Raw genomic sequence first — 115,343 nt, 5'->3', positions numbered from 1 at the left:
AAAGGGCGGAGCCAAAAAGAAGAGCTTATATTGAAAAGCTACAGGCCTTGCAGGTGGACATGGAGAAATCTTTTGAATCCTTGTTTACCGCGTATGTTTAAATGGAGAGTGAAGAAGATGAGATTCGGTTTTGATATAGATGATACTTTGATTAATTTAAGGGAATATGCATTCCAGTTATATAATGAAAAGCTCAATAAAAATGTAGAGTTAACAAAATTCAAAGCCTTGAAAACCTTGGAGATTCATGAATTGTTCGAGATGAGTAAAGAAGAAGGCGGAAAAATGTGGAATAGCCTTGCCGAAGAAATCTATTATTCCTCGTGCCCGGCGTTTGAGGGGGCAGTGGAAGCATTACAGACCCTTGAAAACGAAGGACATGAAATCTTTTATATTACGGCAAGAAAAGCCGAGCATGGTGAACGGACGAAACAATGGATGATCGAGAATGGATTCCCTGTAAAGGACGACCATTTTTATTGTGGCATGAAAGACCATGAAAAAATTGAAACGATCAAGAAATTGGAGCTGGACTATTATTTCGATGATAAACCGGCCGTTTTGGAAACGTTGGTGGGCATTCAAACGAAGGTATATGCCATCGATAATTCCTATAACCGTGAGATAGAGTCCATCCCAAGACTGACAAACTGGTCGGAGCTGAAGCAGGTTATATCCAAGTAAGACAGGCATGCATATGAGATGGAGGATGACTGGAAGGTACCCGGATCATCCTCTTTTTTCACCAATAATGAATGGTTATTCATTTATATCTGTTATAACTCACCCAGACAAGGTAGAATGGTTTTAATGATAGAATTCTAAAATGAAAGGGATGGGTCTAAGATGGATATCAATGTGGAAGGTTCGTTGATTGGCGCACTTGGGATAGAAATGAAGGAATTGAGTAATGGGAAAGTCATTGCGACCATGCCCGTCGATGAACGGACAAAACAGCCATTTGGTCTATTGCATGGAGGCGCATCGGTCGCCCTGGCCGAGTCGGTTGCGAGCATCGGTGGTTTCCAGCTGGTCGACGGCACGAAACAAGCGGTCGTCGGGCTTGAAATCAACGCAAATCATGTAAGGGGTGTCCGTTCGGGCCTTGTCACTGCAGAAGGGAACATCCTTCATCATGGGAGAACGACCATGATATGGGATGTGAAGATCCGGGATGAAGAAGGAAACCTGGTCTGCGTTTCCAGATGTACGCTGGCAGTCATCGACCTGCCAAAGTGAGAGTGAACAAAAAGGAGCTGCCGTTGGGTAAAACGGCAGCTCCTTTTTTGCTTCATCGGCTTTTCTTCAAATCATCCTGGACACTTTGATCCCACATTTTAACGCCAGAATGGTAGGCGGAGCGGTTGATCAAATGTCCGGCTACTGGACTGGTCATGAAGATGAAGATGATGGCTAGTACGACACGGAAATCGAAATGACTGTGCTTGTAATAAAAGTATAAGAGTGTCCCAATCAGGATGAACATGATCCCGAGGGTGGAACTTTTGGATACGGCATGATTTCGTGTATAAACATCAGGCAACCGGATAATGCCGAAGGCGGATACCAAGAATAGAAAGACACCGATCAAAATAAAGCCTGCAGAAAGAAATTCAGCGATTTCGGTCATTTTCGATGATCTCCCCTTTCTCAAGGAACTTGGCGAAAGCGACCGTTCCGATAAATGACAGGATGCCGAGCAACAGGATGGCTTCTAAATAAGCATTCGTATCCATGACGATGGATGCGAGCGCCACGAGAGCGATGAGGTTGATGCCCATCGCATCCAGGGCAATGACCCGGTCAGGAACAGAAGGTCCTTTAATTAACCGGTATAGAAACCCGAGCATGGATAGTGAGACACCGAGCAAAGCGATTTTAAGTAAAAGATCGAACATTATTTGCTCACCTCCATGATTGCTTTTTCAAATGTGTATTTAATGCTGTCGACGGCTTCTTCTTTATCAGCGATATCCATCGCGTGGATATAAAGGATGCGATTGTCTTCCGAAACCTCCACAACCAGGGTGCCTGGGGTCAGCGTGATTAAATTGGATAGGACGGTAATCTCCCAATCCTTCGTAAGCACGGTCTCGTATGCGAAGATACCCGGTTTCATATCGAGCCTTGGCTTAAGTATGACCTTAAGTACGCTAATATTGGATAACAGGAGCTCCCTGGCGAAAATGAAGAACAGCCGGATGACGGCATACACTCGGTTGAGATAAAAACGGCTGGTGAAAAAATGACGGAAGATAAACAGGATGCCAAGTCCTAAAACATAGCCAATGATGAAGGTGCTTCCGTTGAATTCATTTTTCAAAAACATCCAGATGATAGCCAGGAATACATTCAGTAAAATTTGAAAGGACATCAGGCATTACTCCTTTAAAACCGCATCGATATAAATATCGGGATTCATTAATGTGTCAACGGCTTGTAAAATATAGGGGTAAACCGCTTCTGTTCCCACTCCGTATAAGACGGAAATGGCGACAAGCAGGACCGCAGGGACAAGCATTGTGTTGACCGTTGCCTTACCTAGGGTATACGCGACTTTCGGGGTTCCCCAAAAACCGTGTATGAAAATTTTCATCACAGAATATAGGACCATCAAACTTGATAGCAAGACCATCGCCAAGCCAATATAGGCTCCTTTGTCGGCTGCCCCTTGAAGGATCATCAGCTTGCCGGCAAATCCGCTGAATGGAGGGATTCCGGCCAGTGATAAGGCTGCGATGAAGAAGGTCCAGGCAAGGCCAGGATATTGCTTGATCAATCCGCCCATATTCCGTAAATCATCAGAGCCACTGATCTTAATCATGATGCCCACCAATAAAAACAGTGCGGCTTTGATTAACATGTCATGAATGATGTATAAGATCGATCCGGATAAGGCTGGTTCATTCATCAACGAAATTCCGAAGATGATGACGCCGACGGCAATGATGATATTATAAATGATGATTTTTTTAACATCCCAATAGGCGATTGCACCGATGACTCCCATGATGATGGTTAAAATCGCCAGGACTTGGAGAAACATATGGGTGAAATCTTGGTCATGATGAAACATGAGTGTATAGGTCCTGAAAATGGAATAGACCCCGACTTTGGTAAGCAAGGCTCCAAATAAGGCCATCACGGGGATAGGCGGTGCATAGTAAGAACCCGGAAGCCACTGGAATAGCGGAAAAATGGCTCCCTTCAAGCCAAAGACGATCAAGAAGCCGATCGCGATGACCGATAGGATGGCAGGTTGTCCTGCCTCTGCTATCCGCTGACTCAGGTGTGCCATATTCAACGTGCCGAGCACCGAATACAGATAAGCGACCATGATGACGAAAAAGGAGGAAGAAAGAACATTGACGGTGATGTACTTCAATGATTCCCTCAGCTGAATTTTCGTTCCTCCCAAGACAAGGAGTACGTAGGAGGCCATCAGCATGACTTCAAAAAAGACGAATAGGTTGAACAGGTCACCGGTAAGGAATGCCCCATTTACGCCAATCAGTAAAAATTGAAAGACAGGATAGTAATAATGGGCCTCACGTTCTTTCCCTATGGAGTAAAACGAGTAAACCAGTATCGCCAATCCAATGATATTCGTGGTCAGAACGAGTAAGGAGGCAAGCATGTCAGCGACAATCACAATACCGAAAGGCGCATCCCAGCTGCCGACTCCCAGTGTCAAGATCCCTTCATTATGAACGGAAAGGACCAAATAGATAGCAATCCCGATTCCGATGAGGGATGAAATGAAAGAAATCCCTCGTTGAAGCTTGATTTTTTTTGAAAAGAAAATAAGGATGATGCCTGTAAAAAGCGGTAATAAAACAGGCAAGAATGGTAGATTAATCATTTGTGTCGGTACCTCTCATTTCTTCCATATCGTCCGTCCCCAGTTCCTGGTAGGTCCGGTAGGCAAGTACTAATAAAAAGGAAGTGACACCGAAGCTGATGACGATCGCCGTTAAGATGAGAGCTTGTGGAAGCGGGTCAACATAAGACGTCGCCACATCCCCAAGCAATGGGACGGAACCTCCTTTTAAACCACCCATCGTTAAAATCAAAAGATGGGCCCCATGACTAAGCAACCCTGTACCGATGATGATCCGCAAAATGCTCTTGGATAGCATCAAGTAGGTTGCACACATAAATAGAATTCCTATGACAATGGCCATTAAAAGTTCCATTATTCACTCTCCCCTATCGTTTGAATAATGGTCATCGTTACACCAACAACCACGAGGTAAACGCCTAAATCAAAAAGTACCGCTGTATGAAGCGAGATGTGACCAAGGATGGGAAAATCGATATAACGGTACACATGAGTCATGAGCGGAACCCCGAACAGGAGCGAACCGGCTACAGTCAGGGCAGAGATGAATAAACCTGCACCTATCATCAGTTTATAGTCAATCGGCAAGATCTCCGCGACGGTTTTAATGTCATAGGCGAGTAAAAGAAGGACAATCGCCGCTGATGTCATCAATCCGCCGACAAACCCGCCCCCCGGTGAGTAGTGGCCGCCTAAAAAGATGGAAACGGAAAAAAGTAGGATAACAAAGGCCGCAACCTTTGTCACCGTTTGAAGAATCAAGTCATTTTGTTTCATGATTTATCTTTCCTCCCAGTCAGTCGCAATTTAATCATCGCGAAGATCCCGAGTGCTGCGATGGAAAGAACACTTATTTCAAACATCGTATCAAGTCCGCGGAAGTCAACGAGAATGACATTGACCACGTTTTTTCCTCCTGCTTCCTTATACGCATTTTCAAGGTAATAACTTGAAATGGAAGCAAATAGCTTATTGCTATGCGCTGATAAAGCAATCAATGTGACGATCACGCCAACGCCAATTGAAATCAAGGCATTATTCAACCTGAATGTCATCCGCTCTTCCTTCCTGCTTGCAAGTAATGGTAAATGGAAGAAACAGAGCAGGAAAAGCGCGACGGAGATGGTTTCAATGACAAGTTGCGTCAATGCCAAATCCGGTGCTCTAAGCAAGACGAAAAATAGGGAAATGGTATAGCCGACCGCCCCTAAGAGGATGATCGATGTTAAACGGGATTTCGCAAATAGAATGGCAATCGATCCAATCACGATGATAGCCGCCAAAACGACTTCATAGACGCCGAATGGAGCAAAGTTTCCTGTATCGAGTACAAAGGCATCTTTCCAGTAAAGGGAAAAGCCTAAGGAAAGGATGAAGAAAAGGAAAATCGAGAGCAGATAGTTTCGAATCGACCCTGTCATGAGAAACTTCATGATGGTAGATGCCGAGCGTTCCATCCCCTTTAATCCATGATCATAAAGGGAGTTCAATGAAAAACGGTCTGGCACTATCCGATAGATGCCGTTCCATTTGGATAACGTTTTGTATAAAATGATCCCTACCACAATGATTCCGATCGTCATCCATACTTCCGGCTGGAAACCATGCCAGAATGCGATATGAACATGATAATCCGGGTCTGCCAAGCTTGGCTGTATACTCGCCACAGCCGGCTCGATGATTGACGAAGATAGTAGATTAGGGAAAATCCCGAATACAAGGACCAAAGACGCAAGGATAATCGGTGAAATCAACATGCCAATCGGTGCTTCATGCGGTTTCTTATCCAAATGTCGAAGTTTCCCTGTAAAAGGCTTAAGAACGACAATCATGCTGTAAATGAAAGTGAAAACACTAGCAACCCAAGCCACTACCGGGAATAACACGCCCCATGTCTCCATATTGAATATATCCAGTTCCAATACATTCACCATGGCAGCCAGGAACATTTCCTTACTTAAGAACCCATTGAACGGAGGAAGCCCGGCCATGGAAAAGGCACCGATGATGGCCACCGTAAAGGTGATGGGCATCAGCTGCATCAAGCCACCAAGCTTGCGGATGTCCCTTGTACCAGTTTCGTGGTCAATAATACCTGCCACCATGAATAGACTTCCTTTGAAGGTTGCATGGTTAATCAAGTGGAAGACGGCGGCCACTGTTGCGGCCAGGTATATATTGTCTCCCAGCGTGTCATAGTGAAGGGCAGCGGCTCCGATTCCCAATAGAGACATGATCAAACCAAGCTGACTGACGGTGGAAAAGGCAAGAATCCCCTTTAAGTCCGTTTGTTTCACAGCTGAGAATGAACCCCAGAATAAGGTGACCAACCCGGCAATCGAAACGAGCCAGAACCAGACACCGGATTCCGCAAACACCGGGCTTAGACGGGCAACCAGATAAATGCCAGCCTTGACCATTGTCGCGGAATGGAGATAGGCACTGACTGGTGTCGGTGCTTCCATGGCATCAGGTAGCCAGATGTGAAATGGGAACTGTGCCGATTTAGTGAAGGCACCCAGTAAAATGAGTAGAAGAGCAGGGATGAAAAGCGGATGATCCAACAGTTCGCTGCTTTGAGCTATCAGTTCCCTTATGCTGTAGGTGTTTCCCATGATGGAAAGGAGCACGATTCCCCCAAGCATGCTTAATCCGCCAAAGACGGTGATCAGCAGGGATTTTTGAGCTCCATAACGTGAGCGTTCCCTTTCGTTCCAATACCCAATGAGTAAAAAGGATGACAAACTTGTAAATTCCCAAAATGAATAGAGAACGATTAAATTGTCGGAAAGGACCACACCAAGCATGGCGCCCATGAATAGTAAGAGAAAGACATAAAACTGGTTCAGTTTTTCTTTTTCTTTTGATAGATAAAAGATGGAATACAAAATAACGAGTGAACCAATCCCCGTTATGAGCAGAGCGAACAAAAGACCTAGTCCGTCTACATAAAAGTCAATATGTATTCCTAGTGAAGGAATCCAAGTAGCCCGTTCAGTTATGGTCTCCCCTTGTTTGGTTGAAGAAATGAACCGGGAAAAATAGCTAAATAGAAGAACGGGTAAAATCAGTACAAACCAGCCAGTATGTATTCGACGTAAATACTTGTATAAAAACGGTATTAAGATGGCCAAAAGAAATGGTGATAATACCGCCCAATGAAGCAAAGACATAAACTCCCCCCTTATAAACGAAGTCATCGCCTTATTATGCATTTTTTTACACAATCCTAGACGGTAAAGTATCTTCGTTGAATGTGTTTTTTTTATATGTGTTACGTGTCATTCCTAAAAGTATAACCCAATTTTTGAGGGTTTGCATGACATAAGGAGCGAGGAATACTGATTGATATCGAGTTTTATATATAGGTAGAAAAGGAGCGTGAAACGGCTCAAAAAATATTTTCAGAGGGGTGCAAAGAGGGGAATATATGTAAAAATCCATTGTGAAATCCTTTTATATCTTGCATAATAATAGGATAAAAGATACATGGATGGAGAAAAAATGAAAAACACGTATTTACTTAGTTATTTCCCGATCATTGCGATACTACTGTTTAGTCTGTCCTTTGCGATTTATGGGGAAATGCAGGTGCTTATCTTATTCGGGAATTTAGGAATCTATCAAGGGATGCTGGAGTTCTTTTCCGAGACAGGAATTAAGCTTGCCTTGATGATTGTGTTGTTGTTGGTCATGTTCATGGTGTTTGCAGCGCTGAAGTTAATCTCGGACACGGTCATTGAGCTTTCCCTTCTATTCTTTTCCAAAGATTCGGATGGGAAAGCATTGACGAGCATCAGGATGGGGTCGGTCATTTATGTGATCGGCGGAGCTTGTTCATTGTTCAGCGTCCAATTCCTCCCGGGGCTCATTTCCATCTTCCTTATCACGAATGTCGTGGCCCTGATTTACTTTGTGTTTAAGTTAAGCTCCAGTGTGAATGTATCTGGGCTGGTCGGGCTCATCTTCTTTCCCATCTTCGTATGGACCGCGTTAGTCGCCATCGTCGCTTATTCAGGATTGAAGTTGTATAACAGCGTGATTGCCAGCCTACCGATATAGCGAATACTCATCCATATACGGAGAAAAGAGCTGCCGGGAACATCCGGCAGCTCTTTTCATCGTGTACTTGGTTCCTTATATCAGTGCGTTGATCTTGTTTTGTATGGAAGTGGCATTCGTTGTGAACAAGATATACGTTTCAGATACAGTATGAAGCACGATACGATCCGTTGTAGCATATGGCGTGCCAATTCTAATCGCACGTTTATCTTCACCCGCATATGTATCATCTTGAGTCACCTTTATGATTTCGGAAATGGGTATTTCTATTGTGGATAGTTGCCATTTAATGATTAAATGATCCTGTGATTTTTCAATTGCGATTCCTAGCATCATAATCCCTCCGTCGTCTTATCATGACTTGCTTTTACCATTCAGCGGCTTGGCTGATTGCCTTCCATATCTCTATCTGGGGCTGTCGCGAATAGACGGCTTGCAGGTTGGCTGGCTTATCTTTCCCAACCCAGACGCCGGTTGTATAGTTTCCTGTCAGGCCGACGAACCAAATGTCTTTGGCATCATTGGTTGTGCCTGTTTTTCCCCCGATATATTCAGACGGGAAATAGGCTGAGCGTGCCGTCCCATTTGTGGTGACTTCGTGAAGAAGCTGCCGCATTTTGCTGACGGTGTCTTTATTCCACACCTTTTTCGATTGATTTTTCCATTTATAAAGAACGTTTCCTTCTTGGTCTGTGACCTTCGTGATTGCCCGTGCAGGCTGGTAGCGGCCATCATTGAATGAGGTAAAGGCATTGGTCATTTCAAGAGGGCTCATCCCGTATTCAAAACCGCCGATGGCCGAACTGATGTGGTGATCTTGGATGGACACCTTTTTGAATTGAAAGGCATTAAGATAGCTGAAGCTCTTTTCTATGCCGGTCTTTTCAAAAAGCCTGATGGCCGGCGTATTATAGGATTGTGCAAAAGCATTCCTTATAGTGACCATGCCGTAGCTCGCCCCATTGTAATTTTGTGGACAGTAGCTGTTGCTACAATAGTTTGCCCCGCTAACAAGCTGATTGATATCCGCTCCCGTTTCTTCTATATAAGGTGCATAATCCAGAAGAGGCTTTATGGTCGAACCAGGTTGCCTGTAACTTTGGTATGCCCGGTTGAAAGAATTTTTTTTATAATCCTTTCCCCCAATCAAAGAGACAAGCTGGTGCGTATGATGCTGTATAACCACTGATGCACCTTCGATATCATTGAATCCGATTTTCGATTGCATGGCCGACTTGGCCTGGGTCTGTAGATTGATATCGAGTGCCGTGTGAATGGTCACGCCAGATTTCAGAAGCTTTGTGACCTGTTCATTCAGTTTGGCTTCCGCTTGATTGCGTGTGACTTCATCCGAGCTTTTCAATGGTTTTGTCAGACCTTCCGCCGAAGCGACCAGGTTTTTCAACTCTTGATGGACATATGTCACATAATCAGGGTATAAATCGATGTTGGTGGACAAGTCCAACCTGATTTCCTTTTTAATGAGTTTATCGAATTCCTTCTGCTCCAGTTTACCTTGGACAACCATTTGTTTTAGTATCCGCTCTTGACGCTTTTTCGTGTTATCAAAGTGTTTAAGAGGGTTATAGAGTTCGGGATTATTAGGAATGGCTGCAAGAAAGGCCACTTCGGCCTTTGATAGATCCTTGATCGATTGGCTGAAGTAGAGTTGGGAAGCCGCCTCGATTCCGTAAGCCCCGTTGTTGAAGTAAATGGCATTCATATAGAGCTCGATGATTTCGGACTTGGACCGTTTCCGTTCTAGCTGGTAGGCGTAAAAGAGTTCACTTAGCTTTCGGTTATACGTCTTGTCATGGGTAAGGAAAACATTCCTGGCCAATTGCTGGGTGATGGTACTCCCGCCTTGTTTGATTGCACTCTTCTGTGAATTGACAAGCAAGGCCCTACTGATCGCGGTTATATCAATTCCCCTATGCTCATAAAATTTTTGATCTTCCGTGACAATGAACAGGTCTTCTAGAAACACGGGGATATCGTCAAGCTTCAAATAGATCCGGTTTTCTCCATTGGGAATTTCACTAATCACTTTCCCATTTGCGGCCGTCATGTAACTGGTCTGAGCCAGGTCAATCTGATCGAAGGGGATGCGTTCATCCAAGACATGATGGGGAGTTTCAGCTAAAGACCACTCCTGATAGGAAAGAAAGATGAAGATGGATAAGACAGGAACTAAGAAGAAAATCGTGATATAGCCAAGGTACGCGCGCATAGTTCAACTTCCTAACTAATATATTTTTAGTAACTTAATGGAAAAGATGTGGGTAAAAAAGAGTGGTCCTTTCGCTTCGTTTCATCCATCATAATCCAATTAAGGAAGATGATAAAGGGTTTCTTCTGAAGTTGCTTAACGCAATGGAGAAAAACTGGCTGGGTGAATGGCTCTGGCTTAATGAAAATCAAATAAAAACTTATTTCAATCTTCTGTTATAATATTCTTACGGAAAAAATAACCAAATTTAGTCGGTGGAAAGATGTCATGAATAAGGAGGGTTCGGAAAATGGATGGACAACAGCAGTATGTATTCATTGATTTTGAATTTACAATGCCCGAAGGAAAGGCAAATCCAGTTGGTTTCTACCCGGAAATCATTGAGGTCGGTTTAATCGCAGTCGTAAACGATACAGTCCAAGAACAGTTTTCTTCCTACGTTAATCCGTCAAGGTTTCCAGAATTGACGAATCGATGCAAGAAATTCCTGAATATCACCCAAAACCAGGTGGATCGTGGAATTTCATTTGAAGAATTGGTTACCTTTTTAGCAAAATTGGATGAGAAGCATCCAACGACCATCGTCACCTGGGGTAACATGGATATGAAGGTGCTTCGTCAGAACTGTCAAAAAGCAGGTCTGAATTTCCCTTTCACGGGGAAACAGAGCGATCTTTGCCTGGAATACAAGCGTTTCTTCGGAGATCAAAATCAAACGGGATTATGGAAAGCCGTACAGGCCTATGGAAAAGAGGGGACAGGTAAGCATCATAGGGCCCTTGATGATGCCATTACCACGTATAATATCTTTAAACTGGTGGAGAAAGACAAAAGTTATATGAAAAATCACGAACCGACGACAATCGGTGACCGCATCGATTTATCCAAAGTATTGAATCATTTAGCGTTATAAAAGCCAAATCAATTTCTATTGATTTGGCTTTTATTATATGTTATTTAAAATAATCCGCTGCTAGGTCTTCAAGCAGCTCCAAACTTTTGTTGTTCCATTCTGTTTGGCTTTCGGTTAAAGTGCGGGCCATCTTCTCAACAGATACCCGTAAGGATTCCTTATAATCTGGAATGTCCCCATCGTATACCCTCACCATATTCATCGGGACATTGGTTTGTTCCCGGAATGCCAGGGCACGTCGTTGATGAAACATGGATACTTCCGTTTGCTTCGGATTATGAAGGTCTCCCTGCATAGGGTGCTTCATGACTGCCAATACTTTTACAAGATATGCAGAAGGACGGATATCGGTGATTTCCCCGATATATTTCCCTGTTTTATAAATGGCGGTTACCTTATCGCCAACCTTGAATTCATGCTCGGACATTCCTTCATCCACCTTTCTTGTTCACTCCCTACATGATACATAAGTACGATGATTTTATACAATGAATTTGTTTACTGTATCAAAGATGCATTTTTTTCCGAAGTCGTGTAAAGTGTAGAAATGAAGGTTAAAGAATGGAGATATGAGCCATTTATTTAAAAACGAAAGAGGTAATGAACCATGACAACATTTCCACAATTAACAACCGAAATATCGGAAAATGAAAAAGCGGTGATCATGCAGACGACGCTTGGTGATATTAAAATCAAGCTGTTTCCCAAGCATGCTCCTAAAACAGTAGAAAACTTCTTAACACACGCTGAGAATGGATATTACGATGGAATCATCTTCCACCGTGTCATAAAGGATTTCATGCTACAAGGTGGAGATCCGACAGGTACAGGAATGGGTGGGGAAAGCATCTGGGGCACGAATTTTGAAGATGAATTCTCCATGGAACTGTTCAATCTGCGCGGAGCCCTTTCCATGGCGAATGCGGGTCCAGGAACGAACGGAAGCCAATTCTTCATCGTTCAGGCACAGCATGTAGACAGCAGAATGGGTGAACAAATGAAGCAAGCCGGATATCCGGAAGAAATCATCAGTGCTTATATGGAAAATGGCGGAACACCATGGTTAGACCACAAACATTCCGTATTCGGCCAAGTTATCGAGGGCATGGATGTTGTCGATACGATCGCCAATGTAGAGACGGTTGCGGGAGACAAGCCAGCTGTGGATGTAGTCATTAAAGGCATTACGATTTTATAAACGAAGGTACGTCAAGCGGGGGGCATAGGGCCTCTCGCTTTTTTAATTTCTAAGGGAGGAACTTGACTAGTGGATTGATTCAATAATTGTTATAATGAGGAAAAAGATCATTTTTCAGGAAGGATGAAATAGATGGACGTTCTATACTCCGCACTATTAGGTATGTTTCTTTATTTTCCGGAAGACAAAAGTGAATATATTCCCGCAGGCATTACCTGTGTCATCTTTTTGATTGCAGCTGGGTTTACGATGAGGGCCATCATCAGATACTCGAAGAAAGAAGAATTGAAGACGAAGAAGTTCGAGGAGGAAGTGACGAAAAGAAACCGGCATCTACAAGATGATTCCCTTTCTTGAACGGCTTTGTGCTTCTGACTACCTTGTTTTAGCAAAACAGGAAAACATGGAACAAATAAACTAGTTCCCATTTTGGCATAAGCATTTTATACTATAAGCTATAGAGAGAGAGTTTTGGGGGCGGAAAGTGTTATGCAAATCATAGCGAAGAGAATGATTGCGACAGATACGGTCAAGAGCTTCTTCATGGAACATTGGGAGACGACTCAAGTCGTCTTTTCAATCGGCATGTTCCATTATGCGGAACTCGATGGATTTGCGGTAATGGATGGGGATGAGAAAATCATGGGGATGGTCACGTATAAAGTGCTGAATCAACAATGTGAAATCATTTCCCTGAACAGTGAGCATGAGAATCAGGGCGTGGGCTCATCCTTACTTTATGTGATTGAGAATATCGCCAAGGAAAAGAATTGCCACTCCATTAAAGCCATTACCACGAATGATAATTTACAGGCTTTGAAGTTCTTTCAAAAACGTGGGTATGTCATTTCCGAGATTGTGAGGAATGCCGTGGAAGAATCAAGAAAGACAAAACCGGAAATCCCGTTTTACAGCTCCGATGGCATTCCAATACGGGATGAAATCATTCTCGAAAAACTAGTTTAAATAGGAGGAATGGATATGTTTAAGAAAATGGCAGCAGATGCTCTGGGTCTCAGTGATATAGGAAGTGTGATTAAGCCTGCTGATTATGATAAGGTCGATGCTGATGATTACATCATGCATGAAGATGACGAGAAAATTTATTTCCTGATTAAATCGAAAACGGATGAATATTGCTTCACGAACCAAGCGTTCATCCATCTCGACGGAACAAGTGCCATCAGCAAGAAACGGATGCTGACCAGATATAGCTATAGCCAGTATGAGTTTTCGCATGTGACATTAGAAACCGCTGGTACCGTCGATTTAGATGCTGAGATTAAATTCTCGATCGGTGCTAAAACCTTCTCGATTGACGTGCATAAGAAATTCATCGAGGAATTGAAGGATCTATTTAAATCACTCGTTAAAATTTCGGAAATTTGCCATGAGAATGCCTATGCCCTTCAATTTGCGCAACAAAGCGTAAACTTGGCCTCATCGACATTGAATCAAGTCCGTACAGATGGCAGTCAAATGGTGTCCAGCTTCAAGGATATCAATGCCGTTGCGTTTGACTGGTTGATGGATAGCCGCAAGAAGTACCATGTGAAAGATTTCGGGTATGTGTTCGAAAAATATATCAATAATTAATATCCATAATCCATACAAAAGCGGACACAGCGATGTGTCCGCTTTTTCGTTTAGTTATTGAGGTCATTCAAACCTGGAGCATGTTCACTAGGCATGTCCGGCATCTCTGGAACTGGAAATCCTTTAGGTGGTTCCATGACAGAAAGATTGCCGCCATTACGGCTTGGTGTCTCCCCTTGGAATACTTCGCCGATCCGGGTTTGGTCAAGCCTGAAGTTGAATTGGGCATTATGGTAGCCCAAATCTACATATTTCCGGCATTCCGGATATTTATTCAGGTCATAATTTGGGACAGGGAAGATTTTACCCCAATCCACTCCCAGTGTTTCTAAAGCCTTTGCAAACGCATTTTGATGGGCGTTGTCACGTACCATGAGGAACGCAATGGTTTCACGCAAGGTTTTATTGGAGCTCATTTCATAAATTCTCGATTTTTGAAGGACCCCCGTCGATTCAAGCATCACATTGTTTAAAAGGTTGGCAATTAAGTTTCCATGATCGTATACCCATGACCCATTCCAAGGGTTGCCTCCTGCATCTACGGGAAGGGAAGCTTTGGCACCGATGATAAAATGATGAGGGTTCGCACCAGACTGGATCACTTCCTCAAGCGGGGCACCATTTGGACCTGAATTTCCCGGCAGGTTCCCACCTGCTTCATTAAGTAACTGATTGATTGTGGTCTGAACAAGCTCCACATGGCTCAGTTCCTCAAGGAACACCCCTCGGATTAAATCCCGATATTTTTTTTCCTTGCCGCGGAAGTTGGCGCTTTGAAACGAAAACTGCATCAATGTACGCATTTCTCCGAATTGGCCACCGAGCGCTTCTTGAAGAACTTTTGCAGCATTGGGATCGGGTTTGTCCGGTACGATCATATTAATTAGATCCTCTTTATAAAAATACAATGAGATAGCCTCCTTTAAGATTTGGTATCATTAGTTAGTTTTTGCAGGATTGTTCAATTTATTCTCGAGGGAAAAAATACCTTTATGGAATGCGCCAAAGAGAGAAATACTAGGGAAAGGTTGATTATGAAAGGGTGTTGCATATGCTATCCAATCAGCAACTAAATAGCTTCCAACAGCAACTTCAGCAAACGAAGCACCGGTTGGGAGAGCAATTAGAGGAATCTTACGCACTTGGCTTAAGAAAGAACGTACGAAATTGGACAGGGGAACTATCCGTGTATGATAACCATCCGGCGGATCAAGGAACGGAATTATTCGAACGTGAAAAAGATTTGGCACTTGGGGAGCATTATCGTGATGAAATCAGGGATATCGATCGAGCGCTTAAGGCCATTGATGAAGGGAATTATGGAAAATGTGAGGTTTGTTCGAAGGAGATTCCGCTTGAAAGGCTGAATATTGTTCCGACCACGACTTTTTGTGTGGAGCATAGCCCATCTCAAGAGACTTCCCATAATCGTCCGGTCGAAGAGGAGGTGCTTGGTCCAAGCTTCGCCACATATGATTGCGATGGGACGAGCTCTGTCGGATATGATGCGGAAGATAGCTGGCAAGACGTAGCTAGATATGGTACATCGGAGACGCCTTCCGACTTTGCCTATCCACCAAGTGATTATGAGGATACGTATATCGATTCGTCTGAAAATGTAGGATTCGTCGAGAACTATGAGAATATAGCCGGTGTGGATCTATATGGGGAAAACTTAACGGTTTATCATAACGTCCAATACCAGGAAATAGAAGATGATTTAATAGAAGAGGATACTCAGACTCCCTTTGGAGATTTGCCGCGTTATGAAAAAGATCCGTATGTCGAGGAAGAAAACCAATAGCCAAAAGCAAAGAACCAGGCAATTCGCCTGGTTCTTTGTCTGTTTTATGAAAAAGCCAGTTTGAGACGAGTTAATCCATCTTGCAGCAGGCTGAGTGAACAGCCGATATTCATCCGGACAAATCCTTCTCCGCCTGCACCATATTTTGTTCCAGGCTCTAAGGCGATTTTTCCTTTATGGATCAGTCGTTCTTGTATTTCCTTATCGGAAAGACCGAGTTCGCGACAGTCAATCCATAGGAGGTAAGAGGCATCAGGATGCATGACGCGAAGGGAAGGAATTTCAGCAGAAATGAACGCCTCGGCCACTTTAACATTTTCTTCAATATACTCAATCAAATCGGTGAGCCAACTAAGCCCATCCCGGTAGGCGGCTTCCATGGCCGTTAAGGCAAAAATATTCAAACCGTGAAAGGCCTGTCTTGTTTGGGCATTCTGCAGTTTGACCTGGAGCTCTTTATTGCTGGTAATCAAGAACGAGGCCTGTAGCCCAGCGATATTGAACGTTTTGCTTGGTGCCATTAACGTGACCGTGATTTCGGCTAACTTGTCCGCCAATGAAGCGATAGGATGATGCATGGCTGTTGAGTGAAAGAGGTCTGCATGGATTTCATCGCTGACAATGGTGACATGATGGGCCAAGCAAAGTTCCCCGATGCGCAATAACTCCTCCTTTGTCCAAATGCGACCGCCAGGATTATGGGGACTGCAAAGGAGGAATAGCTTAACGCCGGTCTTCAACTTTTCCTCAAGATCTTCAAAGTCGATTGCAAATCTGTTAGCTTCCAAGAGAAGGGGACTATTGACGACTTCCCGTCCATTGTTTTTAATCATGTCGAAGAAAGGGGTATAGACAGGAGATTGCACCAGAATCTTATCCCCAGGTTCCGTAAAGGCCTGAATGGTGGAACCGATGGCTGAAACGACGCCAGAACTGAATGTGATCATGTCTTTTGTGATGGACCATTGATGCCGGTCTTTCACCCATTTTTGAATCTCGCCGTACACCGACTCTGAAGGGACGGTATATCCGAAGACCGGATGATTCGCTCGTTCGATTAATGCTTTTTGAATAGGTTCAGGAGAAGGGAAATCCATATCGGCCACCCACATAGGCAGGATGTCTTCCCTGCCATATAATGATGTAAGGGCCATTTTGTCCCACTTTACAGAACCGGTATGTTCCCTACTGATGTGTTCATCAAAAATAGATCTGTTCAATATATTCACCGCCAAATCATTTTTTATCATGCCCTGTTAACGTCTTAACGAAAAGATACTTGTTATGATACTATGATAACATGTTCTTTCCGAAATTATGGAGCAGGTGATTATAATGGATACACAACAAATGAATATAGCGTTTGTGGCTACTTTGCAAGAATGGGATCCGTATGGGATTGGCGGGGAACTATATGAACCGGAGATTGCCGACACGGTCGTGGCCTTACGCGATATAGATGACCTTCAGGAACTGGCGGAAAAAATCAAGTCCATCTACGAATTTGCATTTGATGAACCCGTCCAGTTGGAACGGTGTCTACAGGTTGCACAAAAACTGCTGATCATCAAAAATGATGCCAGCTGCTCGATTTAAAGAAAAGGGATGACTCCGAATTCGGGTCATCCCTCTTTATATGGTTTCGTCTATTCGTCTAAAAACTCCTTGATTAACTGATACACTTCTTCGGGTTTCTCCTCAGGAAGTAAATGGCCCGTGTTTTCCATGACAATGAGCTTGGAATTGGGGAGGTCTTCATGTAGTCTTCTTCCAATGTCGATCGGAACCACTCGATCATACCGCCCCCAAACAAGCAGGCAGGGCGTATCGATTGAATGAAGTTGTTCGGATGATAAATCGCTTTCCTTATCACGTAACATCCTTCCTAAGGCACGAAATATATCATGCTTCTTCATGAAAGGATCGAGATAGCCCTGGCGCATTTCATCGTCGATCATCGTCTGATTATGGACGACATTCCTTAGATTCTTTTCGATGCCGGACCTTTGGAGATATCCCTTTACCCCAAATGAAAAGAAAGGGAAGTAGCTGAGCATCTTCATCTTTCTCGGGAAGCTTGGCTCGTACCCGGATCCGGCAAGAAGGACGGCGCGCTCGACCAGGCCAGGATAAGCTTTGATGAGTTGCAAGGAAACCTGTCCACCCATGGAATGCGCAATGATGCTGAACTTCTTGATGTTCTTTTCTTCCAAAAGCTGTACGACGGAACCTGCGATGTTCCGGAAAGAGTATGTATAGCGATTAGTTTTCCCACTTTGACCGAATGGAGGTAAGTCTATCGAGATGACATTATAGTCTTTCGTTAAATGGGGTATCAGTTTCCGGAAGCTAAAGCTTGATGATAAAAACCCATGGATTAATACCAGGGTGGGGAAAGAGTCATGAACATGAATGTGTTCATAATACATATCGATATCCCCAATCTGCTCAATGTCTTTCTTTACGTAACTTTCCATATTCGTGTTCTCCTCTACCATTCCTAAGCAAAATAAGAAGCTACTGCTGTTGCTTATCTTCCTTAGTTTTAAATAATTTCCTCTTTATCCTGTTACATAACAATACCAGAAATTATCCCCATTAAAAAATACAATTACTATAACAGATATTACGTGAACTTTGGTATAATAGTGTAAGTTTATCCTGACAGAATAGAACTTATTAATTTAATCGTGTCATACATGCCTTTAAACAAGGCTTTAAAAGGAAATTGATCGGGCTTTCTGCCAGCCAAACCATCATGTCTACATTTATGAATTCTAATAGGGAGGTTTTCCAATGCATTTGAATGAAGGGGAATTGGAAGTCTTAAGAATCATTGAAAATAACAGCCGGATCGATCAGAAGGATTTGGCTAAAATGACCGAGTTATCTGAAGCGGACATTGAAGCAACGTTGAAGAAATTGGAAGATATGCGTGTGATTGTACGTTACTTGACCGTGATTAACTGGGCAAAAGTAGATGAATATCACGGTGTGACAGCCATGATCGATGTTAAAGTAACCCCAAAACGCGGAGTTGGTTTCGATGAAGTCGCCAAACGTATATATCGATTCAAAGAAGTGGAGTCCGTTTATTTGATGTCCGGTGCGTATGACCTTTCCGTCATCGTGGAAGGTCGTTCAATGAATGAAGTGGCAAGGTTTGTATCGGAAAAACTTTCGACGCTCGATTCTGTCATTTCCACGACAACTCACTTTATTATGAAGAAATATAAGCATGATGGGACAATTTTTGAACAAACAGAAGAAGACAGAAGGATAGTGGTATCACCATGATTAAAACGAGTTTCGTGTCAAAAACGGTTTCAGAGCTAAAACCATCGGGTATCCGTCGATTTTTCGACTTGGCTGCCAATCTAGAAGGAGTCGTTTCACTTGGAGTGGGAGAACCGGACTTCGTTACATCCTGGGCAGTCCGGGAAGCGGCAATCAACTCATTGGAAGAAGGATACACCTCTTATACAGCTAATGCCGGCTTGATGGAATTGAGGCAGGAAATCAGTGGATATATGAAAAAGCAGTTTGAGGTTTCGTATGATCCCGAGAATCAAATCATTGTTACGGTGGGTGCAAGTCAGGCCCTCGACATTGCCCTTAGGACAATCTTGAATCCTGGTGAGGAAGTCATCGTCGTCGAACCTTGTTTCGTTGCCTATGCACCGTTGGTAACGATGGCAGGAGGGGTGCCGGTCACTGTCCAAACTTCCAGGGAGCATGACTTTAAGTTAATGCCGGAGCAACTCGAAGCGGTCATCACACCAAGGACGAAGGCAATCTTGATTTGTTCGCCGAATAACCCGACTGGAACTCAGTTAGAGAAATCGGAGTTGGCAGCACTTGCTGAAATCATCAAAAAGCATGATTTATTAGTCCTTTCCGATGAGATTTATGCGGAGCTTGCATATGATGAGAAATATACGTCATTTGCCGCCATCGACGGCATGCTTGAGCGTACGATCGTCATCAACGGGTTCTCTAAAGCGTTTGCGATGACTGGATGGCGTCTTGGATTTGTATGTGCGCCTCCGGAAATTTCCGCAGCGATGCTCAAAGTCCATCAATACGCGATGATGTGCGCTCCGACCATGGCACAGTTTGCAGCATTGGAAGCTTTGAAGAATGGAATGCAAGATGTGGAAGATATGCGCCGCAGCTACAGAGGAAGACGCAACTATATCGTAAAGTCATTTAACGAAATCGGTCTGGACTGCCATAATCCAGGCGGAGCTTTTTATGCCTTCCCATCCATTGAGAAAACGGGCATGACTTCCATGGAGTTCGCAGAAAAACTGCTGACTGAAGAACTTGTGGCCGTGGTACCGGGAGATGTTTTCGGGGAAAGTGGTGAGGGGCATATCCGTTGTTCTTATGCTTCTTCCATGGAACAGCTTCAGGAAGCCATTAAAAGAATGGATCGGTTCATGCAGAAATATAGCAAGTACTAAAACCCCATACGCAAAAAAATAGGGATTCGCCGTAATATACGGCGAATCCCTATCCATAGGGGGAATTAGAAAAAAGAGTTAATCTTAATGGATTAACATAGAAAGTGTTAATCATAGTATATCCAGTTTATAGAAAATAATACGCCTGATATGGATATTTTTACAATTTAGTTTGTGTGTTATATAAATGATGCATGATATTTAAAATTTGTTCTTCACTGAAATCTTTCGCGGTACGGAGGATGAGCTTAGCCTGTTTGAGTCCAATTTCCTGAATGAGTTCTTCCATTTCTTCATCCAAACCTGAAGCATTCGCAACGGGGCCATTTTGGATTAGCTCTGAGGCAGGGATATCAAGAACGGTGGAAAGCCGTAAAATGGTCTGGGTATCAGGCGTGACTTCCCCTGATTCATACATTTCAATTTTTTTGGTGCCCATACGTAGTTTCAAAGCCAGTTCTTGTTGAGTGAGATTATGATCTTCCCGGTATTGCCGAATATTCTTTGCGATATTTGACATGTCAATCACTCCTTTTTCAGGAAATAGTAGTAATAAGGTCATTTTACCATATTTTAACTTGTACACAGTGGGAATGATATGGATATTTTGTGAAAAGAAAACGCCGCATCGATTACCGATGCGGCGTTTTGAATGAAGGAAACATTACTTGTCAAATAGACCGATTGAACTCAAAAAGACGACGAGTATCGCTACCGGAACGATATAGCGAATGAGAAAGTACCAAAGTTTGAAGAAAGAGAATACTGGGCTTGCCCCCATTTCGAACTCTTTCTGAACTTGGAGCCTTTTCATCTGATAGCCAATGAAAAGAGAGATGAATAAGGCTCCGATAGGCAAGGCGATGTTGCTTGTCACATAATCAGCGAGGTCGAAGAAGGTCAAGTTGAAAATCTTCACATCGGAGAGTACGCCAAATGATAATGCGCTTGGAATCCCGATCACGAAAACAAGAAGGCCGGCTATCCATGAAGATTTCCGGCGCTTCCGAGCATCGCCCTTTATCATGGATGCTACGATGATTTCCAGAATGGAGAACGCTGAAGTAAGCGTAGCGAATAATAATAATACGAAGAAAATCGCCATGAAAATGCCACCGAAGGTAATTTCATTAAAGACCGCAGGCAACACGACAAAGACGAGTCCTGGTCCACTTGAAGGATCGAAACCAAGGGCAAATACGGCCGGGAAAATGACCAAGCCCGCCAATAAGGAAATGAAAATATTCAACCCGACTACGGATATTGCCGATTTTGTAATATCATCATTCTTACTTAAGTACGAAGCATAGGTGACCATCACGGAAATACCTACACTAAGTGCAAAGAAGGATTGTCCTAGCGCTAATAAAATCGTCTGCTCCGTCAAGGAGGAGAAATCCGGTTTCAAAAAGAAACGGACACCTTCCATCGCACCTTCAAGTGTCATGGAACGAACGAGAAGGACAAGAAAAAGGACGAATAGGGAAGGCATCATGTACTTATTGGCCTTTTCAATCCCTTTGGATACGCCACCTTGTACGACCCAAATCGTCAAGACCATGAAAAGAAGCTGCGCAATGACCGTTTCATAAGGACTGCTGATAACGGTATTGAAAAGGCCACTGTATTCCGATTGGGTTAAATTTGATAGGGACCCGGTAAAGCTTCTCCATAAATAGGAAAGGATCCAGCCACCAACAACACTATAGAAGGAAAGTAAAATGATGGATGCTAGAACTCCGCCATATCCTAGTAACACCCAGGGTTTACCTGGTGAAATGTGCTTGTAGGCCCGAATGGCATCTTTTTGTGCATTCCGGCCGATGGTGAATTCGGCGATAAGTAAGGGTGTGCCGATCATGAGGGTGAAAATCACGAAAAAAAGGAAAAAAGCGCCGCCTCCATTTGTCCCTGTCATATATGGAAACTTCCAGATGGCACCCAAACCAATAGCGGACCCAGCCGCTGCTAGAATGAATCCGATTTTGGAAGACCATTGCTCTTGTTTTGCCATGGTGAAAAACTCCTTTAGAGGTATAGAAATACGTGAATGTAGAGATAAACATTTTCTCATCTTACTACGATTAATCTCAATTTGGTAGTTTTTTGTTATGCTAATTTTTTGAAAAATTAATGATCGAAAAAATGGGGACAAAGAATTAAATGAAAACTTTTAGGATAAGTTATAAATAATAGCCATATATCGAAATGGACACTCAATTACAAAATTTTTACGTTTTAGCGGAAAAAGTATGGTATACTTAACTTTGATTATTTCCAGCTCTGTGATATAATTTTGTATTGCGTGAAAAGCCGAAAAAATATATATAAAATAGGAGTGTTACCATGTCTGAAAAATTCGAAATTGGTGCAGTAGTTACTGGTAAGGTAACTGGTATTCAACCTTACGGTGCATTTGTTGCTTTAGATGATTCAACTCAAGGATTAGTTCATATTTCTGAAATCACTCACGGGTTCGTAAAAGATATTAACGAACATTTAAAAGTGGGCGATGAAGTGAAAGTTAAAGTACTTTCAATCGATTCAAAAGCTGGAAAAATCGGCTTATCAATCCGCGCAACAGAAGAAGCTCCTGAGCGTACTGAAGCTCCTAAGAAAGCTCCAAAAAAACGCCAAGCATCTGTTAAAGCAACATCACACATCGAGTCTACTGAAGGATTCAACTCTTTAAAAGATAAACTTCAAGCGTGGATCGATCAATCTGAACGCGAAGACTTAATCAAAAAATAATTTTTTTAACCGGATGGTCTTAGGACCATCCGGTTTTTTTATTATTCTTCAATAATTGATAAAGCCGGGACATGTTTCATGGACCGGCTTTATTTTATACATATTTTCTTTTAGTGATTCATTGAGTTGGTTTTGTTTCAGTTTCACGAGACGTTTGGGGACTTGGCTTGAAGAGAAGACCAAGATTGATAAGCCCGGCGATTCCCACTAAGCCATAAACGATGCGAGCCAAAGCAGCATCTTGTCCGCCGAATATCGCTGCGACTAGATCGAACTGAAAAAATCCAATTAGTCCCCAGTTGATGGCTCCGATGATTGTTAAAACAAGTGCCGTTTTTTGTAATCCACTCATTGTATAGCCTCCTTTTTTATAAGCATCTTTCTTTACTTATCATGCTTTTTGAAGATAATTATATACACCCCAGAAAAAACTTCTAAACGGATATTTTGTATTTATATGGAATGTTCGTCATAATGAAGGGATAAAATATCCATTGCTGCAGTGGCATGGGGCTGCTGAAAAAAAGGCAATGCAAAAGGAGATTATATATATTGGAAAATTACACGTATAAGAATCCTACTAAGATCATCTTTGGTAGAAACCAATTGAAAAGCATAAAAGAGGAAATTCCTGCCTACGGAAAGAAAGTGTTGCTCGTCTACGGTGGCGGAAGCATCAAGAAAAACGGGCTGTATGATAAAGTGATGGAGGAATTGAAAGAAATCCAGGTGGAAGTATATGAACTGGCAGGAGTTGAACCAAACCCAAGGATCACGACTGTCCGTAAAGGTGTGGAGTTGTGTAAGGAACATCAAATCGACTTCGTGCTAGCGGTAGGCGGCGGAAGTGTCATCGATGCAACAAAAGGCATCGTTGCGGGTGCGAAGTATGAAGGAGACGCTTGGGATCTTGTCACCAAAAAGGCTCCCGTCAAAGAAGCCCTTCCTTTTGGGACAATCCTTACGATTGCTGCAACCGGTTCTGAAGCGAATTCGGGTTCGGTCATTACGAATTGGGAAACGAAAGAGAAATACGGATGGGGAAGTCCTTTGTTATTTCCTAAATTCTCGGTCCTTGATCCTGAAAATACTTTTTCACTTCCAAAAAATCAAACCGTCTATGGCATGGTCGATATGATGTCACATGTTTTCGAAACGTATTTCCATCAAGAAACGCATGCTCCGCTTCAGGACCGCTTTTGTGAATCACTTCTGGTGACGGTCATGGAAACGGCTCCAAAGTTATTGGAAGATCTCGAGGATTATGAAAATCGTGCTACGATTTTGTATGCGGGCAATGTGGCGTTAAATGGTTCACTGGGAGTAGGATATCTTGGCGATTGGGCCACTCATAATATTGAACATGCCGTCTCTGCGGTCTATGATATTCCCCATGCGGGAGGCCTGGCAATATTATTCCCTAATTGGATGAAACATGTGCTCCATGAAAATGTCGAGCGGTTCAAACAAGTTGCCGTCCGTGTCTTTCAGGTCGACCCAGAGGGCAAATCCAGTGAAGAGGTTGCGCTTGAGGGAATTGAACGCCTTCAGTCATTCTGGAGCAGCTTAGGGGCCCCGTCGCGTCTTGCAGATTACGATATCGACGATTCACAACTTGAAGTCATTGCCGATAAAGCGATGAGCAATGGAGAATTCGGTCGGTTTAAAGTATTGAATCGCGAAGATGTCCTTGCGATTCTACGTGCTTCATTATAAGAACCTTACGATATGCTCCCACTATTCGATAGTGGGAGTTTTTTCTAAAAGACTTAGCGATTTCTTGATTCTGCTAAATACATCAGATAAAGTAAAAGAGTAACCAAAGAATAAAGGAGGAATTGGCATGTCCCATCTACATTTCGATTATTCAAAAGCTCTACCGTTTTTCGGAAAGCACGAAATGACCTATTTACAGGATGCTGTAAAAGTGGCACATCATTCTCTACACGAACAGACCGGTGCGGGCAATGAATTTCTGGGCTGGGTTGATTTACCGAAGGATTATGATAAAGAAGAGTTCTCCAGGATCAAGAAAGCTGCCGCCAAAATAAAAGAAGATTCGGACGTCCTGTTGGTCATCGGAATCGGTGGTTCGTATTTAGGAGCACGTGCAGCCATTGAAATGCTGCAACATAGTTTCTATAACCTTTTACCTTCTGATAAAAGAAACACTCCGCAAATCATATTCGTTGGTAACAACATAAGTTCTACATATATGCAAGATGTCATGGACGTATTGGTCGACAAGGACTTTTCAATCAATGTGATTTCCAAATCGGGCACAACGACGGAGCCTGCCCTTGCGTTCCGGATTTTCCGTAAGCTTCTCGAGCAAAAGTATGGTCCAGAAGCAGCGAAAGGCCGTATCTTCGCGACTACCGATAAAGAAAAGGGCGCATTAAAGACAGTGGCCACGGAAGAGGGATTTGAAACGTTCGTCATTCCGGATGATGTCGGTGGAAGGTATTCTGTACTTACTGCAGTGGGCTTGCTTCCGATTGCTGTAAGTGGTGCGGATATAGATCAAGTGATGGAAGGGGCGGAGAGCGCTAGAGCGGACTTCAGTTCATCGGAGCTTTCCGAGAACCAGGCTTATCAATACGCGGCCGTCCGTAACGTCCTTTATAATAAGGGGAAAACCATTGAAATGTTGATCAACTATGAACCTGGTCTGCAATATTTCTCAGAGTGGTGGAAGCAGTTGTTCGGCGAAAGTGAAGGGAAGGACCAGAAAGGGATTTTCCCGGCAGCCGCCAACTTCTCTACGGACCTGCATTCGATGGGGCAGTATGTACAGGAAGGGCGACGCGACCTTTTCGAAACGGTCATCAAAGTGGAAGAGGCACGTCATGAAATCTCGATTGAAGCAGCAGAAAATGATTTAGATGGTTTGAATTATCTGGCTGGTGAAACCGTACAATTCGTCAATAACAAGGCATTTGAAGGTACCTTATTGGCTCATACGGATGGCGGTGTTCCTAACCTGATTGTTTCCGTACCAAAACTGGATGCCTTCACATTCGGCTACCTTGTTTATTTCTTTGAGAAGGCTTGCGCGATGAGCGGCTATCTGTTGGGGGTCAATCCGTTTGATCAGCCTGGGGTCGAAGCCTACAAGGTGAATATGTTTGCCCTGCTAGGAAAACCAGGGTATGAAGAGAAAAAGGCGGAACTCGAACAGCGTTTATAAAATAAAGTGAAGAAGGCATCATGCTGGACTAGATTGTCCACGCATGATGCCTTTTTTTATCGGATTAAGAAAAAGTTAAGAAAAAAGGTTGATAATGCTATGTAATCCGATACCTAGAAAAGAGGGACTGTGCATGCAACTATCTTCGACAACGAATAGTTACGCTGGAACGATAAGTACCCCTTCAACTACGGGAAATCAAAACGCTATGAAGGATCTGGAAAAACAGAAAACAGAGCAGCAGGCAGATATCCAGGAAGCCTATCAATCAGAAGGTACAGCCGAAGCCAATTTGTTTTTTACCCAATCGAAAGAGGATAGTGATCAATAGGGGTTATTTTAAGACTTTTGGGTAAGCTAATTATTAAAATTAGCAAAAGAGGTTTTTAACATGATTGAAATATCTTCTAAATTGGAAGGGAAAACCTTTGGATTATTCGATTTGGAAACGAAGCTTAAACCAGAAGGGTATATGATTGGTGGTGGTTGGGATTATGACCACGGCACCTTCGATTTCAAAATGGACGACAAAGATGGCTATCAGTTTTTGCGTGTTCCCTTCAAAGCTGTGGATGGGTCACTTGATACTGACGGGGCCATGGTTGAAATCATGACGCCGTATTTATTATCTCATAAGTATGAAGATGGCATCGACCGCGAGGGAAATATCGGGAATCTCTCCGCTTCATTTAATCAATTTGCCGAGCCGGAAGACCCCGATGCTGAATTTCCTCAGGAATATATTGCGTATGGGAAATCCCTCGTTCGGGACCTTGAAAAAATCTTATTGGATTAACGATCGATGATGAGCAAGATATCATTTTGATGGATGATTGCATCTGCAGGAGGCTTGATACGTGTCTCGCCTCCTGAAATGATGCCAACCAAGAGAATATCCTTATCTAATAATGTAATCCCCAATTGTTTGAATGTTTGCCCGTTCCAATCGAATTGGACGGGCATCTGTTCAATCTTTAAACCATTTTCGGTGGCCGAATTTTCTTCTTCCCGCTTTTCCATGCCTCTCCATAAACATTCCTGCATATAATCACTCGCAAACTTATTTGTTTCGATAATGGCATCTGCTCCCGCACGTAATGCATTTTCCTTCTGTTCCTGCGTTAAAATTTCAACAAGACAATATACATGAGGGTTCAGTCCTTTTATAGCCAGTAAAGCCAACACGGTGAACATGTCGGTCTGCAGTTCGTTTTGTTGGAGATCGGCAGTGATGAGGACCCGTGCCGCCTGTTTAATATTGGCCTGTTGCAAAACGGAATCCAAACTGGCTTTCCCTTGGACAAAATGTATATTCGTCCGTGGCAAAGGGTGCTTGGTCAATGTGTCGTCAATCAAGACAATATATTGGTTATGCATGCGTTCATGAATGTTCTTGATGATTCGTTTTGAACGTCCATTCCAGCCGATGATAATAAAGTGACCGGTGCCGCTAAACTCCTTTCTTCCGGAAAGGAATTGTTGGTCGCTTGAGATGGACATTTTGGCGATGTAGGCAAAATAAGAAGTGATGAGCCCGACACCCGATAAGATGAGAAGCATCCCGAGGATTCTCCCAAACTTCGTAAGTGGGGTGAAATCCCCATATCCAACGGTCGATATCGTGACGATTGCCCACCAAATTCCCTCGAATATGGAAGGGAAATTATCAGGCTCGACTAGATGAATCAGCCAACCGAATACAAGTAAAAATAGGATGATGGTCAAAAATAGTTTGAGTAAACGTGGAGACCTTTTAAAAGTGTTGCTGAACGGATTGATTCGGATCATGTTATCCCCCCTACGACAGTCCTTTTAGTATGGACAAAATGAACTGAACTCATAAGGAGTTAACGGATATATAAAGAATTCTAGTAAGAATATAAGCATGATAAAAACCTTCCGTGACCTGACGGAAGGTTTTTATCATATGGAGTCACGTATCCGGAAAAAGGACTTCATGCTCAATACTTGATGGTATGCGAGGACCACATGGTATATGCAAAAAAATATGAAAATCCCTCAGACCCGTCGTCGGACATTGAAGTTCTCACTGATGAGCAACCAGTTTTGCGGGAAGGCAAGGCCTAGCTTCCAGTAACTCATTCCTCTAAGGTTCAATTCTTTGATCAAATCGAACTTTGCTTGAATGGACCGGGCGTCTTCAAACCAGACCTCATGCTCCTTCCCATCTGCATCCGTGTAATTGAAATGGGGCGCCTGCGCTTTCTCATCGTATTCTATGGATACATTGTTCGCGGCAGCAATCTGGATGGCCTGCTGAGGGCTGATCGCTTTGGCGATGGAGCCTTGGACAAAAGGCAATGTCCAATCATATCCGTATAGGTTCTGTCCCATCAGAATCTTATTGGCCGGCATTTCGGTGATGGCATATTCCAGTACGTCCCGAACCGGTCCTATTGGGGATACCGCCTGTGCTGGACCGCCGCTGTATCCCCATTCGTACGTCATGATGATCACGAAGTCGACAATTTCACCATGTGCCTTATAGTCATGTGCCTCATACCAGCCACCCTTTTGCTCTGCACTGGTTTTTGGTGCAAGTGCCGTCGAGATGAACCAACCTTCTTTTTTGAAACGATCCCTTGCTTTACGTAAGAATTGGTTATAGGCATTTTTATCGGACGGGCGGAGAAACTCAAAGTCAAAGTGAATATCCCTGAATCCATATTTCTTGGCTGTGGTCACAATGTTGTTTAGGAACTTATTCTGCACGGAGGTGTTCGTCAGGATGATCCGACCAAGTTCATCACTGAATTGATCGTTTTCCTGATTGGTGATGACCATCATGAGGACATTCTTGTTTTCTTTTGCAATGGTGGGAAAGTTATTGAGCAACGGTTCCTTTAAGGTGCCATCTCGCAGTGCCTGAAAGCTGAATGGCGCTAAGTATGTCAAATAAGGCGCGGCTTCCTGAGCAGCTGTTTCAAGGGCAGGAGCGACTGTTGTACCACGGGGCTCGACATAGCCGTTGAATTCAGCAGTCCGTTTTTTTCGGGCAGGAATATATAGGCGGTACCCCACGGATAAGGAGTCCTGATCGGAAATGCCATTGATCCTCGCTAATTCTTGATAGGGTACATCCACTTTTTGAGCAATCGAAAATAAAGTGTCACCAGGCTGGACAAAATAATAGCTGCCGACGATTGGAATGACAATGGCCTGCCCGATGACAAGATTATTTGGGTTAGGAATTTTATTTGATTCAACGAGCCGGTCAACGCTCACGCTATATGTTTGGGCGATGCCAAATAACGTTTGGCCAGGCCTAACCACATGAATTTGCACGTCTTTTCCCCCTTACTGAAAGTTTCCTAACAGTTTATGAGCATAGGAAGAAATTCATGATAGCGAGCGAAGAAGTTATCTTCATAAAGTTACGATTATTCAATAAATTGGAAAACATAATTGGAGGGGGAGATGTAAATAAATATATATAAGGAGGTGAGAAACACATGGCAAACAACAATAGCAGTAATCAACTAGTAGTAGCTGGTGCAGAACAAGCTCTAGAGCAAATGAAGTATGAAATTGCTTCTGAATTCGGTGTAAACCTTGGTGCAGACACAACATCACGTGCTAATGGATCAGTTGGTGGAGAAATTACAAAACGTTTAGTGCAAATGGCTGAACAACAATTAGGCGGATCGACTCGTTAATAACTGAATAAACATGGATTGAAAGAGGAGGGGAATGTTCCCCTTCTCTTTCACATTTTATTTAGCTGACATGCCTTTCAGAGTCGTGATGGCTTTCTCAGGAAAATCGGTCATGATGACATCGACTCCCCATTTGACTAGCCGCTCGATATCTTCTGGTTTATTGGCCACCCAAGGGCGGACTTTGTATCCAAGTTTCCTCGCAGTGGCATGAATGGAAGGGGTCAGGCTATTTTTGTCAGGATGAAAGCCAGCTTCTTTTTTCTCGGCTAAAATTTCCTCGACGTTTGCTGGCAATCCCTCGAATAATAAAGCCCGCTCCAATTCCGGGGCCAGCGTCTTTACGTTTTCAATCGATTGATGATTGAAAGAAGAAAGAATCACTCGATTTTCCATGTGATGCTGCCGGATTAAACCCACAACTTTTTTTTCGATGCCTTCGTAAGGGAGCTTATCTGTTTTAAGCTCAATATTCATCCACAATGTATGTTCCTTCGCCCATTCGAAAATTTCACCTAAGAATGGAATCTTCTCACCATGGAATTCCTCGGAAAATTTGCTTCCCGCATCCGCTGATTTTAACTCTTCTGCGGAGAAATCCTTTACATACCCGGAAAGAGTGGTCGTCCGGTCAAGTGTTTCATCATGGATGATTACCAATTCCCCATCCGAACTGAGGTGGACATCGAACTCGATGCCATCCGCCCCGACTCGTAGTGCTTCTTTGAATGCAATCATCGTATTTTCAGGATGCGTTCCTTTGGATCCACGGTGGGCATAGATTTGGGTGTTTTTCACATGCATCACTCCTTTTTCTGAAAAGAAGAACCTTGAATCTATGATACATGTATCTCTTCTTTCTTTCAGCAATGATTAATAGACAATATTTTAAACAACGAGTAAAATACAATGGTATTTCCATTTACAAGCGGAGAAATAATGAGGTGAAAACAATGAATATATGGGAAATTTTTGTGGCCGTTATCCTTGGCCTTGTGGAAGGCCTGACGGAGTTTGCACCAGTATCTTCTACGGGGCATATGATCATAGTTGATGATCTATGGCTGAAATCTACCGAAATATTTGGTAGTGAAGTAGCGAATGCATTCAAGGTCGTCATTCAACTGGGATCGATACTGGCTGTTGTTGTGCTCTTTTGGGGGCGGTTCATGGACTTGCTCGGATTACGAAAGATGAAGAACCCCTCTGCCGTGGCAGGGAAAAAGTTGAATTTGCTTCAAATCATCGTAGGGTTGCTGCCTGCGGCCGTATTAGGTTTATTGTTCGAAGATTATATTGATGACCATTTATTCACTGTAAAGACGGTAATCGTCGGATTATTCCTCGGTGCTTTGCTGATGATTGCAGCGGATAGGTTCCGACCGAAATTGACAGCCGAAACGGTTGATCAAATTACTTATAAACAAGCCTTAGGTGTCGGGTTGATACAATGTCTAGCCCTTTGGCCAGGCTTCTCCCGTTCGGGTTCCACCATATCAGGCGGCGTACTGCTGGGGATGAGTTACCGTGCAGCTTCCGATTTCACGTTTATCATGGCTGTGCCTATCATGGCAGGAGCCAGTTTGCTGAAAATCGTAAAATACTGGGAGTACTTTACGCCTGACGTGTTACCATTCTTTATCGCAGGGTTTATCAGTGCCTTCATATTTGCGTTATTCTGCATACGTTTCTTCCTATTATTGATTAATAAAGTGAAGTTGACGCCATTTGCTATTTATCGTATGGTCTTAGCCATTATCCTGTTATTTATTGTTTGGTAAGAAGCAGGGTTTAACAAAATGAAAAGAAAAAGGCAGAAATGTTGCGACATCAACATTTCTGCCTTTTTTCGTGGCTTAGCGAGCACAAAAGAATGTTAATGTTATATTCATATTGGATTAAATCTCTATATAAGGATAAAGATATGAATCTGAGGACCTTGTATGCATCATTCCATCGATATCGAAACCATAAATGAAATAACTGAAGATAGAATGGAATTATACGAAATATTATATGTATAATTAACTAAATCATTCGTCTTAAGTCATTTTAAAGTATGAAAACTTGAATTTATAAAAAAAATAATTCGTAATTTAGTGAAAATGAAGAAAAGTTAAAATAATTATGAAAACGGATACAATATAGAGATAACAAGGCCTGTAACATCAGATTGATTATTTAGATTATTCGATAAACTATTCTTGTATATTTTTCGTGGTATAATTTTTCTGAGAAAATAGAAGGTGTGTACACGGAAGGAGGACATTATGTGAATGATCAATTGAAAAAAACGATTGGCTTTTGGGTTGGAACATCTATAGTAGTGGGTACAGTCATAGGCTCTGGTATTTTCATGAAGCCGGGAGTGGTACTTGAGTTAAGTGGTAATTCAACGATGTCCTTATTGGCTTGGCTGATTGGTGGCTTGATTACGCTGGCAAGTGGATTGACAATCGCCGAAGTGAGTACACGAATTCCTAAAACGGGCGGTTTATATGCGTATTTAGAAGAAGTGTATGGAAAGTTGTGGGGCTTTCTTTGCGGTTGGGTTCAAACGCTAGTTTATGGACCTGCAGTAATGGGCGCACTTTGTTTATACTTTGGTGCGTTGGTGGCCGGTTTATTTAATATATCCATGGATTATACAATGGGTATTGGAATAATCACGATTGTCTTTTTGACGGCCATGAACTTGTTGGGGACGAAATATGGCGGGTTGATCCAAACCGTTTCAACGGTTGCCAAATTGATTCCAATCGTCTTCATAGCTGTGTTCGGCATGGCTCAAGGTGAGATGCCCGTTTTCAACATGGATGTTGAAACGACGGTGAAGGTGAGTATGGCAGGGGCCATTCTTGCAACACTTTGGGCGTATGATGGCTGGATCAATGTCGGCTTTATGGCTGGTGAGATGAAGAATCCACAGAAGACATTACCTCGGGCCATCATCACGGGGATAGTCGTGGTCATGGTAGCCTATTTAGCTGTAAACCTGGCCATGCTACACGTTCTGGGCCCTGATGGAATCATTGCGAATGGAACGAATTCCGCTAATGTTGCAGCCACCGTTCTTTTTGGCGAGCTAGGCGGAAAATTAATTGCAATCGGAATCTTGATTTCAATCTTCGGTTGCCTGAACGGCAAGCTTCTAACCTTCCCAAGGATTACACTTGCGATGGCTGAGGATAAGATGGTTCCTGGTCATAAACAGATAAGGAAGATATCACCTAGATTCAGGACACCTGTCAATGCCACGATTCTACAAGTGGTCATTGCGATCATCATGATGATTGTGACAGATCCGGATAAGCTATCGAATATGGCGATATTCTCTGTCTTTTCTTTTTATGGGCTAGCCTTCTTTGCAGTCTTCATTCTACGTAAAAAAGATCCGGATGCAAAAACGTATAAAGTGCCGCTTTATCCGTTCATCCCTATCCTGGCAATTATCGGTGCGGTATACATAGTGCTTAGCACATTAATCGATACACCGATGGATGCCCTCTACTCCATAATTATTTTGATAATCGGCTTACCTGTATATTGGCTGATGGTCAAGAGTGAGCGGAAGGATAGACAAGTTCATTAACGATTTTCCATCCCTTCACGGTATCTGTGAAGGGACTTTTTTATGCCTGGCAATCCCATGGGCCTGCTCCTTATTCGTAAAATAGACAATTGAGTTCAGACGTATTAACATAAGAAATAAGGAATTGAAAGGTCTGAGCAGAATTGAATTATATTGAACCTGCGGGTAAATCATTTCGGAAAACGATTTTGGCTTTATTTCTTGGAAGCTTTGTAACATTTGCAGATCTATATAGTACGCAACCGGTCATACCGGTTTTTGCGAAGCAGTTTGGGGTTTCTCCACCAATGGCAAGTCTTACGTTGTCTTTTGCAACCGGGACGCTCTCCATATGCCTATTGCTGGTTTCTTTTTTTTCGGAAAGCATTGATCGAAAGAAGATAATGGGTGTAGCCCTGACCATGTCTGCTTTGCTGTCGATCAGTGTCAGTTTTGTCCAGGATGACATCTACCTGTTGATTGCCATCCGGGCGGTTCAAGGGGCAGTCCTTGCAGGGTTCCCGGCAATCGCCATGGCTTATATCAATGAAGAATTCCATCCGAAAAGCCTGGGGTATGTGATGGGCATCTACGTTAGTGGGTCGTCAATTGGAGGGCTGGCAGGGAGATTGATTGTCGGGGTGTTGACGGATCACTACTCATGGAATGTAGCGATTGGAAGTCTTGGCGTTTTAAGCTTACTTATCAGCTTGTTCTTTTGGTGGATGCTGCCTTCCTCTCAGCATGTCACGCACACGAACATGTCTGTGAAGAGAATGATAGAATCCTTACGACATAACATGAAGAATCCACAATTATTATGGCTATTTGGCATGGCTTTCTTATTAATGGGTTCCTTTGTCACCGTTTATAACTTCGTGGGGATTCCCTTGATGGAGCCGCCTTATCAATTATCACAAACACTGATCGGTTTCATTTTCCTTATCTATCTCGTCGGGACCTTCAGCTCGACTTGGATGGGGAAGCTCGCTGACCGCTATAGCCGGGGACGCGTGTTACTAACCGGGATACTGATCATGCTAGCAGGGGCCCTCCTGACCTTGGCAGTTCCTCTATCGATGAAAATATTGGGATTGGCTCTTTTCACCTTTGGTTTTTTTGGGGCCCATTCGATTGCGAGTGGTTGGGTCGGAAGGTTGGCGGATAAAAACGAGAAGGCCCAAGCCTCGGCTCTGTACCTTTTCTTCTATTATGGAGGATCCAGTATAGTGGGGGCCACGGGCGGTATATTCTTAATCCGGTTCGGCTGGGGAGGAGTCATTTCCGTTGTATCCATCTTGATCATTTTGGCGGCCATTTGTATATGGATGTTGAAAAAGGTAAAATAAAAGAGGAAAACAAAGTCTCTTTTCTATCATATTTACTAGGTTTCTGAATATAATCTATTGAAAAAGGATAGTAAGTAATAGATTGATAAAAAGAAGGGGTAATAGATAGAGTGAAACGAAAAACAGTAATCCTAGGTGGTTTAATAGCCGTTTTAATCATATTATTGGTTGTATATTTAACAGGTCCAGGCCGGTTGGACAAAGTGGTGATCGTCGAGAAGTACTACCCTCATTTTTCCGATGGCAAGGCGATTGGCTTTAAGACGAATGAAGTCATTAACGTGAGCAAAACAGAAGAGGGTTCGAATTGCGCAATGAAATTCGATAACGGAAAGATATTGGAAATAGATTGTGACCGGTATTTATCCTATAAAGTAGATGAAACGGTCTATATCTCTTCGGACGGTGATGAAGTCAAGACTATCCAAAGGAAAAGATAGCGCCGTTCTTAAATAAGTGAATAGTAGAATAGAAAGCTGATTTTGTCCTTGCTAAACAAAATCAGCTTTTTTTATTTGTGATAAATAAGTACTATTTAAGGATAAATGTGGAAATTATAATAGGAAAATAGTATGATAATTCTGTGAACATTTTAAAAAATTTAAAATCATAGGAGTGGATACTAATGAGACTAATTCAATATATCATTCGGACGAGCTTGGTTGTGGTACCAGGTACCTTCATGATTGGGCTGTTCGTTTGTCTCGCAAATGGTATTTCGGGAATGCCCATGCTATGGAATCTGGTCTTCATTACAATTTGCGGTGTGGTTGTCGGAATTATTTCCTCCGTGATCAACCATCGAAGGTTCATTCGTCCGATTGGATTGATTAATCGTTATCTAGAGAAAATTGCGGACGGTGACCTTAAACAAAGGATAAGTGAAGATCAGTTAGGTTTTTTGAAAACGATTGCACTTCATATCAATCACACTGTGGAGTCTTGGAGCGCCGTATTGAAAAAGGTTCAGGAGGCATCGAAGAATATGAACGCCTATTCCAATGAATTGGCGGAAGGAGCACATCAGACAAGCAGCGCGACGGAAGAAATCTCCTGCTCGATAGAAGATGTCGCACAAGGAGCCAGAAACCAGGCAAAGGGAGTGAACGAGACTACTGAGGTGATTTATCAGATGTCATCCAGCCTTTCAAGGGTAACAATCGGGGCGGAGAAGGTATCTGGCTCCATCCATAAGTCCTTGGAGAAAGCGAATGCAGGAAAAAACTCAATCGAACAGGCGGGCCAACAAATGGAGTCCATTTATTCGAATGTGAATGAATTGGCAAGGGTCGTCAATGGATTGGGGGAACGTTCCGTCGAGATAGGGAAAATAGTTGAAGTGATTACAGGGATAGCTGCGCAGACGAATCTATTGGCCTTGAATGCTTCCATAGAGGCGGCACGGGCTGGTGATCAAGGAAAAGGGTTTGCCGTGGTGGCCAATGAAGTGAGGAACCTTGCAGAGCAATCAAGCCATGCAACTCAGCAAATCAGTGAAATCATCAACCATATCCAAAAAGAAACAAAGCAGGTGGCCGAGCAAATGGGGTCTGTCAATCGCGAGGTAAGCGAAGGAATCAACGTGATGACCGGAGCTGGAGATACATTTATAGAAATTCACCACTCCATAAACGATCTTTCTGATCAAGTGGGGCAAGTGGGGGAGACGATTGAAAAAATGGAAGCGGGAACGAGGATGGCTGTACAGTCGATGGAGATGATATCCACTGCAGCGGCGGGTTCAGAGGCGGCGACACTAAATGTCTTGACGGCTACGGGGGAACAATCCGCCGCAATAGAAGAAATCAGCGCCTTTGCTGAACACTTGCGGAAACTAGCCGGAGAAATGGATGGCATCATCCATACTTTCAAAATTTAAGCCTCATCGGAAATGAAGACCCAGACCTTTTTGGTCTGGGTCTTCATTTGCCTTTTTCATCTCTATTTTCTTTTTTGTCTTTTTTATTACGACGAAGTACATCTAAGATTCTCCGGCTATTATTTTTACTATTGATCAGTTCAACTAAGTCACTCATATTTTCTGCTTCAAAGTCTTGTTGTTCTTTTTTCATTAGGAATCCCTCCTCCAAGTTATCGTAATACCCTTATTTTAATAAAATGAAACTTCCTTTATCCTATTGGTAATATAAGGTTTTTATATCGCTTTTAAATAAAAATTTGCTAAAATTAAAAAAAGGCTTGATATTTAAATCAAGAGCTGAATGGAGGCTGTTGCCGTTTTGGAGGAAGAATTGGTATTGATTGGAGAAAAAATCGAAAAATTCAAATATATCTTGGTCCAACATCTCGAACTTTTCGAAGAAGATTCGCCATATGATTTGGAAACCAGCAAGGTGATTCGGGCACAAATCATTCAAATCCATGCTGACGCCTTGATCCATGGAAAAGCCCAGGCGATGGAAAGCATGAGTGAAATCGGGATGAGAGTTGGGAATCGAATTGTGGAGATGGGCGTTTCGTTAGATAAAATCATTGGGGAGATTCAGCTGGCGCGTAACCTTTTCTGGAGCTTCATTGAAGAGGAAGTCAGCAATCGACACTATTCTATCGAAGTCTTGTTGAAAGCTAGTTCAATCATTGATGCCGTATTGGACGAGTTCCTCTATTGCATGAGTGTGAGTTTTGTGAATTATTATAAGAAAATTGCCAAATCGGCAAACGAATCTTTAAAGAAGGTAAAAGAAAATCAAGAAGTCATGGAGGAGTTGGCGACGCCAATCGTCCAAACCATGTTAAGCGATGTGTTGCTCGTACCGTTAATCGGACGTATCGACGAATGGCGAATGGGGTCCTTGCAGTCGACGGTCCTGCAAAAGTGTAACGATTCCCATGCTGAAGTAATGATTTTGGATTTCTCCGGCATCACTTATACGCAGGATGATAACATGTTTTCCCTGCTCGACCAGTTGGTTGGCGCGTTAGCATTGATGGGTACAGAAACGATGTTTGTCGGGTTTACACCGGCCGTAGTCAGGCAAATTATCAAGCTTGATTTCTCTCACCAGGTTAAATCATTCTTATCATTCGCCCAAGCCATGGAGTATATCGTTAAACAGAGGGGAATTACAATCCAGTATTCGAATTGAAGGAATCCTTATGAATGAGGATCCTTTTTTTATAGCATGTAGAGTGATGATGTTTTTGACCAAAAGTGACCGGTATTTCTTTACTTTGAAGAATTATGATAAGTTAGTCAAAAGCATAAGAAACGGGGTGCCTGCTATCTTCAATCGTATATATGGAAAACATGACTTACATAGACGAAAGGTTGTTGAATGAATAGTGGCTTTCAAACAAAAAAACACCCTCGATCCACAAGTAAAATGGTTCAGTGTGGGGATCATGACGGATAACGGCCTCGAATATGAAGAGTATGAGGCGCTATCAAAGCGTATCCTTGATTCAGTCGATAATGTAGGGGCCATATCGGACCTGGTCAGGGTCGAATGGGATAAAGCAAAATTGATTACCTTAAACGAACGATTCAATCATCCGGTTCTTTCGGATCCTTGCTTTATCATTAATGAAGTGATTCCGGAAGATATTGAAAGGGAAAAGAGGCTTTTGCAGGAAAAACATAAGTGGAAAAGATACTTGAATCTAATTTCCCGATATGACTACCTCGAAGCGGAGACGAAAGCCGTCCATGATTTTGATAAGTCCCTTTTGTATACGGATGAAGTGGAGAAGGTGATTGAATATCTTAACCTTAACGCCTAAATGAAACGCATCGGTTCATCGATGCGTTTCATTTGCGTTCAAAAGGAATTTTTCCTTAATCGTACATAGGAAAAAGGAGAGGCATATATCCAATCCTTTCAGAATAAGTAGAAAAATATTGAAGGATTGGTAGGGAAGTCGGATATGAAAGCGAATACTTTAAAGTAGAAAGAGAGAGTTATTAGAAAAGGGAGATGAAACAATGGAAGCAGTCCTACCTCAGTCAAAGCCAAAACCAAAAAGAAAATGGAAAAGACGTGTCCTTTGGGTTTTTGTATCGCTGCTCTTGCTTATAGTGATAGCCGTGATTGCGGCAAATGTATTCTTATCAAGGTCGCTTCCTGAAACGAAGGGGGATTTATTATTGCCCGCTCTTTTGAAACCGGTTACAGTGATACGTGATTCGAGTGGGGTTCCACATATTTCGGCTGATAATGAACATGATCTGTATTTGGCTCAAGGGTATATTCAGGCGCAGGACCGTTTATTTCAGATGGACCTAAGCAGGCGTCAGGCATCCGGGGAATTAAGTGAAGTGATTGGTGAGAAGACCGTGAAAAATGATAAATACTTTCGAACGCTTGGGCTAAGGCGGGCTGCCGAATCTTCATATGCTGGCTACTCAAGTGAAGGGAAAGCAGCATTGGATGTATTCGCTGAAGGTGTGAATCTCTATATCGATGAATTGAAGGATACTGGAAAGTGGCCGGTCGAGTTCACTTTGCTTGGCTATGAGCCGAAACCGTGGACACCTGTGGATTCATTGACGATTGGGAAGTATATGGCGTTTGATTTAGGTGGGAACTGGGAAGATCAGGCATTCAGACAGTACTTACTCCAAACGTTCCCAAAGGAAAAGGCCTATGACTTATTCCCGGATTATCCAAAGGATGCACCTTATATCATCGGCAAGGAAGAGCTGGACATTGAGAAGAGCTTTGCTGGTGCCGTCATACCTTATGAATTCAATGGCAGTAATAACTGGGTGGTCTCCGGTGAAAAGACGGATACGGGAAAGCCGCTTTTAGCCGACGATCCCCATCTTGGACTCGCCACTCCCTCGGTTTGGTACCAAATGCATCTGAAGGCACCGACCGTAAATGTGAGTGGGGTCATTTTTGCAGGAATTCCTGGCATCATATTGGGTCATAACGAAAACGTTGCCTGGGGTGTGACGAATACGGGTCCGGATGTTCAGGATCTGTATATTGAGAAGAGGAACCCAAAGAACGAGAATGAATTTGCTTATAAGGAGAAATGGGAAAAGGCCAAAATAATCGATGAACCGATCAAGGTGAAAGACGGTAAGACGATTGATTACCAGGTGACCATTACACGTCATGGCCCGGTCGTTTCTGAATTCGCCGGTAAAAGTGGGAAAGATACGGTCCTGGCATTAAGGTGGACGGCACTAGATCCGTCAGCAGAACTGGAAGCGGTTTTGAATATGAATAAGGCAAAGAATTGGAATGAATTCGAAAAGGCGCTTTTGAAATTCGAAACGCCTGCACAGAATTTCGTTTTCGCCTCCAACGATGGGACGATAGCGTATAAGGCGAACGGGAAGATTCCAATCCGTAAAAAAGGGGATAGCATGTTGCCCGTGCCAGGGTGGACGGATGAATATGAATGGAAAAGCTATATTCCATTCGATGAATTGCCAAAAACGATCAATCCAAAGGAGGGATTCATCTCGACCGCGAATAACAAGGTCATATCAGATGATTATCCGTACCACATCAGTAATAACTGGGCACAGCCCTATCGTCAGATGAGGATTCAGGAGTTCTTGGAAGCGAATAAGAAACTGACTGCAGGGGATATGCAAAGTCTGCAGATGGATCAGGTGAATTTGCAGGCGAGAGAATTTGTCCCGGAATTTTTAACGATCTTAAACGGGCCATCTGGAAAGCAGGAACAAAAGGCATTAGAAATTCTACAAAAATGGAATCAAATAGATACTGCAGATGCCGCTGCACCGATGATCTTCAATGTGTGGATGAGAAAAATCGGGGATGTCCTGCTGACGGATGAAATTCCAGAGGAAACCCTTAAGCTTTTTAATGGAAGGAAATCGGCGATTGATGAATTGCTGCGGGAGGCCCTGAGCGGAAAGCCAGGTCCATGGATCGAGGAAGCAGGGGGACTTGAGCAGGTATTGGCGAAGTCATTACAGGAGACATTGAAAGAATTGGAGAAAACGCAAGGAAGTGACCTAACCGATTGGGAGTGGGGAGAGTACCACCAAGTCCGCTTCGATCATCCGCTTTCAAGCGTTTCCCCATTGAACTATTTGTTTAACGGGGAAGGAGGGATTCCCGTTGGCGGGAGCAGTGTCACTGTCCAGGCCGCTGCATTTCTTGACGACGGTACCGTCAATCATGGCGGATCCTGGAGGTTTGTCATGGATCTTTCCGATATGAATCAAGCTTATCACCTCGTTGGTCCTGGGCAATCCGGACATGTCAAAAGTAAATGGTATCATGACCAGCTCGAAGATTGGGCGGAAGGGACGTATCACAAAACCAGGCTAGATAAACCAAAAGGCGATACGCTGACATTGAAGCCTGAATAGGAGAAGGGACCTCACTTGCTATGAAGTGAGGTCCTCTTTGTCCTTGGAAAGGCTTGGACGAAAAGCCACATAAAAAAAGAGCCCCAAGCCCAGCAAGAGCTGAACTTGGCACTCCTTACCGTTTCTGTTTGTTCAAGAATTCTGTCAGGAATTCCTCGAAGTTGGGAGCTTCGATGGCTGCAATTTTTTCATAGGATTCTATGATTTTGAGCTTTATCTCTTGTTCCAGGTCTTTTCTGTCCTGATGGTGTGTATTCTTTAAGGACTTTTTTATTTTGGGGTCTAAAGAATCGATCATTTCCATCAATTCTTTCTTTGATAGTTTGTTATCCACAGTACCTGTTCTCCTTCCTAACATAAATCTCATTCAAATAGTGTTTTCGCAGTTTTTCGAGTCCCTGTTTGCGAATGCTTGAAATATTCTGGGGTGATTCTTTGAAATAAGCTGCGATTTCTTTGTTGGTTAGGCCGTAGGAATAGACCATCGTGAGTACCCTATTTTGTTTGGGCGTTAGTTTTTGCAGCGCATTCACCAGTTGTTCATCACTAATGTGGGAAGAAAGGTCGCCGGTTTCCCCCATCTTTTCAAGTTGAACATCTACATTTCCGATTCGGTCGATGATACCGCCGCTATCCGAGGTCATGTCGAGATCCATTCGATAGCGTTCCCGTTGCTTTCGCGCCCTTTTATCATAATCAACTGAGAAAAAGTAAATTAAAGAGCATAAGTATTTGTACACCTTGGCCCTGTAATAGAAAATTTGGAATGTCTCGTTGAGATGACAAAGGTTGTTGGTAGAAGGGGATTCAAGCGTATCCGTGAAAATCTTCAAATGTTCAGGATTCTGTAAAAAAACCTGGATGATGGGTTGATCAAAGAATGAAGCATATCTCTGATGTAACACATCAAGTGAATAAGAAAAGAAATGGGCCGTTAACTTGTTCATTTATTATCCCTCCTTAAGTTCTAAAGTGATGGACAAGGGGAATAAATCAATTATATACGAACATTTGTTCTTTTTGCTATAAACCGATAGTGCTAGATTGATTTTGCTCGGACATTATTCACTTTACTTAATAGATACAAGAAAAGGGGTGAAGAGGATGATGATTGAGGATGCTACTGTGTGGGTATCATTAGTTAGCGATTTTGGCTATCCATTCGTCGTTTCAATGTTTTTGCTCTTCCGCTTCGGAAAAAAACTAAACGAACTAACTGTAGAAGTAGAAAACCTAAAGAAAACAGGCCATAAAAAGAGAAGTTGACATAAAGGTAACGAGGGGCTAGGTTGAAAAATGGATTTTGGATCCTATATTCAATCGGATCCAAAATCTGATTGAACATGAGGTGACGAAGCCTATTTCCTTCTATTCATATTTTGCCCGAATAGGATATTATGTTCCCCTAGCTTGGAATATAACACAAAAAATGGAAAAAATAATCCTCAAATAGAATCATTTTATTGATATAATGCATCGGTCCTTAGAATTAGTGGAAATCCCCCTCCCATACGTTTTTAGTTTTATAGAGTAAAGTGAAAATACTTTTGAAAAAACAACATTTTTATAAGATATGAAAAAAAATGCAGCAATCCATTTGAGGATGCTGTATTTTTTATCGAATAGGAATAAAATGGAATGAAGGATGGGGGCGAACTATTTTGAATAAAAAACAACTAAGGGACCTTGAATGCTTACAACAAGAAAGTGAACAAGGAGATTTTACATTGAAGCTGAATTGGGATACACTCCGGAGCCGGAATGGCATCATGCAAAATGATTTTCTTCATTACGAAAAAGGACAGCTTGTCGGGTTTGTGGGGTTATATGACTTCGGAAGTAAATTGGAGATGTGTGGCATGGTTCACCCGGAGTTCCGGAGGCGGAGGATTTTCACTAAACTGGTGAATGAAGCATTGGATGCTGCGTTGGGAAGGGAGGCCAGAGAGATCATCCTGAATACTCCAGGACCATCACAATCGGGGAAGGAGTTTTTGAAACGGCTACCTTGTGAATTTGCTTTCTCGGAGTACCAAATGAAATGGACGCCTACCGAACTGTCAGACTATGAAGATATTGTCATTCGCCCTTCACGAGAAATGGATGCAGAAACGGAGATTCAGTTGGACATTCAGTGTTTTCAATTTCTGGAGAAGGAAGCGAGGGAATATTATCAGCGCATTCAGTTTGAACATACATTGAAGACCTTGATGATCGAGGCAGATGGGAAGACCGTCGGCAAGATCCGTGTCGATCATAGTGAAGGGGAAGCGTGGATTTACGGGTTTTCTATTTTTCCGGAATATCAGGGAAAAGGCATTGGCAAAAAGGTGTTGAAAAAGATAGTGGCAAAACAGCATGGTCTGGGCTATGAAATCTTTTTGGAAGTGGAAGCGACGAACGCCCATGCCCTCAGGCTCTATGAATCATGTGGGTTCAAGACGATACAGCGGCAGGATTATTATCGGTATAAGGAAGAGAACAGGGAGGCTCGATCCGCTCATCTATGAGTTCTCTAAATAGGAGGCGTTCGAGCTTTTAGGTAAAGGAGATGATGGTCTGTATACACTTTTTAGCTATAACTGGCAAGTAAGAAGCGAGTGGTTTCGTTGGTGTCACGAACTCCATTCTGATGAACTACTAAGGAAGAGAAACGGGGGGATGGGCCAAATATTGAAGACGCTCGCCCATGTCATCGATGTTGAAAATAGTTGGATCAGGGCCATGCAGGGAAAGCCGGATCTCGAGATAGATTTGGATTCCTTTCATACAGTTGAAGCGATTCAGGACTTATCCGCAAGGTATCATCCGGAAGTGAAAGAGTTCTTGGAGACGTGGTCACCTGCCATGGAGTTTGAATGTATAGAGGCACCATGGATGGAAGGGAGTTATGAAAAGGGCAAGGTATTAAGGCACCTGATTGCCCACGAAATCCATCATATCGGTCAGCTGTCGATTTGGTCGAGGGAGATGGGCATCCAACCGGTCTCCGCCAGTTTGATTGACCGTCATTTATAAGGATAAAGGGGGAACTGGTGAATGTACCCACATTTCCAGTTCCTTTTTTGTATGGCCAAATTTTATGATTATCATGTGAAAAATGGGGTATATAGAAATTTAGACTGATATGTTTTCAAAAAGCCGGTTAGAAATGGTAGCTATATTAAAGAATTGATTTTGTTAAAGGGACGTAGAAGATTTTTGGATTCCAGCATTCCGTGATTTAAAGAAAATGAAATAAGCAGCACAGGTTAGCGTTTATTCATGAATAGGCAAGCTCCTTTTTTATCTTCTTGTTTTTATCTAATTCAATTCTTTCCCCTCGAATGACCATTCGTATAACCATAACCCATTTCAATAAAAAACCATGCACCTTAGAAAGGAAGAATCGATGCGTTTAAAATTAAACAGCGTTTTTTGGATTTCTGCTATGATTGTATCGTTAGTTGTCATTATAGGAGCGATGGTTCCTAACACTTTTGCGAAAGGGGCCAATGCCGCTCTAGCATTTACTACATCTTCTTTTGGCTGGCTATTTTTGGCCGCTGTCTTCTTATTTGTCGTTTTCCTGATTTATCTCGTTTTTAGCAAATACGGAAAAATTCGTTTGGGCGGGGATGATGAACGTCCGGAATTCCCTATGTTCACATGGATTGGCATGTTATTTTCCTGTGGGTTTGGCATTGCTTTAGTATTCTACGGGATAGGAGAACCGATGACCCACTTCTTTACGCCACCATACAAAGACGTCGAACCATTAACGACAGAAAGCGCCCGATTGGCAATGGGGTATTCCTTTTTTCATTATGGCGTCAGTCAATGGTCCATATTCGCAATCGTGGGACTTGCCATGGCTTATTTTCAGTTCCGGAAAAAGGAAAACGGTCTGGTTTCAACCACGCTTTCTCCTGTAATCGGGAAGGGACGGCATGTGAAACCAACAAAAAAAATCATTGATATCCTTGCCATCACCGCAACGATCATGGGTGTTGCCACTTCATTGGGATTAGGCATCATGCAGATAGATGGTGGTTTGCGATTCGCCTATAATGTGCCGGATGCAAACTGGATCAAGATCATCATCGTAATCGCGATGACAGCCCTTTTTTTAACCTCTGCCATCACGGGTTTGAACAAAGGGATGAAATGGTTAAGTAACTATAACTTATTTGCAGTATTCGTGATCATGCTGTTCATCTTCATTACAGGGCCGACCCAATTTATCCTGGATACTTTCATTGTGGGGATTAGTGATTATATCTCTAATTTCGTATCGTATAGTCTAAGGTTGAATCCATATACGGGAAATCCTTGGGTCTATCAATGGACAATCTTCTACTGGGCTTGGGCGATTGCCTGGTCGCCGTTCGTCGGATCATTCATCGCCCGCGTTTCGAGGGGGCGCACCATCCGTGAATTTATCATAGGTGTGATGGTCGCACCGCCAGTCATCGCGTCAGTCTGGATTGCCATATTTGGTGGTACAGCCCTTCATATGGACTTGTTTGAAGGGACGCAAATTGCAACCGCTGTGAATAATGATATAACGAGTGCCCTTTTTACCATGCTTAAAGGACTTCCCTTCACAGGTGTCGTCACGGTTTTCGTCTTGATTTTAATCCTGACTTTCCTTGTGACATCAGTCGATTCAGCCGTTTTTATCTTAAGCTCGATGTCGACGAATGGTAGCTTGAACCCTCCAGTGCTCGTCAGAGTGATTTGGGGCGTCCTGATGGGGGCAATTGCCTTGGTCCTTCTCTTATCGAGTGGATTGACCGGATTACAGTCTGCATCAGTCGTTTCGGCCTTGCCATTCACGATCATACTGATACTCATCATGGCTGCCTTTTATAAAACGCTGCGTAAGGACTTTAGAAAGGCGCCTAAACCTGCAACAGTGAAAAAAACACCGTTAAGGGAAGAGGAAAGCACATGATAATCAAATAGATTAGTAGGCCGGTTCATATAATGAGCCGGTCTTTTTTTGCAAGTATATAAGAAAAATAAAATGGTATATTCTCCCTTGCTGTCAATAAATAAATGATGCAAAAGAAGTATTTTATCAAAAAATGTAAGATCATAATAAAATGTGTAAAAATTCTGATAAGAATATGTTATATTATTCTAGAATTTGATAAAATCTGAGAGGTTGTGAAGTATGTCGTTCAAGTCCAAAATGCTAGTCCCTATCCTTGCTGTAAGTTTAATTACAGCACCATTTGCCCTTCCGGTGGATGCATCCGCTAAAGGAGAGGCAAAAGCGAAACCGTTTGCCATATCCGCTCCTTCGGTAAGTTACACAAATGGGGCAAAAGCCACTGTGACCGTTACGCCCAAAAAGGGCAATAAGGGGAAAGAAGCCGTTGTCTTTCAGTTAATGAATGGGACAAAGGTCGTTTCGCAATCAGCAGTAGAGACGGACATCAAGACAGCACAAAAGTTTTCTGCTCACTTCAACACGTACAAGTCAGGATATTGGATCAAGGTATCCGTCGTTTCCAACTATAATGGAAAAACGAGTAATTTCGGAACAAGCTTGGCCACTTCGGTTTCCGACGCGCCATTTGAACTGAGAATCATGGAAACGACAGACATACACACCAATCTAGTAAGTTATGATTATTACAAAAATGCCGTATCGGATTCAGTAGGGTTTTCCCGCACGGCAACCTTGATCAAACAGGCAAGAAAAGAAGTGAAAAATAGTGTCTTAGTAGATAATGGGGACCTCATTCAAGGCACGCCGCTTGGTACATACAAAGCGAATATAGCCCCGCTTAAAAAGGGAGAAGTGCACCCTGTCTATAAAGCGATGAATCTACTAGACTATGATGTGGCTACATTCGGTAACCACGAATTCAACTATGGCTTATCCTATTTGGATGAAGCCATCAATGATGCGAAATTCCCCTATGTAAATGCAAACGTTTATAAAAAAGACAAAGACAAAAATCCAAATAACGATAAAAATAAATACACGCCTTATAAGATCGTAACGAAGAAAGTGAAAGATATAAATGGTAATGAAAAGTCCGTGAAAATCGGCTATATCGGATTTGCCCCTCCACAAATCATGGATTGGGATAAAACAAATCTTGAAGGGAAAGTCGTAACAAAGGAAATCATTGCGACAGCCAAAAAATATGTCCCTGAAATGAAGAAAAAGGGTGCAGATGTCATCGTGGCGCTTACGCATTCCGGTTTTAGCGGCGACGCCAAAAATACCGAGGATGTTATCTATTCATTAAGTAAAGTGGCCAATATCGATGCCATCACGTTCTCACATACTCATAAAGTCTTCCCGGCCCAAGATGAGGCATCATTGGACAACCTGTTCAAAGACAGTCAAGGCAAAGTCCTTGCGGGCGTTGATAATAAAAAGGGAACGATCAATGGGGTACCAGCCGTCCAAGCAGGATATGGTGGAAGTAATCTTGGCATCATCGACCTTGATATTCAGAATATCAAAGGAAAATGGAAAGTCATCAACTCAGATTCTTCAACCCGGGCAATCAATGACAAAGTAACCGGTAAGAAAGCGGCGGAAGATGCGGCTGTTGTGAAGGCGGTCAAAAAAGACCACGAGGCAACGGTTAAGTATGTTAACACGCCAATCGGTAAAACAACAGCACCAATCCACAGTTATTTTGCCCTTGTGCAGGATGATCCTTCTGTACAGGTCGTAACAAGTGCACAAAAATGGTATGTTGAAAATTATCTTAAGAACAATCGTCCTGAATATAAGGACTTACCAATCCTTTCTGTAGGGGCACCATTCAAGGCTGGCCGCAATGGAGTCGAGGAATACACCGATATAAAAACGGGTGATTTGACAATCCGCAGCGCTGGCGACCTATATTTGTACGATAATACATTAAAAGCCATCAAAATCAAAGGGTCCGTGGTCAAAGAATGGCTTGAAATGTCCGCAGGGAAATTCAATACAATCGATCCTGCGAAAACAGAGGAACAGAAATTACTGAATGAAAAGTTTGCAGTCTATAACTTTGACGTGATTGATGGCGTGACGTATCAAGTCGATGTCACGAAAGCTCCTCGTTATGATGAAAAAGGCGAGAAGCTATCAGATTCAAGCAGGATCACCAACTTGAAATACGAGGGTAAAGCCGTTGATCCAAATCAAGAATTCATCGTCATAACGAATAATTACCGTGCTTCGGGCGGAGGGAATTTCCCAGGCGTCAAAGGCAGTGAATACATTGTCGATTCCGCTGATGAAAACCGTCAGATCTTGATGGATTACATTACACAAGAGAAGGAAATCAATCCGACCGCAGACAATAACTGGTCGATTGCTCCGATTTCCGACAAGGTGAATGTTACATTCACTTCATCGCCAAAAGGTGCAGAATATTTAAATGAAGACAGTGCTATTTCATATACAGGCAAAACGGATGATAAAGGATTTGGTATCTACAAATTCAATCTAGCCAATAACAACATTCAAGTACAATTGTTGGGCATCAATGATTTTCACGGTCAAATGGATACTACCTCTGAGTTTGGCGGAGTCAAACAAGGACGTGCCGATTACTTAGCGGCCCACTTAAAAAAGCGTGAGGCAGAGAATCCGGAAAATACCCTGTTAATCTCAGCTGGGGATGCCGTTGGTGCGAGCGCTCCTGTTTCCTCTCTATTACAGGACAAACCAACTCTTCAGTTTCTGAATAATATGGGGTTTGATGTAGGAACGGTCGGAAACCATGAGTTCGATAAAGGAATCGAAACGCTGATGGCCCAAATTAATGGCGGAAAGTCACCCACTTCGGATGTTGTCTTCGATAAGTTGAACTTCCCGTATGTGGTGGCAAATGTCGTGTATAAAGACACAAAAAAACCTATATTAGATCCTTATGTCATTAAAGAGGTCGGCGGTGTGGAAATCGGATTTATTGGTGTCGTCACGAATACGACACCTCAAAAGGTAAGCCCTGCCGGTATCAAGAATGTAGAATTCATTGAGCAGGCCCCAGCCGTCAATAAAGCGGTCGATGAGTTAAAGGAAAAAGGCGTCAAATCGATTGTCGTTGTCTCGCATAATCCAGGTACTGAGAAAGATGGGGTCATTACAGGAGAAGTGGCGGAACTGGCAAAAGATATCGATGATGAAGTCGATGTCATTTTAGCTGGAGACAATCATGCCAAGAATAATAGTACGGTCGATGGAAAGTTAATCGTTCAAGCGTATTCTTACGGAACGGCTTTTGAAGACATTGACTTGGAAATTGATCCGAAAACAAAGGACATTGTCAAAAAATCAGCTGAAATTGTGACAGTCACACAAGACGGAATCACACCAGATGCTGAAACGACGAAGTTCATAAACGCATATTTGGATCAGTTCCCAGAACTGAAAGCGCCACTAGGAACGACGGATGAAAAGATTTTAAGAGCGAATGCCTATACCCAGGAAACGGGTCTTGGAAATTTAATCGCGGATTCAATGAAAGCCGATCTACAATCTGATTTCGCTTTCATGAATCCAGGTGGAATTCGTGCCGATATTCCACAAGGTGAAGTAACATATGCCGATTTGGCAAAAATCCAGCCATTCGGAAACGTACTGGTCAAACTTGAATTAACAGGTGCGGAAGTGAAAACATTGCTGCAACAGCAGTGGGTCGTTGAAGGCAATCCGAAAACTTTGCAAATCTCTGGATTGAGCTATACCGCTGATTTCAGTAAGCCAGTGGCAGAGCGCGTCACGGAAATGAAGAAAGCGGATGGCACCCCAATCGACGAGTCAAAAACGTACACCGTGACTGTCAATGATTTCATGGCAAGCGGCGGCGATAACTATACCGTGTTAAAAGATAAAGAGCGAGTATTCGGCCATGCCGATTTAGAGGCTTTCGTTGAATATGTGAAAAACACTTTTAAAGGTGGAAAAATCACGGCGGTTACGGAAGGTAGAATCACGAACATCAATAACTAAAATGAGTTTTATCGGTCCATTCAGGAAGGATATCAGTCCATTTGGCAGATATATCGGTCAAACTGGATATTTTATCGGTCCAATTCAAAAAAAGCGAGCATTCCGAAACATGGAATGCTCTTTTTTCTCCATCAGTTATTTCTGAACATAGAGTAGTTAAGGCCCAAAGCGAAAGTCACCCAGCCGATATAAGGAACCATGGCGAGGCCAGCCGTACGGTCGATGCTGTAAAACTCGAAGGCTGTCAAAGTAATCAAGGTCAATAGGGCAGCCATTTCGATGAAAGCCGTTCCACGCAAGCCCCATTTGAAGAAGAGGAAAGACCATAAAAAGTTCAGTCCGAGCTGGGTATCATAGAGGAGTTCCTGTGATTTTGTGTTTTTTTCCTTCACGGATACACGATACTTTGCGATTCCCATGACGGTATATAGGCCTGTCCAAGCGACGGGGAAAACCCATGAAGGGGGAGCGAATGAAGGTTTCTTGAGGTCATTGTAAATCTCTTTGGAGTTTCTTGTGGCAATTGCCCCGACAATGGACCCTCCGACAACAGGAATCAACACGCTTTTTGCTAATTTTCGATAATTCATAATGCCATCCACCATCTTTCTACATAATTTGGTCGTTGTTATACCATTACCTCTAATGGTCTAAACAAAACATTTTAATGGGTTATTAAGTGTAACTTTATTCCATTTTTTATTATCATGGGGAAAGTAAGATAAAACGAATGGAAGGTGAAAAAATGAATGATAGACATCTAACGTCTAATAAAGGACCAGGTTTTCAAAACAATACTCCGTTTACTATTACTAGGGCTACTATGGAAGACATTGATCATATAGTTGGTTTGCGATTAGCGCTTTTAATGGAATTAGGTGAGGTACAGTCTCCAAAAGAGGAGCAGCTTATGGAAAGATCAACAAGAGAGTATTTACAAAAAGCACTTCCAGACAACGAATTTATATCCTATATGGCAGAAGCGAATGGGAAAGCAGTAAGCATCAGTGGAATGGTTTTATTCAAAAGACCACCGTATTTAGAAAATCTAAAAGGGATTGAAGCCTATATTCTTAATATGTATACGGTCCCAGAGCATCGTGGAAACGGGTTGGCGGGGCGTTTACTCGAGCATTGTATAGATAACAGTAAAACAAGGGGCGTTAAACGGATTTGGTTGCATACATCCGAAAACGGGAAACATCTATACAAGAAAATGGGTTTCAGTGAGAAAGGCAGTGAAATGGAGTTATTTCTTTAATGTCGCTGTCATGTTTCCCCTAGGTGGACTAGCAAAGTTGAAAAGAAGGGAAAATAGCTAAAGAAAGGGTGCCCGTGTTCAATGGGCACCCTTTCTTCGCTATTTATTTTTTTCGCTTATGCAATCCTGTTATGTAGTACAACACGACAAGCAGGATAATCCAGATCGGACCAACGATCAAAGCGATTCTCGTATCAGGAGAAAAGCCGAGAACGACCATGACAAATACTAGAAAGGCAAGGGCGAAATAAGAAGTGAGCGGGAAAAACGGCATTTTGAATGTTAAGTTTTGTTTTTCCTGTCCACTCATTTTCTTTCGGGAACTGATGTGTGTGATAAGGATGGTGCCCCATGTCCATAGTGCTCCAAATGTCGCCACACTAGTCACATAAGTAAATACTTTGTCAGCTTTCATATAATTCAGATAGACGCCAAAAAGGAGAACGACGGCCGATACGATAATGGCTGTGCCAGGCACGCCATTCTTTGTGACACGACCGAAACTTTTTGGTGATTCGCCTTGCTGTGCCAGGTTAAACAGCATTCGACCCGTACTGAAGATTCCGCTATTGCAAGAAGAGAGAGCTGCTGTCAGTACGACGAACTGGATGATGCCTGCCGCCCCTGGGATGCCGATTCTATCGAACATCATAACGAACGGGCTGTTTTCCCCTGTCATTTGATCCCATGGAGTAATTGAAAGAATGACAGTAAGAGCCAAAACATAAAACAATAAAATTCGATAAAACACGGTATTGATTGCCCGTTTAAGTGATTTCTCAGGGTTCTTTACTTCCCCAGCCGTCACTCCAAGCATCTCGATGCCTAAATAGGCGAACATCACCATTTGGAATGAAAGAACAACGCCCGAGATACCATTAGGGAAGAAGCCTCCATGTGAGAATAGATTACTGAATCCGACTGCATCCCCAGCGTTACCGATACCAAAGAAAATCATGCCAAATCCTAAAACGATCATTAAGATAATCGTGACAATTTTAATTAGGGCAAACCAAAACTCTAATTCACCATAAGCTTTAACGGCAAGGAAATTAACGGTTGTCATAATCACAAGTGCGCCTAATGCCCAAGCCCATTGTGCAGTGTCTGGATACCAAAACTGCATGTAAATGCCGACAGCCGTAATTTCGGCCATGCACGTTGCAATCCAAAGGAACCAGTAATTCCAGCCTGTAATGTATCCGGCGAGAGGACCGATAAAATCGCTTGCATAGCGGCTGAAGGAACCGGCAACGGGGTTTTTAATGGCCATTTCCCCTAAAGCCCGCATGATGAGATAAATAATAAAGCCGCCAATGGCATAAGCCAAAATAATTGCGGGACCGGCTAATTTAATGGCCGATGCAGAGCCAAGAAACAACCCGACCCCAATGGCAGCGCCAAGAGACATTAATGCGATGTGTCTTTCTTCCAATCCTCTATGTAATTGAGAATCTTTGGAGTTTTGCATAATTTTCCTCTTTTCTTGTGTAGGAATATGGGTTTTTAACGCATTCTACTATTTTATCACTAGTAGAGTTGAGGAGCATAATATGTATTGTCTTTTCTCAAAATATTACAATTAAATAATATATACTAATAGTTTATTTGTAAAGAAAAAAATGAAAACGCTTACCAAATAAGGGAATTTTTAAGAGAATATATGAAGTTTGTAAGGTAATTGTTATTTAGCGAAAGTTAATTAACTAATTTTTCTTACTACTTGATGCCTGTATGAAAAAGGCTGCCCTTAGGAAATGGGCAGCCGGTTTCATTACTCCCAGATGGAAGCAGCCCATTCGGGATGATCGATGAAAGGATTTCGATTATGTTGGTAGTCGTTATAAATGATTTCATTTCGATTTCGTTCAAATGCATCGACTGGATCTTGTTCATGCCAATCAAGCAACACGTCCAGTTTCCCATGATATGGAGCTGAGCCGTTGTTGACTAGGTTATTCAATTCCAAATCGACTTCACCGTTCTCTCCTTCATAGCGCACTGCCATATAGAAGAGCATCCGCGCCACATCTCCTTTCACCTTATCCCGTGGTTCCCATGAATCGGAGTCGTAATAGTTCCCTTTGGCTTCGGAATGTTCGGATCCCCCATTATCAAAGTCGAGATTATTGCGCGTACTATTGACGGACGCATCGGTCGGCCGCAAGTGATGTAAATCGGTGCCAGCACCCATGGATGTCCCAAATCCGCCATGGGATTTTGCCCAGACATGCTCACGGTTCCAGTCATTCACGCCTGCACCATTGGTGGTCTTTGCCTGTGAACGCCCTGTATATAGAAGAATGACATGATTGGAGTTGTTTGGATCTTCATCGGTTTCTCGCAAGGCTTCCCACACATTTGCGTAGGAAATTTTCGTATGGTCATCAATGATTTCATGGAGGGCATCTTTTAGAGCACGCCCGGTTTTTCCGGTAGCTGAGTCATAATATGATCCGGCATTCGGAGTTCCTGATTCTGGAGTGTTCCCGTTTTTCACCATGACTGACGGGTCCTTCAAGCCATAATGAGAAAAGTAGGAGGTCAGTGTTCCGGTTATGGTGACTTTTTGACCTTTTAAATCAGGATTCGATTGCAATCCGAATTCGGAACGGAAGGAGGAGGGAAGTTGGACAAAAAGCATATTCGATACGTTTGTTTCCGAGGAACTATCAGCAATTGCAAGCGCATAATCACTTGGATAGTTGCTGAACTCGACGCTAGTGGCTGAAGTGGGCTGGCCGATTACAAAGCCACTGACAGTACGAATGGAACTATTTTGGTTTACGAAAGCCTGAGAGACGGAGTAAGAAGAAGATGGGCTTCCATCCCCGGTTGCGGCTAAGGATGAAGCTGGAATAAGGAAAGCGAGCACGAGCATGAGGGACAGAAGAATTCTTGGTTTACGATTGGTGTACATGTCATTCCTCCATAAGTCGATTCATACCTGTTTTTAGCGTATGTATGGTTAAACTTATGCAAAGGTGGTTCCATTCCCTTTTTGTTTTTCGAAAATGAGTGAATACTGCTAGTGATGATTTGCAAAAATTAGGGAAATAGCCCAGGAAATATCGAACGGTGTTATGGAAAAAGTCACGAGATAAAAAAATCGTCAGCATGTCGACTGACGAGTGTTCCTACTCTTTTTTGACGAGTAAACTTTGACTGATGGTTAGTAAAAACGAACCGATGAGCGCGCCCCAAAAAGAATGAATGACAAAACCACTGACCACATACGACGTAATCAGAAAAGTGAAAGCGTTGATGATGAAGGAAAACAATCCGAATGTCAGGATCGTGATTGGTAAAGTGATGAGCTGTAGAATGGGTTTAACTAACATGTTCATAATCGATAATATGAAGATAGCCAGCAAAGCTGTGCCATAAGATTTTATCGTGATGGAGTCGAGAAGCCAGTCTATGAAAAGTAATATCAGCCCATTGGCAAGAAAACGCATGATTATATTCATGGAAACCTCCTAAAACACTATATGCATTCCTTATTATACTAAAACCTCATGCAAATCAGGGGGTAATTTGCTGAATTGGCACAAAAAATCTTCTATATTTAGAGGCATCTTTCGACTGTTTGGCGAATGGGTACACGTGAAAGTAAAATTCACAGAATTTTCACTGATTAAACAGGCTGATTTCCTATAAAATGAGAGAAAGCGAAGCATCTTAATTGATAACACTTCCAATTTCACCCTCTAGTATTCTCGATTACTATTATATTTTTCTTATAATTGATAAAAAAGTAAGAATAAAGAGAATGTGCCACCGCTGGAGTTATACCAATATATAGATAGTGAATACCTAAATAAGTGCATAATACCTCATTTTCCCTACATATTTTATACTTTACTAGCATGTAGAAAAGAAATTATGCTTATTGAATCTTATTATTATATTAAAATTATTATAAATAAGTATTGATTTTTTTCTAAGAAACTATATTATTATATGTATATTAAAACTAATGAAGAGGTGGTTCATTTATGTCGAATAAGAAAAACCTGACAACTAGCTGGGGTGCCCCGGTTGGCGATAACCAAAATTCAATTACTGCTGGGTCACGTGGACCAGTGCTTATACAAGATGTTCACTTATTAGAAAAACTGGCACATTTCAATCGTGAACGTGTTCCTGAACGTGTCGTCCATGCTAAAGGCGGTGGCGCATTTGGTACTTTTACCGTTACGAATGATTTGTCCAAATATACGAAGGCCAAAGTATTCAATGGTGTAGGGAAAGAAACGGAGATGTTCATCCGTTTTTCAACGGTAGCTGGGGAACTTGGTTCTGCCGATACATTACGTGATCCGAGGGGCTTCGCGGTCAAATTCTACACAGAAGAAGGAAACTACGATATCGTTGGGAACAATACACCTGTATTTTTCATCCGTGATGCAATCAAATTCCCTGATTTCATCCACACACAAAAAAGAGATCCTAGAACACACTTGAAAAATCCGACTGCCGTATGGGATTTCTGGTCTCATTCACCAGAGTCACTTCACCAAGTAACTACGCTGATGTCCGACCGTGGGATTCCAGCAACATGGCGCCATATGCATGGATTCGGAAGCCATACATTCAAGTGGGTGAATGAAGAAGGACAAGCTGTTTGGGTGAAATACCACTTTAAAACAGAGCAAGGCATCAAAAACCTTGATGTGAACCTTGCTGCTAAACTTGCAGGTGAAAACCCTGATTACCATACGGAAGATCTATTCAACGCGATTGAAAAAGGTGATTTCCCGGCTTGGAAATTATGCGTACAAATCATGCCTTTGGAAGACGCGGACACATACCGCTTTGACCCATTCGATGTGACTAAGGTCTGGTCGCAAAAAGATTATCCATTAATCGAACTTGGCCGCGTGGAATTGAACAGAAACCCTGAAAACTATTTTGCTGAAGTAGAGCAAGCAACATTCTCCCCAGGAACATTCGTACCTGGAATTGAAGCTTCTCCAGATAAAATGCTTCAAGGTCGTTTATTTGCTTATGGCGATGCCCATCGTTATCGTGTAGGTGCTAACCATAACCAACTTCCGGTTAACCGTCCGAAAGTGGAAGCAAACACATATCAACGCGATGGCTTCATGCGTGCCGATGATAATGGGAAAGGTTCCGTTTATTACGAACCAAATAGCTTTGGGGGACCAGCTGAATCAAACGAAAACAAACTTGCGCCATTTGAAGTCTCTGGACAAGCTGCTCAGGTTGCCTATAATCATCATGATCACTACACTCAAGCAGGAGATCTATATCGCCTGTTGAGCGACGAAGAAAAAACACGTCTTGTAGAAAATGTCGTGGGTGCAATGAAACCAGTGGAATTAGAAGAAATTAAACTTCGTCAAATCGGACACTTCTACAAAGCCGATCCAGAATACGGAACACGTATTGCTGAAGGTCTTGGATTAGCTGTACCGCAAGAAGTCTAAGAATAGAATCAACATCTAAACAGGCATCCATTAGTGCAATGGATGCCTGTTTTTTCGTATTAAGCGAAGGTCCATCATCTACAGTCTCAGCCTTGTGTTTTTAAATGGTCTGCTATTGGATTTTTGAAAGTCTTGACCATCCTGGATGAGATGGGGAAGGAACTAGAATGTTAGGTACAAACGAAAAAGCTCTTCTCTGATTTTTCAGTGGAAGAGCTTTTAATCTTATAAAACTATTAGACTGAAACGATGAGGGCTGCTGCAAAGACGAGGGAATTTTAGACAACCCTTGTCCATGACTATGTATGGTGCATACATCTTGCAAGTAACTGTTAAGAATCTTTAACAGCCCTTATCCAAGGAGTGCTAATAGTTGTGCGTTAAAAGCGTTTTCCTCCTTTTAACGCTAGTATTGGCCCCGCCTACGCCGAATACTTTGACGGCCACGCATGCCATCCAACCTACTTACATTATAATAGAAAGCGCTTACATTTTCAAAAAGTATCGTAGTACAAATTTCGACATGTATAAGATATCACTCCTCCATTCTGTAAAGAACGGTGCTGATTTCACTGAGCGTACTTGGCATTCCGTCCTCCAATCAAATGGTATCTTCCTTTGTTTATAAAGATTTATGATTAAAAAACAAAATATTTTATATGGAATCAAGGATTTTAGAGGGAAATTAAAATAAAAAGCGAATGAAATATGTTTTTATTAGTATATAGTTCGTATATAATGGTTTTGAACACATGGAGGGGGAGAAGTGGAATATGTATAGAACAAAAAAGGTTTTATTATTGGGTTCAGGAGAATTAGGCAAGGAAGTCATCCTGGAAGCTCAGCGGCTTGGTATTGATACCGTTGCAGTTGATCGATATGAACATGCACCTGCCATGCAAGTGGCCCATCAAAGTTATGTGATTGATATGTTGGATGAGAAGCAGCTTAGGGAAGTCGTTGAAAAAGAACAACCTGATTTAATCGTGCCGGAAATTGAGGCCATCGCCACTTCCGAATTGCTTAAATTGGAGGAAGAAGGGTTCGCGGTTATCCCAACGGCAAGAGCGGCTAAATTGACGATGGATCGTGAAGGAATTAGAAGGTTGGCCTCTGAAACGCTAAAGTTACCAACGGCAGCTTATCGATTTGCCAATACATATGAAGAATTTGTTTCATCTGCTACAGAAATCGGTTTTCCTAATGTCGTGAAACCGCTAATGAGTTCTTCTGGTAAAGGGCAAAGCGTTTGTCGTTCAAAAGATGATTTGGAAGCCTGCTGGAAAATAGCGATGGAAGGTGGCCGGGTCCAAAATGGAAGAGTGATCATTGAAGAGTTCATTCGCTTTGATTCGGAAATTACGTTGCTAACTGTCCGTGCCGTTAACGGAACGATGTTTTGTGCACCAATCGGTCATGTCCAGGAGGGCGGGGACTATATAGAATCTTGGCAGCCACATGCTATGACGGAAGGACAAATCATCGAAGCAAAAAGGATTGCCAAGAAGATTACAGATGAACTTGGTGGATATGGATTATTTGGAGTGGAGTTATTCCTTTCAGGGGATAAGGTCTATTTCAGTGAAGTCTCCCCACGTCCGCATGATACAGGATTAGTAACATTGGTCACCCAAAACCTATCGGAGTTTGCCCTTCATGCCCGTGCGATTCTAGGATTCCCGATCCCTGAAATCACACTGATCACCCCAGGAGCAAGCCGTCCCTTGAAAGCACCGGTTGAGTTATCAGAATATTCTATAGTCGGGGTAGATAAAGCCTTGGCTCAACCGAATACCCAGGTGCGCGTTTTCGGAAAACCGGTCACGAAGGTTGGCAGAAGGGTTGCTGTTGCATTATCCACAGCTGATTCTGTCGAAACGGCGAGGGAAGCCGCAACCCGTGCACTGAGTTACATGAAGGTTGAAAAATAAAACACAAAAGCACTCCAGGAATGGAGTGCTTTTGCTTAAGGATTATTATTGGTAGATGGATGTAATAGTTAAAAAATGTGTATCACATGAAGGATATGGCCCCTGTCAATATCGCCAATCCAGTGAGAATCAGGGATGAAAGAATGGCCCATTTTAAAGCAAAACGTTGATGGTCACCTATATCTTTCCCAATCATGCCGACTAATAAGATGGTCGAAGCGACTAATGGACTCATTAAGTGAACGGGTTGGCCCAATATGGAAGCCCGGGCAATTTCAATAGGGGCAATCCCATACGCGGAGGCCGCTTCAGCAAGGATGGGCAAGACTCCAAAATAATAGGCGTCGTTTGATAATACAAAAGTAAAAGGCATACTGGTAAACGCTACGATTAAAGGGAAGAAGGCGCCTAAAGATTCCGGAATGATGGAAACCAAGGTGTTGGCCATTGCGTCCACCATTTTTGTTCCGGATAAAATTCCAGCAAAAACGCCAGCTGCAAAAACAAGGATGACCACGATTAGAGCGTTACCTGAGTGAGCTAGCATCCGTTCTTTTTGCTTCTCTAAGTCTGGGTAATTTATCAGCAGGGCAAGGATGAAGCCAATCAGAAACAATACGGGAGCAGGCAGTAGGTTCAGTATAAGAGTAGTCATGATGGATAGGACGATCAAGAGATTTACCCACAATAACTTAGGCCTTTTAATATCGCTTTCTTCTTTAATGAGAGTGTCCTCTATAGTAGCGGCAGTCTCAGATTGAGCGATAGAATCCTCTTCTGCGTATGGGAAAGGGATACTTCCAAGCCGTTTGCGTTCTTTTTTTCCAAGTAAAAAAGCAATGAAGGTCACCCATAAAGCTCCCCCGATCATTGTTGGTATGAGGGGAACGAAGAATTCTGAAGCATCAAGACCCAAAACAGCTATGACCCGTGTAGCGGGGCCTCCCCATGGTGTCATGCCACTCATTACACTTAAGGAGAGCATAGCGATAGTGGCCATTATCAAAGGATTCATGCCAATTCGTTTATAAAGAGGAAGCATGGCTGAAACCACGATCATATATGTGGTTGTGCCATCCCCATCTAATGCTACCATGAGGGATAGAATGGCTGTCCCTATCGCAATTTTGACAGGGTCCCGTTTAACGATCTGTAATATTTTTGCGATAAGCGGGTCGAATAACCCAGCATCGATCATCACTCCAAAAAACAATATAGCGAATAATAATAAAGCGGCTGAAGGTGCAACGAGCTTTATCCCCTCAAGCATCATGGGACCGATATCAGAAGCAAAGCCACCAATTATAGCGAAAATGATAGGTATAAGTGTTAAAGCCACAATCGGTGACATCTTTTTGGTCATAATCAAATATGTAAAGATAGTAACCATGGAAACTCCTAATATAGTTAGCAATGGACGGTTCCCCTCCTTTTGAATACGCTTACAATAAAGACTTTTCTTGATTGATTATTCAGAAAATTAATTTTAAAAATTCCTATTTGTATCACCTCAATGTTGTTATTGGTTATCTTTGTTAAATAGTAATACAGGAAAGTTAATAAGTTAAATATATATTTTTTTCGATTTGTCATTAAAAAAGTTTATAACCTATGTACATCATCACAATCTTAAGGGGAATGTCAGGGGTTCTTTTTTGGTACCTAAAGGAGGAAGTAACGCTAAAGCATACTAAACTATTTAGGCTTGGAAGAAGTCGAAAGAGAGGAAAGGGTATTCGATAAACTCATAAATTCAATGTATACTTTCTTTAATATCTTATAAATACAAATTATAACATTAGAAAAGGCGGGTTCGAATGGATGAAAAGGATTGGATTTTCTTAAACATACTTCATGAGGAGAAAAGCATTACACGCACGGCAGAACGACTATATATATCGCAGCCAGCTTTAAGCTATCGATTAAAGAATATAGAAGCAGAGTTTGGCGTAGCTTTATTTTTCAAGACGAAGAAAGGAATCGATTTTACCTCTGAGGGCGACTATATAGTCAAGTACGCCGAGGAAATGCAAAGGAAATTGCAACAAACGAAAGACCATGTGATGAATATGAATGATGGAATCAATGGAACGTTGCGTTTAGGTGTTTCCAGTAATTTTGCACGGTATAAGTTGCCTGAAATCTTGAAAAGATTTTCGAAGCAATATCCAGATATACAATTTAATTTAAATACGGGATGGAGTACCGAAATCATGAGCCTCCTGGATTCATCAAAGGTACATGTGGGGATCGTGCGGAACAACTATCAATGGAAGGGAGAAAAGTCCCTATTATCCCAAGAGAGGTTATATCTGATTTCGAAAAGAGAGATTACGATAGAGGAGCTGCCGAGCTTGCCGTTCATTAATTATCATACCGACAACTCATTGAAAAATTTAATCAGTGATTGGTGGCATGATCAGTTTTCGTCTCCACCTCGTATCACCATGGAAGTAGATAAGCTGGAGACATGCAAGGAAATGGTCAAAAATGAATTAGGGGTGGCAATAATCCCGGAGATGTCTCTACAGCCCAATGATTTTCTACATAAGTTATGCTTAAAAGATAAACAGGGAACACCTTTGCAACGGAACACGTGGTTAATGTACGATGCCAATTTTTTAAATCTTTCGGTAGTAAAAGCTTTTGTGGATTTCCTTGTTAAGGAAAGATAATAAAACGGGCTTAGGGATATGGAATGACTCCATCCTAAGTCTTTTTTTTGTTTGGTTATAAATATTTTTTATCGACTTAAGCTAAATTTATATATTTCATTTATTTTTTGAAGTGTATTAAGCTTAGCTCAAGTAAAAAATTGTTAGGAGGAAGATATATGGTTCAATCTAATTTCGATATAATAGTAGTAGGAGCGGGAAATGCCGCTTTATGTGCAGCTATAGCAGCTAGAGAAAAAGGCGCAAGCGTACTAGTACTCGAGCGAGGACCGAAGCAAAAGAGAGGTGGAAATTCATTCTTTACGGATGGAGCCATTCGCACTGCTTATAATGGTCTGGATGATATCAGAAAAATCATTCCTTCTATCACTGACGAGGAAGCCGAGAAAATTCATGTGCCCGTTTATAGTGAAACAGAATACTATGATGATCTCATGAGGGTTACGAAAGGACAGAGTGATCCTCAATTGGCGAAGCAATTGGTTACTCAATCCTATAAAACCATTCAATGGATGCAGGGCCATGGCATTGAATTTGAACTGAATTATGAAAATCAATCTTTTGAAAAAGACGGCAAACGGATATTTTGGGGTGGTCTTCCGTTAAAAACCAATGATAAAGGTGTAGGGCTGATTAGAAAACTGAATGAACGTGTGATAGAACTTGGCATAGAGGTTTGGTACGAGACGCGCGCTACCGAGCTGAAGCTCGAGAATAATCAGATCAAGTCAATCGTTGTACAGCAAGAAGGCAAGGAGCTAACGATCAATACGACAAGCATCGTTTTAGCGTGTGGAGGATTTGAAGCAGATAAAAAGCTACGGAGCGAATTTATCGGTGAGGAATGGAATGCGGCTATTGTGAGAGGAACGGAATATAATACTGGAGAAGGGTTAACTATGGCTTTGGCGGTAGGAGCACAGAAATATGGGCAATGGTCCGGCTGCCATTCAATTGGGACGGATTATAATGCTCCAAAAGTCGGTGATTTTACGAAACCAGGAGACATCTTCAAAAAACATTCTTATCCTTTAAGCATCATGCTTAATAAAGATGGAAACAGGTTTGTCGATGAGGGTGCGGATTTCCGAAACTATACATATGCCAAGTATGGAAGGGAAATCTTGAAACAGCCTGATCATGTAGCCTATCAGATTTATGATTCTCAGGTGCGACCGTATCTGCGTAAAGAGTATGACCTTGAAGAGGCTACCATTTATCAGGCGGATACGCTCGAAGAACTTGCTAATTTGCTGCCGGTCAATCAAGCACAATTCTTGAAAACGATTGAGGAGTATAACCATTCTGTACAAGAAGGAAATTATAATCCTACGGAAAAAGACGGTAAAGGAACGGATGGAATTACCCCACCAAAATCAAATTGGGCACTTCGCATTGAACAAGGTCCATTTTATGCTTTCCCGGTAACATGTGGAATCACTTTTTCGTTTGGTGGAATACATGTCAACACGGTAGGCGAGGTATTGAATGAAGAGGAAGCACCTATTGCAGGACTGTTCGCTGCGGGTGAAATGGTCGGAGGGATTTTCTACGAAAACTATCCAGGCGGATCTGGGTTAATGTCAGGTTCTGTATATGGTAAACTTGCAGGAACATCTGCCGCTTCGTATGCCTTGGAAAACCGAAGAGACACGGTTACGCAGTAAAGAATATGAAGATAAGGAAGCCGACTTTTTCTATATTAGAAAATTCGGTTTTCTTTATTTGGAAAGGAAGCGAGAAGAAGGAGGTTTTAAGATGGGAGAAAAAGATCAAGTTCTTTCCCAATTTGGGAAAAACGCTGCCAACTATGTGACGAGCAAAACGCATGCGAGTGGAGAAGATCTGGATTTACTTATAAAGATCGTGGAAAAGAACAGAAAGGATAACCTTTTGGACATCGCAACGGGAGGCGGTCATGTGGTCAAAGCTTTAGCTCCACTATTTAAACAAGTGACCGCTCTTGACTTGACCCCTGAAATGTTAGAGAAAGCAGAGAAATTCATCACCTCAAATGGCATTGGAAATGTATCGTTTGTTCAAGGAGATGCCGAGCAGCTCCCTTTTTCCGATCAATCATTTGGGACGGTTACATGTCGGATTGCACCCCACCATTTCCCGAACATAAACCGATTTGTAATGGAGTCAAACCGGGTCTTAGAAAGAAATGGCCTTTTCCTTCTAATAGATAACGTTGCAGCTGAAAAGGATGAATACGATCACTTTTATAACTATATAGAAAAGAAAAGGGATCCTAGCCATTACAGGGCCTATAAAAAAACTGAATGGATTTCACTTATTGAAAACACAGGCTTTATTATTGAAAGTTTTACGACATTCAAAAAAAAGTTCGAATTTAAGAAGTGGTGTGAAATGATGCAGCTTCCTGAAAAGGATCAAAATGAATTGATGGCCTATATGATTGCGGCTGAAAAGGAAACAACCGATTTTCTTTCAATCGAGGTTGTTGAAAACCAAGTTCTCTCTTTCCAAGGGCAGGCGATGTTATTAGTGGCAAGGAAAGAGTGAACAGGTATATTCGTTTCTTTGAGATTTGTACGAAAAGATGAAAAATAAAAGTGGGAAGGTCATCGAATGGAGCGATTAGTAGATACAATGAAAGGCATTTGGCTAGTGATACTATGCGGCCTAGGAGGGGCTTTTCTGGCGTCAACGGGATTATCCATCGGATGGATGATCGGATCCCTGTTGATGTCCGCCCTGCTTTCTTTTTGGAAGCCAGCTTTCTTGAAGTTACCTGATAGTCAATCGAATAGCATGCAAATTTGGTTAAGAACAGGACAATGCCTGCTTGGCATTGAATTGGGCTTACAACTCAACCTTTCCGTGTTGAGAATATTCATGGAAAATAGCATCACGATCATCATTGTCTTGGCTTTATCGTTGTTGTTTTCTTTAGGCTCCGGTTTTCTTTTGTACAAGTTATGTAAAATGGATATGCTGACGAGTTTCTTTTCTACGGCACCGGGAGGTCTTTCAGCTATGCCAGGAATGGCTCAGGAAGCAGGGGCCAATACCGGAGTTGTGACGATCATACAAACCATCCGGATTTTTTTGGTTGTCATGATTGTACCTTTTTTTGTACTTGGAGCTAATCCATTAGCCTCGACTCCGGCTCGTTTTTTCGGTGGGGTGGAAAGTTTTAATAAAGTTGAAATAGGATGGACGCTTGTGCTGGCTCTCGCTGCCTGGGGTGGTTTCCATGTCGGAAAAATCCTCAAGTTACCTGCGCCGTGGCTAGTAGGCAGTATGTTGACGGTTGCATTTTTTCAAGCTTCCGGTTCACTGATTGCCGGGGTGGATTTGATTGCCTGGTGGCCAGATAGCATCATGATTGTTTCACAAATTATGATTGGGGCAAGTGTGGGATCCAAGTTCAATAGGGGAATGTTCGTAGGAATGAAAAAAATTCTGGTCGTCTCTTCATTAAGTACCGTTGCTTTTATATTCATGATGATCCTTTGTGCATATATCGATTCCAGAATGACTGGAATGTCCTTTATGACTACTTCATTGGCCTTTGCGCCTGGAGGAGTTGCGGAAATGACCGCCACTTCGGTTGCCCTCGAATCCGACCCGATGTTTGTCGTTGCTGTTCAGGTACTCAGGGTGTTGATGGTGTATGTGACTTTGCCGCCATTATTTAAATTACTGAATCAACGAGCGATGCAAAAAAATGGACATCCCGATTTATCAGCATAGTGTTTACGCTATCAATAATTATGTTTTGACCGATGACGCCCAGCCCCAGGCGAAGGCTAAGAATAATCCAGCATGGACTGCCTCTTTTGGGACGGTCTTTTTTTAGTGTGTGCTTTCTTTCATGAACTGGAAGACTTCTTTTGAAGTGGCGGAATTTGTCTTTGTTGTAGCAGTCCCCTGAACCTATTCATTCTCTACCTATTTTTCTTTTCTTTACTATTCATTTACATAACCCCCCCATATATTTACACTCCCTTCACAGTAGGTTCATCTTCATGCGGTATATTTTAACTGAATCATCCATTAAATCAGTAGGAGGTCGTTTTCTTGAAACGTTCATTCAGTAAAAAGATTTTGCCTGTTGCCATCATTTCCGCATTAGCTCTTGGAAGTCTTACATGGTCGGTCACAAACAACGATGTCCTGGCAAAAGGAAAGCCTAAGAAAGAACCGGAGATTAGAAACGTCATTTTCATGATAGGGGACGGAATGGGTGTCTCTTATACATCCGCCTATCGGTATTTAAAAGATAGACCTTCTACGACGGTGGCTGAAAGGACGGCATTCGATCCATACTTGGTGGGTCAGCAGATGACATACCCAGAAGATCCGACACAAAATATCACGGATTCCGCTTCTGCAGCAACCGCGATGTCAGCCGGGGTGAAAACGTATAACGCAGCAATCGCAGTCGATAACGATAAGACAGAAGTGAAAACGGTATTGGAAGCGGCTAAGGAAAGCGGGAAATCAACCGGTCTTGTCGCCACATCGGAAATTACCCACGCCACCCCAGCATCATTCGGTGCACATGACGAAAATAGGAAAAACATGAATGGAATTGCTGATGATTATTACCGGGACCTAATAGACGGTCAACATAAAATCGATGTCCTTTTGGGTGGAGGCCAATCGAATTTTGTCCGGCCGGATGTCGATTTGACAAAAGCGTTCAAAAAAGATGGATATAGTTATGTTACCGATAAAAAGCAGCTCTTAAAGGATAAAAATAAACAGGTGCTTGGGTTGTTCGCTTCAGGAGGTTTGCCTAAAATGATTGACCGCACCAATGAAACGCCTTCTTTGGAAGAGATGACGGACTCGGCGATTCAACGCCTGAATAAAGATAAAGATGGATTCTTCTTGATGGTGGAAGGAAGTCAAATTGATTGGGCTGGCCATGATAACGACATTGTCGGGGCGATGAGTGAAATGGAGGATTTTGAAAAAGCCTACAAGGCAGCCATCGAGTTCGCGAAAAAAGATAAACATACCTTAGTTGTCGCTACGGCTGACCATTCCACGGGAGGGTTCTCAATCGGAGCGAAGGGAGTCTATAATTGGTCCGGTGAGCCGATTAAGGCTGCCAAACGGACACCTGACTTCATGGCGGATGCCATCGTAAAGGGTGAGGATGTTGAAAAAACCTTGAAAAGGTATATTGATCAAAAGAAAGTGAAGCTTACGAACGAGGAAATCCAATCCGTCAAGGATGCTACAACAAGTAAACATGTTACGACGATTGATAATGCAATCGAAGCCATTTTTGATAACAGGTCCAATACGGCTTGGACTACCGGGGGACATACGGGGGAAGATGTGCCCGTCTATGCATTCGGGCCCTACAAGGACCGTTTTGCCGGACAGGTCGATAACACGGATCATGCCACGATCATCTTCGACTTATTAAATAAAGGAAAATAAAACGCTGGGAGGGATTCGGTGAACAAACTACTTTTTGGTGCCTTTTTATTAACCACATTTGGTGCACTTAATACGCAGCCAGCTTTTGATGAAAAACCAAACGTAATAGAAAAGACAGAGGAAAAGGAAGAACCATTGGTGAAGAAGGATGTCTATGTTCCTAACCCCCAGTTACCGGATGATCGTGATTTGAAACAAGTCGGCCAACAGGTTTCCGATTCACGAGGCGAATTGACAGTAAAAGAATATAAGCCGATAAATGAAACCGTGAAGGTCGGGCCAATCACGGTAGAAATGAAGGATATCAAGGTGATGCATGTGGTTCCGGATTATAGCATGATTGACTTCTTTCATGGTTACACCCATGAACACGCATTCGATATCGTGAAAATGAATGTGAAAGTCCATAATCCTACCAATGCGGACGCCAAGATTTCCCCGGTCGCTTTTCTTGAGACGGATGGTGGAGAACATTTGACTTGGGAAGATGATATTTACCTGGAGAATTTGAATGGGCATATAAAAGCGAAGGGCTCAAAGCAAGGGAATATCGGGTTCATCCTCAAAAAGGAAGATGTGAGGAGGATTTCGGTTCTGACCAGTGATGCCGTAAATGGTGAAGGGAAAGTGCTTTCGAAAGGGAAAAAGGTAGAATTTTCTTTTTAAGAAGTAATGTATGTTTACTCGTCCCCAATCCATACTAAAACTGTGATAGGAACCTCCTATTACTTTGAAAAGAAATATCCCAATCTTTTACGATGAGGTGATACAACATGAGTTATAAAGATCAATTAGATCCACATTCTCAAAAGTTTCACCATAATTGGACAAGACCTAAGCGTTCGAAGTCTCAAGTAAATGGCCATACGGAAGTATCGCAAACGAACATTATACTAAGAAGCAATGCGAAGGCCCACAGGTGGTAACGGATATTTCTGATCATGGAGAAGGAGACTCGTAACGGGTCTTCTTCTTTTCCTTCCTTATAAAAATACAAGGGTCCATTGCCTTTTACTGAACCGCTATGTTCATGCCATGGCTTTTCCGCCAAAATTATGATACCATCTACTTTTAAGGACATGGTAGAGCAAGTGTTGGAAAGAGCTTGAACAAGCCCATTATATTCCACTAGAACATAGTGTGATTTATCCATATGACTATTTCCAGCACTCACATACATATACAAATAGAGGACGTGACTTTTGATGATTAATATTAAAATCCCAGCAGCGGCTATCAGCATTAAACAAAGAAAACAAGTGATTGAGGGCGATGAAGCCATCATCCCGGAAATCTTCGGATTCATTGATTTCCATTTGATTCCCCGTGATAAGGGCGGCATCATCATGTTTTATAATGAGAAGGACGAGTTGATCTTTGTCGGAAAGGCACGTAAATTAAGACAAAGAGTCAAAAAGCATTTCGAGGATAATGTTTCACCGATTAAAGAACATCGTAATGAAGTGAAAAAAATTGAGGTTATCATCGTAGAAGATGCGATGGAACGTGAAATCTATGAAACGTACATCATCAATACACTTCATGCTAAATACAACATTGATAAAGTATTTTATAAATAATAGGAAAGCTGATTGCATGCGCAATCAGCTTTTTTATGCGTAGAAGCAGATTTACAGGTAACACTTCCTTATGATCCTATGAAATTTTATTGCATAATCCCAGAATTTATATTGCTAAACTGGAGTTTTGTGACATAATTAGAATAATTAAAATATTTGAATAACTTATCAGGTCATTTGGAGGGGTTTCTGTGTCAAAAGTGAATACGGCAATTATTGCTGGTGGGGGCATCGGCGGGCTTGTTACTGCCCTTAAACTTCACCGCGTTGGTGTATCAGTGCAAGTTTTTGAAAGTGTACAAACGATAAAAGCATTGGGAGTGGGCATCAATCTTCTTCCACATGCTGTACGGGTCCTTACGGAGCTTGGATTAGGGGAAGAACTTCAGAAGATTGGACTGCCTACGGCCGAGTTGAGTTTTTTCAATAAATACGGTCAACAAATTTGGCAGGAACCGAGGGGGCTGAATGCAGGATATCGGTGGCCGCAATATTCCATCCATCGTGGAAGTCTGCTGATGCTGCTACTAAAAGCGGTCAAGGAAGAGTTGGGGGAAGACTCGGTCATAACCGGTCACCATCTATCTTCATTCCAACTGTTCGATGATTGCGTGGAAGCTCAATTTGTGAATAAAAAAACAGGGGAAAATCTAGGGGCATATAAAGCAGACATCATGATTGCAGCAGATGGCATCCATTCCACAGTTCGAAAATTCTATTATCCGAATGAAGGTGACCCTAAATTCAGCGGCCGGATTTTATGGCGTGGCATCACAGAATCGTCATCTTTTTTAACCGAGAAGACAATGATCATGGCTGGCTATCAAGACCAGAAATTCGTTGCTTATCCTGTCGATCCTTTGGCAGAGAGTGGTCGTTCGCTTATGAACTGGATTGCGGAGTTGACGATTGAAGGGGAGGCGCCTTCCCGAAGTGATTGGAATCGGAAAGTAGAGAAGGAAGTCTTTGCCCAAGCTTTCGCCGATTGGGATTTTGGATGGTTGAATGTACCTAAATTAATAGAGGAAACGGAGTCCGTTTTCGAATTCCCAATGGTCGATCGCGATCCTCTTCCACGCTGGTCCTTTGGCAGAGTCACGTTGCTTGGTGATGCCGCACATCCGATGTACCCAATTGGTTCCAATGGAGCTTCCCAGGCGATACTGGATGCGGATGCGTTAGGGGAAGCCATTTTAAGTGGATTACATGCAGAAGCGGCTTTATGTGCTTATGAAGAATCACGTCTTGAGAAGACGGCGGCCATCGTGCTGGCCAATCGTCAGAATGGACCGGAAGAGGTCATGCAGATTGTCGAGGACCGGGCTCCAGAGGGATTCGATCATTTACATGATGTCATATCACAACAGGAACTAGAGGATATTGCCAATAAATACAAACAAATTGCCGGTTTTGACCGTCATGTTTTAAATAGCAGATAAGGGTGAGCAGAATGGTTGAACATATTGTTTTGGTTAAGTTAAGTGATGATGTAACAGATGATCAAGTGGATGAATTGATTTCTAGGACTCTGGCTCTAAAAGATGTTATACCAGGTTTACTGGATATCCAGCAAGGAAGGAATTTTGCGGGGCGCAGTCAAGGGTACGAGATAGGCATGACTGCCAGATTTGAGGACAGGACGGCACTTGAAGCATACTTGCCGCATCCATCGCATCAAGCGATTCTTGCCTATTTAGAAGAGATTGGACTTGAAGATTTAATTGTGGTCGACTTTGATACTAATTGATTAAAGGTGCGTGTCATACGCATCTGTCTGTTCTTTTGCTTTTGTGCTTCAACGTACTAAATAGAGGGAAGAAGGTGTAGGATTGAGGACAGTCCATGCTGGTGAAACGATAGATAAAAGTCGTTTTAACCTGTTTCACTTACTATTAATTTTTTGGGGTTTTTTCATTATCCTGGTCGACGGTTATGATGTGGTCATCTATGGTTCAATCGTTCCTTCATTGATTGAGGAGTGGTCCATATCATCGGTGACAGCGGGAGCAATCGGCAGTTATACGGTAATGGGTACGGTTGTCGGAGCGGTCTTTTTTGGCTACTTGGCCGATAAGGTTGGACGTAAGAAAATCATCTTATTTTGTACGGCTCTCTTCAGTCTTTTTACTGCTTTATCCGGGGTGGCTGGTGGACCAGTCTTGTTCACCGTTTTTCGTGTCATTTCAGGAATCGGACTGGGAGGCGTGATGCCGAACGTGATTGCCCTGACAACGGAGTACGCACCGAAAAAGATTCGGAGTGCGATGATTTCCTTTGTATTCTGTGGGTATTCAGTCGGAGCGATTGCAGCCGCCCTAGCCAGCCGTGCCATACTCCCGGAATTTGGATGGAGGCCGATTTTCTGGATTGCGGGTTTGCCGCTATTGATCCTACCCTTTATAGCTAAAGCGATTCCAGAGTCGGCGGTCTTCCTATTGGAAAAAGGGAAAAACGAGGAAGTAAAGCAGATTCTTAAGAAAGTCAATCCAGAGTTAAGTTTGAATGGGGAGACAAGACTCGAAAGAACGGAAGCACCTGAACAAGGTTCAACCATTGTGAAATTATTTGAGAAAAAACGAGGGTTCAGTACAATCATGTTTTGGATTTCCTGTTTCAGCTGCTTTGTCCTGATATACTCGATGAACACGTGGCTGCCGAAATTGATGATCCAGGCAGGGTATAGTTTAAGTTCTAGTTTGCTATTTGTTGCGATGATGAATGTCGGTGCGATCGTCGGAACGATTGCGTTCGGTCCGCTTACGGATAAACTAGGTTTCAAAAAAGTCATGATTCCCCTGTATGTATGTGGAGCCATTGCCCTTGCAAGCATCGGTCTTACACAAAATGCGGTGCTTGCCTATATATTGATTGGTTTCATCGGTGCATCGTCGGTCGGGGTGCAGAATATAAGCAACGCGATGGTATCACAATATTACCCACCTTCCATGCGCTCCAGTGGCGTGGGGGCATCGATGGCGTTCGGTCGCCTAGGTGGGATTTTTGCACCAACTTTTGTAGGCATCCTCTTAACGATGAACCTGCCAGCTCAAATGAACTTTTCCTTGATTGCAATCGCTGCGGTAGTAGGAGCGATCGCCATTGCTTTCGTTCAGGAAAAACATGCACATTATAGCATGGCCGGAGAAGGTCAACCCGAGGAGAAGCGGGCCGTTTAAATCATGAGACAAGCCCCCTTATCCTGTAAGGGGGCTGAGTCATTGAAAAACCTATTCAACAACCTGATGATAGACTTTCGTCAGGATTTTTTTATATGCCCGGTTCATTTCTTCCTCATCCACGTGTGTAAGGGTGCGATTGAACATGATCCATTCCCCGTTGACCATTACATGATGAATGGACGGTTCGCTCGTTTCAAGTAAAAGATTATGCACAGTCGTGGAAAACTCGTCTGTATCGACCTCTGGAATAAGGGGGTTCTTTTTTATGAAGACAAGATCTGCATGAAATCCATCCTTGATTCTTCCACTCATGTTCTGATGATAGGCGGACGCGCCATTTTGCGTTGCCATCTGCCAGATGTTCTCCGCTGTGAACGGATGTGTCGGGGACATCGTTTTGAGTAGATAATAGGCGATTTTCATATTTTCCCATAAATCGGTACTGGCATAATCAGATCCCATGCAAACATTCACGCCTTTTTCAAGCATGCTGGATACGGGGGCTATACCTGCTCCAGTGCTTAGGTTCGAGACGGGACAATGGACGACAGAGGAACCTGCCTCAGCTAGTAAATCGATATCCGTTTCATTCAAGTGAACGCCATGGAAAAAAATCGTCTTGTTATCGAGTAGCCCTTGCTCTTTATATAACTCGATGGATGACTTTCCGTATTGAGAATAAATCAGGTCCTTTCTCCATTGGTTTTCCATCCCATGCGTGGTATAGAGGGAATCAAAGTCCTTTTTACTAGAAACACAGAGAGCAAGGTTCTCATCCGTGATATCCTCTTCTTCTAGCAAATGCGTACCAAAGTTGACCTGCCCACTTTGCAGATCGTGATATTCCGGAATCTTCTCATAGGTATCGACAAAACCTTTCATTCCAATGCGGTTGATGGTTTCGGCAATCGCATCCGGCCAATTACTTGGCTCTGATTCACTGACGAACGTGATTCCTTTCTTCACCATATCTGCGTAAGCCTTCATACAAATCGTTTCATATTCCCTTCTGGTCAGTGCATCGATTTTCTCAAAATAACCGGATTGAAGGTGCCCTTGTTTGCTATCATTACACCACTCTTCAATTTTCATATCCCTATGAAGTCCCTGGGCAGTTAATGAATAACCATGAAAATGAGCATTGTATAATCCAGGTATTAGTATATACCCTTCACAATCCATTTCTTCGACAGAAGCATTCCCTTCAGAGAGAGAAGGATTTGTGATGATTTTCCCTTCATGTATTAACAGATTTCCCCTTGAAATGGCATACTCTTCATTCAAATATGTTGCGTTTTTTAATAACATGCATTCCCCTGCCTTCTTAAATGATAGTGTTTAACAAATAATATTTATTTTACCACCATGTTCCATTTAATTTTTCCTTTTCTTGACCGATAAAAGAAAAGGAAACTATTACTCCTTGGGAACATATTTACCGTCCACTTTAATTGTGGGCTTTTTATATGAAAAGGGATAGATAAGCGTGACCATTACAAAAGAAATAGAGGGGTAAAAAAGAATGAAATTATCCATAAAGAATAAGTTACTACTAAGCTTTTTTCTTGTCTCCATCATTTTTGGAGTTTCAGCTTTCATTTCTTATCACAGTATGAAAGATATGAACAAGAAGTATGATTATATTCTTGATAATATCTCCGAGGTTCAATCAATCACTCAAAGTATCCAGACGGATGCAGCACGTCAGGTAACGTATTTAAGAGGATATCTATTATATGAAACACCTGATATGAAAGAGAAGATGTATGAATCAAATGAAAACATCAATGAATTAATAAAAGAAGCGAGAGATTTGTCGCACTCAGATAAAATGACCAAAGAGCTCGATGGAATCAAAGCATCGAATGACGAATGGATTGAGGAGAGTCGTAAATCTGTAGAAGCGGTACGAGCCAATCCTGAAAAAGCCAAGGCCCTAGCCCGGGATAATGTGGTTCCCATCAGTACCAAAATGGTTGAGCAAACGAATTCATTCTATACATGGATCAAAGACGACATCATGGTGCAAAAGGTGAAAGAGGTTCAGGATAAATCAAAGTCGGCAACTAAGAAGATTATCATTCTAAGCCTGATAGCTTTCGTGCTTGCGATGGCTGATGGATTATTGATTTCAAGCGTTATTTCCAAACCAATCGAGAAGTTGAGTAAAATGGCTAACCGGGTCGCTGAAGGAGATTTGAATATAGAAAAAATCGAGGTAAGAACCCGCGACGAGATTTATGTGTTAAATCAATCTTTTGAAAAGATGACCCAAAATCTGCATCATACGATTACGGCCATCTCCTCCAATACGAATAAAGTTACATCATCGGCTGAGCAATTAAGTGTCAGTTCTGAACAATCGAAATTGGCAGCAGAAACAATCGCTCTTTCGATACAGGAAATCTCCGGGGCTTCTGAAAGTTCAACAAGGCAACTGGAAATTAGTCTCGGTTCACTGAATGAAGTGAGCCAGGGTGTGGAACGGATTACCGAAAGTACGGCTAGCATGTCAGAGCTTTCAAAAGAAACCGAGAAACAGGCAGAAGAGGGCAGCCACTATGTCGAGGAGAACTTGAAGCAAATGAGATTCATCCATGAATCGGTTAACCAATCGAATCAGGTTATCGATTCTTTATCGGAACGTTCTAATCAAATCGGGAATATTATCGATGTAATCACGGGCATTGCTGGACAGACGAATCTATTGGCATTAAATGCAGCAATCGAAGCGGCAAGGGCGGGCGAACATGGTAAGGGATTCGCCGTGGTGGCCGATGAAGTGAAGAAACTGGCTGAACAATCCCAGAACTCTACTAAATTGATCACGGATTTAATCATGGGAATGCAAGACGACACAAGGAATTCTGTTACGATCATGAAAGACGTGATGGATAATGCGGAACAGGGCGTGAAGGTTTCAGTGGAAACATCGAATAAATTCGCCCAGATCCTTCAAAGTACGAGAGACATTACTCCGAAAATCGAGGAAATCACGGCTTCCATTCAACAAATTTCAGTCAGTGTAGATGAAGTATCGGAAACGTCGAATAAATTAACGGCACACGCACAGGAAAATGCGGCCAATTCAGAAGAAGTGGCTGCTTCAACGGAAGAACAACTGGCATCGATGGAAGAAATCAATTCATCCGTGCATTCATTGACCTCTATGGCAGATGAGCTAAAGCAAGTGGTTCGTAAATTCCAGATTTAAAGATGTATTTTTAGAAAAAAGCAGGCTTCCTGACATGGTCGGGAAGCCTGCTTTTTCTTTATGTAGATATTTGATGTTGAGTAGGGAACCAAGGGGAAATCGAAAAAGCTTACGAAAAAACTTTCAAATAGTAATCATTACGTTTTATTATATAAAGGTAAACATCATAAACCGTAATCATGACGATTAAGGATATTTATAAAACATTCAGGAGGGAACAAACATGAGAGTAAACATTACCTTGGCATGTACAGAGACGGGAGATCGGAATTATATAACGACGAAAAATAAGCGAAACCATCCTGATCGAATCGAATTGAAAAAGTACTGCCCGCGCTTAAAGAAACACACACTTCACCGTGAAACAAAGTAATCCGGGTACAATATAATCATTTTTATAGAAGGGGAGATAACTAAGGTGGCAAAAAAGTCAAAGATAGCAAAGGCAAAAAAACAGCTGGAAACAGTAGAGAAGTATGCAGAGGTTCGACAGGAACTTAAAGTGAAAGGAGATTATGCAGCATTGGCCAAGCTCCCAAGGGATGCTTCGCCAACACGTATTCACAATCGGTGTGGAGTTACGGGAAGACCACGTGGATATATGCGGAAATTCAACATGTCTAGGATCGTTTTCCGTGACCTTGCACATATCGGGCAAATCGCGGGAATCAAAAAGGCAAGCTGGTAATCTAAGATAGAATGAAAAAGGTGATCACTGGGTATTTACACCCGGAATCACCTTCTTCTAGCATTTGATACTCTCCTATTCAAAACCCCGATAATTCTGTTGAAGTTCCTTTCTTAACGTGGAAATCTCTTGGTTGATTCAAGTAGGTTTCATCATTTCTATTTTCCTAGTACATACTTAATTCATACTTAATTTGTTATTCATCTTTATCTACGACCGTAATAAAATCTGTCCTCAATACTTGAAAGTGGACGTATGATTTAGGGTTAAAATCCAAAACCTTTATCATTCTTCGAAAATTTTACCGGGTTAATCAAAAAAGGTAAAAAGTTTAATGAGATATATGTACTAGATTAAGAGAATGTCGTTATTGTATTCCCTTTTCATCCGATACTTCATATAATTGAAGAATCTTACCGGAAGAAGGATGGAATATGCATATTTTTTGGACGATTTATTTAGGGATTTTAGGAACGGTGGCGATTGCTTTTTTGCTTAAAGGCCTTCGTACCCCCTCTTTAATAGTGGATTTCATCATTTCAGTTATTACGTGGATCGGACTATTTGGATTTGTGACGAATACAGCCATATTCACGCCTCTTATTTGGAAATTCGTGTTTGTAGGTGGTTTGCTGTGGGATGTACTTTTCAGTTATATCGGAAAGCATGATGATGGAGAAGCCGCTATGGAAGATATATCAGGACGTGCGAAAAGTATCCTCATCGGAGTCACATTACTCATTACACTCGGACCGTTATATTATGGGTTATATCAATATGCATTCTAAAGGAAAGGGCCAATAGGGTCTTTTTTTGATTAGTTCCCTGTATTTTCTTAGTATGGTATGTTATTAAATGACAATAAGTAGTAATATTGAACTACTAAATGGATATGGGGGCTAATAATATGGGTTTTCTCAAAAGTGCCGGTGAAGGTGCGGGATGGTTAGTTGGCGGTGTGACTGGAGGCATTATTAAGGGAGTTGGAGAATTAACGGGATCTAAGTTCATCCAAGAGGTTGGCGATGGTGTTAAGAATTCAACGGAGTTCACAGGTAAGCAACTAGGGAATGTTGCTGAGGGAGTTTGGAATCTTGGAAGTGGACTAGTATCGAAAGATGATGGGAAGGTGGATCAAGGGTTCAAGGATTTAGGGGACGGTGTTGGGAATACAGCGAAAGCAGTAGGACAAGGTATTAAGGCGACGGTGGGGAATGTTGGAGATGTAGCCGGAGGACTTAGGGAAGGAGACGAAACACGTTGGAAAGAAGGATTACGCAATGTGGGGAAAACAGTCGCCGTTGGTGCGTTGGGGGTATCCATTTTGGATATGGCGGACGTTATTGATGTAAATGGGAATGAAGGCGGATTGGGTGGTTCGGATCTTGCACTAGAAAATGGGTCAGATGGATCATATATAATAGAAGAAAATCATCAAGAACATGGTGTGGAACCTCATTGGCGGACATTGGAGGATGGAGAGAGAATTTGGATTGATGGTGATGGGGACAGCAGTATCAATCAATCCGTGGAAGAAGGCGGAGGTTGGAACCAGAGCAATCCTGATTACCGAATACCTGTAGATGAAGCTTGATAACTATTTATTTATTGGACTCATTAAAAAAAGCAGAAGCTGATCGCTCTGCTTTTTGTGTTCATCTCTGGAAGAACTCGATCCATTCCTTCTCTGGTCCGTATATGTAGAAATAGCGATAGCCGTTTGGCAAGGTGACGATTTCTTCATCAATCAGTTCGACATTCTCAAGGCTTTGGATCCTCGCGTATTCTTCTTCGATATCATCCACGGTAATGGCAAAGTGGTGAATCGTTGCTTCTGATGGCAACGTGTCACTATATCCTTGGATCAATTCAATTTCGGTTTCATCTGAACCGTCATACCCAAGAAAGGCAAGCTGAATGATACCATTCGTATGGGGTACACGCGCTTTCAATTTCAAATCCAACACTTCTTGATAAAAGGATATGGATGTTTCTAGATCTCTTACAACGATGCCGATATGATCGACTTTCTTCATAGTCAAAGGGGATTCCTCCTTCTTGTTGTTATTAAGCAATATTAGTATATATGATTAGGTATAAAAATACAGCAATATAAACAAAATAGTCTGAATGATTTAAATTCTGGCGATTTCCACCACTTTACTGGATTTTTTATTGAAAAGGAAAAGAATTGCCCTTTTTTAAAGCAAAAATTTGTTTCTGTATGGAATAGTAGATATACTATGGAAACAAACCCATTTTAAATGGACTTGAGAGGAGAGATTATGATGGGAAGTATTCGCGAAGGTGAAGTGTTTACCCTTACTGACGACAGTGATCAAGAGCACGAGGTTGAAGTTCTGGGAACATTGGATGTTGAAGGAACGGAATATGTAGCTGTAGGTTTGCTAGAAGACATTGAAGAAGATACAGAGGAAGATATCGATATTTTCTTTTTCAGAGTTGAAGGCGAAGGAGAGTTAAATGATATCGAAACGGACGAGGAGTTCGAAAAGGTATCATCTGCTTTCGAAGCGGCTTTTGATCCACAAGATTGATGACTAGAAAAGACGGCACATCTACGTGTCGTCTTTTCTTATGTATATCGTGTTAAATTATTGTGCGTATACCATGATAGTGGTTACATGCTATCCAATCTTAATAAGCTACATGCTTCTATGAACCGATAGTTGGAGAATGTAAATATAATTCATTTTAAGAGAAGAGCTAAATCTGCATGACTGATTTAGCTTCTTTTTATTGGGTTTTCACTACATTGATAGTGAAAACTACTATAAAATACTGGTGAATGATTTACTGTTACTGTAAAATTGAGTAAGTGAATTTTCGGAATTGGAAAGGAATAAATCTGTTGAAAAAGCTAATTAATGATAGACAAGGGCAAGTGGAAGAAAAAGTAGATGATATCACAAAGCAGCTTCAATCTTTCATGGAACAAAGTGCGGATGCCATTTCCATCGTTGATCTAGATGGTAAAACCCTACAAGTTAATGCTGCCTTTGAGGAGTTTTTTGGCTGGATGAATGACGAGGTATTTGGTAAGCCTTTTCCGATCATCCCTGATTTCCTGAAGGAATCTGTTGACGAGTTGCATAATAGGGTCAAGTCGGGGGAACAAGAGAAGGGCTTCGAAACGGTCAGACAAAGAAAAGATGGCCAGCTAATTGATGTGAGCATCACCCTTTTTACGATCAGGAATAACGAAGATGAACCGACGGCATTGGCGTTCGTATACAGGGACATTACGAATCAAAAGTTGGCTGAAATAGCGTTGAGGGAGAGCGAAGAACGGTATCGCAACCTGATCGAGGTGTCACCTGAAGCAATCTTTGTGCATCGTAATGGAATCATTGAGTATATGAATCCCGAAGGTGCCAGAATGCTGGGCTTGTCTGTGGAAGAAATTATGGGGAAGTCCGTTTTTCAGTTCGTGCATCCCGATTCTCAAGACACGGTCGGCAAGCGAATAGAAGTGATGAGAGATGAGGGGAAGACGGTCGAGTTACTGGAGCAAAAGTTCAGGCGCTTTAATGGTGAAGTATTTTATGGTGAAACCATCGCCCTTCCGATTATTTATAAGGGACGACCGGCCATCCAGGTTTTCTGTAGAGATATTACCGAACGTAAGAAGACAGAAGAATTATTATGCAAGACGAATATGCTTTCTGCGGTCGGTCAGATGGCGGCGGGCATTGCCCATGAGATAAGGAATCCACTAACTGCCATCAAGGGATTTTTGCAATTAATGGGTGAAACGCCTGACAAGCAGGAATACCTTGACCTGTCAGTGAAGGAAGTGGACAAGATCGAACGGTTGGCTAAAGAGTTTTTATGTCTTGCCAATCCCCAATTGCAAACATGTGAACATACCCGGATACCTGCCATTTTAGATAGTGTCATAACGTTGGCCAAGCTTCAGGCGAATCTGAACGATGTCGAAATAACGATGGAAACTAAAGTCGACGATTCAACAGTGTTTGGTGAACCTAATCTATTAAAGCAAGTGTTTACTAATGTAGTGAATAATGCGATTGAAGCCATGGAAAATGGCGGGAAACTTCATATCCAGTTGGATGAATATGATCCAGGGAACCTGGTCATCCGCTTCATTGATTCGGGTAGTGGGATGACAGAGGAACGCATGAAGCATTTAGGTGAGCCTTTTTATAGCACAACGGAAAAAGGGACCGGCCTGGGGCTAATGGTGAGTACAAAAATCATTCATGAGCATCAAGGGCAAATTAAATTTAGTAGCGAGGTCGGCAAAGGAACCACCGTCGATATCATCCTCCCTATTCAAAGGCACATTAAAAGGTGACGAGAGCCAGAGCTAACGTCACCTTTTGTTTTTTATAATTTGACGATTGTCCGTCCCCTTGCTTGACCTTTCAGTAAGGTAGGCAGGACGTCCGGAAGTTCCTGCAAGGAAATTTCCTGTTGAATGAGCTGTTCTACATGATCCAACTTAAAGTCGGTTGCTAGGCGTTTCCAAACTTTCAGCCTCGTATCCATAGGGCAATTCACCGAATCGATGCCAAGCAAGCTGACGCCTCTCAAAATGAATGGGAAGACAGTCGAAGGCAGGTTTGTCCCTCCGGTTAATCCACTGACCGCCACCGATCCACCATATTTAACTTGGCTCAGGACAGAGGCCAATGTTTCTCCACCGACCGGGTCAACGGCACCAATCCATTTTTGCTTGCCAAGTGGACGAAGCGTGCCATCATAGACATCTTCACGGGATAAAATCTTCGTGGCACCCAGTTCCTTTATGTACGCGTGTTCTGATTTTTTCCCGGTGCTCGCTTCTACCGAATAGCCGAGCTTGGAAAGAATCGAGACGGCAAAACTGCCGACGCCTCCAGTGGCTCCTGTGACGAGAACATTTCCGTCCTCTTGCTTGAGTCCATTTTCTTCTAGACGCATGATGGAAAGTGCAGCGGTGAAACCGGCAGTTCCGATAACCATGGCTTCTTTCAATGTTAGGCCTTCAGGGAGCGGGACAACCCACTCTGCTGGAATACGGGCGAACTCACTGTAGCCCCCGAAGTGTGAAACGCCAATCTCGTAGGAGGTGGCAATCACTTCGTCTCCTTCTTTGAAACGGGAATCCTTAGATGAAACGACAACACCTGCCAAATCGATGCCAGGGACAATCGGATAGCGGCCAACGATGTTTCCGTTAGGGATCGTCGCTAGGCTGTCTTTATAGTTCACGCCAGAATAATGCACGCGGATGAGCACTTCACCTTCTGGAAGATCGCTGAGTGAAAGTTGCTGAATGGTTAAGGAAAAGTCATCTTCTTGTTTGTTTACGAATAAGGCATCAAATTGTTGGGTCATTGTTTTTTCCTCCTTTTTTAGTGAATATTCCCTATTATAAGAGAAGAAACGCACGCTGTATAATAATTGAATCTGAAAACACAGCGCTTTCTTTTCTTTCTCTTGCTAAAAATGGTACTATTAAGACTGATTCAGTTCATTTTAAAGGAGATGTTTTATAATGGCTAAAAAAGGATACATATTGATGGAAAACGGAGAGAAAATCGAATTTGATCTTTTCCCTAATGAAGCACCAAACACAGTGGCTAACTTTGAGAACCTGGCAAACACAGGCTTTTACAATGGTGTAGTCTTTCACCGTGTCATCCCTGGCTTCGTAAGCCAAGGTGGAGATCCAACAGGTACAGGTGCAGGCGGAAGCGGCACACAGATCAAATGTGAAACAGCTGGAAACCCGCACAAGCATGAAGCAGGCAGCTTGTCCATGGCGCATGCCGGAAAAGATACGGGCTCAAGCCAATTCTTTATCGTTCATGAACCACAACCGCATCTAAACGGTGTTCATACTGTATTCGGTAAAGTAACATCAGGTCTAGAAACGGCTAAAGCAATGAAAAATGGCGACAAAATGGAGAAAGTAGAAGTTTTTGACGCTGAATAATAAATGAAGAAAGAGGGGGCCTAGGCTCCCTCTTTTTCGTTATAATAGCTTTTTTAGTGGACCAAACAGGATGTTGAATATTTGTGTAGGTCCCGGCATTTCCGGAAAGAGTATGAGAAGGATTGCCAGAACCCATCCGATGGCCAGTAAAAGGACCACCGTTTTTTTCTCTCTTTTATGGGAGCGGTCGATTTTAGGATAGTTGAAAAGAAAAAGGAGGAAGAGTAAGACAGTCACTCCCAATATAGCGGCCATTTTCAAATCCTACTCACCTCTCTTTATCGTTCCTAATGTTTTCGTCATCAAACCTGGTTCTTGTACTTTCAAATGGATATCCATGTTTATTGTGACTTGTGGGAAGACATACTTCCAATGGTCTTTTACCTTTTCCCACTCTTCTGGATACTTTTGATGAAAGGATTCAGCAATACCGAAGGCATCCGTCCCCATGCCATCCCTCACCTCGGTAATGGCAGCCTCTATATCTCGTTCCATTTCATGCTGTAAATAGGTCTCAATCTGCTTCGAGCTAGATTCCTCCATGATATCCAGATTGCTGCCGTTCTGAACCAGTAAACCGTCTACGTTCACATCAACCGTTACACTCCACTTTCCGTTTTCAATCTTGGGAATCAGCTTTGTCGATTGCCGAAGTGGGTGCACCGAGATTTTCCTTCCATCTGGGGTCGATGTGGTTATCGCTCCCAATTTATTTTGATTCCGGATCCATAGCAAACCTTGCGTGACATCTTCTTTAATCGATCCTACCATTTTATCCTCTTTGAAAATAGCGACACCAGAAAACGTGGTAATGGTCTCTGTTGCCTTTTCTGGTTGATCAGGCTTGGATATTTCAAGAAGGGGGAGTATGCCGCCCTTGGAATCACTGATGGTCATCAGCTGGAAATCCTTGACTGTGATCGGTTTTTTTATATACAATTCCGATGATTTTTGTAAAACATCCCCCATATAACTTTCTAGAGCGGGGACCAATTCGAGTATCTCGGAAGCCGGCCCCTTGCTGATAAATAAGTCACCACGTGCCCAGGGTTGAGGATGGCGATTGATGAAATCAATCTGATCATTCAAATGGCCTTTAAGGGCAAATTTTTCTCCGAAAATAAAGGCATCACAGTGGCCCCAGAAAATCTGGCGAGAAAATAACTTTTGCAGGTTCACCATGGCATCCGCCATATTTTCCCCTGTTGCGGATTTAACGAGGACAAGGCTTTCGACTCCACCCGTCCCAGGACCGGCTCCTTGCTGTTGACTGCTGGCGGCCCGGGGAATGAAAACCTGGATGGTAACTTGCACTTGATCTTCTTCTGTAATATCTATCCCCGCTGCCATGACTAAGGCCATATTGGAAAGCTCTTTGCTACCCCAACAGCCAGATAGGGTACAAGTGAAAAAGCAAAGCATGGTCACTGTAATGGCTTTTTTGATTGGCTTGGAAAGAATGGTATTCATGCTTTGGAGTCCTTTCCTCTCATCCTAAGGTTTTTCTGATTGGGGTGGTTGTCTTCATTAAAAAATCTCCTCCTTTTCTGTAAAGATTGCCAAGGTGCCCGGAATAGTGCGTCTTGCCATGAACCATTCTTCAAAGGTGGTAGGTAAGGTACCCCAATGGAGGTCAACTTGCATAGATGAATGACGATAGTGATGATCCCAAGCATCAGCCCGAATAATCCCAGTGTCCCGGCAAGGAGGATAATGGGGAAGCGTAATAATCGTAAGGCGATGCCCTGCGAATAGCGAGGCACTAAAAAGGAGGCGATCCCTGTAAGAGAAACGACGATGACCATCGGAGCGGAAACGATTCCGGCTTGAACCGCGGCCTGTCCGATAACTAGCCCCCCGACGATGCTGACGGCTGCACCGATTTGTTTAGGAAGCCGGAGTCCTGCTTCCCTTAGAGCCTCGAAGGTGACCTCCATCAGGATTGCTTCCACGAATGCCGGAAATGGTATGGCTTCCCGTGATGAGGCAATGGTAATTAACAGGGTGGTCGGAATCATTTCCTGGTGAAAAGTCAGGATGGCGACATACAAGGACGGGAGGGTAACCGAGAAAAAAATAAATAGGTAGCGTAATAGTCGTACAGAAGAACCGATTAAAAAGCCAAAATAATAATCTTCCGGTGACTGGATAAAAGAATAGAAACTGACCGGGGCGATTAAAACGAAAGGTGTCCCATCGACTAGGATGACGATACGTCCTTCCAGCAAATTGGCAGCCACAACATCGGGTCTTTCCGTTGTTAGCAATTGTGGAAAAGGCGAATATGGATTGTCCTTGATGGATCCCTCGATATATCCTGTTTCCAGAACACCATCCAATTCAATCTCGTTGATCCTGGTTTTCAATGTCTCCAATACTTGTTTATCAGCCTTACCCTCTATATAGGCAATGACAACCTCCGTTTTTGTATAACTCCCCACTTTTACTTTTTCCATTTTAAGCGTGGGGGAGCTGATTTTTCTGCGAATGAGAGATGTGTTGGTTTGTATGGATTCGATGAATCCTTCGCGGGGACCACGTACCACACTTTCAGCTTCGGGGTCCTCAATCGGGCGCTTATCAACTTTCACAAGGCCCAGTGCCAGGGCATAATCCATTTTTTGTACCAAGAGAATCGAGTAGCCGGTAGAAAGATAGGTGATGCAATCGGCAAACGTACGAATTTCTTTTGTATCAAGAACTTGAAGGCTTTCTTTCACGGCTTCATGGATGTCAGAAAATGAGAGGGACCCTTCCATCAGCGTATTCATCACATTATTTTCAATTTGTTTCGTATCAGATAGTCCTTCCATATAAAGGAGGGCGGCATCCGTATGTCCCCCAATGCAAAAGGTCCGAAAAACCACATCGTAACAATTGGAATAAGTCGCTTGTAAATAGGAAAGGTTTTTGGGAAGATCCTTAAATAGCGGCAAGTCCTGCTTTATTTTCTCTTGTTCGGATTGAATCATGACATGGCCTACTCCTTTCTACAGGCTAGTTTTTAGTTAGGGATGAAGAGCCATTCGGCACTTCTTTCTTTTGGTATAAACGTCTTTTCAATTTAGCTATTACTAATAGCAGGACCGGGAGCAGTGTCAACATGAAGGGAAGCAAAAAAGGAAAGACGGTTCTAGTAAACTCGGTCTGACCCTGTAAGTTGTAAAACTCCCAAAAACCAAATAATGTAACCAGGAATCCTAACGGTAGAATAAGCGGTTTATAGCTAGGAAGATTCAGGCACTGAGCAGTACCCACAACTAGGATATAGAAGAACACCGTGAGCTTGATGTATGCCCCAAGCATCCATCCTGGTATGATCGCCGCTTCAAGGTGCTCAAAGAAATTCATGAAACTGATGTAGCGAATCGCCTTGAATACGGGAAATGTGTAGTAGCTCGTGAGATCACCGAAAAGGAACAAGGCAGTTAGATTCAAACAAATAAGGCTCAGCATAATGGCGATGATTGAGATGATGATCCATTTCATCCCCTGCTTTCGATCCCTAAGGAATGGTAGAAGTACCGCAATGATAAAGACTTCACTGAACCAAGCCTGTGGAACGGCGGCGCCTAATAGTGGCGGCTTTAGACCATTTTCCAATATCGGAAAAATCCTGGTCGTATCGTAGTCCTGAAAAAGAATCAACATAATGAATGGAATCGGGATGATGAATATGGGAATGAAAAGAGATGAAGCACGTCCCAGCACCGATACACCGCCAGAAACGGCGAAGGCAGACACCAAGACCAGGCTACCCATGATGACGACCCTTGGCGTTTCCGGCAAAAATGTAATGATGATGAAATCGGCATACTCCCTTAAAATGAAGCCCGACATGTAAAGGAAAAAGAAAACATACAAACAAGTCAGGGCCTTTGAAGGAAACTTGCCTATAATATGCCGGCTGTATTCGAATATCGTTTCATTCGGGTACATCTTATGTAATTGGTATAGGATATAAGCTGTGAAAAAACCATTCAATGAGCCAATGATCGGAGATATCCACATATCTCGCCCCGCATATGAATGGGATATGTTTGGCACGGTCAAAATGGCTGTAGCAAAGATGGTTGGGTAAATAATCAGTGCCAATTGATAGGAAGTAATTTTTCCGTTTTCAAGCATGCTTGTCCCTCATTAATTTTTTTTATAGTATCTCTCTTAAAAGGGAAATTACGCATCTTTCATGAAAAAGGACGAAAAAAAAGAACAGCTGGTTCCTGTTCTATAGAGAAGCATCATGATCGGTTTATATTGGCAAAAGTGAAGGGATACTGAACACCTGTCATGGATTCTGAAGTCTCCCATAACTTTTCTGAAGTGTCTTTATCATATAGAGAATCGATGATGGGATCTTTTTTAGGGAAGCCCCTTCTTCCCTTTTTTCCATCCGGGCCAATATATTCCCCACCTCTTAAGGTAGGTTCCGTTGCTGCATAAAGCGTGGGAAGGGCACCCATATTGGCGGGCTGGGTGAAGGTCTTGGAGAGGTAGTGGACAAACTTATTCAGGGACTTGCCAGATCCGCGCGACATGAGGTTTGTATGGGAAAGTCCAGGGTGGCAGGCGACACTGATCGAGTTTGCCTGGTGCTGTTCGAATTTGTTTTGCAATTCCCGGGAAAAGAGAAGATTGGCAAGTTTGCTTTGGGCATAGTACCTCATTGGTTTATATTGATCCTTCCCATCCAAGTGATCGAAGTTTATGGTCCCGTTATTGGCGGCTAAACTGCTTAATGTGACGACCCGCGATTTTGGCGTCGAAAGGATTTTGGGAAGCAACAGGCCGGTCAAGGCAAAATGCCCAAGGTGATTGCTTCCGAATTGTAGCTCGAACCCATCCTTCGTTTGACTATAAGGGGGAATCATGACCCCTGCATTGTTGATTAGAATGGATAAGGAATCGTAGTTCTCCAAGAATGAATCACTAAACTGATGAATGCTCCTCAAATCACTTAAATCGAGTGGCATCACGGAGACATTTGCCTTAGGATGGGCAGACGTGATTCGATCCACCGCCTTTTCCCCTTTCGAAGCATTCCGGACAGCAAGAATGACTTCTGCTCCTTTCCCCGCTAATACAAAAGCCGTTTCAAAACCAAGGCCGCTATTCGCCCCTGTAATCACAACTGTTTTCCCCTTTACATCTGCCATTTGGTCGCCATTCCACTTTTCATTCATACCATCGACTCCTTTCCTGCTCATTCTCTCTCTATCATATACCCATATTATTCCTATATGTCTCGTTTTAAGAGGAATAAAAAGTAAAAAGTGGCCCTTTTTTATAAAGGGCCACTCAAGACGTTCAATCTGGCAAGAGGGTATTAGGAATCTTAATGGGACTGGACAGTTTAGAATGATCACGATAGGAACGATAGGAGATGATATCGTGATTTTTGATGTGGACATCCAACTGGAGGATGTGGGCATTTTTCATTTCCAAATGGTAGGTCGCTCCTTCTTTCTTTAGAGAATAAAAGGTATAGGTCTTCCCTAAAAGGTCCTTGTCGATTCGATTCGTCTCCGGTTGGTTTTGAATATAAAGAGCGAGCTCCATAATGGTGATGGAGGTTCCTCCTGTAAGTTCTATTATCTTTTCCTTCATATAATCTACAGCATGACTCAGAGAGGCTTGTGCTTTCCCAGCAAGTTTTTTTACCTTATCATCCATGAAGTCTTCTCCTTTTTATTGGGTCATACTGTAGTATGGGGCACATATCTTAGGCTTTATACAAAAAACCTCTGTCCCTTGAGGGAACAGAGGAAGAGTGATTATTTTAGAGAACCGGGAAAGAACTTGTTCAAATAGCTACCGGCAAATCCAGCAATATAGGAAAGAATAAAGCTACCGATAAAGACCTGGACAACACTGACGCCGAGGGAGAAGGTAATGGCATTTTCTCCATCCCCCATATCAAATAGACCATTCAGCGAAATTGCCGAGAAAGATGCTATTGCGCTAACGAATAGACTATATACAAGGCTTAGTACAGCCAGTGATACGAATGAAGACTGTTTGGACTTAGCCATAGAATAACCGGCAAATATCAGCAATAAGATAGGAAGGATCATCGCTAGCTTCAAGTAAAGGTCGATGTTCGTAAAACTGAAAAATAAATCTAGATATGAAAGATCTCCTCCTTCCATAACGTCACCATCCGTGCTAAAGCCGGAGAATACGGAGAAACTAATTTCTCCACTTTCTCCGTCCCCTTCTCCTTTTAGGGAGAGTGGGGTGAAATGGAGCATACTATAAACGATGGAAGATAATTGCACACCTAGATAGCAGGCTGCCAAGGTGGTCTTTTCTAAAATTTGTTGACTAACACCGGGTACATCAAGGACCGAGAGCATTTCTTTTGCATCATTGATTTTACTGATAAGGATGGCGACCATTACAATGGTAAGTGTAACGAAACCACGGATAAATGCAGAAAACCCTTGGTGGACGGCATTCCCATAAGGAATCAATGATTCAAGTTGCTTGGTTATTTGGCGGTAGTTAATACTAAATAACATCCCCAGCATGCTAAAGACGATTCCAAACAATAAACCTTTAAAGAAGGTTTGGAAGAATGGATAAGCAGTTGTTATGGCTAGATTCAAGCTTTCTCCGCTTTCAGAGTGCTTGATTTTATAATCAAAACCACTGAATAGAGATAAGAACGTCAACAAAAGGCTGTAAATCAATGCTATTCCAACGGCTCCTGAAAGGAAAGATTGTATAGAGATATCAGTATGGTTCTTTCTGTATACAATGCCACTTAAGAATAAGCATAATAAGGGAATGATAATGAATAAAACATATGTGAAGGAAAGGCTCAATTCGCCGGACCCTTTATAATCTTCATATGAGTTATTGCTTTCCATATCTAACGTATAACTTGGTGAAAGTGTATGAGACATCATGACCGTATCTGAGAATCCGAATATAGCTCCAGGTTCTTTGAATTTGAAGCCAGACTCATCCGCCATGTTTTCGGCAGCTTCCTCTGGGGTGAACCCAAACGATTCTTCAAATATGTCCTCATAAAAATTAGTATTTGTCGTATACACTAAAAGATTTAAAAGAAGCATGAGAATAAAAGCTGCAATGGCAGGTATAAGGGCTTTTCGTAATGTATCTTTAGATAATAGAGAAGTAAACGAGAAGGTCCTTGAATTTAATATTCGTGGTGTTACTTTCTCGTTCATGGAAATCTTTGTTGTGCCGAATTTAAGTAGGGAGTTTCCGCAAGATTTGCAGTAATTATCAATCTTGTTAGTTCCTTCTCCACATTCGGGACAAAAGTTCGTTTCATTATTTACTAATTGTAACTGTTGCAGAGATGATGAATTTCCTAGTGCAGTCCCATCATGTGAGCAATAGTTGCTATAGTCCGGATTAGATTCTCCGCATGTTGTACAGAACATAGCTATCCTCGACTCCTTTCATTTCATTCATGATGTCTTTAAACCGCAACAGTTGCAGAAGACAGCATGTAATGGGATTTGTTCTTCACATGAAGGACAGGAAGATGTTTCTATTTGAGTATCCAATTTTGGTAACTCCACTTTGGCTCCGCAGCCTCCACAAAATTTATCTTCACTGGTGACCGGAGACCCACATGAACTACAGGCATGCTCTGTTTGACTTTGAGAGTTCAATTCAGTAATAGACTGTTGTGCCTTGTATATGACGTGGTCAAATTCCATTAAAGATGTCATTTTTTTTGTCAGTTCTTCAGTGGGATGGATCTCGTTGCTACGTAATTTTTTATATAATTCCTCCCCTAACTGTAAAAGTATTTCGTTCCGTTTCATACCGGTTTCTTGTATGCTCCTTTTGTACTGGTTAATCGTTTGGGCGTTTTGAAGCTTTTGTTTGTTCGTTTGTAAGCTATCCTGAATCTTATTGAGTCCACTTCCTAGCTTATCTTGCAATTCATTCAAATTTACCACTCCTTCATATTTTCCTAAGCTATCAAATAATTCAAAAGTTATATGTATAATTAGATAGTGATAGGTCTAAATTCATAAGATTTGTTGCGTTGTCATGTTACATAATATAGTATTATTGAGATAATATGAATCGATTTTTATAATTTAGCATATATTTTAAGTAAAAAAAGGGGAGAAAACATTGTATTGTAATAATTGTGGGGAAAAAATAAGTGGGAATAAGGCCTTTTGTACTAAGTGCGGAACGACTATAGAAAATCAGAATCCTATTGCTGAAACACGGATAAAAAGTCCTAGAACGGGTTCTTTTTTTAAGTCGAAAAGTTCTAAGGTTCTCTCCATTTCTGTAATCCTATTGCTAATGGTTGGATTTGCTGGTTATATAACAGTACAGAGTATGTATAAACCGGATAAAGTAGTTAAACAATTTGAAGCTGCCATTAAAAGTAACAATACTAAGGACGTAGCGAAGATTTTGAATGGTGGACAGGATGTGATGAAGGTAGAAGAAGCGGATGCGAAGATGCTTATTCAATATTTCGATGAAAATCCTGATCTTCTAGCCGAAACCAAGTCAAATCTGAAAAAAACGGCTCAATACTTGGAAAATGATAATGTAATAGGTTCTAAAGGTGAAGGTTTTTTAACCTTGCAAAAGGTTAAGAAAAAATGGGGAATCATTAAGCAATATGGTGTTAGCTTTCAGCCAGTTTACATAAAGGTCTCAACAAATCAGCCACATGCCTCCGTTTCCATTAATGAGAAAGGCGTGGGGGAACTGAAAGAGGGAGAAGAGCGGACATTCGGGCCATTCTTACCGGTTGAGCATGAGGTTAAAGGCTCCTATAAAGGGGAATATACAACGGTAACTGATAAGGTTAAAATTGATTCATTAGAGGAAGACAGCCATAAGATTCCCGTTGGTTTGGATTTGACGGGAGATGATGTGTATCTAACCTCTAATTATGATGAAGCGACTGTTTTCGTAAATGGAACGAGCACGGGCAAAACCGTCGAGGATCTAGAATCATTCGGTCCGGTGTCTTTAGATGGGAAGATGAAGATTCATGCGGAAGTAAAAGTGCAAGGAAAGACCTTGAAGAGCGAAGAGGTCTCGGTTAAAAATGCTTCAATAGATTTATGGGTGGATGATACGGAAATTGCGGAAGCTGAAGAACGAGCTTACCAAGCAGCTGCTGCAAAAGAAACAGAAGAGGAAGATATAATAGCGGTAGTCAATGAACATTATGAAGAGATTACAAACGGAGATTATGAATCAGCTTATGATTTATTCAGTACCGGCAGAAAAGGGAAAAATAAATTCAGCAGCTGGGAAGAAGGAATGAAGGATAACATGAGTGATGAAGTGACGTATGTAGAAGTTGAATCAATGAATGATAACAAGGCCACTGTCTCATTTGAAATGGTCTCTGAAGATTGGAAAGATGGAGAGACACTTGTCCAAACATGGAAGGGCAAATGGCATCTGGTGAAGGAATCTTCTGATTGGAAACTTTCAGACCCTGAAATTAAATTAGTGGATAAGATAGTCCAATGAAGAAAAGGTATATATACATTGGACTCCTCTTCATTGCGCTTCTTTCATTTTTAACGGTCGTACTCATCCAGTTGAATATGGATACGAATCTTCCAAGTGAAAAGACAGAGAATCGTGGTACCAAGGAAGCCAATCAAAAAGAGGAAACAACCGTACAAGAGAATAAGATAAATAAAGAGGATACAAGTGATAAGGAAATTAATGCATTGACCAATACCGATGAAAAAGTGGAGAAAATGCTAGAAAAGATGACGCTCGAAGAAAAAGTCGGGCAGCTCATGATGATCGGCTTTTCTGGTACGGAAAAGAGCACCGAGGTTCAGGAGTTCATCGAAGAAAAGCATATAGGCGGCATCATTTACTTTGACCGTAATATGAGTTCTCCTAAACAAGTGGCCGAGTTATCCAACTCCCTGCAGGAATCTGCAGAAGGTAGCCGGTTCTCCCTTCCACTCATGGTTGCCATCGATCAAGAAGGGGGGGGCATTACCCGGATGAGGGAACAGGTTTCCCCTATCCCTTCGCAACAGAAGTTAGGGGAAAAGGCCACTGCGGATGAAGTATATCAGGTGGCTAAATTGAATGGTAGAGAGCTGGAGTCGATGGGAATCAACCTTAACTTTGCCCCTGTTTTGGATTTATCGAAGAAAGATAGCCGTTCATTTGGGACGGACCCAAAAAAAGTCCATCAATATGGGGAAAAAGTGATTCAAGGGTTGAATGAAGCATCCGTTACAGGAGCCCTGAAGCACTTCCCGGGGAATGGCCGTAGCGAGATTGATCCACATGTCGAGACCTCTTCCGTGGAAGCAAACCAGCTTGACCTGGAAAACTCGGATATCTATCCGTTTAAAGAGATCATCAAGGATGTGGATAATGACAAGTTTTTCATGATGGTGACGCATATAAAATATCCGGCTTATGATAAAGAAAAACCTGCCAGCCTATCCAAGGTCATTATCGAAGACCTGCTACGAGAGAAGCTGGGCTACAAAGGAATCGTCATCACGGATGATATGGAAATGGGAGCCGTGAAAAATTACTTTTCCTTTAAGGACATGGGCAAAGAAGCGATTCTTGCAGGCGTGGACATCGTCTTGGTCTGTCACGAACATCCCCACCAATTAGAGGTGTATAACGGGATAATCGATGCCGTTAAAAAAGGGGAAATCCCGATGGAACGAATCGATGAATCAACAAAGCGCGTCCTGACTTACAAACTGAACAACATTCAACAAACGACCGTTGACCCAGAACAAGCTGCAAAAGTAGTGAAAAGTCCTGAAAGCGTGGATTATATCAATGGTCTGGGCCTTGAATGAATTGGCAAGAAGTAGAACCCGAACGGTGTCGTTCGGGTTCTTTTTCGTCTTTTGAAGGAACTGGCTTGGTAAATATGTATATTTAATGGATGTGGAGATTGAAATTGCTGAAATGTGTCCGATATATGACTAGAAACGGGAATTCTTGATGAGGGAGAAAAAAATTGCACATACATGGAAGCTATAACATAGGGCTTGTCATTTTGTCCTTCATAATTGTGACCTTGGCTTCGTATTCGGCTTTGGATCTTGTGGGAAGAATCATCCATTCAAAACAGAAAGCCAAGAAATATTGGCTGGTAGGTGGAGCGATTACGATGGGTCTAGGCATATGGTCGATGCATTTTATCGGGATGCTGGCTTTACAGGTCCATGAAACAATTACGTATGATTATCTTAAGGTCCTGATATCGGTTGGGATCGCCATTTTTGCTTCAGGGATGTCCTTGTTCTTTGTCAGTCGTCAAACGATGAATTGGAAACAGCTATTGATTGGAGGTGCCTCATTGAGTACAGCCATCCTTACGATGCATTACACGGGAATGGCTTCGATGCGTATGGCGGCGTCCATTCAGTACGATCCGCTATTGGTGATCTGTTCCGTACTAATTGCTTGTACGGCTTCAGTCGCGGCTTTAAAGATCAATTTTCGCTATAAACATCAAAAGGCTACCCGGCTATTTGAAAAAATCATCAGTGCAAATATCATCGGGATAGCGGTTGCAGGCACGCACTATATGGGAATGGCGGCTGCCACGTATCACAGCAATCACGTGGTTTCCCCAACCAGTTCAGCTCTTCCTATTGGAACACTCTTCCTGGCACTCGGAATCGGAAGTGCCATGCTTTTCATTCAAATAGTTGTCCTCTTTTTCATTAGCCTTGATAAGAAACTCACCCTACAGAACAAGGAGGTGCTACTAACCCAGCAAAAGTACGATTCCCTTGTTACTTATAATCCGGATATCATTTTCAGGATGAATAAGGAAGGGAAGTTGGAAACAATCAATCCGGCGGTTTTCAGGATTTTAGGTTATACACCAGAGGAAATTCAAAGATTGTCGATTGAAAGTCTTGTATCTGAAGAGGAATGGCAGGAAAGTAAAAATTACTATATGGATACGTTAAAAGGGACCCTTCGCTCTTATGAAATTATGGCCATCCATAAAAATAAGAGCAAGGTCACTTTTAATGTCTTGACCGTTCCGGTATATGTCGATAATGAAATCGAAGGTGTATACGGAATTGCCAAGGACATCACCGAGCAGAAAGCGGCCTTGGCCAAAGTCAATTATATGGCCTATCATGATGAACTTACAGGGTTGCCAAACCGAAGATCCTTTAAGGAAAAAGCAAATATCTTCATTGAGCAAAATGTGGAAGGCATGTCTGCTTTGCTCCTGATGGATATTGATCGATTCAAGACCATTAACGATACCTTGGGACATGGGCAAGGTGATTGGTTTATAAAAGAAATTGCCAAACGGTTTGACGATTGCCTGGAACCAGGAGAACTCCTAGCTAGAATCGGGGTGGATGAATTTGCGGTATTCCTGCCGCAGATATCCGGGCTTGAACAAGTGGAAATCACCGCCCAAAAGTTACTGGAATCTTTGGTAGAACCAATCAAGCTCAATAACCATGACATCTACACAACCACATGTATTGGGATATCGGCTTACCCGCAGGATGGGGGGGACATCGAAGAACTTTTGAAAAGAGCGGATCTGGCGATGTTCTTAGGAAAAGGAACGGGAGACTCATCGTATAAGTTCTTTAAAGAGTCCATGGAAAGTAGATTGGATAAAATCCTGATTGAAGAAGAAATGAGGACGGGGATTCATAAAGATAATGAATTTCTATTATACTTTCAACCAAAGATCGATACACAGACTGAGAAAATATCAGGCGTAGAAGCTTTGGTCCGTTGGAACCATCCAAGGCTGGGGTTCGTCTCACCAGCTGAGTTCATTCCATTGGCTGAGGAAACGGGGCTGATCATCCAACTTGGTGAAAAGATACTCGACTTGGCATGTGCCCAACTCCATGCCTGGCATAAAGAAGGATTCGATTCCATTCATATCGCCGTCAACATATCGACGCGGCAATTCATGCAGGAGAATTTCATCGAAAAGTTGAAGTGCATGTTGGACAAATGGAATATAGATGGCAGGAATCTGGAGTTGGAAATAACTGAAAGTACGGCGATGAACAATGTGAACAGGGCCATCTTTACCTTTGAAAGGTTAAGGGAGCTGGGCGTGAAGATCGCCATAGACGACTTCGGCACCGGATATAGTTCCTTTGCTTACTTAAAGGATTACCCCATCAATACATTGAAAATCGACCAATCGTTTATCAGGAACTTGGCAACCGGTGGACCGGATGAAGCGATTGTGGCGTCCATCATTGGGCTGGCCAAAAACATGCAGCTGAATATCGTGGCAGAGGGCGTTGAATATCAAACGCAATTCGACTTTTTAAAAGAAATGGAGTGTAACCAGGTACAGGGTTACATGTTCAGTAAACCGTTGCCAGTACACGAATTAGAAGACAAGTTTCTACGCAATCTATATGCGTTTCCGGTCGCCTGAAGGATGGATGTTTGGGTCTCCTTGTTTAAAGAAGTGGTTATAGGGAAATACTATACTATACTAAAATATAAGGAGGAAACTCAGATGCCATCAAACAAAATGATTGGAACCGTCGTATTGGGAGCAGCTGCTTACTTAATGCGCAATAAAGAAACGCGTGAGAAAACAATAAGCCAGATCAAATCAATCGCTAATCCTGAAATGATTGATAAGGTAAAGAGCCAACTCCAATCCTTCACTAAATCAAAATCAAGTAATTCAACAATCAATTAAGGTAGCATGAAAAAAGCTCCATCAAGGGATAGCATATCCTTGATGGAGCTTTTTTGGTTTCCCTAATTACGTAAAAAGCACCTGCCTTTAAAAAACTGGAGAAAGTTTTTTAAACGGCAGGCGCTTTTATGTCATTAATTACTCAGCTTCTTCACCATTGTCTTCTTTATTGAACCATAACGGATCTTCGTTATCGACCTCACCATTATAATTGATGGTAATCTCTTCTCCCGCCTTAATATCGGTATAAGCGAAGAAATCGAATGTATGATGATCAAAGTTTATGTCATATGTGGCATTCGGCGTATAGGAGTGGTTAAACAGCATGCCATATCCTAAAAGCAGGCAAGTATGGTTGATGCCATACTCAAACGCATAATCCGCTAGCAATGTTTTCTCGATATGAACATGCTCTTCATTTGGATAAGCGATAACCGGTGCTTCATGCAACAGCTCACCTTTTTTAATATCACGTTTTGCGAAAACGCCTCTATTGAACTCTCCATCACTGAGTGTGGAATTTTTAACTTCGATCATATTCGTCACCTACTTGTTCTTTTCTTTTATAGTCCAGATTGTATAAGCTTGACAGCAATTAGGAAGAAAAGCAACTAATTTAGGGAAATTAATCGTTATCCTCTTGAAGAATCCCCAATAAGTGCAAAATATCGTGGCACAAAAACGCAAAGAAATATGGCGTAAGTGCAAAGGAATTTGTCTATATCGCGGTTTTATTGGGTGAAGATGTAGGATTTTGCTGACAAGTGAAAAGTGGCATGAAAATTGCTAAAAGAAATAGAATAATTAATCCATTCAGAACTTTCAAGTAGTATAATTTCTAAAGTGGGAATTTTCTGAACTGCGTGCAAAAGCAAAAGGGGATGTACATATGATAGTAAAACGCGAAGAGGAAGTCTTTGAGTATCCAGTCGAAACACCGAAAAAAGAACAGGCGTTAAACAGAGGGTTGAAATCTCGTCACTTAACGATGATTTCCATTGGAGGAGCCATCGGAACAGGATTGTTTCTTAGCAGTGGGGCTGCCATACATACAGCGGGACCAGGCGGTGCTCTACTTGCTTACGCATTGGTCGGGGCCATGGTGTACTTTGTCATGACAAGCTTAGGGGAACTAGCTGCCTTTATGCCAACCAGTGGGTCATTTAGTACATATGGAACGAAATTTGTCGATCCTGCCTTTGGATTTGCCTTGGGTTGGACATATTGGTTCAACTGGTCCATGACTATAGCGGCCGAGTTAGCCGCATCGACCATCATCATGAAATTCTGGTTTCCGGATAGTCCATCACTATTGTGGAGTTTCTCATTTTTAGTGCTTATTTTTCTATTGAACTATCTCTCTGTCAAAGGCTATGGTGAAGGGGAATATTGGTTTTCTTTCATTAAAGTGACGGCCATCATCATTTTTATCATTGTCGGCTTACTCATGATTGTAGGCATTATGGGAGGGGAAGCGGTAGGCTTTAAAAATTTCACAGTGGACGATGCTCCTTTTCCAGGTGGTTTCATGGGGGTATTCATCGTTTTCATAGCAGCAGGTTTTTCTTTTCAGGGGACGGAAATCGTTGGTGTTGCAGCTGGGGAAAGTGAAAACCCAGCTAAAAATATACCGAAGGCCATTAAAAGCGTCTTCTGGAGGATTCTCCTTTTTTACATATTGGCGATTTTTGTGATAGGGCTGCTTATCCCTTATACGAATTCAAGTTTACAAGGCGAGAATGTTATGGTCAGCCCATTTACGCTCATATTTGAGAAAGCGGGAGTAGCCTTTGCGGCTTCCCTGATGAACGCCGTGATTTTAACTGCGGTATTATCTGCGGGGAATTCAAGCTTATATGCCTCTACCCGTATGTTATATTCGATGGCTAAAGCCGGGCAAGCACCCCGGATTTTTGCCAAACTGAACAAACGAGGGGTTCCAGTGGCGGGTATGATCTTAACATGTGCCATCGGAATGCTTGCCTTTTTGGCTTCCATATTCGGTGATGGCACCGTATATCTATGGCTAATGAACGCGATCGGGATAACGGGATTTATCTTCTGGCTGGGCATTTCCATAAGCCATTATCGCTTCCGTAAGGCATATGTGTTACAAGGGCATTCATTGGATAAGCTGCCGTACAAGGCTTTATGGTTTCCAATCGGGACGATATTTGCCATTACGATTGGAATGGTCGTCATCTTGGCTCAAAATATCCAAGCGTTCTTTTCGGACCATATCGATTGGGGAAGTGTGGTGGCGGCTTACTTAGGAATCCCTCTTTTTCTCGCCCTCTGGTTTGGGTATAAACTGATTAGGAAAACGAGATTCGTTAAGCTCGAAGAAGTGGAAATTAATTTTGATGAAAAGTATGACTGAAAACTTCCGGACCATGTTCACAGACATGGTTCCGGTTATTTTATTATTTTAAATTGAACATGTACCAATGTTAGTCGCATTGAATTGGATGTGAATGTTGTTTTGCAGGAAACGAAAGGGTGGAAGAAGAATGAGTATAAAAGATAGAAATCCCAACTGAGGAAGAATGCATCCATTTGGTAGAAAAGGAAGGTGCATGAACGATGACACTACTGACCAATCTGAAAGTGCTAGACTTTTCGACACTTTTGCCAGGGCCATTCGCTACGCTCATGCTTGCAGACTTAGGAGCGGAAGTGTTGAAGGTTGAACGGCCGGCCAAGGCTGATACATGGGGAGTCGATCAATATTTGAACCGTTCAAAAAAATCGGTTGCCCTTGATTTGAAACGGCAGGAGTCGATTGATGCCGTAAAGAATCTAGTGAAGGAATATGATATTGTCCTTGAACAGTTCCGGCCGGGTGTCATGGATCGGTTGGGGCTGGGATACGAAGAATTAAAACAAATCAATCCAAAGTTGATTTACTGTTCGCTTACTGGCTTTGGTCAGACTGGTCCCTACAAGAATCGTCCAGGTCATGATATCAACTATATTTCGATAGCGGGGTTGTCCGGTTACTCAGGTACGCAAAAAGGAGGACCTGCAAAAAATGGAACACAAATAGCCGACCTTGCAGGAGGCTCCATGCATGCTGTCATCGGGATTTTGTCGGCAGTCATCTTCCGGGAGCGGACGGGTGAAGGTCAGTTCATCGATATTAGCATGACCGATTGCAGCTTTGCTTTGAACGCGATATCTGCCCCCCTACATTTACAGGGTGGATTGGAGCTTGAACCGGAAAAGTTGGTATTGAATGGCGGAACATTTTATGATTTTTATGAAACGAAAGACGGCCGTTACTTCTCGGTTGGAAGCTTGGAGCCATCATTCCGTGAAGTGTTATGTGAAGCAATCGGACAGCCTGAACTGTTCGAGTTAAGCATGAAGCAAGATGCGGAAAGTAGCATCCAATTCAAAAGGATCATCAAGCATGCATTTCTTGAAAAGACATTTGAAGAATGGCAGGGCATATTCGAAGAGTTCGAGGCTTGTGTCGAACCGGTGCTGACTTTTTCTGAAGCGACCAATCACCCGCAACTGCAAGCGCGTGGCATGATAGTCGAAGTGCCCGATGGAGAAGGAAACATGCAGAGGCAGATGGCTTGTCCCATCAAAACATCGGTCTTCACTCCAGAGTATAAACATGTTGGGATGAAGCCGGGACAAAGTAATGATGAGGTCTTTGGCACTCTTGAATTGGAGCGATAGCAACGGATGGACCGGCAGATGATCTGCCGGTTTTTTGTGGGTTAAAGGGGGAGTCCCTTAAGACATGTGAATATTTACTAGTTATAACGTATCCACACCGGGTAAGAGAGTATCATCCTTCGAATAAGGACTTGTCTGTATACACCAAGCTCAAATAAGGAGGATGATTGGCATGTTCGGTTTGTCTGATATCACTAAATTTCTCTTTTCCTTTTTTCTGATTTTACCGGTTGTCACGCTCATTCATTTAGGTGGGCATCTATTCTTTGTCACGCTATTTGGCGGTACGGAGAAAAAAATCAAGATCGGATGTGGAGAAAAGGTTTTCTCCTTTTGCAATATAGAAGTGAGAAAATACTACTTTTGGAATGGGCATTGTGAGTTCAAGGGATTAAAATATGATAATAAGTTCACGAATAGTTTGATTTACTTAGGGGGAGCCCTCTTTAACCTAATTAGCATGTTGTTGATATATAGTTTGGTTTATCAGGGAATCTTGGAGAAGTCGGTCCTCTGGTACCAATTCATATATTTCTCTTTCTATATTATGTTCTTTTCCTTATTTCCGATGTATTTTTCCGATGGGTCGCCAAGTGATGGAAAGGCCGCAGAATTGACATTGAAGAACCAGCTCGATGATAAGGTGACAGATGATGTAGTGGGGAAGAAAGAGGATGAGGACGATCGATGTTGTTGAATAAAGGGACGAGCATAGGCTCGTCCCTTTTTGTTCTTATCCCCATACTTCTTTGGCGACATCCACAACGAATTTTAACTTTTCCCATTGCTGCTCTTCCGTTAGCTTGTTGCCAAGATGTGTGGAAGCGAATCCGCATTGAGGGCTTAAGCACAAGTGTTCATGTGGCACGAATTGTGCCGCTTCTTTAATACGTGATTTAACGGTTTCTTTATCTTCAAGTTCGCCATTCTTCGAAGTAACCACGCCAAGAACGACTTGTGCGCCGTCATTTGGAATGTGTTCTAATGGTTTAAAATCCCCTGAACGATGATCATCGTATTCCAAGAAAAATCCATCTACATTTTCCTTGGCCAATAGAGTTGGGGCGATACGGGCATAGCTGCCTTCAAAAGCCCAAGTCGATTGGTAATTTCCACGACAAAGGTGAGTCGTGACAACCAAATCCTCTGGTTTTCCCTCCAACGTCCCATTAATCACGCGCAATGCTAAATCGATTAATTGTTCCCTTGTATATTTCCCCTCTTTGAACTGGAAGTCCGGAGCGGAAAGCCTGGCTATGTATACATCATCTAATTGTAAATAACGTACACCGGCATCGTAAAAGGCTTGTAAAGCATCTTGGTAGGCTTTGATAATATCTTTTGCATAGTCTTCGATGTCAGGATAGATTTCTTCATTATGGACACCTACCGCAAATAATTGATTGGGACTAGGGATGGTTTGTTTCGCCACAGCCCGTCCGTCCACGATTTCATTAAACTCAATAAAGTCTTTAATAAAGGGGTGATCTGGGTTGAAAGAAATTTTTCCTGTATTCCGAACGTTATAACGTTCTGTTTCAATTCCATCAAAGGTGAGACCTTTTTCCGTGACATACCCTTCGATTCCATTTAAATGTTCCAAGAAGTCAAAGTGCCACCAGGTGCGTCTGAATTCCCCATCAGTCACTGCCTCTAAACCGATTTCTATTTGCTTATCGACGATACGCTTGATTTCCTTCGTTTCAACGTCGCGTAATTGTTCTGCGGTAATGATTCCTTCTTTCCGTTGCTTTCTTGCCAGATGTATACTTTCTGGTCTTAATAGACTTCCTACGTGGTCGGCTTTGAATGGAGCTTTCGTTAAAGTGATAGACATGGTAGATTCCTACTTTCCTTATTAAAATATAAAAACCTCTTCTTTAAAAAAGAAGAGGTATAATCAGCAATGCTTATATTCTCTTCTTATCTTCAAGTTGAACACTTCTGGAATTAGCACAGTACAGTAAAGTCTGTTGCTGAGGTATCAAAGGGCCAGTCCCTCCACCTCTCTGGATAAGAAAATGAACTATTCAATTAATTACGACTATACAGGTAGTATTAGTAAAGGTCAATAGAAAACAGATAATTTAGAATATAAGCGTTATTAGAAAGTAGTTTCTCTTAGTTTAAATACTTTTATACACTTTCGCGGTGAAGTATTAAAAAAATCCTTTGACTATTGTCAGAATATTTCTTATAATTGTGTACATTACAGCGAGATAGGGGATTATTCAGATGAGAGATTTTTTTAATAAATTATTAACGGGGATGAGCATAGGGATTGTCGTTTCATTAATTCCGAATGCTTTGTTAGGGGAAATACTTAAACTATTGATTCCACATTTTCCCGTGTTACAGCATATATTCGATATCACCGTTTTCGTGATGAGCTTGTTACCTGTCATGATTGGGGTGATGGTCGGGATTTCGTTCAAGCTACCATCCATTCAAACGGCCAGTATCGGGATCGCGGCCATGGTCGGAAGTGGTGCCATCCAGAAAACGGCTGACGGTTTATTTGCCCTTAATGGGATTGGCGTTGTAATCAATACCGGAATTACCGCGGCATTGACCGTATTGTTCCTGCAACTAATTGGCGACAGATTAAAGGCGTATGCGATTCTTTTGATGCCGACTTTAAGTATCTTGGTACCAGGAATGATTGGATACTTCATTCTGCCATACGTAAAATCCGCTACGGGACTATTAGGAGTCGGCATCGCTAACGTGACGTCCTTGCAGCCCATTTTGATGGGAGCCATTATTTCCGTTATCTTCTGTCTCATTATCTTATCTCCCATTTCAACGGTTGGGGTGGCGACGGTCATTATGCTCTCAGGTATAGGATCGGGTGCGGCCAACCTAGGAATCGTGGCAGCTGGTGTGGGCCTAGCCATTGCAAGCTACAAAGCGAATTCATTAGGGACGGCTTTAGCCCATGTGTTGGGTTCCCCTAAGATTCAAATGAGGAATTTCTTCATGAAACCGAAAATTGCGTTTCCCATGTTAATCACGTCAGCTATTCTTGGTGCGTTGGCAGGTTTGTTAAACATACAAGGGACCCCATATAGTGCTGGATTTGGTTTATCGGGATTGGTCGGTCCCTTGAACTACATGAAACTGGCGGAAGGCGGATGGATTTTCAGTAACATATCCATCATGGTCATCATTTTCTTCATTCTTCCGGTTGTGTTGAACCTTGTACTAATCTACGTTTTCTCAAAGAAATTAAAATGGATTAAAGCAGACGACTATACCTTGCATTTTGAATAATACGAGGGTAAATGAAAGAAGCAGCCAGGCAAAGGGACCTGGCTGCTTCTTTTGATGGTGCGGCTATTTTCAAAGGGAATGTACGTTTAGATCTAACAGCTGCGAATCCACTTACCTTCTTTACAGGTAAGGACATCGGTTGTTGACAATAGAAAGAGCCACAAACCGAAGCGTATCTGGACGGTTTGTGGCATCATTCTCACCCCGTCATGAGTTGGTGGATGGGGTGAAGGTCTCTGCGATATGAGAGGTGATTGGACCGTACTTTTCCTGTTCGCTAGCGGGATAGGTAATGATAAAGGTAGTGCCGACCTGATCATTAAAGTAGTATTTCTTATAGATAACGTTCCCATTTTCTTCGTAGGAAATGACATACCAATCGTCTGTAAGTCGCTGATAGGCGATTTCTTCTGTGATATTTTTCAAAGCATCTTCATAATACATTTCAATCGTTTCTTCATCGTTGATTACATTCGTATGGCTAGCAAAGGCGGTAATTTCAAATTCCTCATTATAGAACCTGGCTCCATCACCATTGGTTGGTGGGGTGTCCATATTTAAGCCTTTGGGATAGTACATGGAGAACCCATAACGGCCATTTTGATATAGTTGGTACGCAGTTTTTTGACCGTCGGCTTTTTCTACGGTTTTCTTATCTTCAGTTTTCTTTACTTTCTTTTCTTCTGGTTGCGTTTCTTCCTGGTCTTTCAGGGCAAGATCGACTTGTTCCGTAAGTTTAGTCAACTCGGATTGATAGCTTGATAGCAATTCATCCGACTCCAAGCTTTTTTCTAAAAGTCGTAATTTCTTTTGTGCTAAACTGTAATTTTCTTTTGCTATCAGTTCTTTCACCAGCTTCATCGTGTCTTCAAACGAAGAGGTTGTTTCCTGATCAGCAAGGACTTGTTCTTTTAGTTTTTTAGCTTCGGTCTGCAACGTGTTCAATGTACTTTTATTCGTAATGACGGCATTTAGAGATTCAAGGGAAGTATCAAATTCTTTTTCTTCATATGCAGTGACTGCAGTATCCATATGATTTGCCTGATCCAAATAAGCGGAGGCATCCTCATCTCCTTCTTTCTCCTTTAAGGCTAATTCGAATTGGATGGCTGCCTGATGATAATCCCGTTTTCCTAGATATTCGATTCCCTTATCCATAGCATCCTGATGGCTATCATTTGAACATGAAGCAAGGACGAATAAGCAGAGGAGGATAACGGTTAGTGAAAGGCCTTTTTTTATCATGTAATCTCCTATTCTATCGTACGGTATTTTAGTGCGAATTAATTTTACCAGAATTTGAACGCTGTGGGTGGTTTTGCAAGACGAATACAAAATTTAAATTATTTTGTTTGAGCGGTCATTCATCTGTCATCCCGAGTGGCATTTTTTTATTTAAAGGTGGTCAACTGTTAGAACAGAACAGATACTGATAAAATATGGTAAGAGGGAGTGAAGGGGCGGTAATGGGTCGTTCCGCAATTACCCAATTCGGAATAAGATGATTCAACGGAGTTTTTGCATAGGGCAAGGGAGGGAAACCATGTTTGATAAATTCAAGGATATAATAAATAAGGCTACAACGGAGGGGGTTTCAATCCCCATTACGGCAAAGATGATGGCAAGTTTAATAGAAAAGAAGTCAGGCGAAGAAGACATTGTTGTGCATATTTCACCAGAGTATATCGTGCTGCGCGGGACTACAGAGGTGAAGAAAATGATGTTGAAGAAAAAGGTTGCCTTCACCGTCACCTTGAAACCGGTGCAAATCGAAAAAAGAACGATTCTGTTTCAGCTTGTTGGGATGAAACCGGTTAATGTTAATTTCATCAACCATAAACTGTTTAATAAACCACCATTCTTTGAATATCATAATCGGATGATCAAAATTGATTTTAACGCATGGGATATGGTGAAAAAGGTACCGGTCGGGCAGATTAAGTCATTTGAGCTGGTTGAGGGTGCCATGAATATCAAATTGGCTCTTTGACTATCAAAAAACAACAAAAGGCCTAAATAATGGCTCTTTATTTAGGTTTTTTGTATGCTTAGGGTACACGCATTCTTTTCTCGTGGAATTTGGATAAATGCGAGCGTCCTTATGGAATGATGGTGGGACCTATTGTTTTTACGGCAGGTTCTGATTATGATGGGATTGTTAGCATAGGAGGAGGATATGATGGATCAGAAGATACTGCCTGCTTCGGCAAGCATGAAGGATTTCGAGAGGTTCTTGGAGAGTTCCTATGAGATAGGGGTTTTTCTGGATTTACATATATCACAGCTGAAAAATGTGAGCTTGATGGCCAAGCAACGTAATAAGAAGATGATTTTCCATGTAGATTTGATTCAAGGAATCAAAAGTGATGAGTATGCCACAGAATTCATTTGCCAGGAGGTCCAACCTTATGGCTTGATTTCGACAAAGTCCAGTGTGATTTTAAAAGCGAAGCAAAAGGGCGTTGTCGCGATTCAACGGATTTTTTTAATAGATTCCCATGCGTTGGAGAAAAGTTATAAGTTGGTAAAGAAGACAAAGCCTGATTATATCGAAGTGTTGCCAGGTGCCATGCCCTGGATGATTAAAGAGGTGAAGGAACATTTGCAAACGCCGATTTTGGCCGGAGGGTTGATCCGTAATTCAGATGAGGTCCTGAACGCACTTGAGGCGGGAGCATCGTCGATCACCACTTCCAAAACGGAGTTATGGAATATGTTTAAATAAAAAATATAAAACAATTTTCTATTTTTTGATAAATAGTTTGACAGCGTTTTCATTAACTAGTATATTAATCTAAAATACAAGTTAATAGATGTGACGGAGATAAGGAGATTCACAACGGAAAATTCCCATTTACTTGTGGGATAGTTCTGCTGTGGGCCTCCTTTTATTGATTTATGGTCATTATTCTAGAGGGGAAGAGGTTTTAATATGACACCATTTTGGGGAGAAGTAGTAGGTACGATGATTTTGGTTCTTTTTGGTGCAGGCATCGGGGCGGGATCTTCATTGAAAGGATCTTATGCCAAAGATGCTGGATGGATTGTCGTGACGATTGCGTGGGGGTTAGCTGTGACAATGGGTGTTTTTGCAGTCGGTTCCATTAGTGGTGCCCATTTAAATCCGGCTGTCACCATAGGTTTTGCACTTATCGGGGAGTTTCCTTGGGGAGACGTTCCAGGATATATCATAGGTCAGTTAATTGGTGGGATTCTAGGTGCGACATTAGTATTCTTGCATTATTTACCGCACTGGAAGGGTACGAACGATCCGGGTGCCAAGCTTGGTGTATTCGCGACTTCACCAGCGATCCCACATACTTTTTCCAATCTATTAAGCGAAATGATTGGTACATTCATCCTTGTTCTTGGTTTACTATTCATAGGGGCCAATGAATTTACGGAAGGGTTAAATCCATTTGCAGTCGGTTTATTGATCGTTGTGATCGGGATGTCCCTAGGTGGGACAACAGGATACGCCATTAACCCTGCCCGTGACTTGGGTCCACGTATTGCACATTTTCTTCTTCCTATTCCAGGTAAAGGAGATTCGAATTGGGGCTATTCATGGATTCCAGTCGTAGGTCCGATAGTAGGTGGGGGACTCGGAGCCATCTTTTATAAAGCATTCTTTTTAGGTGAAATCACGATAGTAAGTTGGTCTGTTTTTGCAGGAAGCCTAGTATTATTGATAGTGGCTTACGTATTTGGAAAAAAACAGTCGCATGAAATAGAGAGTAAGAATATAGCTAGTTAATTTAAAGAGGTTGGGGGAAAATACTATGAAAAAATACATCTTATCTTTGGATCAAGGAACAACAAGCACACGGGCAATATTGTTCAATGAAAAGGGCGAGTTGGTCCATGTAGCCCAAAGGGAGTTTACACAGCATTTCCCGAAACCGGGCTGGGTTGAGCATGATGCCAATGAGATTTGGGGGTCGGTTTTAGCCGTCATTGCGAGCGTCATATCGGAATCCGGAATAAAGCCTGAACAAATTGCCGGGATCGGAATAACGAACCAGCGTGAAACGACAGTCGTATGGGATAAGGAAACGTCAGTCCCTATCTATAATGCCATCGTATGGCAATCCAGACAGACGAGTGCCATCTGCGAAGAGTTGAAGGAAAAAGGTCATAATGATATGTTCCGGAAGAAAACGGGATTATTGATTGATGCTTATTTTTCCGGTACAAAGGTGAAATGGATCCTTGATAATGTGGAAGGTGCACGTCAAAAGGCCGATGAAGGCAAACTACTATTTGGAACGATCGATACGTGGTTGATCTGGAAGCTCTCAGGAGGAAAAGCCCATGTGACGGACTATTCCAATGCTTCAAGAACGTTGATGTATAACATCCATGAATTGAAGTGGGATGAAGAGATTCTGGAAATCCTGGATGTTCCAAAGTCCATGTTACCGGAAGTCAGACCTTCTTCAGAAGTGTATGCGAACACGATCGAATATCATTTCTTCGGGCAATCGATTCCAATTGCCGGTGCAGCAGGTGACCAACAAGCCGCTTTATTCGGCCAAGCTTGCTTTAATCAGGGAATGGCGAAAAATACGTATGGAACAGGATGTTTCATGCTTATGAATACGGGTGAAAAAGCAGTCGATTCCGAACATGGCCTATTGACGACGCTTGCCTGGGGATTGAATGGCAAGGTTGAATATGCACTGGAAGGCAGCATATTCGTAGCCGGTTCTGCAATCCAATGGTTACGTGATGGCATGCGGATGCTGAATAACGCCCAGGATAGTGAGGCGTATGCAAAACGAGTGGACAGCACGGATGGCGTCTATGTGGTGCCAGCCTTCGTAGGACTGGGAACCCCATACTGGGACAGCGATGTACGTGGCTCTGTATTTGGACTAACACGCGGGACAACGAAAGAGCACTTTATACGCGCTACCCTTGAATCCCTTGCTTACCAAGCGAAGGATGTCCTGGATGCGATGGAAGCAGACTCAGGTATTGCGCTGAAGACATTGCGAGTGGATGGCGGGGCAGTGAAGAACGACTTCTTAATGCAATTCCAAAGTGATTTATTAGGGGTACCCGTGGAAAGGCCGACACTGAATGAAACGACAGCGCTGGGTGCCGCATACTTGGCTGGACTAGCGGTTGGCTATTGGAAGGATCAAGAAGAAATCGCCCAGCAGTGGGTAATAGACAAGACTTTCACGCCTTCCATGGAAGAGAAGGAAAGTGAAAAATTATACGAAGGCTGGAAAAAGGCCGTGCACGCGGCAATGGCTTTTAAATAAAATAAGCAAAGTCTTTTAAATACAGGCAACACTATGATATACTGAAATCAAGTTAATAACTCGGCCGGAGAATAGGAGAGACCACGAATGCGTTATCGAGAAATCGATGATGTGCATTTGTGGTCTCTTTCTCTATATTTATATCCTGATTATGGTTATTGGCTTACTAGAATGGGAAGATAATAGAGTATATGCTGATTATTAGAAGAACCAACAAGATAACACCCCAAGGAGGAGTTAGATATGAGGTTTTCAAATAGATATAGAAAAGAAACAATCGATAAATTAAAAAAAGAGAAATTTGATTTAGTTGTAATAGGTGGAGGAATCACCGGTGCAGGGATAGCATTGGATGCGACCGTACGCGGCATGAAAGTGGCATTAGTTGAAATGCAAGACTTTGCGGCTGGTACATCAAGTCGATCAACCAAGCTTGTCCACGGTGGATTGCGTTACCTTAAGCAGTTGGAAGTGAAGATGGTTGCCGAGGTAGGTAAAGAGAGAGAAATCGTTTTTGAAAATGGACCGCACGTAACGACACCGGAATGGATGCTCCTTCCGATGCATGCAGGTGGGACATTCGGCAAATTCAGCACATCTATCGGTCTCCGTGTCTATGATTTCCTTGCAGGCGTCAAGAGAAGTGAACGGAGAAAAATGCTTACTGCGGATGAAACCTTGAAGAAAGAACCGCTTGTCAAGAAAGACGGGCTTAAAGGTGGAGGGTATTATGTTGAGTACCGTACGGATGATGCGCGTCTGACGATTGAAGTCATGAAGGCGGCCGTCGATAAAGGGGCGACTCCCATCAACTATACGAAGGTAGAAAAATTGGTCTATGAAGATGGTAAAATTGCTGGAGTAAAAGTCCGGGACGTACATTCAGATGAAGAATACGAAATACTTGGAGCAAAAGTGGTCAATGCAGCTGGACCATGGGTCGATTCAATTCGTGAAAAAGATAACTCGAAAAAAGGAAAAACGCTTAAGCTATCCAAGGGTGTTCACATCGTCATTGACCAATCGAAGTTCCCTTTGAAACAGGCCATTTATTTTGATACGCCGGATAAACGGATGGTCTTTGCCATTCCGCGTGCGGGTAAAGCTTATGTGGGAACGACAGATACCTTTTATGAAGGAGATCCGATAGATCCGGGTGTAACGCAAGAAGACCGTGATTATATCTTGAAGGCGATAGCTTTCATGTTCCCTGAAGTGAAGGTTACGGATGCAGATATTGAGTCAACCTGGTCCGGTGTAAGACCATTGATTCTGGAAGAAGGCAAGGACCCTTCTGAAATTTCACGAAAAGATGAAATATGGGTGTCCGATTCAGGTCTTATCACGATTGCCGGTGGGAAATTGACCGGGTACCGCAAAATGGCCAAAACGACCGTAGACCTAGTGGCCAAGAAGTTTTCAGAGGACTTGAACAAATTGTTCGCTGATCATAGTACAAAACGGATCCGCGTTTCAGGTGGAGATGTAGGTGGGTCGAACAACTTCCCTGAATACATCAAGAACCATATTCAAATGGGTGTAGATGCAGGGCTCTCTGTTGAAGATTCCAGAAAGATCCTGTCCATGTACGGATCGAACGCGCCGGTGTTATTTAATATTGCTATCAATGAAAAGGATGGGGGAAGCCGTACAGGCCTACCGCAAGTGTTATTCGTACAATTGCAATATGCACTGGACCATGAAATGGCAGCCACTCCTGTAGATTTCTTCTTCCGCAGAACTGGAACGCTTCTATTTGATATCGATTTGGTTCAAACGCATAAAGAAGCCGTAACCAACTACATGGCTGAATACTTTGGTTGGAACGAATCAGTTACAAAGAAAAGAACAAGCGAACTGGAACACGCAATACAAGGCGCTACTTCAGTCTTGTGACCTCCATATGAAAGTAGAAACGCCAGCGGATAACGCAGGCGTTTCTTTTTTATGCTGTCAAACAGGTTCCCCTTTTTACGACAAGATTATATTTAATGTAAGAAAAACTAACATAACATATTGTGGAAAAATATAAATTGTTATATAATTTTGAATATTCTAATCGATAAAAGGGGGAACTTACTTGAAGGAATTCATAGATGCTTTGAATGGAGTGTTATGGAGCTCACCGGTCATTTATATCTTATTGGGGGTCGGGCTATTATTCTCCATATTGACGCGTTTTCTACAAGTTAGGCATATTAAAGAAATGATTGTATTGATGTTCCGGGGAAAGAGTTCGAAAGCGGGGGTTTCTTCATTCCAGGCTTTATCCATTGCCCTTTCAGGACGTGTCGGGACAGGGAATATAGCAGGGGTGGCGACGGCCATCGCCTTCGGTGGACCAGGTGCGGTTTTTTGGATGTGGGCCATTGCTTTCATAGGGGCATCCAGCGCATTCATAGAATCTACGTTAGCCCAGATTTATAAAGTGAAGCAAGACGGTCAATATCGTGGGGGGCCTGCTTATTATATTGAAAAAGGGATAGGGTGGAAATGGTTCGCCGTCCTTTTCGCAGGCGCGGCACTTATCGCAATGGCAATTCTTATGCCGGGCGTCCAGTCCAATTCCATTGCCGCCGGAGTGGAAAATGCCTTCGGTGTTGAGCCGTTCATAACAGGAATTGCCGTGGTCCTTTTACTTGGGTTCATCATATTCGGTGGCGTAAAGAGGATCGCCAATGCCGCACAACTGATTGTTCCGTTTATGGCCCTCGGGTATATTCTATTATCCGTTATCATCGTCTTCATGAATATCACAGAATTACCCGGTGTCATATCATTAATATTTAGAAGTGCTTTTGGTCTGGATTCTGCATTTGGTGGGTTGATCGGGATGGCCATCGCGTGGGGAGTGAAACGCGGCGTGTACTCGAATGAGGCTGGTCAAGGAACGGGTGCTCACCCAGCAGCTGCAGCCGAAGTTTCCCATCCGGCCAAGCAAGGCCTTGTCCAAGCTTTTTCCGTTTATATAGACACCCTATTCGTTTGTTCGGCTACTGCCTTCATGATCTTATTCACGGGCATGTACAATACGCAAGCGGAAGATGGGACATCAATCGTGAATAACTTAGGAGAGGTGGAACCGGGTCCAGGCTATACACAAGCGGCCATTGATAGTGTGATTCCTGGGTTTGGTGCAGGATTCGTGGCTATAGCCCTCTTTTTCTTCGCCTTTACGACCATCATGGCCTACTATTATATCGCAGAAACGAACATTGCTTACCTGATGCGAAATCGGAATAGTAAATGGGCGATGCACACCTTGAAGGTCATTATCCTTGCCGCCACTTTTTATGGAACGATCCGAACGGCAGAAGTGGCTTGGGCCTTAGGGGATGCGGGGTTAGGAATCATGGTATGGCTCAATGTCATAGCGATTCTGATTCTAGCCAAACCAGCACTCATAACATTACGGGATTACGAGAAACAAAAGAAACAAGGGGTGGACCCAGTTTTTGATCCAAAAGCATTGGGGATTAAAAATGCGGATTTCTGGGAGCATGAATATATGAAGGATGAAGAGAAAATATCATAATCCTATGAAATGATATATGTATTTCAATTAAGCTAGCTCGAGTGATTGGGCTAGCTTTTTTTGATGTCATTACCAAAAAGGGAACTACATATTATGAGTAAAGAAATGGATAGCGGACTAGCTGAGTCGGGCGTGTCTTCATATTCACAAAGGTGGTAAATGGACCAATATTATACATTTGGTTATAATGAGACTATCTATAGGTAATCGTTCGTTCAGTTAATGTCACGGAAAAGGGAAAGTAAATAATCCTTCACTTAAGTTTGGTGAGAAGTTCGTAAAAAGTGGTGGTAAAGGGAGGCGAGTGGAATGGTTGCCGTATTGGTTGCTGTATTTAAAGAAGTTGGAGAAATAGTGAGTTTGGTATTAGGATTGATCATCGCCTTGATGCTGATGGTTGGGTTGGGTGTAGCCCTTACAAAAGTACAAGAGTCCGTTCTAGCACCCGCTGTTCGCAAGATCAAGAAAATGATGAGTAGAAGTTAGCGTAAATGCCTTCACTCCCCGAATCATTCTCGCAATATTCCCTACCTGACGAGATAAAAGCGGAGTGTAAAGAACATTCCGCCGTGTACTACTATTTTAATATAAAACTTTACCGTCTATGCTTGAATTAAAGGGTGACAATAATCGGGCCATTTTTAGTAAGGATAATCGTATGCTCCAATTGAGCTACAAAGCTTTTTTCTGTGGCATAGGTCCAATTATCTTCTTTTTGGAATACTTCTTCTTCAAAGGTTGAAATAAATGGCTCGAATGCGATAACCATCCCTTCCTTTAGTATTTCGTTATCCCAAGGATCATAATAATTACATATATGGGCAGGTGCTTCGTGGATCTTTCGTCCAACACCATGTCCCGTAAGATTTTCGATAACAGTGAATCCATGTTGTTTCGCGGTTTCAAAGACCGCTTTTCCGATTTTGCTTTTCTTGGCACCAGGTTTTGCTTTCTTGAGACCTGCATCAAATGCCTTTTTAGCGACATCGCATAGTTTCGTTAAGACTTCATTGCCCTCTCCTACTACAAATGAGATTCCTGTATCTGCGAAATAACCATTCTTTGAAGCGGAGACATCTATATTTACGAGATCCCCTTCTTGAATAACCCGTTCACCTGGAATGCCATGCGCCACTTCTTCGTTAATGCTAATGCAAGTATAACCAGGAAAATCATATTCCCCTTTTGGGGCGGAAATGGCACCTGCCTTCTTTAGCAGTTCTCCAGCAATATCATCAAGTTCTTTGGTCGTTACGCCAGGAATTGATCTTTGTACCAATTCATCTCTAATGGAGGCAATAATTTTGCCGATTTCTTTCAAGCCATTAAAATCTTCTTCAGTCTTTGCAATCATTCTTTCACCTCATTAATTATTTATATAGGAGTTATTAATTGTACCCTTATTTCCACTTTAGTTAAAATAAATGTGAAAAAGTGCCTGACGAATTTATTCCGAAAACAGTTAGCTCCTTCACTCTTCTAAAAATATCAGAAACACAAGAAAAAACAACTGATGAGTGGCTGGTTTGAATCGTCCGATGTGAGATGAGAATGGTATCGAGGCAAAGGTAAGTAAAATGTAGCTATTCCAACGTAGAGGGAAAAAGCATGAATTACTGTTAAGGCGATTATAAAGGGAAGTTTTTTGAGAAGAAAAGGGGAGGGATACAAAGAAAAACCCTTTGCTTAAAAGCAAAGGGTTTTGAAGTATGGAGACTAGGGGGATCGAACCCCTGACCTCTTGGCTGCCAGCCAAACGCTCTCCCAGCTGAGCTAAGCCCCCGGGTTATGGTACAATAATTATTTTATTCGGAATCTGAAGAAAAGTCAATATTAAATTTTATAATTTGTAAAATGAGTAAGAAAAACCCGTTTGAAGGAATTCAAACGGGTTTTGTACATTAGCCATTTTCAATTTCCACTCTGGATATTTCACTGAGTTTAGAGACGGTATAGTACACCTCGGAAGTCTTGACTTTATAATCGACCAACACTTTTAGTGTTAAAAGGTGAAGGTCTTCTTCGACATCTTTAATCCGAAGCGCCTTGATGTAAATATTCTCTTCTTTAATTTTCTTCAGTACGATAGCAATATCATCTTTACCCTTGATCTCTAGCTTTAGAAAGATTTCCTTTTGTCTCAATTTTCTTGGTCCGAGCCAAGTGACAAGGGACGGCACCAATTCGACACTGATGATTAACAGGATGACTCCAGCGATCGCTTCAAGGAAGAATCCTGCCCCGACCGCAATCCCAATACCTGCGGCACCCCATATGATGGCGGCGGTCGTTAAACCGGAAATGCTGTTATTATCGCGACGCAGGATGACCCCTGCACCGATGAAACCGACCCCTGATACGATTTGGGCCGCAAGACGAAGAGGGTCCATCGTGATATTAACATCGTCACTGCCTGGAAATTTATAAGCTGATTCCAACGAAACGATTGTTAATAAACAGCTGACGATGGAAATGACCAGACTTGTTTTTAGTCCGACTGGTTTCCGTTTCATCTCCCTCTCTAACCCAATGATTAATCCGAGGAGAGCCGAAATCCCTAACTTTATCAATATCTGCAGTTCAGATTGAGGTTCGAACACCCATTCCATACCATTCACATCTCCTCAGAAAAGATAGAAGAATTAATAATCTATTCAATATTGCCCATTTCAAATAAACTATCCCTTATAATTCTACCATAGTAAAATAAACTTCAAACTAGAATTCGGGGAAAGAGGAGAGAGAATGCAGCCCAAACCAAAAATGAATCCCTATTTGGCTTTAGCTATAGGAGTAGCCTCGGTTTCTTTTTCGGCGATCTTGGTCAAATTAGCAACTGCGCCTTCGGGAATCATTGCTTTTTATCGATTATTATTTACCGTTCTATTGATGCTTCCTGTTTTCCTTATCAAGTACCGGCATGAACTCAAGCTCATCCGGAAAAAGGACTGGTTGTTATCGATTGCCGCTGGTGTGTTTCTAGCCTTTCATTTCATACTGTGGTTTGAATCGCTCAATTACACATCTGTGGCCAGTTCGACAGTCCTTGTCACACTTCAGCCGTTATTCGCTTTCGCGGGGGCTTACTTCTTTTTTAAAGAAAGGTTTTCGTTGAGAGCGATAGGTAGTGGCGTCATCGCGATAGCCGGAAGTTTTGTCATCAGCTGGGGAGATTTCAGAATCAGCGGGATGGCACTTTGGGGAGATGTCCTAGCCCTTATCGCATGTGCATTAGTAACGGGTTACCTATTGTTTGGACAGAGTGTTGTAAAACGTATCTCTTCTATAACATACACATTTGTCGTGTATAGCATTAGTGCGGTTACTTTGTTCGTCTATGTTCTTGTTAAAGGCGAGGCACTCGCGCCCTATGCCGTTGAAGATTGGATCTATTTCATTCTCCTTGCCATCTTTCCAACGTTATTAGGACATTCGTTGTTCAACTGGACATTGAAATGGCTAAGTACTACAACCATTTCGATGGCGATACTTCTGGAGCCGGTAGGGGCCACGGTCCTTGCCTACTTTATTCTCGATGAGCCTATTCTATGGACTCAAGTTCTCGGAGGCACCATCATCTTGGTTGGTCTAACGACGTTTTTAAAAGGTGAAGGGAAAGAAGGTTGAAAAAGACTCATATAAAAGCAGTAAGTCTGACGCGACTTACTGCTTTTATTCATAGGGATAGAATAAATAGGTCATCCTGGTGAAAATCAAGGCGAAGATAAAGCTGAATAAGAAGGTCGTGCCGTTCACTTTCCCTTTTTCTTTACTGAATTTAATGGCTTCATAAAAAGCGGTGCAGAATAAATAAAGAGCCATGCTATAACAAATGAGTAGCGCAACCAATAAAAGATTCATCATTTCACCTCATAAAAAAGATATCAATCTATCTATATATAAATTCAAGATGAAATATGCGTGATTGTTTAATTTTGTTACGGAGATAAAGTGAATGCAGGAGAAGTTTATATAGAAGAAATGAAAATGAAAACTTTTTTTAAAAAACTTTGTAAAAATATATTGCAAACATTTTTTATACATGGTATATTATTTCTTGTCGCTAAGACAGCAACTTAAACAGCTTAACAAGCTGTTGAAAATTATTTTAAAAAAGTTGTTGACAAACAGCAATGAAACATGATAAACTAACGAAGTCGCTTTGAGAGAAACGACAACGAAATTGCTCTTTGAAAACTGAACAAAACAAAGCGCCAACGTAAATTTTGAGTGAGCACACACTATAAAAAAGCAAAATGAGCAAGTCAAACATTTCTTCGGAGAGTTTGATCCTGGCTCAGGACGAACGCTGGCGGCGTGCCTAATACATGCAAGTCGAGCGAATCGATGGGAGCTTGCTCCCTGAGATTAGCGGCGGACGGGTGAGTAACACGTGGGCAACCTGCCTATAAGACTGGGATAACTTCGGGAAACCGGAGCTAATACCGGATATGTTCTTTTCTCGCATGAGAGAAGATGGAAAGACGGTTTCGGCTGTCACTTATAGATGGGCCCGCGGCGCATTAGCTAGTTGGTGAGGTAATGGCTCACCAAGGCGACGATGCGTAGCCGACCTGAGAGGGTGATCG

The 115,343-nt window shown here is 42.4% G+C and carries 115 protein-coding genes, 1 tRNA gene, 1 rRNA gene and 1 riboswitch (1 of these 118 running past the window's edge); of the genes, 72 read left to right on the top strand and 45 right to left on the bottom strand.

Annotated elements, in window-relative coordinates; translation table 11 throughout:
- From ACQKL0_RS00585 to ACQKL0_RS00575, 3 genes are all read left to right on the top strand, one after another.
- Positions 1-101 carry the 3' end of an FAD-dependent monooxygenase gene (locus tag ACQKL0_RS00585; RefSeq protein WP_427685687.1) on the top strand. Its footprint begins 994 nt before the window's first position, so 101 of the gene's 1,095 nt are visible here — the last part of the coding sequence; the start codon falls outside the window, past its left edge; it ends in the stop codon at positions 99-101.
- A gap of 16 nt (positions 102-117) precedes the next feature.
- Positions 118-684 (top strand): 5' nucleotidase, NT5C type, encoded by a 567-nt coding sequence (locus ACQKL0_RS00580; RefSeq protein WP_402871341.1) that lies wholly within the window; start codon positions 118-120, stop codon positions 682-684.
- Between the two features lie 162 nt (positions 685-846).
- Positions 847-1,239, top strand: a complete 393-nt coding sequence (locus tag ACQKL0_RS00575; RefSeq protein WP_402871057.1) for a hotdog fold thioesterase — start codon at positions 847-849, stop codon at positions 1,237-1,239.
- 52 nt (positions 1,240-1,291) lie between these two features.
- On the opposite strand, the gene mnhG is transcribed toward ACQKL0_RS00575, so the two are convergent.
- Genes mnhG through ACQKL0_RS00540 form a run of 7 tightly spaced genes read right to left on the bottom strand, consistent with a single transcriptional unit; the run spans position 1,292 to position 7,014 of the window.
- Positions 1,292-1,630, bottom strand: a complete 339-nt coding sequence (mnhG, locus tag ACQKL0_RS00570) for a monovalent cation/H(+) antiporter subunit G (RefSeq protein WP_403125165.1) — start codon at positions 1,628-1,630, stop codon at positions 1,292-1,294.
- The gene (locus ACQKL0_RS00565) at positions 1,614-1,850 is read right to left on the bottom strand and encodes a Na(+)/H(+) antiporter subunit F1 (protein ID WP_402871344.1); all 237 of its coding nucleotides are present in this window, start codon (positions 1,848-1,850) and stop codon (positions 1,614-1,616) included. Before ACQKL0_RS00565 ends, mnhG begins: the two co-directional genes overlap by 17 nt.
- A gap of 47 nt (positions 1,851-1,897) precedes the next feature.
- Positions 1,898-2,374 carry a Na+/H+ antiporter subunit E gene (locus ACQKL0_RS00560; protein WP_402871061.1) on the bottom strand — a complete coding sequence of 159 codons (477 nt, stop codon included), beginning with the start codon at positions 2,372-2,374 and terminating at the stop codon, positions 1,898-1,900.
- A 6-nt stretch (positions 2,375-2,380) separates the two neighbouring features.
- Positions 2,381-3,862, bottom strand: a complete 1,482-nt coding sequence (locus tag ACQKL0_RS00555) for a Na+/H+ antiporter subunit D (RefSeq protein ID WP_403125163.1) — start codon at positions 3,860-3,862, stop codon at positions 2,381-2,383.
- Positions 3,855-4,196, bottom strand: coding sequence for a Na(+)/H(+) antiporter subunit C (locus ACQKL0_RS00550; protein WP_402871066.1), 342 nt, complete (start codon positions 4,194-4,196; stop codon positions 3,855-3,857). Before ACQKL0_RS00550 ends, ACQKL0_RS00555 begins: the two co-directional genes overlap by 8 nt.
- Positions 4,196-4,618, bottom strand: a complete 423-nt coding sequence (locus ACQKL0_RS00545; protein ID WP_402871069.1) for a Na(+)/H(+) antiporter subunit B — start codon at positions 4,616-4,618, stop codon at positions 4,196-4,198. The genes ACQKL0_RS00550 and ACQKL0_RS00545 overlap by 1 nt, the downstream gene beginning before the upstream one ends.
- Positions 4,615-7,014 (bottom strand): Na+/H+ antiporter subunit A, encoded by a 2,400-nt coding sequence (locus ACQKL0_RS00540; protein WP_427650450.1) that lies wholly within the window; start codon positions 7,012-7,014, stop codon positions 4,615-4,617. Before ACQKL0_RS00540 ends, ACQKL0_RS00545 begins: the two co-directional genes overlap by 4 nt.
- Positions 7,015-7,330: 316 nt before the next feature.
- On the opposite strand from ACQKL0_RS00540, the gene ACQKL0_RS00535 reads away from it, so the two are divergent.
- Positions 7,331-7,903, top strand: coding sequence for a DUF5366 family protein (locus ACQKL0_RS00535; protein ID WP_402871073.1), 573 nt, complete (start codon positions 7,331-7,333; stop codon positions 7,901-7,903).
- A 75-nt stretch (positions 7,904-7,978) separates the two neighbouring features.
- Here ACQKL0_RS00535 and ACQKL0_RS00530 read toward each other — a convergent pair whose 3' ends face one another.
- Together ACQKL0_RS00530 and ACQKL0_RS00525 are read right to left on the bottom strand one after the other, a co-directional pair.
- Positions 7,979-8,236, bottom strand: coding sequence for a hypothetical protein (locus tag ACQKL0_RS00530; protein ID WP_403125152.1), 258 nt, complete (start codon positions 8,234-8,236; stop codon positions 7,979-7,981).
- Between the two features lie 34 nt (positions 8,237-8,270).
- The gene (locus ACQKL0_RS00525; RefSeq protein ID WP_403125149.1) at positions 8,271-10,133 is read right to left on the bottom strand and encodes a transglycosylase domain-containing protein; all 1,863 of its coding nucleotides are present in this window, start codon (positions 10,131-10,133) and stop codon (positions 8,271-8,273) included.
- Between the two features lie 289 nt (positions 10,134-10,422).
- Here ACQKL0_RS00525 and kapD point away from each other — a divergent pair, with 289 nt between their 5' ends.
- Positions 10,423-11,046, top strand: a complete 624-nt coding sequence (gene kapD, locus ACQKL0_RS00520) for a 3'-5' exonuclease KapD (protein ID WP_402954291.1) — start codon at positions 10,423-10,425, stop codon at positions 11,044-11,046.
- Positions 11,047-11,086: 40 nt separating this feature from the next.
- On the opposite strand, the gene ACQKL0_RS00515 is transcribed toward kapD, so the two are convergent.
- Positions 11,087-11,473: a kinase-associated lipoprotein B gene (locus ACQKL0_RS00515; protein WP_402871080.1), complete on the bottom strand. Its 387-nt coding sequence runs from the start codon at positions 11,471-11,473 to the stop codon at positions 11,087-11,089.
- 180 nt (positions 11,474-11,653) lie between these two features.
- Between ACQKL0_RS00515 and ACQKL0_RS00510 the strand changes: the two genes are divergently transcribed.
- The 4 genes from ACQKL0_RS00510 to ACQKL0_RS00495 all read left to right on the top strand — a co-directional run bounded on the left by ACQKL0_RS00510 (position 11,654) and on the right by ACQKL0_RS00495 (position 13,840).
- A complete protein-coding gene (locus ACQKL0_RS00510) occupies positions 11,654-12,244 on the top strand; it encodes a peptidylprolyl isomerase (protein WP_402871083.1) in 591 nt (196 codons plus the stop codon).
- Positions 12,245-12,376: 132 nt separating this feature from the next.
- Positions 12,377-12,601: a hypothetical protein gene (locus ACQKL0_RS00505; protein WP_402871085.1), complete on the top strand. Its 225-nt coding sequence runs from the start codon at positions 12,377-12,379 to the stop codon at positions 12,599-12,601.
- A 132-nt stretch (positions 12,602-12,733) separates the two neighbouring features.
- On the top strand, positions 12,734-13,210 hold the full coding sequence (locus ACQKL0_RS00500) for a GNAT family N-acetyltransferase (protein WP_402989966.1): 477 nt from the start codon (positions 12,734-12,736) through the stop codon (positions 13,208-13,210).
- Between the two features lie 15 nt (positions 13,211-13,225).
- A complete protein-coding gene (locus ACQKL0_RS00495; RefSeq protein WP_402989964.1) occupies positions 13,226-13,840 on the top strand; it encodes a PH domain-containing protein in 615 nt (204 codons plus the stop codon).
- A 50-nt stretch (positions 13,841-13,890) separates the two neighbouring features.
- Here ACQKL0_RS00495 and ACQKL0_RS00490 read toward each other — a convergent pair whose 3' ends face one another.
- Positions 13,891-14,748, bottom strand: a complete 858-nt coding sequence (locus ACQKL0_RS00490) for a manganese catalase family protein (protein WP_402989963.1) — start codon at positions 14,746-14,748, stop codon at positions 13,891-13,893.
- Positions 14,749-14,891: 143 nt separating this feature from the next.
- Between ACQKL0_RS00490 and ACQKL0_RS00485 the strand changes: the two genes are divergently transcribed.
- Entirely contained in the window at positions 14,892-15,644 is a 753-nt protein-coding gene (locus ACQKL0_RS00485; protein ID WP_402989960.1) for a TraR/DksA C4-type zinc finger protein, read from the top strand.
- Between the two features lie 44 nt (positions 15,645-15,688).
- Here the strand turns inward: ACQKL0_RS00485 and ACQKL0_RS00480 are convergent, their stop codons facing one another.
- On the bottom strand, positions 15,689-16,894 hold the full coding sequence (locus ACQKL0_RS00480; protein ID WP_403125146.1) for a MalY/PatB family protein: 1,206 nt from the start codon (positions 16,892-16,894) through the stop codon (positions 15,689-15,691).
- An 85-nt stretch (positions 16,895-16,979) separates the two neighbouring features.
- Between ACQKL0_RS00480 and ACQKL0_RS00475 the strand changes: the two genes are divergently transcribed.
- Positions 16,980-17,240 (top strand): DUF1871 family protein, encoded by a 261-nt coding sequence (locus tag ACQKL0_RS00475; RefSeq protein ID WP_402954276.1) that lies wholly within the window; start codon positions 16,980-16,982, stop codon positions 17,238-17,240.
- Positions 17,241-17,290: 50 nt separating this feature from the next.
- Here ACQKL0_RS00475 and ACQKL0_RS00470 read toward each other — a convergent pair whose 3' ends face one another.
- Positions 17,291-18,121 carry an alpha/beta fold hydrolase gene (locus ACQKL0_RS00470; protein WP_403125143.1) on the bottom strand — a complete coding sequence of 277 codons (831 nt, stop codon included), beginning with the start codon at positions 18,119-18,121 and terminating at the stop codon, positions 17,291-17,293.
- A gap of 319 nt (positions 18,122-18,440) precedes the next feature.
- On the opposite strand from ACQKL0_RS00470, the gene ACQKL0_RS00465 reads away from it, so the two are divergent.
- A complete protein-coding gene (locus ACQKL0_RS00465) occupies positions 18,441-18,941 on the top strand; it encodes an Lrp/AsnC family transcriptional regulator (RefSeq protein WP_402871106.1) in 501 nt (166 codons plus the stop codon).
- Positions 18,938-20,110, top strand: coding sequence for an aminotransferase (locus tag ACQKL0_RS00460; RefSeq protein WP_402954273.1), 1,173 nt, complete (start codon positions 18,938-18,940; stop codon positions 20,108-20,110). Before ACQKL0_RS00465 ends, ACQKL0_RS00460 begins: the two co-directional genes overlap by 4 nt.
- Positions 20,111-20,270: 160 nt before the next feature.
- Here the strand turns inward: ACQKL0_RS00460 and ACQKL0_RS00455 are convergent, their stop codons facing one another.
- Together ACQKL0_RS00455 and ACQKL0_RS00450 are read right to left on the bottom strand one after the other, a co-directional pair.
- Positions 20,271-20,630 (bottom strand): helix-turn-helix domain-containing protein, encoded by a 360-nt coding sequence (locus tag ACQKL0_RS00455; RefSeq protein WP_402954270.1) that lies wholly within the window; start codon positions 20,628-20,630, stop codon positions 20,271-20,273.
- Between the two features lie 144 nt (positions 20,631-20,774).
- Complete coding sequence (locus ACQKL0_RS00450) at positions 20,775-22,124, bottom strand: sodium-dependent transporter (RefSeq protein WP_403125139.1); 1,350 nt, start codon at positions 22,122-22,124, stop codon at positions 20,775-20,777.
- A gap of 332 nt (positions 22,125-22,456) precedes the next feature.
- On the opposite strand from ACQKL0_RS00450, the gene yugI reads away from it, so the two are divergent.
- On the top strand, positions 22,457-22,861 hold the full coding sequence (gene yugI, locus ACQKL0_RS00445) for a S1 domain-containing post-transcriptional regulator GSP13 (protein ID WP_402871118.1): 405 nt from the start codon (positions 22,457-22,459) through the stop codon (positions 22,859-22,861).
- Between the two features lie 118 nt (positions 22,862-22,979).
- Here yugI and ACQKL0_RS00440 read toward each other — a convergent pair whose 3' ends face one another.
- Positions 22,980-23,213, bottom strand: a complete 234-nt coding sequence (locus ACQKL0_RS00440) for a DUF378 domain-containing protein (protein ID WP_402871121.1) — start codon at positions 23,211-23,213, stop codon at positions 22,980-22,982.
- A gap of 200 nt (positions 23,214-23,413) precedes the next feature.
- On the opposite strand from ACQKL0_RS00440, the gene ACQKL0_RS00435 reads away from it, so the two are divergent.
- The 4 genes from ACQKL0_RS00435 (at position 23,414) to ACQKL0_RS00420 (ending at position 26,847) form a co-directional block, all read left to right on the top strand.
- The gene (locus tag ACQKL0_RS00435) at positions 23,414-24,577 is read left to right on the top strand and encodes an iron-containing alcohol dehydrogenase (RefSeq protein WP_402954264.1); all 1,164 of its coding nucleotides are present in this window, start codon (positions 23,414-23,416) and stop codon (positions 24,575-24,577) included.
- 127 nt (positions 24,578-24,704) lie between these two features.
- Entirely contained in the window at positions 24,705-26,051 is a 1,347-nt protein-coding gene (locus tag ACQKL0_RS00430; RefSeq protein WP_402989946.1) for a glucose-6-phosphate isomerase, read from the top strand.
- Between the two features lie 133 nt (positions 26,052-26,184).
- On the top strand, positions 26,185-26,382 hold the full coding sequence (locus ACQKL0_RS00425) for a hypothetical protein (RefSeq protein ID WP_402871127.1): 198 nt from the start codon (positions 26,185-26,187) through the stop codon (positions 26,380-26,382).
- 60 nt (positions 26,383-26,442) lie between these two features.
- Positions 26,443-26,847, top strand: coding sequence for a YugN-like family protein (locus ACQKL0_RS00420; protein WP_402871129.1), 405 nt, complete (start codon positions 26,443-26,445; stop codon positions 26,845-26,847).
- Here ACQKL0_RS00420 and ACQKL0_RS00415 read toward each other — a convergent pair.
- Entirely contained in the window at positions 26,844-27,839 is a 996-nt protein-coding gene (locus tag ACQKL0_RS00415; RefSeq protein ID WP_402954255.1) for a potassium channel family protein, read from the bottom strand. The genes ACQKL0_RS00420 and ACQKL0_RS00415 overlap by 4 nt on opposite strands.
- Before the next feature lie 231 nt (positions 27,840-28,070).
- Positions 28,071-29,357, bottom strand: a complete 1,287-nt coding sequence (locus ACQKL0_RS00410) for a glycosyl hydrolase family 18 protein (protein WP_402989940.1) — start codon at positions 29,355-29,357, stop codon at positions 28,071-28,073.
- A gap of 167 nt (positions 29,358-29,524) precedes the next feature.
- On the opposite strand from ACQKL0_RS00410, the gene ACQKL0_RS00405 reads away from it, so the two are divergent.
- Positions 29,525-29,728: a small, acid-soluble spore protein, alpha/beta type gene (locus tag ACQKL0_RS00405; RefSeq protein WP_402871137.1), complete on the top strand. Its 204-nt coding sequence runs from the start codon at positions 29,525-29,527 to the stop codon at positions 29,726-29,728.
- A gap of 57 nt (positions 29,729-29,785) precedes the next feature.
- Here the strand turns inward: ACQKL0_RS00405 and ACQKL0_RS00400 are convergent, their stop codons facing one another.
- The gene (locus tag ACQKL0_RS00400; protein WP_427685680.1) at positions 29,786-30,526 is read right to left on the bottom strand and encodes a glycerophosphodiester phosphodiesterase; all 741 of its coding nucleotides are present in this window, start codon (positions 30,524-30,526) and stop codon (positions 29,786-29,788) included.
- Positions 30,527-30,681: 155 nt separating this feature from the next.
- On the opposite strand from ACQKL0_RS00400, the gene ACQKL0_RS00395 reads away from it, so the two are divergent.
- From ACQKL0_RS00395 to ACQKL0_RS00375, 5 genes are all read left to right on the top strand, one after another.
- The gene (locus ACQKL0_RS00395; RefSeq protein WP_402871142.1) at positions 30,682-31,509 is read left to right on the top strand and encodes an undecaprenyl-diphosphate phosphatase; all 828 of its coding nucleotides are present in this window, start codon (positions 30,682-30,684) and stop codon (positions 31,507-31,509) included.
- 491 nt (positions 31,510-32,000) lie between these two features.
- Complete coding sequence (locus ACQKL0_RS00390; protein ID WP_402871145.1) at positions 32,001-33,320, top strand: APC family permease; 1,320 nt, start codon at positions 32,001-32,003, stop codon at positions 33,318-33,320.
- Positions 33,321-33,463: 143 nt separating this feature from the next.
- Complete coding sequence (locus tag ACQKL0_RS00385; RefSeq protein WP_427685678.1) at positions 33,464-34,648, top strand: MFS transporter; 1,185 nt, start codon at positions 33,464-33,466, stop codon at positions 34,646-34,648.
- A gap of 110 nt (positions 34,649-34,758) precedes the next feature.
- The gene (locus ACQKL0_RS00380; RefSeq protein WP_402871149.1) at positions 34,759-35,088 is read left to right on the top strand and encodes a hypothetical protein; all 330 of its coding nucleotides are present in this window, start codon (positions 34,759-34,761) and stop codon (positions 35,086-35,088) included.
- Between the two features lie 185 nt (positions 35,089-35,273).
- Positions 35,274-36,527 carry a methyl-accepting chemotaxis protein gene (locus ACQKL0_RS00375; RefSeq protein ID WP_427685676.1) on the top strand — a complete coding sequence of 418 codons (1,254 nt, stop codon included), beginning with the start codon at positions 35,274-35,276 and terminating at the stop codon, positions 36,525-36,527.
- 43 nt (positions 36,528-36,570) lie between these two features.
- Here ACQKL0_RS00375 and ACQKL0_RS00370 read toward each other — a convergent pair whose 3' ends face one another.
- A complete protein-coding gene (locus ACQKL0_RS00370; RefSeq protein WP_402871155.1) occupies positions 36,571-36,720 on the bottom strand; it encodes a hypothetical protein in 150 nt (49 codons plus the stop codon).
- A 168-nt stretch (positions 36,721-36,888) separates the two neighbouring features.
- Between ACQKL0_RS00370 and ACQKL0_RS00365 the strand changes: the two genes are divergently transcribed.
- The 3 genes from ACQKL0_RS00365 to ACQKL0_RS00355 all read left to right on the top strand — a co-directional run bounded on the left by ACQKL0_RS00365 (position 36,889) and on the right by ACQKL0_RS00355 (position 40,964).
- Complete coding sequence (locus ACQKL0_RS00365; RefSeq protein ID WP_402871157.1) at positions 36,889-37,755, top strand: STAS domain-containing protein; 867 nt, start codon at positions 36,889-36,891, stop codon at positions 37,753-37,755.
- A gap of 196 nt (positions 37,756-37,951) precedes the next feature.
- Positions 37,952-38,389, top strand: coding sequence for a hypothetical protein (locus ACQKL0_RS00360; RefSeq protein WP_407406913.1), 438 nt, complete (start codon positions 37,952-37,954; stop codon positions 38,387-38,389).
- A gap of 202 nt (positions 38,390-38,591) precedes the next feature.
- Positions 38,592-40,964 (top strand): penicillin acylase family protein, encoded by a 2,373-nt coding sequence (locus ACQKL0_RS00355; protein ID WP_427685674.1) that lies wholly within the window; start codon positions 38,592-38,594, stop codon positions 40,962-40,964.
- A 115-nt stretch (positions 40,965-41,079) separates the two neighbouring features.
- Here the strand turns inward: ACQKL0_RS00355 and ACQKL0_RS00350 are convergent, their stop codons facing one another.
- Both ACQKL0_RS00350 and ACQKL0_RS00345 read right to left on the bottom strand, forming a co-directional pair.
- Positions 41,080-41,298: a hypothetical protein gene (locus tag ACQKL0_RS00350; RefSeq protein ID WP_402871166.1), complete on the bottom strand. Its 219-nt coding sequence runs from the start codon at positions 41,296-41,298 to the stop codon at positions 41,080-41,082.
- Positions 41,291-41,911 (bottom strand): sigma-70 family RNA polymerase sigma factor, encoded by a 621-nt coding sequence (locus ACQKL0_RS00345; protein ID WP_402871169.1) that lies wholly within the window; start codon positions 41,909-41,911, stop codon positions 41,291-41,293. Before ACQKL0_RS00345 ends, ACQKL0_RS00350 begins: the two co-directional genes overlap by 8 nt.
- A gap of 157 nt (positions 41,912-42,068) precedes the next feature.
- Here ACQKL0_RS00345 and ACQKL0_RS00340 point away from each other — a divergent pair, with 157 nt between their 5' ends.
- The 5 genes from ACQKL0_RS00340 to ACQKL0_RS00320 all read left to right on the top strand — a co-directional run bounded on the left by ACQKL0_RS00340 (position 42,069) and on the right by ACQKL0_RS00320 (position 49,920).
- Positions 42,069-42,230 carry a YvrJ family protein gene (locus ACQKL0_RS00340; protein ID WP_402871171.1) on the top strand — a complete coding sequence of 54 codons (162 nt, stop codon included), beginning with the start codon at positions 42,069-42,071 and terminating at the stop codon, positions 42,228-42,230.
- A 395-nt stretch (positions 42,231-42,625) separates the two neighbouring features.
- The gene (locus ACQKL0_RS00335) at positions 42,626-43,474 is read left to right on the top strand and encodes a GNAT family N-acetyltransferase (protein WP_407408733.1); all 849 of its coding nucleotides are present in this window, start codon (positions 42,626-42,628) and stop codon (positions 43,472-43,474) included.
- A gap of 49 nt (positions 43,475-43,523) precedes the next feature.
- Positions 43,524-43,982, top strand: coding sequence for a DinB family protein (locus tag ACQKL0_RS00330; protein WP_402871346.1), 459 nt, complete (start codon positions 43,524-43,526; stop codon positions 43,980-43,982).
- Positions 43,983-44,355: 373 nt separating this feature from the next.
- A complete protein-coding gene (locus ACQKL0_RS00325; RefSeq protein ID WP_427685672.1) occupies positions 44,356-45,900 on the top strand; it encodes a BCCT family transporter in 1,545 nt (514 codons plus the stop codon).
- A gap of 222 nt (positions 45,901-46,122) precedes the next feature.
- Entirely contained in the window at positions 46,123-49,920 is a 3,798-nt protein-coding gene (locus ACQKL0_RS00320; protein WP_427685670.1) for a bifunctional 2',3'-cyclic-nucleotide 2'-phosphodiesterase/3'-nucleotidase, read from the top strand.
- Positions 49,921-50,051: 131 nt separating this feature from the next.
- Here the strand turns inward: ACQKL0_RS00320 and ACQKL0_RS00315 are convergent, their stop codons facing one another.
- Positions 50,052-50,510 (bottom strand): TspO/MBR family protein, encoded by a 459-nt coding sequence (locus ACQKL0_RS00315; RefSeq protein WP_427685668.1) that lies wholly within the window; start codon positions 50,508-50,510, stop codon positions 50,052-50,054.
- A 155-nt stretch (positions 50,511-50,665) separates the two neighbouring features.
- Between ACQKL0_RS00315 and ACQKL0_RS00310 the strand changes: the two genes are divergently transcribed.
- On the top strand, positions 50,666-51,181 hold the full coding sequence (locus ACQKL0_RS00310) for a GNAT family N-acetyltransferase (protein ID WP_407408735.1): 516 nt from the start codon (positions 50,666-50,668) through the stop codon (positions 51,179-51,181).
- Positions 51,182-51,284: 103 nt separating this feature from the next.
- On the opposite strand, the gene ACQKL0_RS00305 is transcribed toward ACQKL0_RS00310, so the two are convergent.
- The 3 genes from ACQKL0_RS00305 to ACQKL0_RS00295 form a co-directional block, all read right to left on the bottom strand.
- Positions 51,285-52,652 carry an amino acid permease gene (locus ACQKL0_RS00305; protein ID WP_402871185.1) on the bottom strand — a complete coding sequence of 456 codons (1,368 nt, stop codon included), beginning with the start codon at positions 52,650-52,652 and terminating at the stop codon, positions 51,285-51,287.
- Between the two features lie 303 nt (positions 52,653-52,955).
- Positions 52,956-54,101, bottom strand: coding sequence for an endonuclease (locus ACQKL0_RS00300; RefSeq protein WP_427685665.1), 1,146 nt, complete (start codon positions 54,099-54,101; stop codon positions 52,956-52,958).
- A 217-nt stretch (positions 54,102-54,318) separates the two neighbouring features.
- Positions 54,319-54,651: a phage holin family protein gene (locus ACQKL0_RS00295; RefSeq protein WP_402871190.1), complete on the bottom strand. Its 333-nt coding sequence runs from the start codon at positions 54,649-54,651 to the stop codon at positions 54,319-54,321.
- Between the two features lie 528 nt (positions 54,652-55,179).
- Between ACQKL0_RS00295 and katA the strand changes: the two genes are divergently transcribed.
- The gene (gene katA, locus ACQKL0_RS00290) at positions 55,180-56,634 is read left to right on the top strand and encodes a catalase KatA (RefSeq protein WP_402871193.1); all 1,455 of its coding nucleotides are present in this window, start codon (positions 55,180-55,182) and stop codon (positions 56,632-56,634) included.
- A 773-nt stretch (positions 56,635-57,407) separates the two neighbouring features.
- Positions 57,408-58,565, top strand: a complete 1,158-nt coding sequence (gene purT, locus ACQKL0_RS00285) for a phosphoribosylglycinamide formyltransferase 2 (RefSeq protein ID WP_427685663.1) — start codon at positions 57,408-57,410, stop codon at positions 58,563-58,565.
- An 82-nt stretch (positions 58,566-58,647) separates the two neighbouring features.
- Here purT and ACQKL0_RS00280 read toward each other — a convergent pair whose 3' ends face one another.
- Positions 58,648-59,979, bottom strand: coding sequence for a CitMHS family transporter (locus ACQKL0_RS00280; protein ID WP_402989898.1), 1,332 nt, complete (start codon positions 59,977-59,979; stop codon positions 58,648-58,650).
- 403 nt (positions 59,980-60,382) lie between these two features.
- On the opposite strand from ACQKL0_RS00280, the gene ACQKL0_RS00275 reads away from it, so the two are divergent.
- The 11 genes from ACQKL0_RS00275 to ACQKL0_RS00225 all read left to right on the top strand — a co-directional run bounded on the left by ACQKL0_RS00275 (position 60,383) and on the right by ACQKL0_RS00225 (position 71,423).
- Entirely contained in the window at positions 60,383-61,240 is an 858-nt protein-coding gene (locus tag ACQKL0_RS00275; protein WP_402871202.1) for a LysR family transcriptional regulator, read from the top strand.
- Positions 61,241-61,398: 158 nt separating this feature from the next.
- On the top strand, positions 61,399-62,907 hold the full coding sequence (gene tcuA / locus ACQKL0_RS00270; RefSeq protein WP_427685661.1) for an FAD-dependent tricarballylate dehydrogenase TcuA: 1,509 nt from the start codon (positions 61,399-61,401) through the stop codon (positions 62,905-62,907).
- Between the two features lie 91 nt (positions 62,908-62,998).
- Positions 62,999-63,769, top strand: a complete 771-nt coding sequence (locus tag ACQKL0_RS00265; RefSeq protein WP_407407045.1) for a class I SAM-dependent methyltransferase — start codon at positions 62,999-63,001, stop codon at positions 63,767-63,769.
- A 66-nt stretch (positions 63,770-63,835) separates the two neighbouring features.
- Positions 63,836-64,963: an AbrB family transcriptional regulator gene (locus ACQKL0_RS00260; RefSeq protein WP_407407043.1), complete on the top strand. Its 1,128-nt coding sequence runs from the start codon at positions 63,836-63,838 to the stop codon at positions 64,961-64,963.
- Positions 64,964-65,290: 327 nt separating this feature from the next.
- Positions 65,291-66,667: an alkaline phosphatase gene (locus tag ACQKL0_RS00255; protein ID WP_427685659.1), complete on the top strand. Its 1,377-nt coding sequence runs from the start codon at positions 65,291-65,293 to the stop codon at positions 66,665-66,667.
- A gap of 18 nt (positions 66,668-66,685) precedes the next feature.
- On the top strand, positions 66,686-67,333 hold the full coding sequence (locus ACQKL0_RS00250) for a DUF4352 domain-containing protein (protein ID WP_427685657.1): 648 nt from the start codon (positions 66,686-66,688) through the stop codon (positions 67,331-67,333).
- A 107-nt stretch (positions 67,334-67,440) separates the two neighbouring features.
- Entirely contained in the window at positions 67,441-67,593 is a 153-nt protein-coding gene (locus ACQKL0_RS00245; RefSeq protein WP_402871217.1) for a YpzG family protein, read from the top strand.
- 279 nt (positions 67,594-67,872) lie between these two features.
- Positions 67,873-68,247, top strand: coding sequence for a nucleotide excision repair endonuclease (locus ACQKL0_RS00240; protein ID WP_427685655.1), 375 nt, complete (start codon positions 67,873-67,875; stop codon positions 68,245-68,247).
- A 191-nt stretch (positions 68,248-68,438) separates the two neighbouring features.
- Entirely contained in the window at positions 68,439-69,686 is a 1,248-nt protein-coding gene (locus tag ACQKL0_RS00235) for a flavin-dependent oxidoreductase (RefSeq protein ID WP_427685653.1), read from the top strand.
- A gap of 11 nt (positions 69,687-69,697) precedes the next feature.
- On the top strand, positions 69,698-69,994 hold the full coding sequence (locus ACQKL0_RS00230) for a Dabb family protein (protein WP_402871224.1): 297 nt from the start codon (positions 69,698-69,700) through the stop codon (positions 69,992-69,994).
- An 82-nt stretch (positions 69,995-70,076) separates the two neighbouring features.
- A complete protein-coding gene (locus ACQKL0_RS00225) occupies positions 70,077-71,423 on the top strand; it encodes an MFS transporter (RefSeq protein WP_427651791.1) in 1,347 nt (448 codons plus the stop codon).
- Between the two features lie 51 nt (positions 71,424-71,474).
- On the opposite strand, the gene ACQKL0_RS00220 is transcribed toward ACQKL0_RS00225, so the two are convergent.
- Entirely contained in the window at positions 71,475-72,734 is a 1,260-nt protein-coding gene (locus ACQKL0_RS00220; RefSeq protein WP_427685651.1) for an amidohydrolase family protein, read from the bottom strand.
- Between the two features lie 214 nt (positions 72,735-72,948).
- Between ACQKL0_RS00220 and ACQKL0_RS00215 the strand changes: the two genes are divergently transcribed.
- From ACQKL0_RS00215 to ACQKL0_RS00195, 5 genes are all read left to right on the top strand, one after another.
- Entirely contained in the window at positions 72,949-74,640 is a 1,692-nt protein-coding gene (locus ACQKL0_RS00215) for a methyl-accepting chemotaxis protein (protein WP_427685649.1), read from the top strand.
- A gap of 223 nt (positions 74,641-74,863) precedes the next feature.
- A complete protein-coding gene (gene rpmG / locus ACQKL0_RS00210; RefSeq protein ID WP_402871234.1) occupies positions 74,864-75,013 on the top strand; it encodes a 50S ribosomal protein L33 in 150 nt (49 codons plus the stop codon).
- 45 nt (positions 75,014-75,058) lie between these two features.
- Entirely contained in the window at positions 75,059-75,328 is a 270-nt protein-coding gene (rpsN, locus tag ACQKL0_RS00205; protein ID WP_402871237.1) for a 30S ribosomal protein S14, read from the top strand.
- A 434-nt stretch (positions 75,329-75,762) separates the two neighbouring features.
- Positions 75,763-76,116, top strand: a complete 354-nt coding sequence (locus ACQKL0_RS00200) for a hypothetical protein (RefSeq protein WP_427685647.1) — start codon at positions 75,763-75,765, stop codon at positions 76,114-76,116.
- Between the two features lie 119 nt (positions 76,117-76,235).
- A complete protein-coding gene (locus ACQKL0_RS00195; RefSeq protein WP_427685645.1) occupies positions 76,236-76,922 on the top strand; it encodes a hypothetical protein in 687 nt (228 codons plus the stop codon).
- A 61-nt stretch (positions 76,923-76,983) separates the two neighbouring features.
- Here ACQKL0_RS00195 and ACQKL0_RS00190 read toward each other — a convergent pair whose 3' ends face one another.
- Positions 76,984-77,364, bottom strand: a complete 381-nt coding sequence (locus ACQKL0_RS00190) for a VOC family protein (protein WP_402955105.1) — start codon at positions 77,362-77,364, stop codon at positions 76,984-76,986.
- A 252-nt stretch (positions 77,365-77,616) separates the two neighbouring features.
- On the opposite strand from ACQKL0_RS00190, the gene ACQKL0_RS00185 reads away from it, so the two are divergent.
- Both ACQKL0_RS00185 and ACQKL0_RS00180 read left to right on the top strand, forming a co-directional pair.
- The gene (locus ACQKL0_RS00185) at positions 77,617-77,886 is read left to right on the top strand and encodes a DUF1292 domain-containing protein (RefSeq protein ID WP_402871248.1); all 270 of its coding nucleotides are present in this window, start codon (positions 77,617-77,619) and stop codon (positions 77,884-77,886) included.
- Between the two features lie 314 nt (positions 77,887-78,200).
- Complete coding sequence (locus tag ACQKL0_RS00180; RefSeq protein WP_402871251.1) at positions 78,201-79,667, top strand: PAS domain-containing sensor histidine kinase; 1,467 nt, start codon at positions 78,201-78,203, stop codon at positions 79,665-79,667.
- Between the two features lie 32 nt (positions 79,668-79,699).
- Here the strand turns inward: ACQKL0_RS00180 and ACQKL0_RS00175 are convergent, their stop codons facing one another.
- Positions 79,700-80,692, bottom strand: coding sequence for an NADPH:quinone oxidoreductase family protein (locus ACQKL0_RS00175; RefSeq protein WP_402871253.1), 993 nt, complete (start codon positions 80,690-80,692; stop codon positions 79,700-79,702).
- Between the two features lie 160 nt (positions 80,693-80,852).
- Between ACQKL0_RS00175 and ACQKL0_RS00170 the strand changes: the two genes are divergently transcribed.
- On the top strand, positions 80,853-81,293 hold the full coding sequence (locus tag ACQKL0_RS00170) for a peptidylprolyl isomerase (protein WP_251540275.1): 441 nt from the start codon (positions 80,853-80,855) through the stop codon (positions 81,291-81,293).
- A gap of 39 nt (positions 81,294-81,332) precedes the next feature.
- On the opposite strand, the gene ACQKL0_RS00165 is transcribed toward ACQKL0_RS00170, so the two are convergent.
- The 8 genes from ACQKL0_RS00165 to ACQKL0_RS00130 form a co-directional block, all read right to left on the bottom strand.
- Entirely contained in the window at positions 81,333-81,548 is a 216-nt protein-coding gene (locus ACQKL0_RS00165) for a hypothetical protein (RefSeq protein ID WP_402871350.1), read from the bottom strand.
- Positions 81,549-81,557: 9 nt separating this feature from the next.
- Positions 81,558-82,763: a Ger(x)C family spore germination protein gene (locus ACQKL0_RS00160; protein WP_427685643.1), complete on the bottom strand. Its 1,206-nt coding sequence runs from the start codon at positions 82,761-82,763 to the stop codon at positions 81,558-81,560.
- On the bottom strand, positions 82,760-84,265 hold the full coding sequence (locus ACQKL0_RS00155) for a spore germination protein (protein WP_427685641.1): 1,506 nt from the start codon (positions 84,263-84,265) through the stop codon (positions 82,760-82,762). Before ACQKL0_RS00155 ends, ACQKL0_RS00160 begins: the two co-directional genes overlap by 4 nt.
- A gap of 25 nt (positions 84,266-84,290) precedes the next feature.
- Positions 84,291-85,421, bottom strand: a complete 1,131-nt coding sequence (locus tag ACQKL0_RS00150; protein WP_402871263.1) for a GerAB/ArcD/ProY family transporter — start codon at positions 85,419-85,421, stop codon at positions 84,291-84,293.
- Positions 85,422-85,534: 113 nt separating this feature from the next.
- Entirely contained in the window at positions 85,535-86,476 is a 942-nt protein-coding gene (locus ACQKL0_RS00145) for an oxidoreductase (RefSeq protein ID WP_427685638.1), read from the bottom strand.
- Between the two features lie 124 nt (positions 86,477-86,600).
- Positions 86,601-86,966: a hypothetical protein gene (locus tag ACQKL0_RS00140; RefSeq protein ID WP_402871266.1), complete on the bottom strand. Its 366-nt coding sequence runs from the start codon at positions 86,964-86,966 to the stop codon at positions 86,601-86,603.
- A gap of 101 nt (positions 86,967-87,067) precedes the next feature.
- Complete coding sequence (locus ACQKL0_RS00135; RefSeq protein WP_427685636.1) at positions 87,068-88,708, bottom strand: zinc ribbon domain-containing protein; 1,641 nt, start codon at positions 88,706-88,708, stop codon at positions 87,068-87,070.
- Between the two features lie 27 nt (positions 88,709-88,735).
- Positions 88,736-89,227, bottom strand: coding sequence for a zinc ribbon domain-containing protein (locus tag ACQKL0_RS00130; RefSeq protein ID WP_402989860.1), 492 nt, complete (start codon positions 89,225-89,227; stop codon positions 88,736-88,738).
- 190 nt (positions 89,228-89,417) lie between these two features.
- Between ACQKL0_RS00130 and ACQKL0_RS00125 the strand changes: the two genes are divergently transcribed.
- From ACQKL0_RS00125 to ACQKL0_RS00110, 4 genes are all read left to right on the top strand, one after another.
- The gene (locus tag ACQKL0_RS00125) at positions 89,418-90,794 is read left to right on the top strand and encodes a zinc ribbon domain-containing protein (RefSeq protein ID WP_427685634.1); all 1,377 of its coding nucleotides are present in this window, start codon (positions 89,418-89,420) and stop codon (positions 90,792-90,794) included.
- Positions 90,791-92,116: a beta-N-acetylhexosaminidase gene (gene nagZ / locus ACQKL0_RS00120; RefSeq protein ID WP_427685632.1), complete on the top strand. Its 1,326-nt coding sequence runs from the start codon at positions 90,791-90,793 to the stop codon at positions 92,114-92,116. The genes ACQKL0_RS00125 and nagZ overlap by 4 nt, the downstream gene beginning before the upstream one ends.
- Positions 92,117-92,319: 203 nt before the next feature.
- Positions 92,320-94,710: a bifunctional diguanylate cyclase/phosphodiesterase gene (locus ACQKL0_RS00115; RefSeq protein ID WP_427685630.1), complete on the top strand. Its 2,391-nt coding sequence runs from the start codon at positions 92,320-92,322 to the stop codon at positions 94,708-94,710.
- 84 nt (positions 94,711-94,794) lie between these two features.
- Positions 94,795-94,983 carry a hypothetical protein gene (locus ACQKL0_RS00110; protein WP_402871278.1) on the top strand — a complete coding sequence of 63 codons (189 nt, stop codon included), beginning with the start codon at positions 94,795-94,797 and terminating at the stop codon, positions 94,981-94,983.
- A 138-nt stretch (positions 94,984-95,121) separates the two neighbouring features.
- On the opposite strand, the gene ACQKL0_RS00105 is transcribed toward ACQKL0_RS00110, so the two are convergent.
- Complete coding sequence (locus ACQKL0_RS00105; protein ID WP_402871281.1) at positions 95,122-95,520, bottom strand: SET domain-containing protein; 399 nt, start codon at positions 95,518-95,520, stop codon at positions 95,122-95,124.
- Between the two features lie 352 nt (positions 95,521-95,872).
- Here ACQKL0_RS00105 and ACQKL0_RS00100 point away from each other — a divergent pair, with 352 nt between their 5' ends.
- The 3 genes from ACQKL0_RS00100 to ACQKL0_RS00090 all read left to right on the top strand — a co-directional run bounded on the left by ACQKL0_RS00100 (position 95,873) and on the right by ACQKL0_RS00090 (position 99,370).
- A complete protein-coding gene (locus ACQKL0_RS00100; protein ID WP_427685628.1) occupies positions 95,873-97,363 on the top strand; it encodes an amino acid permease in 1,491 nt (496 codons plus the stop codon).
- A gap of 203 nt (positions 97,364-97,566) precedes the next feature.
- Complete coding sequence (locus ACQKL0_RS00095) at positions 97,567-98,673, top strand: CaiB/BaiF CoA transferase family protein (protein WP_427685626.1); 1,107 nt, start codon at positions 97,567-97,569, stop codon at positions 98,671-98,673.
- 172 nt (positions 98,674-98,845) lie between these two features.
- Complete coding sequence (locus ACQKL0_RS00090; protein ID WP_427685624.1) at positions 98,846-99,370, top strand: hypothetical protein; 525 nt, start codon at positions 98,846-98,848, stop codon at positions 99,368-99,370.
- 36 nt (positions 99,371-99,406) lie between these two features.
- Here ACQKL0_RS00090 and ACQKL0_RS00085 read toward each other — a convergent pair whose 3' ends face one another.
- Entirely contained in the window at positions 99,407-100,510 is a 1,104-nt protein-coding gene (locus ACQKL0_RS00085) for a 5-methyltetrahydropteroyltriglutamate--homocysteine S-methyltransferase (RefSeq protein WP_402954163.1), read from the bottom strand.
- A gap of 83 nt (positions 100,511-100,593) precedes the next feature.
- Positions 100,594-100,693: riboswitch (SAM riboswitch) on the bottom strand.
- A 215-nt stretch (positions 100,694-100,908) separates the two neighbouring features.
- On the opposite strand from ACQKL0_RS00085, the gene ACQKL0_RS00080 reads away from it, so the two are divergent.
- A complete protein-coding gene (locus ACQKL0_RS00080; RefSeq protein WP_427685622.1) occupies positions 100,909-101,946 on the top strand; it encodes a PTS transporter subunit IIC in 1,038 nt (345 codons plus the stop codon).
- An 11-nt stretch (positions 101,947-101,957) separates the two neighbouring features.
- Entirely contained in the window at positions 101,958-102,092 is a 135-nt protein-coding gene (locus tag ACQKL0_RS00075) for a hypothetical protein (RefSeq protein ID WP_427685620.1), read from the top strand.
- A 61-nt stretch (positions 102,093-102,153) separates the two neighbouring features.
- Here ACQKL0_RS00075 and ACQKL0_RS00070 read toward each other — a convergent pair whose 3' ends face one another.
- A complete protein-coding gene (locus tag ACQKL0_RS00070) occupies positions 102,154-103,191 on the bottom strand; it encodes a hypothetical protein (RefSeq protein ID WP_427685618.1) in 1,038 nt (345 codons plus the stop codon).
- A gap of 298 nt (positions 103,192-103,489) precedes the next feature.
- On the opposite strand from ACQKL0_RS00070, the gene ACQKL0_RS00065 reads away from it, so the two are divergent.
- The 7 genes from ACQKL0_RS00065 to ACQKL0_RS00035 all read left to right on the top strand — a co-directional run bounded on the left by ACQKL0_RS00065 (position 103,490) and on the right by ACQKL0_RS00035 (position 111,240).
- Entirely contained in the window at positions 103,490-103,936 is a 447-nt protein-coding gene (locus ACQKL0_RS00065) for a hypothetical protein (RefSeq protein WP_427685616.1), read from the top strand.
- Positions 103,937-104,125: 189 nt separating this feature from the next.
- Positions 104,126-104,671, top strand: a complete 546-nt coding sequence (locus tag ACQKL0_RS00060; RefSeq protein WP_402876044.1) for a glycerol-3-phosphate responsive antiterminator — start codon at positions 104,126-104,128, stop codon at positions 104,669-104,671.
- 207 nt (positions 104,672-104,878) lie between these two features.
- The gene (locus ACQKL0_RS00055) at positions 104,879-105,703 is read left to right on the top strand and encodes an MIP/aquaporin family protein (protein WP_402876046.1); all 825 of its coding nucleotides are present in this window, start codon (positions 104,879-104,881) and stop codon (positions 105,701-105,703) included.
- A gap of 25 nt (positions 105,704-105,728) precedes the next feature.
- Complete coding sequence (gene glpK, locus ACQKL0_RS00050; protein ID WP_402876048.1) at positions 105,729-107,219, top strand: glycerol kinase GlpK; 1,491 nt, start codon at positions 105,729-105,731, stop codon at positions 107,217-107,219.
- Between the two features lie 243 nt (positions 107,220-107,462).
- Complete coding sequence (locus ACQKL0_RS00045; protein ID WP_402876050.1) at positions 107,463-109,115, top strand: glycerol-3-phosphate dehydrogenase/oxidase; 1,653 nt, start codon at positions 107,463-107,465, stop codon at positions 109,113-109,115.
- 184 nt (positions 109,116-109,299) lie between these two features.
- Positions 109,300-110,754, top strand: a complete 1,455-nt coding sequence (locus ACQKL0_RS00040) for an alanine/glycine:cation symporter family protein (protein WP_402992110.1) — start codon at positions 109,300-109,302, stop codon at positions 110,752-110,754.
- 309 nt (positions 110,755-111,063) lie between these two features.
- Positions 111,064-111,240 carry a hypothetical protein gene (locus tag ACQKL0_RS00035; RefSeq protein ID WP_427685614.1) on the top strand — a complete coding sequence of 59 codons (177 nt, stop codon included), beginning with the start codon at positions 111,064-111,066 and terminating at the stop codon, positions 111,238-111,240.
- Between the two features lie 127 nt (positions 111,241-111,367).
- On the opposite strand, the gene map is transcribed toward ACQKL0_RS00035, so the two are convergent.
- The 3 genes from map to ACQKL0_RS00020 all read right to left on the bottom strand — a co-directional run bounded on the left by map (position 111,368) and on the right by ACQKL0_RS00020 (position 113,363).
- Entirely contained in the window at positions 111,368-112,108 is a 741-nt protein-coding gene (map, locus tag ACQKL0_RS00030; protein ID WP_402954152.1) for a type I methionyl aminopeptidase, read from the bottom strand.
- Positions 112,109-112,464: 356 nt separating this feature from the next.
- Positions 112,465-112,537, bottom strand: a tRNA-Ala gene (locus tag ACQKL0_RS00025).
- Positions 112,538-112,655: 118 nt separating this feature from the next.
- Complete coding sequence (locus ACQKL0_RS00020) at positions 112,656-113,363, bottom strand: MgtC/SapB family protein (RefSeq protein ID WP_402876056.1); 708 nt, start codon at positions 113,361-113,363, stop codon at positions 112,656-112,658.
- 136 nt (positions 113,364-113,499) lie between these two features.
- On the opposite strand from ACQKL0_RS00020, the gene ACQKL0_RS00015 reads away from it, so the two are divergent.
- The gene (locus ACQKL0_RS00015; protein WP_407407872.1) at positions 113,500-114,381 is read left to right on the top strand and encodes a DMT family transporter; all 882 of its coding nucleotides are present in this window, start codon (positions 113,500-113,502) and stop codon (positions 114,379-114,381) included.
- A 45-nt stretch (positions 114,382-114,426) separates the two neighbouring features.
- Here the strand turns inward: ACQKL0_RS00015 and ACQKL0_RS00010 are convergent, their stop codons facing one another.
- Positions 114,427-114,615: a hypothetical protein gene (locus tag ACQKL0_RS00010; RefSeq protein ID WP_402876058.1), complete on the bottom strand. Its 189-nt coding sequence runs from the start codon at positions 114,613-114,615 to the stop codon at positions 114,427-114,429.
- 413 nt (positions 114,616-115,028) lie between these two features.
- On the opposite strand from ACQKL0_RS00010, the gene ACQKL0_RS00005 reads away from it, so the two are divergent.
- A 16S ribosomal RNA gene (locus ACQKL0_RS00005) occupies positions 115,029-115,343 on the top strand; the annotation flags it as partial.

Origin of the sequence: Peribacillus sp. NPDC097264 (assembly GCF_050277925.1) — a bacterium.
Classification (GTDB): domain Bacteria; phylum Bacillota; class Bacilli; order Bacillales; family DSM-1321; genus Peribacillus.
The sequence above is the reverse complement of the archived record's forward strand: the minus strand, read 5'-3'. Positions and strand labels throughout refer to the sequence as shown.

Coding starts and splice junctions, on each gene's coding strand:
- ACQKL0_RS00580 (WP_402871341.1), top strand. CDS start 118: ATGAGATTCGGTTTTGATATAGATGATACTTTGATTAATTTAAGGGAA.
- ACQKL0_RS00575 (WP_402871057.1), top strand. CDS start 847: ATGGATATCAATGTGGAAGGTTCGTTGATTGGCGCACTTGGGATAGAA.
- mnhG (WP_403125165.1), bottom strand. CDS start 1,630: ATGACCGAAATCGCTGAATTTCTTTCTGCAGGCTTTATTTTGATCGGT.
- ACQKL0_RS00565 (WP_402871344.1), bottom strand. CDS start 1,850: ATGCTCGGGTTTCTATACCGGTTAATTAAAGGACCTTCTGTTCCTGAC.
- ACQKL0_RS00560 (WP_402871061.1), bottom strand. CDS start 2,374: ATGTCCTTTCAAATTTTACTGAATGTATTCCTGGCTATCATCTGGATG.
- ACQKL0_RS00555 (WP_403125163.1), bottom strand. CDS start 3,862: ATGATTAATCTACCATTCTTGCCTGTTTTATTACCGCTTTTTACAGGC.
- ACQKL0_RS00550 (WP_402871066.1), bottom strand. CDS start 4,196: ATGGAACTTTTAATGGCCATTGTCATAGGAATTCTATTTATGTGTGCA.
- ACQKL0_RS00545 (WP_402871069.1), bottom strand. CDS start 4,618: ATGAAACAAAATGACTTGATTCTTCAAACGGTGACAAAGGTTGCGGCC.
- ACQKL0_RS00540 (WP_427650450.1), bottom strand. CDS start 7,014: ATGTCTTTGCTTCATTGGGCGGTATTATCACCATTTCTTTTGGCCATC.
- ACQKL0_RS00535 (WP_402871073.1), top strand. CDS start 7,331: ATGGATGGAGAAAAAATGAAAAACACGTATTTACTTAGTTATTTCCCG.
- ACQKL0_RS00530 (WP_403125152.1), bottom strand. CDS start 8,236: ATGCTAGGAATCGCAATTGAAAAATCACAGGATCATTTAATCATTAAA.
- ACQKL0_RS00525 (WP_403125149.1), bottom strand. CDS start 10,133: ATGCGCGCGTACCTTGGCTATATCACGATTTTCTTCTTAGTTCCTGTC.
- kapD (WP_402954291.1), top strand. CDS start 10,423: ATGGATGGACAACAGCAGTATGTATTCATTGATTTTGAATTTACAATG.
- ACQKL0_RS00515 (WP_402871080.1), bottom strand. CDS start 11,473: ATGTCCGAGCATGAATTCAAGGTTGGCGATAAGGTAACCGCCATTTAT.
- ACQKL0_RS00510 (WP_402871083.1), top strand. CDS start 11,654: ATGACAACATTTCCACAATTAACAACCGAAATATCGGAAAATGAAAAA.
- ACQKL0_RS00505 (WP_402871085.1), top strand. CDS start 12,377: ATGGACGTTCTATACTCCGCACTATTAGGTATGTTTCTTTATTTTCCG.
- ACQKL0_RS00500 (WP_402989966.1), top strand. CDS start 12,734: ATGCAAATCATAGCGAAGAGAATGATTGCGACAGATACGGTCAAGAGC.
- ACQKL0_RS00495 (WP_402989964.1), top strand. CDS start 13,226: ATGTTTAAGAAAATGGCAGCAGATGCTCTGGGTCTCAGTGATATAGGA.
- ACQKL0_RS00485 (WP_402989960.1), top strand. CDS start 14,892: ATGCTATCCAATCAGCAACTAAATAGCTTCCAACAGCAACTTCAGCAA.
- ACQKL0_RS00480 (WP_403125146.1), bottom strand. CDS start 16,894: ATGATAAAAAATGATTTGGCGGTGAATATATTGAACAGATCTATTTTT.
- ACQKL0_RS00475 (WP_402954276.1), top strand. CDS start 16,980: ATGGATACACAACAAATGAATATAGCGTTTGTGGCTACTTTGCAAGAA.
- ACQKL0_RS00470 (WP_403125143.1), bottom strand. CDS start 18,121: ATGGAAAGTTACGTAAAGAAAGACATTGAGCAGATTGGGGATATCGAT.
- ACQKL0_RS00465 (WP_402871106.1), top strand. CDS start 18,441: ATGCATTTGAATGAAGGGGAATTGGAAGTCTTAAGAATCATTGAAAAT.
- ACQKL0_RS00460 (WP_402954273.1), top strand. CDS start 18,938: ATGATTAAAACGAGTTTCGTGTCAAAAACGGTTTCAGAGCTAAAACCA.
- ACQKL0_RS00455 (WP_402954270.1), bottom strand. CDS start 20,630: ATGTCAAATATCGCAAAGAATATTCGGCAATACCGGGAAGATCATAAT.
- ACQKL0_RS00450 (WP_403125139.1), bottom strand. CDS start 22,124: ATGGCAAAACAAGAGCAATGGTCTTCCAAAATCGGATTCATTCTAGCA.
- yugI (WP_402871118.1), top strand. CDS start 22,457: ATGTCTGAAAAATTCGAAATTGGTGCAGTAGTTACTGGTAAGGTAACT.
- ACQKL0_RS00440 (WP_402871121.1), bottom strand. CDS start 23,213: ATGAGTGGATTACAAAAAACGGCACTTGTTTTAACAATCATCGGAGCC.
- ACQKL0_RS00430 (WP_402989946.1), top strand. CDS start 24,705: ATGTCCCATCTACATTTCGATTATTCAAAAGCTCTACCGTTTTTCGGA.
- ACQKL0_RS00425 (WP_402871127.1), top strand. CDS start 26,185: ATGCAACTATCTTCGACAACGAATAGTTACGCTGGAACGATAAGTACC.
- ACQKL0_RS00420 (WP_402871129.1), top strand. CDS start 26,443: ATGATTGAAATATCTTCTAAATTGGAAGGGAAAACCTTTGGATTATTC.
- ACQKL0_RS00415 (WP_402954255.1), bottom strand. CDS start 27,839: ATGATCCGAATCAATCCGTTCAGCAACACTTTTAAAAGGTCTCCACGT.
- ACQKL0_RS00405 (WP_402871137.1), top strand. CDS start 29,525: ATGGCAAACAACAATAGCAGTAATCAACTAGTAGTAGCTGGTGCAGAA.
- ACQKL0_RS00395 (WP_402871142.1), top strand. CDS start 30,682: ATGAATATATGGGAAATTTTTGTGGCCGTTATCCTTGGCCTTGTGGAA.
- ACQKL0_RS00375 (WP_427685676.1), top strand. CDS start 35,274: ATGAGACTAATTCAATATATCATTCGGACGAGCTTGGTTGTGGTACCA.
- ACQKL0_RS00370 (WP_402871155.1), bottom strand. CDS start 36,720: ATGAAAAAAGAACAACAAGACTTTGAAGCAGAAAATATGAGTGACTTA.
- ACQKL0_RS00355 (WP_427685674.1), top strand. CDS start 38,592: ATGGAAGCAGTCCTACCTCAGTCAAAGCCAAAACCAAAAAGAAAATGG.
- ACQKL0_RS00345 (WP_402871169.1), bottom strand. CDS start 41,911: ATGAACAAGTTAACGGCCCATTTCTTTTCTTATTCACTTGATGTGTTA.
- ACQKL0_RS00340 (WP_402871171.1), top strand. CDS start 42,069: ATGATGATTGAGGATGCTACTGTGTGGGTATCATTAGTTAGCGATTTT.
- ACQKL0_RS00325 (WP_427685672.1), top strand. CDS start 44,356: ATGCGTTTAAAATTAAACAGCGTTTTTTGGATTTCTGCTATGATTGTA.
- ACQKL0_RS00320 (WP_427685670.1), top strand. CDS start 46,123: ATGTCGTTCAAGTCCAAAATGCTAGTCCCTATCCTTGCTGTAAGTTTA.
- ACQKL0_RS00315 (WP_427685668.1), bottom strand. CDS start 50,510: ATGAATTATCGAAAATTAGCAAAAAGCGTGTTGATTCCTGTTGTCGGA.
- ACQKL0_RS00310 (WP_407408735.1), top strand. CDS start 50,666: ATGAATGATAGACATCTAACGTCTAATAAAGGACCAGGTTTTCAAAAC.
- ACQKL0_RS00305 (WP_402871185.1), bottom strand. CDS start 52,652: ATGCAAAACTCCAAAGATTCTCAATTACATAGAGGATTGGAAGAAAGA.
- ACQKL0_RS00300 (WP_427685665.1), bottom strand. CDS start 54,101: ATGTACACCAATCGTAAACCAAGAATTCTTCTGTCCCTCATGCTCGTG.
- ACQKL0_RS00295 (WP_402871190.1), bottom strand. CDS start 54,651: ATGAATATAATCATGCGTTTTCTTGCCAATGGGCTGATATTACTTTTC.
- katA (WP_402871193.1), top strand. CDS start 55,180: ATGTCGAATAAGAAAAACCTGACAACTAGCTGGGGTGCCCCGGTTGGC.
- purT (WP_427685663.1), top strand. CDS start 57,408: ATGTATAGAACAAAAAAGGTTTTATTATTGGGTTCAGGAGAATTAGGC.
- ACQKL0_RS00275 (WP_402871202.1), top strand. CDS start 60,383: ATGGATGAAAAGGATTGGATTTTCTTAAACATACTTCATGAGGAGAAA.
- tcuA (WP_427685661.1), top strand. CDS start 61,399: ATGGTTCAATCTAATTTCGATATAATAGTAGTAGGAGCGGGAAATGCC.
- ACQKL0_RS00265 (WP_407407045.1), top strand. CDS start 62,999: ATGGGAGAAAAAGATCAAGTTCTTTCCCAATTTGGGAAAAACGCTGCC.
- ACQKL0_RS00260 (WP_407407043.1), top strand. CDS start 63,836: ATGGAGCGATTAGTAGATACAATGAAAGGCATTTGGCTAGTGATACTA.
- ACQKL0_RS00245 (WP_402871217.1), top strand. CDS start 67,441: ATGAGTTATAAAGATCAATTAGATCCACATTCTCAAAAGTTTCACCAT.
- ACQKL0_RS00240 (WP_427685655.1), top strand. CDS start 67,873: ATGATTAATATTAAAATCCCAGCAGCGGCTATCAGCATTAAACAAAGA.
- ACQKL0_RS00230 (WP_402871224.1), top strand. CDS start 69,698: ATGGTTGAACATATTGTTTTGGTTAAGTTAAGTGATGATGTAACAGAT.
- ACQKL0_RS00220 (WP_427685651.1), bottom strand. CDS start 72,734: ATGTTATTAAAAAACGCAACATATTTGAATGAAGAGTATGCCATTTCA.
- ACQKL0_RS00215 (WP_427685649.1), top strand. CDS start 72,949: ATGAAATTATCCATAAAGAATAAGTTACTACTAAGCTTTTTTCTTGTC.
- rpmG (WP_402871234.1), top strand. CDS start 74,864: ATGAGAGTAAACATTACCTTGGCATGTACAGAGACGGGAGATCGGAAT.
- ACQKL0_RS00200 (WP_427685647.1), top strand. CDS start 75,763: ATGCATATTTTTTGGACGATTTATTTAGGGATTTTAGGAACGGTGGCG.
- ACQKL0_RS00195 (WP_427685645.1), top strand. CDS start 76,236: ATGGGTTTTCTCAAAAGTGCCGGTGAAGGTGCGGGATGGTTAGTTGGC.
- ACQKL0_RS00190 (WP_402955105.1), bottom strand. CDS start 77,364: ATGAAGAAAGTCGATCATATCGGCATCGTTGTAAGAGATCTAGAAACA.
- ACQKL0_RS00185 (WP_402871248.1), top strand. CDS start 77,617: ATGGGAAGTATTCGCGAAGGTGAAGTGTTTACCCTTACTGACGACAGT.
- ACQKL0_RS00175 (WP_402871253.1), bottom strand. CDS start 80,692: ATGACCCAACAATTTGATGCCTTATTCGTAAACAAACAAGAAGATGAC.
- ACQKL0_RS00170 (WP_251540275.1), top strand. CDS start 80,853: ATGGCTAAAAAAGGATACATATTGATGGAAAACGGAGAGAAAATCGAA.
- ACQKL0_RS00165 (WP_402871350.1), bottom strand. CDS start 81,548: ATGGCCGCTATATTGGGAGTGACTGTCTTACTCTTCCTCCTTTTTCTT.
- ACQKL0_RS00160 (WP_427685643.1), bottom strand. CDS start 82,763: ATGAATACCATTCTTTCCAAGCCAATCAAAAAAGCCATTACAGTGACC.
- ACQKL0_RS00155 (WP_427685641.1), bottom strand. CDS start 84,265: ATGATTCAATCCGAACAAGAGAAAATAAAGCAGGACTTGCCGCTATTT.
- ACQKL0_RS00150 (WP_402871263.1), bottom strand. CDS start 85,421: ATGCTTGAAAACGGAAAAATTACTTCCTATCAATTGGCACTGATTATT.
- ACQKL0_RS00145 (WP_427685638.1), bottom strand. CDS start 86,476: ATGAATGAAAAGTGGAATGGCGACCAAATGGCAGATGTAAAGGGGAAA.
- ACQKL0_RS00140 (WP_402871266.1), bottom strand. CDS start 86,966: ATGGATGATAAGGTAAAAAAACTTGCTGGGAAAGCACAAGCCTCTCTG.
- ACQKL0_RS00135 (WP_427685636.1), bottom strand. CDS start 88,708: ATGTTCTGTACAACATGCGGAGAATCTAATCCGGACTATAGCAACTAT.
- nagZ (WP_427685632.1), top strand. CDS start 90,791: ATGAAGAAAAGGTATATATACATTGGACTCCTCTTCATTGCGCTTCTT.
- ACQKL0_RS00110 (WP_402871278.1), top strand. CDS start 94,795: ATGCCATCAAACAAAATGATTGGAACCGTCGTATTGGGAGCAGCTGCT.
- ACQKL0_RS00105 (WP_402871281.1), bottom strand. CDS start 95,520: ATGATCGAAGTTAAAAATTCCACACTCAGTGATGGAGAGTTCAATAGA.
- ACQKL0_RS00100 (WP_427685628.1), top strand. CDS start 95,873: ATGATAGTAAAACGCGAAGAGGAAGTCTTTGAGTATCCAGTCGAAACA.
- ACQKL0_RS00095 (WP_427685626.1), top strand. CDS start 97,567: ATGACACTACTGACCAATCTGAAAGTGCTAGACTTTTCGACACTTTTG.
- ACQKL0_RS00090 (WP_427685624.1), top strand. CDS start 98,846: ATGTTCGGTTTGTCTGATATCACTAAATTTCTCTTTTCCTTTTTTCTG.
- ACQKL0_RS00085 (WP_402954163.1), bottom strand. CDS start 100,510: ATGTCTATCACTTTAACGAAAGCTCCATTCAAAGCCGACCACGTAGGA.
- ACQKL0_RS00080 (WP_427685622.1), top strand. CDS start 100,909: ATGAGAGATTTTTTTAATAAATTATTAACGGGGATGAGCATAGGGATT.
- ACQKL0_RS00075 (WP_427685620.1), top strand. CDS start 101,958: ATGAAAGAAGCAGCCAGGCAAAGGGACCTGGCTGCTTCTTTTGATGGT.
- ACQKL0_RS00070 (WP_427685618.1), bottom strand. CDS start 103,191: ATGATAAAAAAAGGCCTTTCACTAACCGTTATCCTCCTCTGCTTATTC.
- ACQKL0_RS00065 (WP_427685616.1), top strand. CDS start 103,490: ATGTTTGATAAATTCAAGGATATAATAAATAAGGCTACAACGGAGGGG.
- ACQKL0_RS00060 (WP_402876044.1), top strand. CDS start 104,126: ATGGATCAGAAGATACTGCCTGCTTCGGCAAGCATGAAGGATTTCGAG.
- ACQKL0_RS00055 (WP_402876046.1), top strand. CDS start 104,879: ATGACACCATTTTGGGGAGAAGTAGTAGGTACGATGATTTTGGTTCTT.
- glpK (WP_402876048.1), top strand. CDS start 105,729: ATGAAAAAATACATCTTATCTTTGGATCAAGGAACAACAAGCACACGG.
- ACQKL0_RS00045 (WP_402876050.1), top strand. CDS start 107,463: ATGAGGTTTTCAAATAGATATAGAAAAGAAACAATCGATAAATTAAAA.
- ACQKL0_RS00035 (WP_427685614.1), top strand. CDS start 111,064: ATGGTTGCCGTATTGGTTGCTGTATTTAAAGAAGTTGGAGAAATAGTG.
- map (WP_402954152.1), bottom strand. CDS start 112,108: ATGATTGCAAAGACTGAAGAAGATTTTAATGGCTTGAAAGAAATCGGC.
- ACQKL0_RS00020 (WP_402876056.1), bottom strand. CDS start 113,363: ATGGAATGGGTGTTCGAACCTCAATCTGAACTGCAGATATTGATAAAG.
- ACQKL0_RS00015 (WP_407407872.1), top strand. CDS start 113,500: ATGCAGCCCAAACCAAAAATGAATCCCTATTTGGCTTTAGCTATAGGA.
- ACQKL0_RS00010 (WP_402876058.1), bottom strand. CDS start 114,615: ATGAATCTTTTATTGGTTGCGCTACTCATTTGTTATAGCATGGCTCTT.